Genomic DNA, 81,639 nt, shown 5'->3' with positions numbered 1-81,639 from the left:
CATCAGTATGGACGGCCGGGGCGCCTGGCGGGACAACGTGTTCGTTGAGCGGCTGTGGCGCAGCGTCAAATACGAGGAGGTGTATCTGCGGGCCTACGACAGCGTCAGCGACGCTCGCGCCTCGATTGGCCGCTATCTGGACTTCTACAATTGCCGCCGTCCACATTCGAGCCTTGACGGCAGCACACCGGATCAAGCCTACTTCACCCCGCTGCCGCTCCGCACGGCAGCCTAACCCCGGCAGAGGCTCCACTTATCGACGCGGATATTCTGTTCAGACAACCGGGGCCAGCTCAGTTGGCCTCCGTACCATTCGCCGGGCAACAGCGTATTGTCCTTGATAACCGCTTGCTCGAGCACAGCCATGTTGCGCTGACCAGTTTCGATCGTCGCAGAAATCATCGCATCATTTTGAGCGGCGGCATTCCCCTGAGCTATGGCTGCGGCGGTCGGGCTATAGAACGTGCCGGAGCGACCACTGGGCGTCGTGTAGCTTCCGTAGCCGGCGCGAGAAGCACTATAAGCGTTTGCGCCGGCGGCGACGCCTGTCAGGAGGGAAGCGGCGACCTGCCGGTTCTTTTCCTCCTGAACCAGCATCTCATAAGTGACGATTTTCATTTCGAAGTCCGAGCCGGCGGCGTGCTGGATGGCCTCTACTTGTCCGACCCGAAACTCGACAGGCTGGCGGCTCATGTTGTTGATGCCCACCACGAAGACGGGACGGCCGTTCGCTTGTAGCTGACGGGCTGCCGGTCGAACGAGCACAACGGAGCTCTTTTGACGGGAGACGAGGGCAGGTTGCCCGTCCCGCATGAGAGCTTGTTGCTGCGGATTGGACGCCTTGAATGAGACCGTCTCGCCCGCTGTCATGCAGCCGGCCAGCGTGGCGCAGGCCGCCGCCATCACAAAAATACGCATGTTGAATGCCCCCGTCGAAAGGCGCTATGCAAGCGCAACCGATGCGCGAGAGCAATAGATACTTCGCCGAACTGGTAAAAATACGGATGAAGTGGGGACCCTTGATCGGTGACCGGCAGCCTCGTGGTACGCCGTTTCGGGTTAATGGGGTCGCTGGTTGTTCTCAGTCAGGCGGACCCTCTCTCTCAACCTCTCCAGGTCCTCCATTGCTTTAAGCAATCTCACCAGATCAGAGACCATGTGTGCCAGAGTGGGCTTGCGCGGCTTTGGGACTCGAGATTTCTGTTTCATCGCGAAACGGCTCCCTGCCAGGTAAGTGTAGATCGGCAAGGACCGTGCCAGCGAATGCAACCAGTCACGCCAGAGAGCGCGGGGGCCGGCGGGGTCACCGCGTCGGCAGCCGGTCAACCATATTTGCCAAGACCTTCGGCGGTAGCCCAATCCCCGAGAGCTTCCAGGTCGTCCCGTCGAGATGCATGCTGACTCTACCTGCGTCCTGACTGTCGCCAAGCCGCAACGCAAACTCGACAGGCTTCACCAGGGTGATCCGTCCGGCGAAAACAAAGATGTTTGAGATGTCGAACTCGGCCAACGACGACATCGTTCCGAAAGTGATGTTCTCCGCGCCGTCGCGAACAGTGCCGCTCTTCAATAGGGCGGACAGATTTTCCGGCGTCATGAGCTTGATCGCGAGGTCATTGGCGATCGTCGTGCCGATCGCGCTTATCGCCATTCGCTCTAACGGGCGCACCGGCCGCTTTTGGCCGAGTCGATCGAGATACGCGGACACAACCTGGTCGACGAGGGAGTGGCGGACGCGAGGCAAATCCGTTCGTGCCATGACCTGAGCAGCGTCGCTGCTCCGAACGGCCGAAACCAGATCCAACGCGGAAACGAAAGCCAACCCGGCATACACCGCAAGGCAGAGCAGGAGGACCGCAACGATGCCGACGAGCCACTTCATGCTACCTTTCCCCGTCGCGCTCACATGGGGCCGAACGCGCTGATATACCAATCGTGATTGGCACATGTGCCACGACCGTCCACAAGGCAGGAGAACTGGAGGATAGGCCGGCGACAAATATCCAGACGCCGAAGGCCACAATGGCCGCCGAGATCGCGTAAGCGACTGCTTTTTCCATCGTTCGATCCACTGAGCAACACAGGATCGATTGCGCCTGTAGGACTCCCAAGTGACGTAAACGTTCCTATGGGCCGCAGCGCCCGCGACGGGATCGAGTTCAAACCCGAATTGGGTGAGGTGCGTGCGCCAAGCATCCGGTGAGGACCACTATGCGGTCCTCACCGGATGCTTACGATCGGACCGTCGGCGAGCTGGAAGCCCTCGGCGAGCGGCGGTTACAGCGTGCGGCCGCGGTGCTGCGGGATGCCGTCGGGGTGCTGCCGGCGGCGTCGGGCAGGCTGGGCCTCTCTGAGTACGGCAAGCAGGTATTCACGTTCGTCAGCCAGATTTTGAAGCTCGGCCCCTCAAACTTGCGAGCCCGGCTGACTCGCCGGCAGAACGGCCGGCTCGGGGAGAACTTCCAGGCGAAGGACCATGCTGTGGAGGCGTTCATGGATCAGCTGAGAGGGCTCAAGACAGGCTGAGGGAGTGACACCATCATTGCTGGACCCGCTCTTGCTTTGGGATTGCTAAAGCTTGAAATGCGGTCTCCGCTCTATAGAGACCGAAGATAAAGCAGCCAATCGAAGCTAGTGCTGCGACCACTCCCAAATAGCGAAAGACTTCGCCGAAATACCTGCGCTTGATTGAGGATGGAGTATCGAGAAGGTACGGGTGGTCATAAGAGCGAGACATGCGAGTAGAGGAGCCAGCTATCATGAGATTGGTGAAGTAAGCAAAGGCCGCTGCAATCACCGCAGAGGCGACGCCACTCCCGAAGTAAAAGAGCGGACTTGCGACACGGGCAAGTTGAGCAGGCGACAGCAAATCCTTCGATGCGAGCGTTCCTATGAACGCTAACATCGCTACGCTGCTCCCTCCGTTTATCAGGATCATGGCTTTGATTGCTTCTTCAGCTGCTTTCACCGCGGCTGAGTTTGCTTCCTTGGCAAAGGTCGCGGCGGAATCATGGGCTCGCTCAGCTGCTCGAAATTGGATATCCAACAACTCTTTCCGAGTTAGAGCGGGTTCAGGCTGTGAAGGGTTCTGCGGCGTGCTCATGATCCCTCAATACATCCAGTGATACAGTCTCCAGCCGGCCAGCAGCGCGGCAGCGAGTAGAAATTCGATGCGCCGGGGCCGATACACTACAGCGGGCCTCTATCTGAGGGGCCTGCCTTCGATCCATTGCGGCGGAGTGGCTTTGGATAGCCAAGTGAGAGACGAATCCTTGTACTCTCGCGCGATACCCAACGTCTTGTACTTCACGATGGGCCCAATCGTAGCATCGCTGCCCCCTGCAGTGCTTATCGGACAACGCACCAACAAAGATTGACCAGGCAGTATGTCGCTCGGTTGGTCGGATCTTTTCGCTGGGATGAGGCCAATTCCGCTTATCGAACCGCTGCGCGGATCTCCGACCGAATCTATCCCGCAAATCCATACTGTATCAGTCATGGTGAAAACCAAGCTCTGGTTCTTGATCACCAAGGGAAGGGCGAATGGGTCAGCAGATAAATTGAGGGGTCGGATGTCTGGTTTGGTCTGTCCGACAGTGACTGTCCAAGCTTTCTCTGCAAGGCTAACGAAGCCGCCGGCCGACCCGATCGCGATGAGGATCGACCAGATCTTGGCCGTTTTGGCGATGGCGGGATGTGGCTCGGTCGGAGTGCCCTGCTTTTGTTTGTTGGGAGGGTGCCGTCCGTTGCGTTTCGACATTTTCGCCCTACACCTCGCAGCGACGACATTGCCCGCAACCTGAGACTGAGAGCAAGCGGAGATGCCAGTGGATTGACAAATGCTCTCCCTTGCGCCGCCGCGACTCAGGCGCGCCCTTCCACGGCGCAATTCTGCGCTTGTGGAGGCGACAATGGCAGAGGCCCAGTTATCTCGCTCCGAACTTCATCGAGCTGCTGAATTGAGATGGCGCGATGTGCCGCCCGGCATCCCGGCCGTTCTCGCCGAAGTGTTTTTGAACAAGCTGAAGGCCGGTAGCACGGTGCGAAAGCTCACGAGCGGCGGCAGGCATGGGCCTCCGCTTGTCAGCCTGGAGCGCTTTAAGAGGCACTGCGAGCTTGATCCGCGCTGGGCTGAGGAGGCCTTGCGCATTTCCGACGCCAACGGCCGACTTGGAAAGGGTGCGTACCTCCGAGAAAAGGCGCACTGCGTAAACGGTCATTCACTTGCTGAACATGGGCGCGTCGCTAGGCACAAGGGGTGGATGACGCGGCAGTGTAGGGCTTGCGAAATGATGAGATACAGGCGCGGCGGCGTGATCAAGCCCGACGTGCTCGAGAAGGTCAAAGCGCGCCTGGCAGCAAACGACTCATTGAACAGCTTCACTACCTCAGGCCGGAAGGGATATCTCGTTAAATTCAGCACTCTGGCGAGATACAGAAGGGAAAACGCTGAGTTCGATCGCTTCGTGGTCGAGAGAATGAAAGACAGCAATAGCCGCGGGCAATTGCTCAGATGGCAGCGCTTCAGGAACTCGGTAGTCCGTGAGGAGCAAAACGACTACTACCGAATCCGAGCGATGTTGCCCGCAACTCTTCCGGATCGAGACGATATCGTCAGCATGATCTTCGAGGATCTGTTGACCGGAGCCCTGAAGCGTGAGGACATAAAAAGCCCTATTCGAGGGTATCTCTCCGCTCATAACCACACCTTCGCGACCAAGTACCGGAAGTTCGGCGATAGCCCGCTGCTGTCACTAGATGAGGCCCTGTTCGACGACGGTTCGATGACTAGGGGTGACAACGTCAGCCGCGGTCTTTGGGATTAGCCCTTGTAGGTCGCACGACGCCAGTTGCGACGCCTGCGACCTACGCTGGCTACCGTTCCGCACGATCGGCGCCGGCAATGGATTGAAGCTCAACCGTCCCAGCAGGGCAAGCAAGGGGATGGATTTGTTATTTGGGACCGAAGACGCTCAGAAGCCCGATCGCGATGGGTATCAGGGCGACGCAGGCCCACAAAGCTGGAGCGTCAGAGTTTAGGCCGGCAATGAAGATCCCGATGCCAAAGCCGACGATAAACGCCGAGATCGCATAGGCAATTACTGTGTCCATCGGTCGACCCACGAGCAACCGGATCGATGCCCTAACGACGCGTCGCGACAACAAACGTTCCAGTGCGCCGAAGCGCCCCGAAAGGGGATGGATTTTTAAGCAAATCAGGAGCAGCATGTCCGTGGGTGTGAGAACCCGGACCGAAATAGGCTGGCAATCGATTGGCGTCGATTGCTGCCGAAAGCGCGGAAAGCCTTGGCGGGCTTTCTAAGGCGCTACTGGAGCGCCTTGGCGGGCGCGCCGTTCTGGCTTTATGCCGGGGGCGTTGCGCCATGTCCAGAGCCGCGAGGCTTAAAAGCGCGACGACCTGTCTTTCGGCAGGTTCTCACCCCCCGGCTGCCCAGTCTGTCACTGGGCACGGCTGTGAGAAGCCAAAACCGAAAGACCAGCCCACATGGAAATCATCAGAGAACTACCAGCGGACTCCACCCGTGCGACTTTGTCCGGTCTCGCGCTCCAACAGCGGGAGCGGGAAACGTCGCTCCAGAGCCTCGCCAGACTCAGGAAAGAGGCATCCGCGGAGATCGAGCGGCTTATTGCCTTCCTGGACGCCTCGGACCCCTATGTCACCACGGAGCTTGAGGACGACATTTCGGCCGACCTGGAGGGCGACGATCCTGCCGAGGAGGACGACCCGGCAGAGAACGACCTCGACGATGAGCCGTCCCTCGGCAGCTTCGGCACGGGGGAATGGCAGATCAAACGAAGTGGGCCGCCGGCAATCGAACCGACCTTGAGGACGAGCACGATGGCGCCGAACCGGACGAGAGCGGCATCGCTGACATGGAGGGCCTGCTTGAGCAGGTGGGCTCGCAAAGCTGGCAACTGGACGGGTACGTCTGATGCGACTCAGTGCTCCGATTCTCTAGGGGACTACACCCGCCGGCTGTCTCCATAACCGGCGGGGGGCTCCTCGATTAGAAATATTGCTGCGCGGGTGGGGAGCTACCGCCTGTATTACTCAAGAGCGAGTATTGTGTCTCCACTCAACCATAGGGGAGGCTTAGTTTGACACGTATTTTGCTCATTGCTCTCACGCTCGCCATTGTCGCTCCGGTCGCTAGCGCGATCGCGGGACCATGCGACCATGCCTCGGATCGTGCCTCAGACGGATCTCGTTGCGGCGAGCGCGCTGCCGATCGCCGTTCTGGCGGCCGCTAAACAGGTTCAGCGAAGTGAGGCCCGCCGGTTCGCGCCGGCGGGCTTCAAACTCAGTAGCACCCCCGCTGGCTGATAAGCTCAGCGGGTTCTCTTTTGCCGCATATAGTAAGTCGGCCGCGAGCCTGGTCTGATTCCGGCTAAGGTAGCCAGCTGCACGTTCCCCTAGAACATGAGCCAACCAGGTCGTTGCCGACGGAAATCAACATCACATTTTGGCCCTTCATGCCATTTTTTTTGCATTCCACTTGAGAGGGCTGAATGTGGCGCCCTTTTGCATTCAGTTTTTGAACCGTTTGTTGCGCAACGCGGGGAGGGCAATCGGCTAAGGCAGCGGCTGGAGAAATCATGAACGCCAACAATAGAAATGTGAGCAAGCGGCGGTTTCTCATTTTACCCCCCAAATGGGTTTGACTGCGGCCCTATACAACCACGGCGCAGGGGGGCAGTCGAGCATTCCGGGGCGCTGAGGCTAGCCCAAACCGAAGCTGTGCCGGTTCATGCTGGCGGGCCTTGTGCTTGTGCGCGGACGAGCAGACGGCCCGGGAACGAGCAAAGTCGCTTGTGGATGGTCACGCCGTAGAGCTCTGGAAAGACAAAACCCGCATCGCCCGGTTCGAGCCGGAAAACTAAGCGCGTCAAGCGCAAGCCGCCCGGCTACGTTCTGCACATCCACGCTGAGAAGCCGTCGGAAGCCGGCATTTTGAGGTAGCTCAACACGGCTGTTCGCGGCGCTGGCAAAATTAGTATGTAGCCGAGGGGTTCGCCGGACGAATTGCTGAGGTTATGGGTCCGGTCTCCTAGGCGCACCGGGCCCGCCTTGTTTTAGGACGCGGACTCATAAAGGCGCAGCCATAGCCTGATTGACGCGAGCTGAACAAAGGCAAGGTAGTTGGCGGCCAGCCTGTCGTAGCGCGTCGCCACGCGACGACAATGTTTGATCCTGTTGAAGAACCGCTCGACCTGGTTGCGAGCACGATAGAGATAGGGGCTGAAGCAGATCGGATCGCTGCGGTTGGTTTTCGGCGGGATGTTGGCCCACGCGCCCTTCTTCATGGCAAGCTCCCTGATCCAGTCTGCGTCATAGCCACGGTCGGCAAGCAGCATTGCCCCGGATTTCAGGCGAGACAGCAGTTTTCCGGCAAGTCGAACGTCATGGGCCTCACCGGGACTCAGCGCCAGCCTTACCGGCAGACCATTGCCATCGACCACCGCATGGATTTTGCTCGTCAAGCCGCCGCGGGACCTTCCCATCGATTGGCGCTGGTTCGTTGTGATGCAGGCTCCATGCTGATGCACGCGGACAATGGAAGTGTCGATCATCTGAACAGCAGCATCCTGGGCAGTGGCAAGCGCTTCTATGATGCGGCTCCAAACACCGGCCCGCCGCCACCTGACAAAGCGGTTGTAGCAAGTGGTGTAAGGGCCAAACGCCGTCGGCAGATCACGCCAGGGTGCTCCTGATCGGAGGACCCAGAAGATGCCATTCAGAACCCGTCTGTCGTTCACCCGAGGAACGCCACGCGGCTTGTTCGGCAGCATCGGCTTGATGGCGGACCATTCATAGTCGGCGAGTTCGTAGCGCATGATTCGAGCCCCCAGTTCGAGAGTTTGAATCACGGCAGTCCGGCCAAACGCAACGCTCTTGGCCCGACCCTGGTACGGCGCTTACGGACAAGACTGGACATCACAAGCCCTCAATCTCTGCCAAAACTGTCGAAAATGACCGACATGCAACCTCGCGGCGGGCGCTGGAATAAGTCGGCGCGCGTGTGTAGACTTTCGGTCCTATCGGTCCAGAGTGGGTTGCACAAAATCCGGAGGGGCCGCGATGCAGCAAATTGCCGACTGGCTCGAAAAGCTCGGAATGTCCGAGTACGCGCAGCGTTTTGCTGAAAACGGGATTGGCTTCGCAGCACTTCGCCATCTGACTGATCAGGACCTTAAGGACATCGGCGTGCTGCTCGGGCATCGGCGCATAATGCTTGCGGCTATCCAGGAGCTTGGGGGCCCTGCCGTAGCTCAACGCATCACGGCCGAGGTGAAGCCCCAAGATGCCGCCGAACGTCGCCAAGTCACTGTGATGTTCTCGGACCTTGTGGGTTCAACAGCACTTTCAGCACGCATGGACCCTGAAGACCTACGCGAGATCATTTCCGCGTATCAGAAGTGCGTCGCCGACATCGTGCAGCGATTCGACGGCTTCGTTGCGAAGTATATGGGCGATGGGGTACTGGTGTATTTCGGGTATCCGCAGGCTCACGAAGACGATGCGGAGCGGGCCGTCCGGGCGGGGCTGCAGTTGGTGGCTGGCGTAGGTGGTCTGAAGATCCGTGCGCCCCTGCAGACGCGTATCGGCATCGCAACGGGACTGGTGGTTGTCGGCGACCTCATCGGGTCCGGCGCTTCTCAGGAGCACGCCATAGTCGGAGAAACGCCAAACCTTGCGGCACGTTTGCAGGGCGTTGCTGAGCCGAACAGCGTCGTCATTGCGGAGAGTACTCGGAAGCTGTTGGGCAATCTGTTCGAGCTTGAAGAATTTGGGCCGAAAGAACTCAAAGGTATCTCAGGCGCCGTAGGGGCATGGGCTGCGTTGCGGCCGGCTTCAGTCGAAAGCCGCTTCGAGGCCTTGCACGCGAACGGATTGACCGAGCTTGTTGGGCGGGACCAAGAACTCGAACTCCTGTTGCGAAGCTGGTCCAAGGCAAAGAGTGGTGAAGGCCAAGTAGTGCTGCTCTCCGGCGAGGCTGGTATTGGCAAATCGCGGCTTACAGCGGCGCTGCTGGAAAGCATCGCTAACGAGCCGCATACGCGATTGCGCTATTTCTGCTCGCCGCAGCATACCGACAGCGCTTTTTATCCGATCATCGGCCAGATGGAACGGGCCGCACGATTTGCGCATGACGACGCGCTGGAAACAAAGCTGGACAAGCTCGATACAGTACTGGCGCAGACTTCAACCTCTTTGGAGGATACGGCGCTATTCGCCGACATGCTGTCGCTGCCAAAAGACGGACGCTACCCGGCGCTCGACATACCCTCCGAACAGCACCGCCAGCGGACATTTGAAGCGCTCGGGTCGCAGGTGGAGGCATTGTCGCGCTCCACACCTGTGCTAATGATCGTCGAGGACGCACATTGGGCCGATCCCACGAGTCAGGAAGCTTTCAGCGGGGTTGTTGACCGGCTTCGGACCTACCGTGTGCTGTTGATTGTGACGTTTCGCCCAGAGTTCGAACCGCACTGGCTTGGGCGGCCCTACGTCACTGCTCTCACCCTCAATCGGCTGGCGCAGCGCGAAATCGAGACGGTGATTGATCACATCGTGGGCAATCAGCTTATCCCGGCGAGCGTGCGGCAGGACATCATTGAGCGCACGGACGGGATTCCCCTTTTCGTGGAGGAGATGACGAAGGCGGTCCTGGAGACCAAGAGTGAGGGTGAAGCGCGGCGAACTACAGGTAATATTCCGTCACCTGCGGCGGCGGTCCCCGCAAGCCTACACGCCTCGCTTATGGCGAGGCTCGACCAGCTCGGGCCCGCCAAGGAGGTGGCCCAGATCGGTTCCGCGATCGGGCGAGAGTTCTCTCACACCCTGCTTTTTTCCGTTGCGAGCAAGCCGGAGCCAGAGTTGGCATCCGCCTTAGATCGCCTGATCTCCGCTGGCTTGTTGTACCGGCAAGGTGTGCCTCCGTATTCCAGCTATCTATTCAAGCACGCGCTGGTGCAGGACGCTGCCTATGGCACGCTGCTGCGCCGAAGACGGCAAGAGTTGCATGCACGAGTTGCCACCGCCTTGGAGCAGCATTTCGCAGATCTGGTTGATCGGCAGCCCGAGATACTGGCCCATCATCTGACGGGTGCCGGACAGGCGGAACGGGCCTCTGATCAATGGCTAAAAGCGGGCCAGTTTGCGGCTTCCCGCTCCGCGTATGCCGAGGCGGTCAGTCATTTCGATCGTGGTTTGTCCCTGCTGCCATCTCTCTTGGATGCGCAGCGCGATCGGCAGGAGATCAAGCTGCAACTCGCTAAAGGCGTGTCTCTTAGTAACGCGAACGGCTTCTCCTCGGCCGAAGCAGCAAAAGCGCACGCTCGTGCGCACGAGCTTTCCGATAAGATAGGGGACATCGATTCTCAGTTCACCGCGATATGGGGGTTGTGGACTTTCCGACGCACGTCGGATTGGAATGCGGCGCGCCAGCTTTCAGATAGGCTTCTGAGCCTGGTCGAAAAGAGTAATAATGTCGGCCTTCGGCTCGAAGCTCATCATACGGGTTGGACAACACATTTCTTTTGCGGCGAACTCGCTCCGGCGCAGGAGCATTGCGAGAAGGGCCGAACCCTTTATGAGTTCGAGCAGCACCAGACGCACGCACACATCTACGGCCACGACCCTGGAGTCTGTGCACGAACGCTAGGTGCCTGGAGCGCCTGGCTGCTCGGCTACCCTGACACGGCGCTCGCTCACGTGAATGACGCGTTGGCGCTTGCGGAACGGGTGAACCATCCCTTCAGCCTTGCTATGGCGCGTCTGCATGCGTCGATATTGCACCAGTTCCGACGTGACTCAGCTTCGGTGCTGCAGTGCATTGAGAGCGCAGAGACCCTAGCGGCTGAGAAGCGCATTGCCTTGCCGCTCGATCCACGAGTCCTCCGCGGCTGGGCGTTGTTGGCACCGGATACGATTGAGGCGGCGATTGCCTCCTACCGCGCCGCGCTTGCTGATCCGGCGAAGCAAGGCACGATCCAGTACGCTCCCTATAGTTTTGCGCTCTTTTGCGAGGTGCTTTGTCGCACGGGAAACCACCCCGGCGGAGCCGAAGCCCTGACGGGTGCTGCTGTCATTGCGGAACAAAGCGGCGAGCACTGGTGGGATGCGGAAATCTCTCGGCTGCGAGGGTTGGTGGCATTATCTCGCGGCCAGCTCGATGAGAGCAATGCATGGCTGCTGAAGTCCCTACAGACCGCTCGGCAACAACGGGCGAAATCACTTGAGCTTCGGGCAGCGACGAGCCTTGCCCGCTTTTGGCGCAATCAGGACAAACGCACCGCGGCACGTGATCTGCTGGTTCCGGTTTACGGCTGGTTCACGGAAGGGTTCGACACGCTCGATTTGAAAGAGGCCAAGGCGTTGCTCGACGACTTGGCGTCGTGAGCCCAGTCCAATGGTCTAGCGACTTCCGAGCTTGGCCATCGCGACATATTGTGCTGCCGCACGAAGTCGCTTGCTATAGGGGCAAACCAGATATTGCTTTAGTCGCATCACGCCACCGGGTTTATGGGTACACGGCCTAGGCCCTCAGTGGTGGCCCGTAGTTCTCCGAGCGGAGAACAAAAACCCGTACCCCGTAGTTCTCCGACCAAGAACAGATAGTGTGAAATAGCGCACCCTCTTTGTTCTTTCTGTGTGTATTTATAAGCGGAACACCTGAGCTAAGGCCGCCTCGGTGGCGATAGGAACGACTCTCCAGCCGAGAGAATTGAGATTTCGGTCTGTGGCGCGACACTCCAGGTGTTGCGACATCCACCCGGGACGGCCCATCGTCCGAACGCGCGTTTGGCGGTGGGTCGGTTCTCGTGCCCGTTAGTTTCTCCGAGATGTGGTCTGTATTGATCAGCACGTCACGGTAGGGCGTGGAACACTATTCCCCCATCAACAGGGGAAGTCTCATGACCAACCTTCAAGAGCAAATTGAACTGCTGGAACAGCAAGGCAATGACGCAGAATTGCTGCTCGCGTCAGATCCAGGCACTCGAGCGCGCAACCGACTAGTTGCTGACAAGTTTCGCTCGCTTGCAGTCAAGTTGCGGCGCAAGGTGATAGCCGTCGCGGGCTTGAGACAGGTTCAGTTGCCGACCTCTTTCACGCCTATGATCGCAACCCGTGGATTGCCGCGTTCGAAGTTGGGCCGCACGTCAGCGCCGCGGCTGCCGCACCCCTGACAGATGAACTGTGGCTCGATATCAGACAGCCGCACCTCATCTGGCCAGCGGGCGGCGTCGAGAGCAATGTGACGGCCGCAGTGGCAATAGACCAACACACCATGAACGCCCATGCTCCGCATTTGGCCGAAGGTGATCTTCAGCGGCCGGCCGTCAGGGTGCGTAGGTGTGTGGCGCTTAGTGCGGGCATGCCGCCATCGAAACGCGCCGCTCGCGAGAGTCAAATTGTCGATTCCTTGGGGTCCGAAGCGCGCGTGAACTACTGCGGATGGTGGGTGGGTCATCAAACTCGACGGCGGCGCGGTTCCGGAGATCTTGTCCATTCTGCTCGGCGCTCTCGCGACGAACTTTACGGCTGTTGTTGGCTACTGGATTGGGTCGTCGGCTTCGTCGACTTCGAAGGACGCCATGATCCAGAATATGGCTTCAGACCTGATCGCCGTCCTCGCAGCTCTGCCCGCCATCCTTGGTGCCCTTGGTCTGGGCATCGATGGGGGCTTCGTCACGATCGATGGATTCCACCCGGAACAGGTCCTCCCTCCGGCCGTCATCAATATCCCTACCGACATTACGAAGGGAATGGTCACGGTGAGGTCAGCTATCGGAGGGCATCGACTGCGTCGAGCTCTTTCAATTGTCAGGCGTCAACGAGCCGGGTAATTTCAAGCTGGTCCCGCCAATAGCTCTTAACGGCTGCACGAGACTTGTCCCTAATGGTCAGTCCGGTGCGACCACCCATATGACCTCAGTTGCGACGGATACGATGTTCACCCCGAATCCGCGCTCGTCGTAGCGGAGGGCATGATTTCAGTCAGTGATGATGGCTCGACGCGCACATGCGGGATTCGGGCCGCGCCGCCAAAGCGGGGGCGGGCGTCAAGGATTGGTGCTTCAACCGCTTGATACATCAATGTGGCGACGACGGCCGTTGCTATGAGGTAGATGACCAGCACGATCGCCATAGGCAATAGACGGCTCAACGGGGCGACCGCGGACAGTATCAGCAGGTGAAACAGGTATGTCGAATAAGAGATTTGACCGAGAAAGATGCCAACGCGAGAGAGCGTGCGATTTCTGGCGACCGCGCTCTCCAGCTTGATGGCACACAAGATTGCAACGGCGCCCAGACCTGGAGCGTAGAATGGAAACGTAAACTCCATCATTGAATTGGCCGATTGCGCCCCTAGAGAGGTCACCCACACGGCAAAGCTCGTACTGACGACGAGAAGGAAAAGCGCGAGCGGCAGTCTCACCTTTGTCAAAGATGGCAGCGCGATTGCGAGGACGAATCCCCACGCGATCGCATCGACGCGAAAGACGACTACCCGGCGGACGGCGGAGCCCCATTGCGTATTGTCGCCGAATAGAATGCGAGCGGTGCAAACCGCAAAAATGTAGAGGAAAGCGGTGATCAGAGCCGGCCTGAGCGTTCCAGGAACAGCATAGGCGATGAGCAGGCAAAGCGCGGGAAAAGACAGATAGAACCACTCCTCTACGGACAGACTCCATGCGATGGAGAAGTAGTCATGAGCGTTATGCTGGCCGATCAAGTTCTGCACGTACAGCAGGTACCGAAAAAAATCGGCGGTGAAGGCTTGGTGAGCACTGATGGAGAACAGGGCCAGCGCGATCAGGTATGGGGGCACGGTCCGCATCCATCGTCGCACCAGGAAGATCCCGTAATTGCGCAAGCTCGGCTTCAAAACACAAAACTTGATGATCTGAGGCGCAAGCACGAAGCCGCTCAGGACGAAGAAGACTTCAACGCCTAGAATCGAGATCGTCTCTGCGAATGTGCTGTCCGGGTAAAAGTGCATGTAGAAATGCGGGACCGTTACGGCCAGCGCGGCCGACCCCCGCAGGAAGTCCAGAGATGCGACGCGGTGGCTCATGATGCCAACCCACAGGCTCTCAGGCCACGCGCTGCAGCGGCCGCGATTGCCTTATTCCCGGCCGCAGAGTAGTGACCGCTTTTTGTCATCACCTCGTTTGGCTGATTGAGTGCAAGGGTCCGGAGCTCGTCCGTTGGGTCAATCGAGCAGAGTCCAGAAATGGGGTTCGGGACCCCCCCTAAGATGTCCCGAAACCACGGATGAGGATCGAGCACATCTTCTGGACGAGGGATGATCAAGAGCACGAAATTCTGACCTCGGTCTTGTGCCAGGCGCGCCATTTCAGCGATCAGCAGCGCTGTGTGTCGGCGCTGCGTGGGAGTTCCGGGACCTGAGTCGCTGAACAACGGTCTGGTAAACTTCCGATAGATCGCCCGACTGACGCTTAGGGAATGCGGAAACTCGAAGACGTTCCAGTCTTTTGAAGACGGGTCTTTGGCATAGTGCCGCTCAATTGCAGCGAGATCTGCCGGCGGACGGGGAATCAACTGTGGTCGGTCGCCGTCAAAACTGAAAAATGGCTTGGTTACGTTGGCGCGAGGCTGCTTGTCCGGTCCCAGGGATATGAAGGTCCAAGAGGAAATCTGATCAACAGTGATCATCGGCTCAACAAGCCCGACGATCACAAACCGCTCTTTTCCAACATGCTCTTTGTAGTGGAGCAGGGTTTGATCAAGACCGAAGCCATCCACGCCTCGATTGTCTACCTGGCAGCGAAGTGCGACGGAAAGCAGGTGAGGCCACGCTTCGGCGTCCGACACGTCATCCGAATAGGTGAATGAACCGCCCCAAGCGGATCCGCAGACCGATAGATCAAGTGAAGGATGTGGCCTGATCGGAAACTCGCCAGCAGTCGGCCACCCCGTGATCGATCCGTTTCGCTCGCCCTCCAAATTCGCTTTGATCTCCGATCGGAGCCGTTCGAGATCGTACAGGAGATACTTATTGCCCTTGTGCATCGAAATGACGCCGAAGGTAAAAAAGACTGCTTCCACGGCGCACAGGAACGCAATCAACCCTGCAGCTGCTCGCAAAACACGCATTAGAAGATCTTGTAATTGAAGCGCGACGTTACGGCGTCGTCTGACAAAAGCAGAAGGGCACCAAGGACAATGACGAGGATCAGTAGGGCAAGAACGGCGCGGTTCCTCAACAGTCGTTTCATTGGTCACTTCGTATAGGTTAGGGGGAAAGGTGGAGGAGCGATCGCATGCTGATCATGGTGGCGTTCGCGACGCATACGATTGAGGTTCTGAGGTGATCGATATCGGGAGCCTGTCGTTGGATTTGATATCCGTGCACATCGTGAGGCGATAGTTCCACCTCGAATTCGGTAGTCACCTGCTCAACGAGCCGCCTTGCTGTCTCGGCGTTTCCGCCGAGACGATAGTTCCTGAAAGCGACACCTCCGTCGCACGCCAGAAAGAAGGATTCATTGGCCTCTACCCAAACGGAAATGGGAGTAAAGCCGGGACTAAGAAACTGAGTGACAACGTGAACACACCCAAGAACGTCCTCGACTTCGAAAGGCCGTAAGGATTCTTTTGACCGCCCGGCAGAGCGAACTTTCTGACGGCCGAATGAATAGCTTTAGCACGACGACGGACCCCCCCAGTCCCAGCAGGAATGGGTCTACCATCCACAACCAGCCCGAAGCAACCCATGGTAGCCGTCAACAGGCTCTTTCGAGCGATACGGCGGGGCCATGATGAGTGCTGGGGATCCGAAGTTTGTCCCGCATACAGCAACCTTCCCACGACAATCCTTTAGCCGAGCAACGGCAGCCTTGCGAGCCACTTTTTGGGAGTAGCACATGGTGGACTTAACCGCCCTCACCAGGGCGAACGCTGGCTGGCAGAAAGCCAGGCTGATCCGGGAGGGCGAGTTCGCCCGTCCGGCAAAAATGGCCATTGCAAACAAGGGCCAGTATCTCGCCATTTCTGAAATCCCCTGGACAGCAAGCCCGACGTTATCGGCGACCTGGACGAATAAGCTAAGTTCCTCTCATGATCCGGAGGGCTTCGGTGTCGCTACTCACAGCAATATCTCTTCGCCGCCTATTGTGCTCGCCGCGCGATATTTTACCAGTGAGGTATTCTTGGCGAACGATGTCAGACATTGCTTTCGCTTGCTCAATATTTCGCGCGAACGCTTCGCCGTTTTTCTCGTTGTATTGCCGGTGCGTCGCGATGATCCTTGCGGTCAGATCATCTTGCTCGGCCTTCACCTTCTCGTACACGGGCTTTTCTGCTGCTGTAACGTGCGCCCGGTCGTTCAACTGCTCGGCGGAAACTTCTCGCACCGCGCATGGTGCCCAAGAATAATATGCATAATATTCGGGCTTTCGACAAAGCGCTCGCCCATCTTCGTTTATCCCCTTTATGGCTGCGGCGTACTCAGGTGATCCACTTTGCGCGTTGTCCACCAACGCCCAGCCACCCGCTTCCATGCATGCGCTGTAGAGAGCCGGGTTTGTTGCCATTCCACCAGATGCAGTCCCGCCATAGCGGTTCACATAGGCCGTGGAGTAAGGTTGCTGGCCCTGCTGGAGACAAGCGTACTTAGCCTGATTGAATTCCTCCATTCCCGCGCCGGGCTTCATCCATACTTTTTGAGCAGCACAGCCAGCGAGACCCACGGCCAAGGCAGCCGCGATTGTGCAATTGCGAATAATCATATGAACGCCCCCAATGGAGACATTGAAACGCAACGGCGAACGCAGCGCAACCAGAAATTACCTGTGCAAAAGCACTCGCACGTTGATTGTCAACATAGAAGGCGCCGCGATCATGCTAACGAGCGCGGATGACCGCTCTCGAACCTCGCTTGATAAGCGGATCCGAAGCTGCGGCCTACTGTGGCGTAACAGTCGCCACGTGGGCGAAATGGGTTGCGGCCGGCATTGTGCCGCCGCCGCTACCCGGTACGCGCCGTTGGGATCGGAAAGCCATCGACCTGGCCCTCGATAAGGCATCCGGGATCAAGGCGCCTTCGAGTTCGTCCGATCCGCGGGAGCAAGACTTTGATTCAGCCTATGACCAGTGGAAGCGAGACCACGAAGCGAACAAGGCGCGGCGGGCCGCCCAAGAGCAACAATACCAGAAATGGATACAGGAAGGACGCAAACGTTCTCGATGACCGATGATGACGCACTGATCACCCTCGACGAGGCCGCCAAGCTCATCCCTGGCGCCGATGCTGACACGCTGAAACGGATGCACCGGGCCGGAAAGCTTGTCTGCTACCGGCCGGGAAAGAAACTGCTCACGACGGCTGCGAACGTTCGCGAGGCGGTTCGGGCGTGCCACGTAACGAAGGTCACGCCATCGAAACGCCAAGACGCCGCCTCACTGGAGCTATCGAGAGCTGCGCTTGACCTGGTGCTGTCGCGCCTACCGTCCAAACGCGAAAAGGCGGCCAAAGCCCGGCCGCCCCGCAAATGATCAAGCCTCCTAGGCTGCGCGATAGAAGTGACGATCGCGGCGGCCGCGGCGGGCCGCGTGCCACCGGATGTCGGTTTCACCATAGCCGAGCGCCGTCAGTTTCTCGCGCAGCGCATCGGCGGCGGCCTCGCGGGCTTCTGCCTTGGTCATCTTGAAACCGTGGCGCCGAGCGAACTTCAGAGATTCGCGGATACCGGCCGGGCTCGCCTCGGTGGCGAACGCCTCGGTGGCGGCTTCGTATTCGCGACGTTCGGTGTGGAATTCGAGATAGCTAAGGGAGCTGGAAAAGAATGCACCGGGAAGATTGCGGTCAACTGTGCTGCGGGAAAGATTAATCATGCTGCTCTCCGATTCGGCTGGGCCATTGCCTCAAACTCGAAAATAACGTATATGCGATATATGCGATTGTCAATAACGCATATGCACTATTTGTAAGGAGTACCGATGCCACGCCCCGAAATCTATCCGATTAAAAAGCTCGTCGGCCTCAGCGAGAACATGTTGGAAGCGATCGACAAATGGCGCGCGAAGCAACGTCCCATCCCGAACGTTTCGGATGCGATCAGGCAGTTGATCGAGATCGGATTGAAAGCGCGCGCTGGTGCGAAGGACCGGGAGTAGAGCGCATCGGCGAGGGCGCGGCGAAATTCACTTGAATTGCACTGTCATGATTTGATCCAGCACCTTCGTCACGATATTCGACCAGTAGTAAAGGCCAACGCCTGTGACCAGAAGGCTCAAAGCATCCACAGTCCATCGCGCGTACTTGTTGCTCGCCGTCGATCGATGGGGCGGAGTGCTTAGGATCACAAAGGTAATGCAGTACACTCCGAACAGAATATACGTGAATAGTGCAAGCAAAGAGACAACCGAGCTATTCGATTTCGTGCCTATATAGTTGAAGAGCGCGACGACAAACGCAGTTCTGATCAGTTCAAACCACGTCTTAGCGAAGGGCTGGAATTTTTGGGTGATCCAGTCATCGACCGGGCTATGGACCTTCGGCTGCTCTGACATTCCGGACACTCCTTTAGCGAGGGCAAGCATTCTGGTCCGATTCTTCGAAACTTGACAAAAAATGATATTCATATATTGTGGTTGTTATGGCGACCACAACTGTTTACGTCGATATTTTGAGCCGGCTCTTGGGAATTCCGGTGCCGACGATCACAACCTACATCCAGCGTTTGCGCGAGGACGAAACGATCTTCCGGCGCGGCAAACAGGGGCCAGGTGCGATTGAGCCGACTGCCGCCGAAATTGCCAATCTTCTTATCGCGTTGTGCGCTACGCCCTCGACGGGGCGCCGAGCGCCGAATCCATTGGACGTTGTAAGAACCGCGAGGGCGGCAATCCGCCTGACCGGTGGGGCGTTTTCTTCCCGATTGGGCGAGGACATTGCCCACTTTGCGTTCGCGCGAGCGGAAACATTCGGTGAGGCGCTTGAAGCGCTGATCGCCGACATGCGCGACGGCACTTACGCGGAGTGGAAGGGTGATGATTATCCGCGCGCCACGGTGAGGTTTCTCGACCACGGCGGACGCATCTTCGTAAATCTACAACGTCAGAATGGGCCGATGTCGTTTGTTGTATTCCGCAACGACGACGGAGATTTCGGCGGTCCCTGCCTGAACCAAATTGCCGAACTCGACCTGTTCGCGCTGGAAGCTGTTGGCCAGGCGATGAGATCGATCGTGCCCGCACCCGCCTAAACGAAACGGCCCCGGATCAAGGCTGATCGCAGGGCCGCGGACGTCTCGGTAAATTGCTTGGCGGCCTTTACCTAGCACAATCCGCGATTTTTGCAATCAGAACTTAGTTCGGGACTCACAGTAAGGAGTACCCGAGTATGATTACCGCTAGAGTCAAAGACCCTGATCTTCTGCCCTATGGCGTGTTCGTCGCAGAGCGCGACTCCGTTATCTATGATCGCAAGTATCGACCGATTGTTCGCGTTCCTGGTCAATGGCCGGATTGCGATTCGGCGTGCGCCACGGTTGTTGATCCGACCGAATGGATCACGCACGATCGAAAGGAATGGTTCTACGACGATGGGACCGTTCCTCGGCGGAACAAGGCGACGCGCGAGCGGCTGCAAGGCATCGTCGACAGTATACCGACTTTAGCCAATGAGATTGAACGCCGCGATAAGATCGCCGATCTCGCCGAGAAAAAGGAGCGTAACGCGGCGTTCAAAAACTACCGCATTGCGCAGCTCTCGCCCGCGTCACAGACCAAGCTGAAGGAGTGGAGCGACAAACGCGAGGCACGGCGTCTTAAGCGCCTCGATCGATTCTTTGAACTCGACGATGCCGGCTATGCGAAGTGGCTGGCGCAAGGACGTCCCTGGTCGGACGCAAAGAAGATCGAGCGGTGGTCAGAGCGCCGTTTCCGCGAACATCTGGAGCAAGCAATGCCCATCGTGCCGTTCCCCGCGCCTGTCCGCGCCGCTCCACCCCGCTATCTGTTCGAAACCATTTCCGACCTTCGAAAGCTTCCGGCAGCGAAATGGCTGGTCGACAAGTGGATTCCCGAGGAAGGCGTGGGGCTGATTTTCGGCGAATACGCCGGCGGAAAGTCGTTCATCCTTTTTGACCTCTTGCTGCACCTGGCCTACGGCCTTTCTGACTGGCATGGCGCCAAGCTGCCGGGCGAGCCGCGGGACGTGCTGCTGATCGCCCGAGAGGGCAGCAAAGGGTTCGGCGAGCGCATCGACGCATTCAAGGCGCATCATGGAATCAGCGCCGACCCGGACCGGCTCGTGTTCATGCGATCGCCGACTAACCTTGGCGACCCTGCGCAATTCGAGGAACTGAAAGCGGCGATTGCCGCGAGCGGGCGACAGTTCAAGGTGGTCGCGGTCGATACGGTCGGGCGAGCGCTACCCGGCGAGGATTTCTATGACGCCAAATCCATCACCGGGTTTATGGAGCGGCTTCAGCAGCTCGGTGAGATCGGGCAAGGCGTCGCCATTGGCGTCCATCACGTCAACAAAAGCGGCGATGCGTTCGGATCGGTCTATTTTGGCGCCAGCTCGGATTTCATGTTCTTGGTGGAGCGCGAGGGCGACGGCCAGTTGGTCCGAGGCAAAATCACTTGCGCCAAAATGAAAGACGGCGAGGACGGTTGGAAACGCCGCGTCGACTATGGGAAGGCCGCGAGTAGCCTTGTGGTCGCCTCCGTGACCGAGGGGGGCGACATGATGGGCAAGGCGCTAAAGCTGTCCGACGACGACAGGCTCGCCCTGCAGGCACTTGGCGAGGCCCTGAAGGCCAAGGGTCAACTGCGGCCGGAGTTTCCTGGGCGGTCGGTGACGCTGAACGAGTGGCTGGACCAATGTTTCAAGATCGGCGGCGTCAGCCCGGTCGCTGCAAAGCCGATGCGGGATCTGCACCGCCGGCAGGTGAAGTTGCTCACCAATAGAATGATCCTCGTTCAGGACCAGCTCGTGCGGATCATAGACCAGACGGCAAACGCCCATGCTGCAATTCCCATGGCAACGCCGGCCGGACAATTCCCGCCTATCCCTCCACGCCAAACCTGACCGGACCGGGACCGCCGTACCGCCCTTATAGGGGGGCGGTCTGGTCGGTCCGTATGGCCGGCGGTGGACCCGTCGGACCGCGGTCTGTGTTTGGTCCGGTCGGTCCGTTGGATTTCAAGGGCTTAGAATTTCAACATCAAAGTGAAGTGGAAAATGATGAGCGCAGACGTCAATTGTCGCCGCTGGGCATTTGCGCGACAGCCCGACGTAGTTTGATTTCGATGCATCGCTTGCAGATCATCTCACCGTCGCCGATTGGTGGCGCGAGAACGACCAGTTGTTCCGGCGCGAACTCTCCTTCGCAATGATCGCAGCGAGTGTTTTCGGACATGGGGAAACCTTGCGATACCATCTTCAATCCGCGCTGATCTTTCGGCGTTATCGCGGTTCGTTTCAATGGCTTTCATTCGCGCTCGCGATATTTAATCACGGGGTCTGAATTTCATCTGCTTGCAATGACTTGCATTTTTCCGGTGAAACCGAAATTTCACTTTCCGGGGCCACTATAGGGCCACATGGCGCAATTCGCGTCGGATTTTTGCAGATGAAATCGGGACCTAAATGCACCGTCTGCGCTCATGACGAGCGTTGGCGGATCGAACTGTTGCGTGCGGGCGGCGCCTCGCTCGATAGCCTGGCCACGAAGTTCGGGTTGTCCAAGGACGCAATCGGCCGGCATTGGCACAATCACGTCAGCGTCGAAATGAAGGCGTCCTATCTCGTTGGGCCGGCGCAGCTCGCCGAGCTTGCGGAGAAGGCGGCGGATGAGGGTGCGTCAGTGCTCGACCACTTCCGGGCGGTACGCACCATGCTCATGTCGCAGCTTGCCGCCACCACCGAGGCCGGTGACGCGCGCGGCGCGGCCATCGTTGCCGGCCAACTCGTCGGTGTGTTGGAAAAGATCGGCAAGGTGACCGGCGAGATTGCTACCATCGCACAGGGCACCATTAACATTCAGAACAACGTGGCGATCGTGAACAGCCCGCAGTTCGCCAAGGTGCAGGCGGCCATCCTGCGAGCCCTGGCGCCGCACGGAGCAGCGCGCGCTGCTGTGGTGGCGGCCCTGCACGAACTCGACGCAGAGACGACCGCCGACGGGCTGCGAGCGGGTAGGGCACCCGTGATGATCGATGCCCTCGCGCTGCCGCCACCCTGTCCCATACCGCTGCCGGAGCCCACCCCATGACCAGCATTGCCGCCGCACTCGCCGACGCCCTTGAGGACGGTGGCTGGCGCGCCAAAGCCCGTCCAAGCCAGCTCCCGCCGCCTGGTGACTGGAATGGGTGGATGATCCTGGCAGGCCGCGGTTTCGGTAAGACGCGTGCGGGGGCAGGGTGGGTGCACGATCTTGTCGACACCCGACAGGCTGGCCGCATCGCCCTGGTCGCTGCCACCGCGGCCGACGCGCGCGACACGCTGGTCGAGGGCGTCTCGGGGCTGCTCAATACCGCACCGGCATGGAACAGGCCTATCTATGAGTCGAGCAAGCGCCGGCTGACCTGGCCGAACGGCGCGCAGGCGACGACGTTTTCCAGTGAGGAAGCGGACCGGCTCCGCGGCCCCGAGCATGACGCCGCATGGGCGGACGAGCTGGCGGCGTGGACCGACGTGCAGGGCACTTGGGACATGTTGCAGTTTGGCTTGCGCCTCGGGAAGCGGCCGCGCTGGCTTGTGACCACGACCCCAAGGCCGATCAAGCTGCTCAAGGAGTTGTTGGCGCGCCAGGGCAGGGACGTGGTCGTGACGCGCGGCTCGACGTTCGAGAACGAAGCCAACCTAGCCCCGACCTTCCTCGCTGCCGTCCGCCAGCGCTACGAAGGGACGCGCCTCGGTCGACAGGAGCTGAACGCCGAACTGCTTTCGGACAACCCGGGCGCGCTCTGGCAATTGGACTGGCTGGACCGTGATCGGGTAACCGTCGCGCCGGAGCTGCGCCGTATCGTCGTGGCCATCGACCCCGCCGTCTCGAACAACGAGGGATCGGACGAAACCGGCATCATCGTTGCCGGCGTTACCAGAGATGAAGCGGCTTACGTGCTCGAAGACTGTTCGGGCCGCTATGCTCCGCATGAGTGGGCGCGGGTCGCGATCGACGCTTACCGACGCCACAAGGCAGACCGGATCCTAGCCGAAGTGAACAACGGTGGCGCCATGGTCGAGGCGACGATACGGGCGCTCGACTCGCGTGTGAGCTTTAAAGCCGTGCATGCCAGCCGTGGCAAGGTGGTACGCGCCGAGCCGATTGCGGCGCTCTACGAGCAGCGCAAGGTGCATCATGTCGGTGGGTTCGATGTGCTCGAAGATCAAATGTGTGCGTTTACATCGGATTTCGACCGCGCGAAGGTCGGCTATTCGCCGGATCGCGTCGACGCGCTGGTGTGGGCGCTGACCGAGCTGAGCGGTCCGCAAAACACCGTAATAATCACGGAGTTGCGGGTTTAGAAATCGCTATGGTGCGAGCGATATGATTCCCTCCGGACGTGCGCACCAAAATGTTGAGGCTCCTTGCATCGCGGACAGGTGTACCAATCCTGTCCTTCGGACTGGTGAGAGAATTGTAAAATACTGATACGCTCATCCTGAAAGCAGGTTGCGCAAGCTCGATGAATTGGTTCGCCATTGGCTTCGGATGCCTTCAATTCGTAGGCGAATGAGTTGCCGCCAAAGTCTTTCAACTGATAGCGATCGAACTTTCGCTTCTCTGCCGTCAGTTTTTCGACCTGCTTATCGAGATCAGCAATTTTACGCAGCAGTTCGGCGCGTTCGTCCTGCGCCGCAAAGGCGCTCGCATTTGCCTCGATAATCTTGTTCTGGAATTCGATAAGCTTGGATTGAAACGCCGCAGCGTCGCGAAGCCCGACCATCGCTTGAGCAATGTCGTTGGCGCTCTTCAGTGCGGTGATTGCGCCAGTAATGGCTGATATGTCGACCATCAGACTCTGTCAGGAACATCGATTAAAACGCGACCGGCGCGACGAACCGGGCGAACTAAGGAGACCCAGGTTGCACTACCCAGCCGTATTTGTTCGCAATGCCGGCTAGAGCTTCTTTAAGTCTCTTAAACCGCTTGTCGTGGTCCATCACCGGATGGCATTCCACCTGGCAATGGGCATCGTTGTCGGGTTCGCCCTCTGGATCGTCTTTGATCGGCCGATGAACCACATCCACTTCATGGGCCGCAATCTGCTCGCCTGCAGCATTCCTGATAGGAATCCCGCTCGTCTTGCGAACTTCGACAGCCGTAAGTTTTGCAACACCCTGCTCGGGCGACTTGCGCGTTGCCCGTGGATCGGTGCGCAGGGCAGAGGTGTCAACTGAGGGCTTACGATCGCGATCGTTGAACGCCGAAGCCGAAAATGTAATCTGGCCGTTGCGAGTCGTATATTCTCCCTCTCTCACAGACCTATAAAGGTCGTGGGAATCATCGATGTGGATCACGCTCATTGGCTACATCACGGAAAAAGCCACAGCCAAAGAGAGGTCAAATTCCAGCCGCCCGGCAATGGTCCGGAATCCATCTCGTTATCGATGTCAGTGCCCCAAACTTTGATATATTCAGGTTCGTCATTACCGAAATAGATCGTGATCTTTTTCTGATCGTTCCACCATTCGAAAACGATCTCGTTGTTTTCGCTTAGCGTGATGAGAGGACTCGACCACGACCCAAGTTTGACAGCCTTTCCGAACAAGACGCCCAGTGTGCGAATCGCAGAGGAAACGGCCTTGTCGGTCGGCCTACCTGTGTCGGATGACAAGGACCAGATTTTGCGGGTTTCGGCCTGCAGCGGCCGATCTTTAACGAGCACCTGATCGATCTCGCCAGCGCTCACAGAAACGCCGCCACTGCCGAAGGTGCGAGGGTAAGTCGGAGCTGCCAATCTGATAGCGGTCACTGGATCGCCTCTCGAATCTTGTCAGTAATGCAAGCTTCAAAAATCACGTCTTTCTCAATTCCGAACTTTTCAATTGTGTTCCATATTGCCTCATCGCCTTCAACGACGCCTGCTGCGAACAGATCAATGTCCAAGAGCAAGTGAGGTCCGTTCGCGTCCGCATGTCCACTAGCGATGTTTAAGATCGCCTGCGCTGTCGGAATCACATGCGACATCGCCATTTGTAGTTGTACGAAAGCAGCTTTTGCTGTCGTCGGCAACTTGGTGGGCACCACCGGATAGACCGACAGGTAATCCTCCAAAGCTATTTCAGCCTCCGGGGTCGGAATTTTGTTGATCACGCGAACGGCGAGTCTGCTGGCCGCCGATTGCTTTGTTGCTTCCCGAAAGACATTCCAGCAGCTGAGCGCTTCGTCGCGGAGCGTCTCCCAATTTGTGTAGGGAGGGAGATGGCTATAGGTGAAACCGATTCGCTGTAATAACAAAACCCTGTTTTCGCACTCCAACCGCAGCCCCGTTTGTTCCTGGCTGTTGTTAGTCTGGTTTGACCCGAAATCGAAGCCAAATTCGATCGTATTCATTGGGTGACGAACCGGGAAACGCTCCGCCAGCTGATCAGCAGCAAGCGTGATTTGCTCCATCGTCACAAGGTCCGGCCGCGCGACACGGATATCAATCAGCGCCTCGGCAATCGGGGCGTTTCGATAGTGCGGTCGGACAAATTCGCTCATGAGTACCCGATATAGATAGTCCATCACCGTATGGCGAATCTTCACACGATCGGCCGACCCGCAGCATTCCGCGGCCCGCTTAGGAAACTGTTACTGAACTGATGTGGCCCCGAATGTGGCCCCCGCAAGAGAAGTCGCTTACTCCGCCGGTGAAAATCGTTGGATAAGTCGTTGATCTTGCTTGGTGAGCGCGCTGGGGCTCGAACCCAGGACCCCGTGATTAAAAGTCACGTGCTCTACCGGCTGAGCTACGCGCTCCCATGGCCGCTGATGGCTTTGACGAAGATCGCCATCGTGTTCGGACATTCGAGAAGCATGTCTTGCCGCTACGCCCGATTTGCGTCGCGGGGAAAAACCGGCTGTTTCCGGACCATGCTTTCGGCCCCGGCTGTGTAGGGGGATGGGGCGCCGAGGTCAATAGCGGGCGTGGTTGCCGAAAGTCTTGGCAGGGGCGGGGATTTTCTCGCTGCCTCCGCTGGTTAGGCCAGGAATTTCAACCTGATTGGCGGGCGTCATCCACGCTGAACCGCGGGAGGTTGCTGGACCACCTCGGCCTTTCGTGGTTCGAGACGCCCGGCGGCCGCACGCGCCCGTCACTGCGTCTCCCGCCGTACCTCGTTCGGCACGGCCTGCGGCGCGCCCACCGGAGGCAGGGCGACCGGGCGGAGGCCGATCAGCTCGGCGGTACGGATCGCGCTGTCGCGCCAGAACTGGAACGAGTTGATGCGGCTGAGCTCGAGGATGGCGATGGCGACGGCCGCCAGGAACGGCAGGCTCTGCAGCACCAGCACGCCGGCGAAGATGTAGATCTCGGTGATCTGGCGGAAGCTGTTGGAGGCGATCAGCACGCCGGCGCCGACCAGCAGCAGGGTGCCGATCACGGCCTCCCAGAACGCCTGGAACTCGATCGACATTCGGCTGAGGCCGCCCTTGGAGGTGCGGGCAAACGCGATGTGCTCGGTGATGAGGCCCTGCGCCACCGCGCGCGACACCGTCCATTGCACGCTCATCGCCGCGATCATGGCACCCAACATCTGGCCCGGCTTGATGGCGACGCGGGCGCGGTACATCGACAGGAAGTGCACCAGCGAGACGATGAAGGCGCCGATGATCGGCAGCGTCAGGATCTTGTCGGGGATGGCGATGTCGGCGAAGGCGACGATCGGCACCCAGACGAGGTTGAGCAGCGCCACCACCACGCCGAGGCTCTCGGCGCCCAGCCAGTTCAGCCATCCGAGGCCATATTCGCGCTTCTGGTCGGCGGTCAGCCGGCTTGCGCCGGGCAGGAAGCGGCGCCAGTGCTTCTTGACGATCTGGAGGCCGCCATAGGCCCAGCGATGGCGCTGCTTCTTGAAGGCCTCGTAAGTGTCGGGCAGCAGGCCCGCGCCATAGCGGGTGTTGGTGTAGTGCGTGGTCCAGCCGAGCTCCTGGATCGCAAGGCCGAGATCGGAATCCTCGCAGATCGTGTCGGACGACCAGCCGCCAGCCATGTCCATCGCGGCGCGGCGGATCAGGCACATCGTGCCGTGCACGATGACGGCGTTGAGCTCGTTGCGCTGGACCATGCCGATGTCGAAGAAGCCGGCATATTCGCCGTTCATGATGTAGTGCATGATCGACAGATCGCCGTCGCGGTGCTCCTGCGGCGCCTGCACGAGGCCGACGCGCGGATCGGCGAAGGCGGGCACGAGGTCCTTCAGCCAGTCGGGCTCGACGACATAGTCGGCATCGAGGATGCCGATGATCTCCGCATCCGCCGCGGTCCGATCCATCGCGATGCGCAGCGCGCCGGCCTTGAAACCCTGCACCTTCTCGGCGTTGATGAACTTGAAGCGTTCACCGAGCGCGCGGCAATGGTCCTGGATCGGCTGCCAGAACGCGGGATCCGGCGTGTTGTTGATGATGACGACGCATTCGTAGTTCGGATAGTTCAGCCGCGACAGCGCATCCAGCGTCTGCTTGAGCATGTCTACCGGCTCGAAATAGGCGGGGATGTGGATCGAGACCTTCGGGCAGTAAGTCTCGGGCACGTTCTCGATCGGCTTGTCCTTGGCGATCAGCCGCTGCGGCGGCCGGCCGAAGGCGACCGCGGCGATCTCGTCGATGCGCGCCATCGCAATGAGAACAAGAGGAACAAGGAGGATCATGCCGAGCGTCAGCGCGAAGGCCGAGCCGAAGATGAAGTAATGGCTGTTCCAGAACGCGAACACGGTCGCGGCCCAGGCGCCGACGCCGTTGGCGGTCGCCGACAGCAGGAAGGCCTGCTTGGCGGTCGGCTTTTCGATCCGCAGGATCGGCAGCGACAACAGGACGCCGACCAGCAGCGCGATGCCCATCAGCTTCCAGTAATCGGGGTTCTCGACCGGACCGGTCCAGGCGAATTTCGGCTCGCGGCTGGCGTTGAGGATGCCCCAGTAGGGACCGACGCCGCCCTCGAAGAACTTCCAGGGCTGATCGATGGCTTCGACGATGTTGTATTCCATGCCGATGGCTTCGGCGCGGGTGACGAAGTTGCGCAGGATCAGCGCCTGCTGGAACGGACCCGGGTCGGCGTTGCGTAAGTTGTAGCCCTGGCTCGGCCAACCGAACTCGGCGATCACGATGCGCTTGCCGGGGAACAGGTTGCGCAGGAGGTTGTAGCGGTCGACGGCCTGGTCGACCGCCTGGTCGGAGCGGAAGTTTTCCCAATAGGGCAGCACGTGGGCGGCGATGAAATCGACGTTGGAGCCGAGGTCGGGATTGTCGCGCCAGATGTTCCAGATCTCGCCTGTGGTGACGGGCACGCGGACCGAGCCCTTCACCTTCTTGATCATGTCGATGAGGTCTTCGACCTTCTGCTCACCGCGGTAGATCACCTCGTTGCCGACGACGACGCCGACGACGTTGCTGTTCTTGCGGGCGAGCTCGATGGCGGCCTTGATCTCGCGCTCGTTGCGATCCTTGTCCTTGTCGATCCAGGCGCCGACAGTGACCTTGAGGCCGAACTCGGCCGCGATCGGCGGCACCAGTTCCACGCCGCCGGTGGACGAATAGAGACGGATCGCCCGCGTCATGGTCGACAGCGTCTTCAGGTCGGCGCGGATTTTCTCCACCGTCGGGATGTTGTCGATGTCGGGGTGGGCCGAGCCCTCGAACGGCGCGTAGGAGACGCTGGGCAGCAGGCCCTTGAAGTCGGGCGCGGGTTCCTTGTCGCGCAAGACTCCCCAGATGCCGGCGTGAAGCGCGGACACAAGCAACAGAACGGCGGCGACAACGCGCATCGCGGCTAAACCAAAAGGGGCTGAGGTGGCAGGGAAGCGGATCCGACCCCGAGATCCGACCAAGTCCGCGGCAAAGGAAGCATAACTCTGCCGCGCGGTTTCACAACTGTCATGGCCTCATGTCCTTATGAGGGCATGCCTTTCAGGATGCACGGCAGTGCCAACCGTCTCTATGGTCGATCGTTCCTGAACGCCAGCTGAAACGACTCTCGGCTATTTCTGGGGCGCCGGTGTCGGGCTTGCCGCGGGCGAGGGGCTGGCGGCCGGCTGCGGCGCCGGGGCGTTGGCTGCGGCCGGCTGCGCCGCCGCGGCGGCCGCCTGCTGCGGCTGGGCGGCCGGGTTGATCCAGCAGGCATGCACACGGCTGTCCAGGGTCTCGGCGACCTTGGGGTCGATCTGTCCGCCGAACCGGGTCAGGCAGCGGAACGCGGCCTGGATGTGACCGCCGGGACAGCCGAAACGATCGTAGAGGTCGAGATGGCGGAAGGCGGTATCGAGGTCGTCCCGCCACATCAGCCGCACTACGCGCCGGCCGAGCCAGACGCATTCGGGATTGCCGGCCGGGCCGTTGATGACCTGGGCGGCTTCGGCGAACTCGTCGGTGCGGCGCTGGTTCTGGGCGGCATCCTTGGCGGCGTCGGCGGGCTGGGCGGCGGCCTTGCCTTGATCCGGGGCTGGCGTGCCGCTCTGGGCGGAGGCGCCACCGAGACCGGCGAGAGCGAGAAGGCAGGAGACGGCCAAGGTGGCGGCGAACTGCCGCAGGACCGCATTTCGTGACTCGAACACCCGTTGCCGCATGAATTCCCCAATGTATCCGCTGGCCGTCCGCGTCAGGATCCCGCGGACGCGTCGGTGATGGCGTCCAAATGGGTCTCCATTGCGGCGGAAAAGTCGTTCGGAGTCCATGACCTGTATTTGGAATTTTGTCCAGCAAAGTCACGATGCTAGGGCCCGGTCGAACGGCCGCAGCCCAATTCCTCGGGGCGGGAGCGGATCCGCCGAGCGATCGGCACCCAGGCCCCCCTTGGCACCCCCCTTGGCAGACGGCGTGCAAGCAGGTAATCGACGGACCCTTCGCGGAGGACGGAACCGATTTCTCTTCGTACGCCACTGGCGCTTCTGCTTGTTTCACTGGGTGCGATTGCTGCCGTGTGGTGGTGGTTGGCGACGCCGATCACGCTCGCGCGCGCCCCGATCGACCCTGCCGACAAGGTCCAATGCGTCTCCTACGCGCCGTTCCGCGGCGAGCAGACGCCGCTGGAGGCGTGGACCCATATCGAGGCCGAGCAGATCGAGCAGGATCTGCGCCAGCTCAAAGAGATCACCGACTGCGTCCGCACCTATTCGATGGAGAACGGGCTCGACCAGGTCCCGGCGATCGCCGCCAGGGTCGGCGGGCTGAAAGTGCTGCAGGGCATCTGGCTCTCCAGCAACCGCACCAAGAACTACGAGCAGGCCGGGCTCGCCATCCGCCTCGCCAAGCAATTCCCCGACATCATCACCACGCTCATCGTCGGCAACGAGGTGCTGCTCCGCGGCGAGATGACGACGGCGGATCTCGTCTCCATCATCCGTCTGGTGAAGACGCAGGTCAGCGTGCCCGTCACCTATGCCGACGTCTGGGAGTACTGGCTGAAGAACCGCGAGGTCTCCGACGCGGTCGACTTCGTCACGATCCACATCCTGCCCTATTGGGAGGATTTCCCGGTCAAGGCGAAGTTCGCCTCCGCTCATGTCGAGACGATCCGCGAGCGCATGGTGGTGGCGTTCCCCGGCAAGGAGATCCTGATCGGCGAGACCGGCTGGCCGAGCGAGGGGCGCATGCGCGACGCCGCGCTGCCGTCACGGACCAATCAGGCCCGCGTGGTCTCGGAAATCCTCGGCCTTGCCAAAGCGCACAAGTTTCGCGTCAATCTGATCGAGTCCTACGACCAGCCTTGGAAGCGCAAGCTGGAAGGCACCGTCGGCGGCTATTGGGGCCTGTACGATTCGGTGCGGCGGAGCCTGAAATATCCGCCGGGCGAGCCGATCAGCAATTTCCCGTACTGGAAATGGTACATGGGCGCGGGCATGGTCCTTGCCGTGCTGGTGTTCGCGGTCGCCATCATCACGCTGCGCCGGCGGCCGTGGACGCCGCGCTTCTCGGCCTGGCTCGGCGTCGGGATCTCGGCGACGACGGCGGGGAGCCTGCTCGGGATCGGCGCCGACAAGATGTATTACGAGAGCTACGGCATCGGCGGCTGGCTGCTCTGGGGCGCGTTGCTGCTTGCCGGCATCCTGTCGCCGATCTTCTGTTCGCAGGCCATGGTGATCGGCCGCAGCCTTCCGACCTTCCTCGACCTGCTCGGTCCGCGCGAGGGGCGCAAATGGTCGAAGCTCACCGCCGTTCTCGGCCTGACGCTGGCGGTGACCGCAGTGATCGCGGCCGCCACCGCGCTCGGCTTCGTGTTCGACCCGCGCTACAAGGATTTTCCCTACGCCGCGCTGACGATGGCGGTGGTGCCGTTCGCGCTGCTGATGCTGAACCGGCCGCAGATCGGCCAGCGTCCGATCGCGGAATCGGTGTTCGCGGGCGTGCTGGCGCTGTCGGCCGTCTTCGTGCTCTTCAACGAAGGCCGCGACAATTGGCAGTCGCTGTGGACCTGTACGATCTATCTGTTGTTCGCGCTCACGCTGTGGCGGGCGCGGGCCGAGCAAATCCAAGAATGAACAGGCCGATCGCAAGGCCCGACAGCACGACATTGTAGAGCACGATGCCGAGGCCGGCCGCGACGATGCCGACCGTGAGCAGCACGATCGACGGCCGCATCAGGTTCAGCGTCGCAACCACCAGTGCGACGATGCCGAACACCGAATTCTTGAACAGCACGGTCGAGACCGAGCGCGCCTTGCAGAGCAGCGTCTGAAGCCCGGCGTCGCAGGCGAGAGCGACCTGCGACAGCTCGATCGCGAGGTAGCGCAGATAAAGCGCATAGCCGACGGACGCGAAGCCGACGACGATCAGGAACTGCACCTGGTAGGGCGTGAGGCGGAAGGGCTTTTTTGTCATGGCGGCAATATGGTCTCGATGGCGCGGGCAGGCAACAGGGCTGGCGATGTTTCTGTTGATCCGGCTGGCTCAAGACGTGCGCGAGCAGCCGTCAAAGCCGCCCGGGGGGCGGGCGGCCAAACCTATTTCAGTCCCAGCCGGCGCTCGACCCAGCCGAGAACGAACAGCACGAGCAACGTCACCGCGATCGCAGCGCCGACGAGCAGCCAGGCGCCCAGCGCGCATGCGATTCCGAGACCCGCCGCGATCCAGACGGTCGCCGCGGTCGTGAGGCCGTGAACGGTTTTCGCCTTGCTGTCGTGCAGGATGACGCCGGCGCCAATGAAGCCGACGCCGGTCAGCACGCCCGTAACGACGCCCTGGATGACGCGGGAGATCGCATCCGGGTGGTCGCGCAAATTCTGGAACTCGATCACGGCGATCGACACCAGCGCGGAGCCGAGCGACACGAGCGCGAGCGTCCGCATCCCCACGGGCTTGTCGTTCATGTCGCGGTCGATGCCGATCAAGAGGCCTGTTCCGGCCGCGACGAGAAGCCTCAGCACATCATCAAGTTCATTCATCGAAGCCCGGGAGTTTCGGAAGGGCGAGGTGCCGCTGGGGCGCGCCGTGAATGAACGCAAACGGGCTGCAAAAGGACCCCTCAGGTCCTCGCGTCCGATCGCCGCATGCAAGAGGCTTTCGTCGGAGACGGGGCGTCCTATCGCCTGAAGAACGACGACAATGTCGATGTCGCCGATGCGGTCTCCGGCTTCGCCGGCGCCGGCGCCGGCTGTGCCGCAGGAGCGGGCGCGGGCTCCTCGCGCTTGGTGCGTTTCGAAGTGTAGCTGCGGCGGCGCTGCGGCTTCTCGGGCTTGGCGCTGGGCGCAGGCGCGGTTTCGGCTTGCGGGGCCGCGTCCTGATTCTTCTCCGCGTTCTTCTCCTGAACCCTGTCTTGCGACTTCTCTTGTGCCTTGTCCTGAGGTTTCTCTTGCGTCTTTTCCGAGCCACGCATCGACAGGCGCTGGCCGTCGAACACGGTAGTCTCGCAGTGACGATTGCTCTCGGCAAGGCTCGCGCAGAATTTCGCGGCGGCGGCGGCATTGACGAGCGGGCCGGCACCGAGGCGGAGCTGCATGCCGAGCCCTGTCGTGCCTTCCTTGATCATGATGATCGGTCGCAGCGCTGCGATATCCGGATTGGATTTGGTCACGCCGCGCCAGAGCGCGCGCAGGCCGTCGACCGAATTGGCGCCGCCGAGATCGATCGCGAAACGCGTCTGCTGAACCGCGATCGCGGGCGATTCGCTCTCGGTTGCCTCCGATGGCTTGGCGGCTGCCACGACGGCTTCGGTCGGCGCGGGCGCCGGCTCGGCCTTCTTCTCGGCGGCCTTCTCGTTCGTCTCCGGCTGCATCAATTTCGATGCGGCCGGATCGGGCGGGGCCATGATTGACTTGGACGGGACCAGCGGAATGGTCGGCAACGCTGAATTCATCGCCGGCGATTGCTGCACGAGCGAGGCGGCCGCGGCGGCCTGCGGCGGCGGCTCCTTTGCCGCTTCCTTCGGGGTGTCCTTGAGGGTGTCCTTGAGCGTGTCTTTGGCGGCCTCGGTGCGAGGCTTGTCGGTGGCGGAAGCAGGCGTCGAAGCAACCGGCGCGACGCTGGGGGCTGCGGGCGCAGCATCCTGCGCCTTGCCGGCCTGCGGCGGCGGGGTGGTCTGCCTGGCGATGGCGCCGGTGACGGAATCGAGCCCTTGCTCCAGCACGGTGACGCGCGAATACAGCCGGTCGCGATCGGTATTCAGCGTCTCGATGGCAGCCGTGAGCCGGCGGGCCTCGTTCTGGCTCTCCCTGGTGAGCATCTGGAGGCGGTCAGCCTGGCGCGCCAGATCGGCGGAAGCAACCTGGTCGCGCCGCCAGCCGAGCTGGGCCTGATTGGCCAGCACCGCGATGGTGACGGCGCCCACGGCCGCCACGCCCCACGAGCCCAGACGCCACATCAGGCGGCGATCGAACGCGCTTTCCTCGGCCAAGAGTCCGGAGAACAGTCCGCCGGTCTCCTTGGCGCCGAAGGCATCCGCCAGTGGGTCGGAATCCTTTGCCATGAACGTTAAGTGCCCAGCCCCGAATCAATCAAGGAACATTAACAGGAAATGCGTGCCGCACTTGAATTCCGGGCGTTTGCGGGGGTAGCAAGGCGGCAGCTCTTGAGGGCGGCTCGCCTGCCGCGCCATTTGATTCGGCCGAACCGACAGGATTTCGATGACCGCCCGTTCCAGCCTCACGATCGTGCTCGCCGCCGGCGAAGGCACGCGCATGCGCTCGAGCCTGCCGAAAGTGCTGCATCCGGTCGCTCACCAGACGCTGCTGGCCCACGTGCTCGGCGCGGCGCCGAAGGGAACCGGCAGCTCGCTCGCGGTGGTGATCGGTCCCGACCACCAGGCGGTCGCGGACGAGGCGAAGCGCATCCGGCCCGACGCGCTCACCTTCGTGCAGGCCGAGCGGCTCGGCACCGCGCATGCGGTGCTGGCGGCGCGCGAGGCCATCGCGCAAGGCGCCGATGATCTGCTGATTGCCTTCGGCGATACGCCGCTGATCTCGGCCGAGACCTTTGCGCGGCTGCGCGCGCCGCTCGCCAGGGGCGCTGCGATCGCCGCGCTCGGCTTCCGCGCCGCCGATCCCGCCGGCTACGGCCGCTTCATCGTCGAGGGCGAACGCCTGGTCGCGATCCGCGAGCAGGCCGATGCGAGCGCCGACGAGCGCAAGATCGATCTGTGCAATGCCGGCGTGATGGCGATCGACGGGCGCCGGGCGCTTCAAATCCTTGGGCAGATCGGCAATGCCAATTCCAAGGGCGAATATTATCTGACCGACGCGGTCGAGATCGTCCGCAAACAGGGATGGGAGTCCGTCGTGATCGAGACCAGCGAGGACGAGGTGCGCGGCATCAACACCAAGGCACAGCTCGCCGAGGCCGAAGCCGTGATGCAGGCGCGCTTGCGCAAGGCGGCAATGGAGGCCGGCGTCACCCTGATCGCGCCGGAGACGGTTTATCTCGCCGCCGACACCGTGTTCGGCAAGGACGTGACCATCGAGCCGTTCGTGGTGATCGGCCCCGGCGTCTCGATCGCCGACGGCACCGTGATCCATTCCTTTTCGCACATCGTGCAGACGACGCTCGGCAAGAACGTCTCGATCGGCCCCTTTGCGCGGCTTCGGCCCGGCACCTCGCTTGGCGACGGCGCGCGGATCGGCAATTTCGTGGAGGCCAAGGCGGCGACGCTGGAGGCCGGCGTCAAGGTCAACCATCTCTCCTATATCGGCGATACCACTGTCGGCGCCAATTCCAACATCGGCGCCGGCACCGTCACCTGCAACTACGACGGCTTCAAGAAGCACAAGACGGTGATCGGGCAGGGCGCCTTCGTCGGCACCAATTCTTCGCTGGTCGCGCCGGTCAGAATCGGCAACGGCGCCTATATCGGATCGGGCTCGGTGATCACGCGCGACGTGCCCGATGACGCCATGGCGCTGGAGCGCAACCCGCAGACCATCCGGGAAGGCGGCGCGGCGCGTTTTCGCGAGGTGAAGCGCGGCAAGAAGCCGGAGAAATGAGCTTTCCGCTATTCGTCGTCGGCGAATTCGGAGAAGATCGCGCGGGTCAGGCGCCAGCCGCGCGGCTTGGCGCGCTTGACCGGCTCGCCTTCGGGATGCTTCATGAAGACGGGCTTGCTTTCCTTGCCGCGCTGGGGCGGCGGCCAATGCGCGAGATGCGTGCCCGTGGTCTCGCTGGCACGCAAGTACATCGATGACAGACCTTTGCGGTCGGACGAGCCTTTCATGGCCTCACTCTCCTGAGCCGGAATCGTTGGCCAAACATGTTGACAACAAGTTAATGCGCGCGGTCTAAGGCCGGCCAATTCGACGCAGGCGAAGCTCAGGTTGCGGTCGGTGCTGTCTCAATCCGCAATAATTATTGAGTAATGGTTGCTTCTGAATTTCGCTAAAAACCGGACGTGTCGTTTAGGCGATTTTTCGACGATTTGGGGGATAGTGATCCGCATGTGCGGGATTGTCGGCATTCTCGGGCGCGAGCCGGTTGCAGAGCAGCTGGTGGATTCGCTCAAACGTCTTGAATATCGCGGTTACGACTCAGCGGGGGTCGCGACGCTCGAAGGCAAGCACCTCGAGCGCCGCCGCGCCGAGGGCAAGCTGAAGAACCTGGAGAAGCGGCTCGAAGCCGAGCCGCTGAAGGGCACCACCGGCATCGGCCACACCCGCTGGGCCACCCACGGCAAGCCGACCGTCAACAACGCCCATCCGCACGCGACCGAGCGCGTCGCCGTGGTCCACAACGGCATCATCGAGAACTTCCGCGAGCTGCGCGAGGAACTCGAGAAGAAGGGCACGGTGTTCAACACCGAGACCGACACCGAGATCGTGCTGCATCTGGTCGACGATCTCTTGACGCGCGGCAACAAGCCGGTGGAAGCGGTGAAGCTGGCGCTGGGGCGCCTGCGTGGCGCCTTCGCCCTCGGCTTCATCTTCGCCGGCGACAACGATCTCTTGATCGGCGCCCGCAATGGTCCGCCGCTTGCGATCGGTTACGGCGACGGCGAGATGTATCTCGGCTCCGACGCGATCGCGCTCGGCCCGTTCACCGATACGATCAGCTATCTCGAAGACGGCGACTGGGTCGTGCTGACCCGCACGAGCGCTTCGATTTTCGACAAGGACGGCAACGCCGTCCAGCGCGACAAGATCAAGCACGCCGCCTCGACCTCGCTGGTCGACAAGGCCAATTACCGCCACTTCATGGCCAAGGAAATCCACGAGCAGCCGGAAGTGGTCGGCCACACGCTGGCGCGCTACGTAGACATGGCGAGCGAGCGCGTCTCGCTGCCGGTCAAGCTGCCGTTCGACTTCAGGAACGTCCAGCGCATCAACATCACGGCGTGCGGCACCGCGAGCTATGCCGGCTTCGTCGCAAAATACTGGTTCGAGCGTTTTGCGAGGCTGCCGGTCGAGGTCGATGTCGCCTCCGAATTCCGCTACCGCGAGGCGCCGCTGCGCAAGGGCGATCTCGCCATCTTCATCTCGCAGTCGGGCGAGACCGCGGACACGCTGGCGGCGCTGCGCTATGCCAAGGCCGAGGGCGTGCACACGGTCGCCGTCGTCAACGTGCCGACCTCGACGATCGCGCGTGAGAGCGAGACCGTGCTGCAAACGCTGGCCGGCCCCGAGATCGGCGTCGCCTCGACCAAGGCCTTCACCTGTCAGCTCATGGTGCTGGCCAATCTTGCGATCGCGGCCGGCAAGGCGCGCGGCGAATTGTCCGACGAGGACGAGACCAAGCTGGTTCACGGCCTGGTCGAGATTCCGCGCCTGATGGCAGACGCGCTCACCACCGAGCCTCAGATCGAGAAGCTCGCGCACCGGATCGCCAAGTCGCGCGACGTGCTCTATCTCGGCCGCGGCACCAGCTTTCCGCTCGCGCTCGAAGGCGCGCTGAAGTTGAAGGAGATCTCCTACATCCACGCCGAGGGCTATGCCGCCGGCGAGCTCAAGCATGGACCGATCGCGCTGATCGACGAGACCATGCCTGTCGTCGTCATCGCGCCTTACGATCGGGTGTTCGAGAAGACCGTCTCCAACATGCAGGAGGTCGCCGCCCGCGGCGGCAACATCATCCTGATGACGGACGCCAAGGGCGCGGAAGAGGCGACCGTCGAGTCCCTCGTCACCATCGTGATGCCCGATATGGCGGCGGCGTTCACGCCAATGGTCTATGCCGTCCCGGTGCAGCTGCTCGCCTATCACACGGCTGTCGTGATGGGCACCGACGTCGACCAGCCGCGCAACCTCGCGAAATCGGTGACCGTGGAATAGGCAGGCGGGATATCGGCCGGTCGTGGTCTTCCAAAATCTGCTAGAAGACCCTAGCTTGTGTGCTGCGACCGATCTGGAACCCGAATGACCCCCCGCGACGACGCGCCTGCGCCACTTGATCCCGTCCCGGAACCGCATACCGGCCTGATGGGCCGCTTCCGCAATTATTTTCTGACCGGCCTCGTGGTCACAGGGCCGATCGCGATCACGCTGTACCTGGTCTGGTGGTTCGTCACCTGGGTCGATGGCGTGGTGCGGCCGTTCGTGCCGCTCGCCTACCGGCCGGAAACCTATCTGCCGTATGTCGTTCCCGGCTGGGGACTGGTTGTCGCATTCTTCACGCTGACGCTGGTCGGCTTCCTCGCGGCCAATCTGATCGGCCGCACCCTGGTCGATGTCGGCGAAACGCTCCTCGGCCGGATCCCGGCCGTGCGCGCCATCTACCGCGGCTTGAAACAGGTGTTCGAGACGCTGTTCTCGGGCAAGGGCTCGAGCTTCCGGAAAGTGGGCCTGGTCGAGTTTCCTTCGCCGGGCATGTGGTCGATCGTGCTGATCTCGCAATCGCCGAACGAAGAGGTCGCGCGCAGCTTGCCGGGGCAGGAGGAGCACGTCTCGGTGTTCCTGCCGTGCTCGCCGAACCCGACCACCGGGTTTTTCTTCTACGTGCCCAAGAGCAAGATCGTCGAAGTCGATATGAGCACGGAGGATGCGGCGACGCTGATCATGTCGGCCGGCGTGGTGCAGCCGGGCTCGGCGCCCGATCCGAAAAAGGCGGCGGCACTCGCGGGCATGGCGAACGCCGCGCGCATCGCCAACGCATCGGCGATGCAGCCCGAGCCTGCGAAGGTGGAGTAGAGCCATTCCGTTGCGGGATGGCGTCGGTCACGCGCGCGTTGGCATCCTCTGCTAGTCTCCCGTCGAGCCGAGCGCCTCGCTCGGCGTTCGATCTGGAGTGCATGATGTCCAAGACCATTGCGATCCTCGCGCCCGGCGCCATGGGCAGCGCCGTCGCCCGCCGCCTCAGCGAGCATGGCGCGCGCGTGCTGACGTCCCTGACCGGGCGGAGCGAGGCGACGCGCAAACGCGCGGCAGATTCCGGCATGATCGGTGCCGATGACGATGCGCTCGCTGGCTCCGACATCATTCTTTCGATCGTGCCGCCCGGGGAAGCCGTCGCGCTGGCCAAACGGCTGGCGGCGCTGATCGTCGGGCGCGAGCACAAGCCAATCGTGGTGGATTGCAACGCCGTCAACGTCGACACCGTGCGTGGGATCGAGGAGATCATCGGCTCGGCGCAGGCGCCGTTCGTCGATGCCGGCATCATCGGCTTTCCGCCGCAGCCAGGCGGCAAGAGCCCTGCGTTCTACCTGTCCGGCGAGCACGCCAAGGACGTCGCGGTGCTAAAGGATTTCGGGCTCGACGTGCGGATCGTCGACGGCCCGGTCGGCGCCGCCTCGGCGCTGAAGATGTCCTATGCCGGCATCGTCAAGGGCCTCGCCGGCATCGGTTCGGCCATGGTGATCGCGGCAACCAAGGCGGGCGCCGCCGATGCGCTGCGCGACGAGCTGGCACTGAGCCAGCCCGCGATCCTGGCGCGGCTCGAGGTCGCGCTGCCGGACATGATTCCGAAAGCCTATCGCTGGGTCGCGGAGATGCGGGAGATCTCCGGGTTTCTCGGCCCCGATCATCCGGCCAGCCAGATCTACGAGGGCTTTGCGCGCTGGTTCGAGCATCTGGCGGATGACGCGACGGGCGAGGCGGTGGATGCCAAATTGCTGAAGGCGTTTGCCGCGGGGAACGCGCGGAAGAAGACCTGACGTACCCACGTTCGCTCCCGCAAGGCTTGCAGTTGCGATGTGCGGGTCTCTATCCACACGTCATTGCGAGCGTAGCGAAGCAATCCAGAGTCCCTCCGCGGAAAGATTCTGGATTGCTTCGCTGCGCTCGCAATGAGGGGGAGGAGACGCTGCGGGGCCTCTCTGCTATTGTGTTTGCGGTTCTTCTGAGACGGGAGTTCGAATGAGAGTGCTGGTGATCGGCGCTGGCGCACTCGGCGGCTATTATGGAGCGTGCCTGGTTCGAGCAGGCCGCGACGTGACCTTCCTGGTGCGCGGGACGCGGGCGGAGCAGTTGCGCCGGGACGGACTAAAGGTCGTGAGCCCACACGGCGACTTCGCCGTCCAGCCGAAGCTTATCATCGCCAGCGATCTCGAGGAGCCATTCGACCTCGTGCTCGTCGGCGTGAAAGCCTACTCGCTCGACGACGCGATGAGCCAGTTTGCGCCCGCCGTCGGCCCCCACACGATGATTTTGCCGATCCTGAACGGGTTGAAACACATCAACGCTCTTACCGCCAGGTTCGGCGCGAGCTGCGTCCTCGGCGGTCTCGCCAATGTCAGTGCCGGGTTGGATGCGGATGGCCGGGTCGTTCAGTTCATGGCCAATCAGACGATCGTCTTCGGCGAGATCGAGGGGGCACTGAGCGAACGTGCGCTCGCATTGGAGACGCTGCTCCAGGTCCCCGGCATCGACGTGCGCGCCAGCGAAGCCATCATGCAGGACATGTGGGAGAAGTTCGTTCAGCTCTCGACGCTCGCCGGCATCACCTGCCTGATGCGGGCGAGCATCGGCGACATCCTGGCCGTGCCCGACGGTGAGCAGTCGATTTTCCGCCTTTTCGCGGAATGCTGCGCCGTTGCCACAGCATCGGGATATGAGCCGCGCGCGCCGTTCATCGAGTTCGACCACAAGCTGTTCACGACCCTCGACTCGCCGCTGAAGGCTTCGATGCTGCGTGACATCGAGCGCGGCTCGGTCACCGAGTCCGAGCACATCCTGGGCGACATGGCCAATCGCGCCCGTGCGCTCGGCATCGACACGCCCGTGCTGGATCTGGCGCGGGCGCATGTGGCGGCTTACGAAGTCGGGCGGCGAAGAGCCATGCCTGGCCAATAGTCCGCCAACCCGACCGAAACACGCACCTATCACCCCAAGGGTTCATGACCAAGGAAGTTGGAGTTCATTGGATTTGCCAAGCCTGTCGTCAAGCACCGGCTGTTGAAGACGTTCGCGACGATGATCCCCGGCAACCGTATAGTCTATGTCACGAATGTGCGGATCGTCTGCGACACTATGCGCTCCGGCCGATCGAATGGTTCAACCTTGCTGCCTTACATGGTTGGACCAAATTCCTGCTGCATGACGACTTCTATGATCAGGACGGAGAGGCTTCCCAACCGGACGTGGACGACTACGCAACTGACGACATGCGTGCGCCCACACTGGAGATGTGCGCCGGTTCGCTCGAGCGCCTGATCGATTTCTGCGTCACGCGGTGGCGCCTCGGAAAGGAAGAATTTGAAGCGTTCAGGCCATTCGCGACCGGCACAGTTCTCGCAGCAATTGAGGATCGCGCGGAGGCGGGTAATCGGCAGGTGTGGGAGACGATGGTCCAGCTTTGTGCGAATGTCGTCGGTAGCCCGGCTGCGCCATGGGTGCGCGCGCAATTTGAGAGAGCTTGGCGAGACAGATCACTGTTCATCTGGGCCGAGGCGGCCGCAAAGTGCTTGCCAGCCGCCGAGGGGCTTCACAAGACAATCGACGCTTTAAAGACAGTCCAAGGGCGCGATCTGGAAAAGCAGATGTCAGCACTCTCATGGTTTGGCGCGCCCGCAGTGCTGGATTGGATCGAGGCCCGCCTCCCGCGCCAGGACGTCACTGCTTCCTGGGGGCAGCTTGCATCCGTTTCCGATCTAAATTGGAGTCGGGTTCAGAGTTGGCTTGCAAGCGGCCGTCCGCTCAGTCTCGTTGCGATTGATGCGCTGGCAAGCTTCATTCCACGTCAAGGTCAAGCGAGGATCTTGACCATTCTCGATCCCAAGCTGAAGGGGTGTGGCGATCGCTCGATGATTGTACATGCTTTGCGCACCTACGAGGCCCAAGACAGCGCCCCTCGCGTCGCAACGAAGTGCAGTTTCATCATCCAGTACGTAAATGAGCTTCGCACCGAGTAGGCATTTGGAGACCAAATTAGCCCGCCCCGATCAGCGGGATCGCTTCGTCCCGTTCGTACAGATAGAGCAGGCACCGCAGCGCCTCGCCGCGCTCGCCCTTCAGCTTCGGATCGTCCTTCAGGATGCGCAGCGCCTCGTCTCTCGCCTGGGCGATGAGCTGGCCGTGAACCTCCGGGCGCGCGATGCGGTAGCCGGGCAGGCCGCTCTGGCGCACACCCAGCACGTCGCCTTCGCCGCGCAGCTTCAAATCTTCCTCGGCGATGCGGAAACCGTCGGTGGTCTCGCGGATCACCTTCAGCCGCGCCTTCGACATTTCGCCGAGCGGCTCCGAATAGAGCAGGATGCAGGTCGAGGCCTCCGAGCCGCGGCCGATGCGGCCACGCAGCTGGTGCAGCTGGGCGAGGCCAAAGCGCTCGGCGTTCTCGATCACCATGATGGTGGCGGCGGGCACGTCGACGCCGACCTCGACCACCGTGGTCGCGACCAGGAGCCCGATCTCGTGGGCGGCGAACTGGCCCATCACGCGGTCTTTTTCCGTGCCCTTCATCTGGCCGTGAACGAGGCCGACACGATCGCCGAAACGCTTTTGCAAGCTTTCGAAACGCTTGGTCGCGTTGGTGAGGTGTTCGGTGCCTTCGGCTTCGGACTCCTCCACCAGCGGACAGATCCAGTAGACCAGTTTTCCCGATTGCAGGGCACGGCCGACGCCGTCCATGACCTCGCCGAGCCGGCTCATGGCGACGGCGCGGGTGTCGATCGGCTGCCGGCCGGCGGGCTTCTCGCGCAGCTCGGAGATGTCCATGTCGCCGAAATAGGTCAGCACCAGCGTGCGCGGGATCGGCGTCGCGCTGAGCACCAGCACGTCGACGGCTTCGCCCTTGGACGTTAGCGCAAGCCGTTCGCGCACGCCGAAGCGGTGCTGCTCGTCGACGATGGCGAGCGCGAGGTCGTGGAAGGTCACATCGTCCTGGATCAGCGCATGGGTGCCGACGAGCAGGTCGATCTCGCCTGCCGCGAGCTGCGTGATGATCTCGCGCCGTTCCTTGCCTTTCTCGCGGCCGGTGAGGATCGCAACGCGCATGCCGGCACGCTCGGCGAGCGGGGCGATGGTCTTGATGTGCTGGCGCGCCAGGATTTCGGTCGGCGCCATCAGCGCGGCCTGCTTGCCGACCTCCGCGACCGCGGCGGCCGCGAGCAGCGCCACGACGGTCTTGCCCGAGCCGACGTCGCCCTGGAGCAGGCGCAGCATGCGGACGGGCTGCTTCAGGTCCTCGGCGATGGCCGCCGCAGCGTTGCGTTGCGAGGGCGTGAGTGCGTAGGGAAGGGCGTCGATGATCTTGTTGCGCAGATGTCCGTCGCCTGCATTGCGCACGCCGGCGGGGCGGCGCAGCTGCGCGCGGATCAGGGCGAGCGCGAGCTGGCCGGCCAGCAGCTCGTCAAAGGCGAGGCGCGACCAGAACGGCTGGTCGGGCAATATGTCTGTCAGCTCGACCGGTTGGTGCACGCGGGTGAGCGCTTCGGCGACCGGCGGGAAGTGGCAGCGTCGCAGCACCTCGGGGCTGATCCATTCGGGCAGCGCCGGCAGCTTCTGCAGCGCCTGCGCGATCGCCCGGCGGAGCGAGCCAAGTGCGAGGCCCTCCGTCAGCGGATAGACCGGATCGATGCCCGAGAGCTTGGCGATCGCTTCCTCGTCCAGCACGCGGTCGGGATGCACGATCTGCGGGATGCCGTCATACATCTGCAGCGTGCCGGAGACGTAGCGCTTCTCGCCAACCGGCAGCAGCTTTTCGACATAGCCCGGCTTGGCGCGGAAGAAGGTCAGCACGACGTCACCGGTGTCGTCGCTGGCATAGACCAGATACGGCGCGCGCGCGTTGCGCGGCGGGGGCGGGCGATGACGGTCGACAATGACCTCCAGCGTCACCATGGTTCCCTGCACCGCGTCGCGGATCTTTGGCCGCGCCCGGCGATCGATCACCTGGCTCGGCAGGTGCAGCAAGAGATCGACCAGCCGCGGCGTCTCGCTGCGGCTGAGCAGGTACTGCAGCAGCTTGTCCTGCTTCGGACCGACGCCGGGCAGGCTGGTCACGGCGGCAAACAGCGGATTGAGCAGGCTGGGGCGCATGGATGCGAATCCAGGATCGTTTCGGCCCGTCATGCCCGGCTTTGTGGCGGGCATCCACGTCTTTTTTCGTACCCTGCGCCGGCCGACGGGCCATGCCAAATCGAGGGCTGACACGGCCACCCCGAGTGGCTATATCACCCCGGCCCGGCACGTCCGGGCTTTCTGCGTTTGACTGGATTTGAGACATGACGGGAACGACACGATCGAGCAGCGGGCTGGACGATCGCCGCAAGCGGCTTTTGTTCCGCTGCTGGCACCGCGGCACGCGCGAGATGGACCTGATCCTCGGCCGCTTCGCCGATGCCGAGATCGGCAATCTGTCCGATGACGAACTGACGCAGCTCGAGACGCTGCTCGATCTCAACGATCCCGATCTCTATGCCGCCATCGCCGCCGACAAGGCGCTGCTGGCTGATGTTACCGGCGCGCTGTTCGCCCGCATCAAGGCCTATCCGCTCGCGGATGGCGGCGTATGAAACAGGGGATGAAATCTCCGGCCGAGCTGCTTGCGCCCGGCCGGGCGCTGACGCTTGCCAATGTCGCGGAAGGCGCCGAAGGCCTCGTGATCTCCGATCTGGCCCGGGCCATCGCGGCGCGGCCGAAGAAGCCGGCCGTCAGCCTTGCCGTGGTCTGCCGCGACGGTCCGCGCATGCAGCAGCTCGAACGCGCGCTGCAGTTCTTCGCCCCCGATCTGCCGGTGCTGACCTTCCCGGCCTGGGACTGCCAGCCCTATGACCGCGTCTCGCCGCATGGCGGCATTTTGGCGCAACGCCTGACCACGCTGGCCCGGCTTGCCTCGCTCACCGGCAGCGACAAGCCGCTGATCGTGCTGACCACGGTGAATGCCGCCGTGCAGCGCGTGCCCGCGCGCGAGCTGGTCGCGGCGCAGGCGCTGTCGGTGGCCCCCGGCAACGTCGTGCCGATGGATACCATCGTCGCCTGGCTCGAGCACAACGGCTACAACCGCTCCTCGACCGTGCGCGAGCCCGGCGAATACGCCGTGCGCGGCGGCATCCTCGATCTGTTTCCGGCCGGCCTCGAGCAGCCGGTCCGCTTCGATTTCTTCGGCGACAGCCTGGAATCGATCCGCTCCTTCGATGCCGAGACCCAGCGCACGCTGCTCGATATGCGCTCGCTCGACCTCGTGCCGGTCTCGGAATTCCAGCTCGTCACCGACACCATCCGCCGTTTCCGCATGGGCTACGTTGCCGAGTTCGGCGCGCCCGAGCGCGACGATGCGCTGTATGAGGCGGTCAGCGAAGGCCGCCGCCATCCCGGCATGGAGCACTGGCTGCCGCTGTTCCAGGACCGCATGGACACGCTGTTCGACTATCTGCAAGGCGCGCCGATCGCGATCGAGCCGCAGGCCGAGGACGCCGTCCGCGAGCGCTTCAAGCAGATCCAGGACTATTACGAGGCCCGGCGCGACGCGATGGAGCATCCCGGCGGCGGCGCGATCTACAAGCCGCTGCCGCCTGACCGGCTTTATCTCACCAGCGGGGAATGGGCCGAGCGCGAGAGCGGCATGCCGCTGGTGCGGTTGACGCAGTTCTCGGTTCCGGCTGACGGGACGAGTGTCGTCGACGCCGGTGCGCGCAAGGGCCGCGACTTCGCGCCGGAGCGCAACGATACCAATGTCAACGTGTTCGAATCCGTGGTCGGCCACGTCATGGCGCTGCAGGCCCAGCGCAAGAAGGTGGTGATCGCGCTGTGGAGCGAAGGCTCGCGCGACCGTATGACCTCGATGCTGCGCGACCACAAGCTGGCCCACACCACCAGCGTCAACTCCTGGCGCACCGTGCAGGCAACCCCGCGCAACGAGACCATGCTCGCGGTGCTTGGCCTCGAGAGCGGTTTCGAGACCGACGAGATCGCGCTCATCAGCGAGCAGGATATCCTCGGCGACCGCCTGGTGCGGCCGCGCAAGGCGAGCCGCAAGCTCGACAATTTCATCTCGGAGGTGACGAGCCTTGCCGCCGGCGACATCGTCGTCCATGTCGACCACGGCATCGGCCGCTTCATCGGCCTGCAAACGCTCGACGTCGCCGGCGCGCCGCACGACTGCCTCGAGCTGCATTATGCCGCCGAAACCAAACTGTTCCTGCCGGTCGAGAATATCGAGCTGCTGTCGCGTTACGGCTCCGACCAGACCGATGTCGAGCTGGATCGCCTGGGCGGCGGCGGCTGGCAGACGCGCAAGGCGAAACTCAAGAACCGCATCCGCGAGATCGCGGGCGAATTGATCAAGATCGCGGCCGCGCGCCAGCTGCACGAGGCGCCCAAGCTCCCGGTGCAGCCCGGCCTCTACGACGAGTTCTGCGCACGCTTCCCCTATGACGAGACCGAGGACCAGCTAGGGGCCATCGAAGCCACGCTGAAGGATCTCGAACTCGGCCGTCCGATGGACCGGCTGATCTGCGGCGACGTCGGCTTCGGCAAGACCGAGGTGGCCTTGCGCGCGGCGTTTGCCGTGGCGCTCGAGGGCAAGCAGGTCGCGGTCGTGGTGCCGACCACGCTGTTGGCGCGCCAGCACGCAAGGACCTTTGCCGAGCGCTTCAAGGGCTTTCCGGTCAACGTGGCGCAGGCTTCGCGCCTGATCGCGACCAAGGAGCTGAACCAGGTCAAGAAGGGCATCGCCGACGGCTCGGTCGATATCGTCGTCGGCACCCACGCGCTGCTTGGCAAGGCGATCAAGTTCCGCGACCTCGGCCTCGTGATCGTCGACGAGGAGCAGCACTTTGGCGTCACTCACAAGGAGCGGCTGAAGGCGCTTCGCTCCGAGGTGCACGTGCTGACGCTGTCGGCAACGCCGATCCCGCGCACGCTGCAACTCGCGCTCACCGGCGTGCGCGAGCTCTCGATCATCGCTTCGCCTCCCGTGGATCGCCTGGCGGTGCGCACCTTCGTCGCTCCGCACGATCCCTTGATGATCCGCGAGGCATTGTTGCGCGAGCGCTATCGCGGCGGGCAGGCGTTCTACGTGGTGCCGCGCATCGACGACCTCGCCGAGGTCAAGGATTTCCTCGACAAGAACGTGCCGGAGATGAAGGTTGCGGTCGCGCACGGCCAGATGCCGCCCGCCGTGATCGAGGACATCATGACCGCGTTCTACGACGGCAAGTTCGACATCCTGCTGTCGACCACGATCGTGGAATCCGGCCTCGACATTCCCAACGCCAACACCCTCATCGTGCACCGCGCCGACATGTTCGGCCTCGCCCAGCTGTATCAGCTGCGCGGGCGGGTCGGACGCTCCAAGCTGCGGGCCTATGCGCTGTTCACGCTGCCGGCGCAGCAGAAGATCACGGCACAGGCCGAGCGCCGGCTCACCGTGCTGCAATCGCTGGAGACGCTCGGCGCCGGCTTCCAGCTCGCCTCGCACGACCTCGACATCCGCGGCGCCGGCAACCTGCTCGGCGAGGAGCAGTCCGGCCACATCAAGGAGGTCGGCTTCGAGCTCTATCAGACGATGCTGGAGGAGGCGATCGTCAACCTCAAGGCCGGCGTCTCCGAGCCCGCCGCCGACCGCTGGTCGCCGCAGATCACGATCGGCATGCCCGTGCTGATTCCGGAGGACTATGTCGGCGATCTCTCGGTGCGGCTGTCGCTGTACCGGCGCCTCGCCGATCTCGACACCGAGGAGGAGATCGAGAACTTCGGCGCCGAGATGCGCGACCGCTTCGGCGTGCTGCCGGACGAGGTGCGCTACCTGTTCAAGGTCGCCGCGATCAAGGCGTTCTGCCGTAGGGCCAATGTCGAGAAGATCGATGCCGGCCCGAAGGGCGCCGTCATCGCCTTCCGTGACAATTCCTTCGCCCATCCCGACCGCCTCGTCAGCTTCATCCGCAGCCACGGCCAGGCCGCCAAGGTGCGGCCCGACATGAAGGTGGTGTTCCTGCAGGACTGGGAGACCCCGGAGGAGCGTCTCGCCGGCACCACCGAGATCATGCGGCAGCTGGCGCAGCTCGCGGAGAGCAAGAAGGCGGCGTGAGCGCGAGGCGAGATGCTGTAGGGTGGGCAAAGCGAAGCGTGCCCACGCGTTCTGTCGTCATGGAAAGCTGGTGGGCACGGCGCGCGTGCGCCTTTGCCCAACCTACAGCAGCGAGGTTGTGGTTACGACGCCGCCCTTGACGCATCCGCCGACAGCCGCGCCAGCAGCGACCTCGCCGTATCCGAGGGCGACAGCGAGTCCACGCTGACGACGGGATCGCTGCGCATCTCGTGCTTGCCGTTCGAGGTATGCCGCATCACCGCCGACAGACGCCGCGCGATCATGTGCGCCGTGCGGAAGTCGGTCTCCGCGAACACGACGATGACCGAGCCGTCCTTCTGCGCCACACCGAAATCCATCTGCCGCATCAGGCGGCTGAGGATGCGCGCGGCGTCGAGCTGGGCGCGGGAATTGCCGGGGTCGAAAGCGAAACGCGCGACGGACAAACCGCCGCCGCGGGCCAGCGTCTGCTCGACCGCCTTGGCAAAATCGCGGGCGAAGGCTTCCGCCGTGAGCAGGCCGCTGCGCGGGTCGAGCCAGCCGCCGGCATCGATCGAGCGCAGCGTGCGGCTCAATTGCGCTTCCATCGCGTGCTGGCGGATCAGGGGCAACGCATTGGCCGCGACCTTGGCCGGCTCGCCCGGGATCAGCTCGAGATTTGGCAAATCGTAAGCCTGCGTCAGCTGATGCGCGGTGACGATCACCGGCAGGCTGCGGAAGCGGGTGTCCTCGGCGAGCACAGTGAGAAAGGCATCGGTGACGCGCGCGGTAAAACCCTCGGCAAGGACCACGCCGTCGAGGTCGCGGGTGTTGAGGTGCTTCGCGGCGGCCTCGATCGAGAGCGCGCCGACGACGCCGACGCGTTCGCCGAGCGCGACGGACAATGCGGGATAGGCGGCGCCGCGGCCGATCAGGAGCACGGTGGCATCGCGGGCGGGATCACCTTGCGGCAGCGCGACTTTCACTTCGGGCAGCCGGCGCAGCACGGTGGCATGGAGCGTGCGCACGCGCAGTGCGGCGCGAAGCCGTGCGATCAGGCGGTCGGGATTGCCGCCGCGCGAGGAGAAGGGCAGGGCGTTGTGAGGCAGCGTGCCCGCCGCATCCACGGCGACAAAAGGAAGATAAGGCGATTGCTCGGCGATCTTCCTTGCCAGCGCAGCCATATGCGGCTCGTGTCCGCCATGCATCGCAGCGAGAATGGCCGCTGGCTGCACCTCTTCGACCGCGCGTGCCGCGCTGGCCCAGTCGGTATCGACCACGGGAAACAGCCGGGCCTCGTCCAGCGCCGCAACGAAGGGCGGCCGATCGGCATTGGACACAAAGAGGATCGGGCCCGACTGGGACATTGGGAAACTCTGATGACGCAACAGATGCCACGCAATCTAGTTCGGCCGCCTTAATGCGGCGTCAACATATCAGGCGAAACTGCGCCTAGACCGGCCCGGAGCGATCGCGAAAAGCTTCGACCATCAGTGGGTTAAGCCCGAGCTCGCTGAGCGCCTCGCGGGCGCGGGCATTGTCCTGGGCGCGTCCGGCCAGCCTGTGACCGGAAAGCCGGTCGGGCAGCGCGGTGAGGAGGGCGCCCTGGCCGAGCCGGCGGGCCCATTCCTGCAAATCGTTGGAGAGGAAGCGGTAGCCGCCGACGGCCATGATGCCGGAGGGGGGCGCGGTGATGCAGATTGCGCCGCTCGGGCGGTCGAGCCGCGCGGCATAGCCGGTGTCGACATAGTCGCGCGGCGGCTGCGCCGTCAGGGTTTCACCGACCGGCTGCGGCGGGGCATAGGCCGCAATCGGCACCATCGCGCCGCGCAGGCCGAGCGTGCCCTTCGGCGTCAGCAGGATTTCGCCGGCGATGGAGGAACCGGACTGCTCACGCGGGGCGCCGTGCGGCCCGGGCATCACCGCGACTGGCATGCCGTCCTCGCCGCGGCGGGCACCGAACAGGCCGGCCTCGCCGAACAGATAGACGTCGGTCAGCGGCGCATGCGGGGCGATCCAGGCATCGCTCGCTGCCACCTGCTCGGGCGCGCGCCACAGGCCGATGACGTTGCGCAAGGACGGCATCCGCGCCGCCAAGTCGGAATCGCCGAGCCGCAAGGCCAGCTGCGCCGGCGCGATCAGCACCTCACAACCATGCTCGTTGATCTGCTGCTCCAGCACCTCGATCTCGAACGGATGATGCAGTGCCAGGGCGCCGCCGGAGAGCAGCCAAACCGCGAGCGAGGAGGCGAGGCCGGCGAACGACATCGGCGCGAACGCCGCCATCAATGTCGCGCCCTGCCGGATATCGGCTTCCAGCGACATCGCGAGCCCGCCGGCGATCAAGCTGAAATGCGGCCGCGGCACCGGACGAAAGCCTTCCGCGGTGACGTCGAAGGAGATCATCGCCGCCTTGCGGCCGTCCTGGATCACGGCGCGCGTGGTCCCTGGCGGACGCGCCAGCACGTCGTCGAGCGACGCCATGCCTTCGGGCAGGTCGGTACCGAAGCCGCAGACGTGACGGATCGAGAAGGCCTCGGCGGCCGCATGCATCGCGAGATCGGCATAGCTCGTGCCGTCGACCTTGCTCATGGTGACGATGGCACGGGCCGCGGTGCGGTTGAGCGCGGCGGTCAGCTCCGCATGGCGCCACAAGAGCGGCAGCACGGCAACGACGAGGCCGGCGCGATGGGCGGCGAGCACCGTCAGCACGAACTCGATCGTGTTGGGCAGCTGGATCGCGATGACGGAGTTGGCCGGCAAGCCCGATTCAACGAAATGTGCCGACAGCGCCTCGATGGCCGTGTCGACCTCGGCATAGGTCATCCGCCGCGGCTGGTGCCCGGTGATGCGTGCCTTGTTGAGGGGATCGAGCAAAGCGAGCGCATGCGGCTGCCGGAGCAGCGTGCGCTGAAACAGCGTGTCGAGCGTCGGCGATATTGCTGGCTGGTTCACGGCGTCACTTTGCTTGAGTGGCTTGCTTCTGCCCCTTCGCCCACCAGGTCTCCGGCAAATAGCCTGAGAGCGAGGTGGCCTTGGGCCATTCTATCCGATTCCAGCGCGCGATCCATTGCTCGGATACGTTAAACAGGGGGATTGTGTAGAAGCCCGAGATCAGAGCGCGGTCGAGCGCCCGCACCGACGAGACGAAATCCGTATGTTCACGGGCCTCGAGCAGGGCGGCGATCATGGCATCGACCGCCGGATCCCTGGCGCCCATGTAGTTGCGGGTCCCCGGATTGTCCGCGGCCGCGCTGCCCCAGTAGAAATATTGCTCGTTGCCGGGCGACAGCGACTGGTCCCAGCGGTTCTGGATCATGTCGAATTCGTAAGCCAGACGGCGCTGGTCGAACTGCACGGGATCGACCGAGCGCACGCTCGGCTCGATGCCGGCCCGCTTGAGGTCGCGCTGGAACGCAAGTGCGATACGCTCCTGGTCGCGGGTCGTGACCAGGATCTCGAAGGTGAAGGGTACTCTCGTCGCGCGGTTGCGCAGCACCGTGCCGTCGAGATCGTAGCCGGCCTCCGACAACAGTTTCAGCGCCGCGCGCAGCGTCGTGCGGTCGCGTCCCGATCCGTCGGTCACGGGAAGGCGGTAGCTGCCGTCCATGATGTCGGGCGCAATGCGAGCGGCGAACGGTTTGAGAAGCTCACGTTCGGGCGCGTCCGCCGGCCGGCCATAGGCCGAGAGGTCGGAGCCGGCGAAATAGCCGGCAACGCGCGAATAGAGCCCGAAAAAGTAGTTGCGGTTGACCAGCTCGAAATCGAACAGCAGCGTCAGCGCCTGACGCACGCGGATGTCGGCGAAGATCGGGCGGCGCGTGTTGAACACCAGGAATTCGGAGGGCTGCGGCAAGCCCGGCTTCACGGTGTCACGGACCACCTCGCCGCTTCTCGCGGCCGGAAAGTCGTAGCCGTCGTGCCAGCGCAGCGGTTCGTGCTCGACGCGGAAATCGTAGAGGCCGCGCTTGAAGGCTTCGAACTGGCCGTTGGCCTCGCGAAAATAGTCGAGCCGGATCTCGTCGAAATTGTAGAGCCCGCGATTGATGGGCAGGTCGCGGCCCCAATAATCGGGATTGCGGGTCAGCGTCACGCTGGCGCCTGCCTTCACCGCCGTGACGCGATAGGGGCCGGAGCCGATCGGGCTCGTCAGCGTCGTCTCCTCGAAGGTTGCGACGTCGACCGCGTGCTTCGGCAGGATCGGCATCAGGCCGAGGATCAGCGGCAGCTCGCGATCATTGGCGCCTGCGAGGTCGAAGCGGACGGTGAGGGGATCGGGCGCCTCGGCCCTGACGACCTTGGTGTAGTATTGCCGGTGGTTCGGCCGGCCGTGGTCGCGCAGCAGCTGCCAGGAGAACAGCACGTCCTCGGCCGCGACCTGCTTGCCGTCGGAGAAACGGGCGCGCGGATCGAGACGGAACGTGACGAAGCTCCGCTCGTCATTGGTTTCGACGCTCTTGGCGAGCAGGCCATAGAGCGTGAACGGCTCGTCATTGCCGCGCGCGAGCAGGCTCTCGACCACGTAGCTGCGCATCTGCTGCACGGCCAGTCCCTTGACGATGAAGGGATTGAGGCTGTCAAAGGTTCCGAGAATACCCCAGGTCAAGCGGCCGCCCTTGGGCGCATCCGGATTGACGTAGGGCATATGGGTGAAATCGGCCGGCATCGCCGGCTTGCCGTGCATGGCAATGGCATGGGCTTGCTCGGCCCGTGCCGCGCCCATCGACACTCCGCCACCAAAGCCCAGGACAAGGGCAGAGGCGAGCACCAGGACGCAAAGGCGGACACCGGGGCCCTCGACGAGGCGTTGGAACATGAACATCAGCACAGGTTGATTCGAGGACGGGCGCGCCTCGAATCCTATCACAGGGAATTTCCCCGGACGCAGCTACGGGTGTGGCCAAAGGCGCTTGTCGGCATTGATCTTTTCGTCGGCCACGTTAAGAAGGCACCCGATCGCGCAAGAGCGTCGAGCCCGTCACTTATCCGCCTCAATTGACGGGGAGAGAGCCGCGCCCAACGCGGCCAGGTTCGATGCGTCGGAGCGGTTCGGGCACTTCCCGTTCAGAAAGGGTTTTCCGCAATGAATTTCCGTTACTTGGCCGCGTCCGCCCGGCCGCGCGGGCGAATTCTCGCCTTGTTGACGGCGACGGCATTGGCCGTCCCGTTTGCCGCCGAGGCCCAGACCCCGGCGCCGGCGCCGGCCCCCGGCGCGCCCAAGGCGGCTCCGGCCCCGAAGGCGACGCCCAAGGCTGCCCCCAAGGCGCCGACCGCTCAGGCGCCCGCCCAGCCGGCTCCCGCCCAGGGCGCTCCGGCGCAGCAGGGCGCAGCCCAGCCGGCCGATCAGCAGATCCAGCTGATCTATGCCCCCTGGACCAAGTTCTGCCTCAAGGGCCAGGACGCCAACGCCAAGCAGGTCTGCTTCACCGGCAAGGACGGCCGCATCGAATCGGGCCAGCCGGTCATCGCCGCCGTGATCATCGAGCCGGAAGGCGAGCCGAAGAAGATCCTGCGCGTGACGCTGCCGCTCGGCATGCAGCTCGTGCACGGCACCCGCATCATCGTCGACAGCAACGCGCCGCTGCAGCAACCCTATGTGATCTGCTTCCAGAACGGCTGCATGTCGGACTACGAGGCGACGCCCGAGCTCATCAACAACATGAAGAAGGGCCAGAATCTCGTTGTCCAGGCGATCAACGCCAATGGCGCGCCGCTGACCCTGCCGCTGCCGCTCACCGGCGAATTCCAGAAGGCCTATGACGGTCCGCCGACCGATCCGAAGGTGTTCGAGGAAACCCAGAAGAAGCTCCAGGAAGAGCTTCAGAAGAAGGCCGAAGAGCAGCGCAAGAAGCTCGAGCAGCAGGGTACGCCTCCCGGTACACCACCGGCTGCTCAGAAGTAGTCGGGAGCAAATCCCGGACATGAAAAAGGCGCTCATATCGAGCGCCTTTTTTGTCGATCGCCTGTCGGTGCGACTCAATTCAGTGAGGGATTACGCGGGCGGTAGCCGCCATCCTTGTTCTTGATGAAGATCTCGGCCACCTGGGAATGCCGGACCGGCTCGCCGGAATCGTCCGGCAGCAGGTTCTGCTCGGAGACGTAGGCGACGTACTCGGACTCCGCATTCTCCGCGAGCAGGTGATAGAACGGCTGATCCTTGTGCGGCCGCACCTCCTCGGGGATCGACAGCCACCACTCCTCGGTGTTGTTGAATTCCGGATCGATGTCGAAGATGACGCCCCGGAACGAGAAGATCCGGTGGCGCACGACCTGTCCGATCTGGAATTTGGCGGTCCGCGCTTTAATCATTCCCCGTCGATAGACCAGGATTGTGGCCGATGCTAGTGGCCTGATCTGGAATTGGCGTTCACTTGAGGGGCAGATAGCCCCCAGGTCTTCAGAAAACACTTCATCAATGCTCGATATCCTCAATCTGGCGCTACCTTATTTCGGCCTGATCTTTGTCGGTTTCGCGTGTGGCAAGGCCAAATCCCTGCCAGAATCAGGCCTCGCCTGGATGAACTTCTTTCTGCTCTACGTGTCGCTGCCGGCGCTGCTGTTTGCGATCATGTCCAAGACGCCGTTCTCGGAATTGAACAACCCGCCGTTCCTGGTCGCGACCACGCTGTCCACCGTCGCCGCGTTCACCCTGGCGCTGGTCGTGGGCAAGGTTTTCGGCCGGCTGACATTGCGCGAGGCGACGCTCGCAGGCCTGTCCGGCGGCTACGGCAATATCGGCTATATGGGGCCGGGGCTGGCGCTCGCCGTGCTCGGCAGCAAGGCCGCGGCGCCGACCGCGCTGATCTTCTGCTGCGACAGCATCTTCCTGTTCACCATCGTGCCGCTGCTGATCGAGCTCTCCGACCGCGATCATCCCTCGATCGTGCACGCCTTCGGCGTCGTGCTGAAGCAGATCGTGCTCAACCCGCTGATCATGTCGGCCTGCTTTGGCGCGGCCGTCGCAGCCTTGCATATCGAGATGCCCGTCGCGCTCGATCGCACCATCACCTTCCTGCAGAACGCGGCGGCCCCGACCGCGCTGTTCGTGCTCGGTGTGACCGTGGCACTGCGCCCGTTCGACCGCGTCCCATGGGAAGTGCCGGGTGTGATCGCGATCAAGCTGCTGGTCCACCCGCTCGTGGCGTTCGGCCTGATGCTCGCGTTCGGACCGTTCGCGCAGCCCTGGGCCGCCACCGCCGTGCTGATGGCCTCGCTGCCACCGGCGCTGAACGTGTTCGTGATCGCCCGGCAGAACGATGCCTGGATCGAATCCGCCTCCGTCGCGGTGCTGCTCGGGACCTTCGCGTCCGTGGTCACGCTGACCAGCGTGATGTGGGCGATCCAGACGGGAAGGCTGGCGTTTCCGTAAAGGGCCTTACCGTCGCCAAAACTACCTTCGCCAGGTCGGCGTCAGGCCCTCGCGCATCGCAAAGCGCCGAAGCGGGCCGATGGCGCCGAGCAGGTGCATGCCGACGGCGCGGACCGGCTGCAGCGGCAGGAAATCGTTGAGCAGGGAACGGTTGGCGATGTCGATCGCAAACGTGCGGCTCAGGATGTCCGGACGCCGCGCCCGGTCGTAGCGCGTGAGCACCTCGTTCGCGCCGGGATCCTGGCCCGCAGCGACGGCTTCGCCGGCGAGCCGCGCGATGTCGGCGGCATCGCGCAGGCCGAGATTGAGGCCCTGCGCGCCGATCGGGGGAACCACATGGGCGGCTTCGCCGACCAGCGCGATGCGGTCGCGGCCGAAGGATTTTGGGCGTTCGATCGCCAGCGGGAACAGGTTGCGCCCGGGCTCGACACTCATGCGTCCCAGAATCGAATGCGACTGCTTCTCGACCGCTGCGGACAGCTCGGCGTCATCAAGGCTCCGCAACCGCTCGGCCTCGGCCGGAGCCGAGACCCAGACGACGCTGGAGCGGTCGCCGGGCAGGGGCACGAACACGCAAGGTCCGTGCGGCGTATGGAACTCGGTCGAGACGTTGCGATGCGGCCGCGCGTGGCTGACGTTGAAGGTCAGCGCGGTCTGGTTGAGCTCGCGCCGCGTCACCTCGATGCCGGCAGCCTCCCGGCACAGCGAATGCCGGCCGTCGGCGCCGACCACGAGGCGGGCAGTGAGAAACTGTGCGGAGGCCGTGCGGATTGCGACGTCGTCGGCCTCGATGACGATGCTCTCGGCCTCGTCGTCGAAACGGACGAGATTGGGCAGCTCGGCCGCACGCTCCTCCAGCGCCAGCATCAGCGAGCGGTTGTCGATGTTGTAGCCGAAGGCGTCGAGCGAGATTTCATGACAGGAGAAGCGGACCTCCGGCGCGCGGAACAGCCGGCCGGTGTCGTCGACGAGGCGCATGACCTCGAGCGCGGCCGCCTTGTCCTTGCAGCGCGACCAGACCTCGAGCGTCTCCAACAGGTCGATGGAGGCGCCGAGCAACGCCGTGGTGCGGTTATCGGCATAAGGAACGCGGCGTGCCACCAATGCGGTCCGGGCACCGGCCTGTGCCAGCGCGATCGCCGCGGCAAGTCCCGCCGGCCCGCCGCCGATCACGGCGGTGTCATAAAGTGTCGATGCGTCTGTCATGGAACGACACATGACACGCCCGGCGGCAAATTCAAGCTCAAGTCTCTCGGTTGTCATTCCGGGGGGCGCCTGACGGTGCGGCGGCAGCCAGTTCAGCCGTTAACTGATTTCGCCTGATTTTACGGTCCATCATGCGCCGGCGCGCCGCAATGGCGGATGTGCAAATCGGCCTCATTCTGATAGCAGAAGCCATGGATAGCCAAGAGGATTCCCTGAAGCCCACGCCCGCGATCCGCGCCGCGGCCTTCTCGGTGCACATCTTCACTGCGTTCGGCGCGGCGCTCGCGCTGCTGGCGATGCTGGAGGCCGTGCGCGAGCACTGGGCGGCGATGTTTCAATGGCTGGGCGTCGCCCTGATCATCGACGCGATCGACGGTCCGATCGCGCGCCGGCTCGACGTCAAGAACGTGCAGCCGAACTGGTCGGGCGACGTGCTCGATCTCGTGGTCGACTTCGTCACCTATGTGTTCGTGCCGGCCTATGCGATCGTGGCCAGCGGCCTGTTGCTGCCCGTCGCAGCTCCCTTGCTCGGCATCGCGATCATCGTCACCAGCGCATTATATTTCGCCGATTTGCGCATGAAGGCGGATGACAATCATTTTCGCGGCTTCCCGGCGCTGTGGAATGCGGCGGCGTTCTATCTGTTCCTGCTGCACTGGCCGCCGCTGTGGTCGACGCTGCTGGTGACCGCGCTGGTCGTGCTGACCTTCGTGCCGTTCCACGTGCTGCATCCGGTCCGCGTCGTGCGGCTGCGCTGGCTGACGATGTCGCTGATCGCGATCTGGGCGGTGCTCGGCCTCTACGTGCTGGAGATGGACTTTCGCGTCGGCACCGGCGTCACCATCGCGCTCTGTGCCATCGCGCTCTGGATCAGCTTCAGCGACGCCTTGATCCGCCTCGTCAGATCCTTCGCATGATGCACTTGCTGACCAGCCCCGAAGCCTGGGCGGCGCTGCTGACATTGACCGCGCTCGAGATCGTGCTCGGCATCGACAACGTCATTTTCATATCGGTGATCGTCTCGCGCATCCCCGAGAAGCAGGCGCACCGCGCCCGCCAGATCGGGCTGGCGCTGGCGCTGATCTTCCGCCTCATCCTGCTCGGCCTGCTGGTCTGGCTGATCGGCCTGACCGCGCCGGTGTTCTCGTTTACGGGGTACGATTTCTCCTGGCGCGACCTCATCCTAATCGGCGGCGGCCTGTTCCTGATCGCGAAGGCGACGCACGAGATCCACGCCGAGGTCGAAGCCGATGACGGCGAGGGCGACGAGAAGTCCGGCGGCAACGCCTTCTTCTGGGTGATCGTCCAGATCGTGATCATCGACATCGTGTTCTCGCTGGACTCGATCATCACCGCGATCGGCATGGCGCAGGACATCGAGATCATGATCGCGGCGGTGGTGATCGCCTGCCTGATCATGTACGTCTCGTCGGGCCCGGTGGCGCGCTTCGTCGCGGAGCATCCGACCACGAAAATGCTGGCTCTGGCCTTCCTGGTGCTGATCGGCGTCGCGCTGGTCGCGGACGGATTCCAATTCCATATTCCGCGCGGCTATATCTATTTCGCCATTGCGTTCTCGGCGGCGGTCGAATTCTTCAACGTGATGGCCAAGCGCAACCGCAAGAAGTCCGGCAGGCCGTCGGTTTAGGCGTTCCAGCTGCCATCGAGTTGACAAGGCGGGCGCGATGTCTTTCGCTTGCGCCCTGGAGAAGAGGAATCAGGCGATGACCAAAGCGGTCCGTGTGCACAAGGTCGGGGGGCCCGAGGCTCTGGTCTATGAGAGCGTCGATGTGCCGGCGCCCGGCCCCGGCGAGGTGCGGATCCGCCAGCACGCGGTCGGCCTGAACTTCATCGACGTCTATTACCGCACCGGTCTCTACAAGGCGCCGGGGCTGCCCTTCATCGCCGGCAACGAGGCCTCGGGCGAGGTGGTCGCGGTCGGGCCAGGCGTTACAAATTTTCATCCCGGCGACCGCGTCGCCTACTATCACAATCTCGGCGCCTATACCGGCGAGCGCAACATCCCCTGGGAGAAGCTGGTCAAGCTGCCCGACCACATCACCCACGAGCAGGGTGCGGTGCTGATGCTGAAGGGGCTGACCGTCTGGTATCTCCTGCACAAGACCTTCAAGGTCGAGCCGCATCACCGCGTGCTGATCCATGCCGCCGCCGGCGGCATCGGCTTGCTCGCCTGCCAATGGGCGAGGGCGCTCGGCGCCCATGTCATCGGCACGGTCGGCTCGCGCGAGAAGGCCGAGCTCGCCGAGGCCAACGGCTGCGACCACGTCATCCTCTACAACGAGGAGGATTTCGTCGCGCGCGTCAAGCAGATCAGCCGCAACGAGGGCTGCGACGTCGTCTATGACGGCGTCGGCAAGGCGACCTTCCCGGGCTCGCTGTCCTGCCTGAAGCCGCGCGGCATGTTCGTCTCGTTCGGCAACGCCTCAGGTCCGGTGCCGCCATTCGCGATCGCCGAGCTCAACAATCACGGCTCGCTGTTCGCGACGCGGCCCAAGCTCAACGATTACGTCGGCACGCGCAAGGAGCTGCTGGAAGGCGCCGACACGCTGTTTGCCGCCGTCATCAACGGCAAGCTGCACGTGCCGATCAACCACGCCTACGCGCTCAAGGACGCCGCGAAAGCCCATATCGACCTCGAAAGCCGCAAGACCACGGGCGCGTCGATCTTGAAGCCGTAACTCGCCGTCACGGTTGATATCTCGTAGGGTGGGCAAAGGCGCGAAGCGCCGTGCCCACCATTTCTGATTGGTAGGCACGCTTCGCTTTGCCCACCCTACGGCACCTGTTCTTACGCCACCCGCCGTGCCGCGCCGGCCTTGGTCAGGATCCCGTCGAGACAATCGATCATCTCGGCGATCTCCGCCTTCGCGACGTTGAGTGCCGGCATGAAGCGCAGGGTGTCGACCTGCGGCGCGTTCAGGAGCACGCCGGCCTCGAACGCCTGCGCGACGATGCCGGGCGCGATCGGCAGCTTGAGGTCGAGCGCGAGCAACAGGCCGCGTCCCCGCACGCCGCCGAGGCCGTGCCGGGCCGAGACCTTCTGCAGCTCGCTTTCAAGCAGCAGGCCGGTCTCGGCGACCTGTTTGAGGAAGTCCGGTTTGCCGACCTCCTCGAGCACCGCAAGGCCCGCCGCGCACATGATCGGGTTGCCGTTGAACGTGCCGCCCTGATCGCCGTGCTCGAAGCAGGAGGCGCGTTCGGTCGCGAGCAGCGCTGCGAGCGGCACGCCGCCGCCGATGCCCTTGCCGAGCGTCATGATGTCGGGCGCAATCCCCGTGTGCTCGTAGTGGAAGAGTTTTCCAGTCCGGCCCATGCCGGTCTGGATCTCGTCGAAAATGAGCAGCAGGCCGCGCGCATCGGTCAGCGCGCGCAGCTGCTGCAGGAACGCATCGGTCGCCGGCCAGACGCCTGATTCACCCTGGATCGGCTCGAGCATCACCGCGACGGTGTTGTCGTTGATCAGTCTCTCGACCGAGGCGATGTCGTTGAGCTTGGCCTTCTTGAAGCCTGCGACCTTCGGCTCGAACAGCGGCTCGAACGCTTTCTTGCCCGAGGCCGACATCGTCGCCAGCGTCCTGCCGTGGAAGCCGCCTTCGAAGCTGATGATCTCGAACGCGCCGCCCTTGTGCAGGCTGCCATATTTGCGCGCGAGCTTGATCGCGCCCTCGTTGGCTTCCGCGCCGGAATTGGCGAAGAACACCTGATCGAACGCGCTGGCCGCGACCAGCGCTTCGGCCAGCTTCAGGCTCGGCTCGTTGTAGAAAGCCGGGCTCGGCGTCAAGAGCCGTTTCGCCTGCGAAGCCAGGGCGTCGGCGACCGCGGGCGGGGAGTGGCCGAGACAGTTGACGGCCCAGCCCTGCACGAAGTCGAGATAGCGCTTGCGGCCGTCGTCCCAGAGGTAGGAGCCGGCGCCGCGGACGAACACGGCTTTCGGCCGTGCGGTGATGTCCATCAGCGCGTCGTACGGATGCGTCGTCATGTCGAACTCCTCTGGAGGCGGGTGGAAAACGGGCGCAAAAAGCAGAAAGGCCGCACCTTGCGGGTGCGGCCTTCTCGAAAACTTCGGCTGAATTTTAGTGGTTCAGCGGCGTCGTCGGACATGGCGCACCCTCTCATCGTCGCGGGAGCGACGACGGAGCATGGCGGTGCGCTGGTTGGTCCGGTTGATCATGGGGCGCGTCCGTACAGCCGAATGGCAGGGCTTGTCAAGCGGGCGTTTTGCCGAACACCCGCCTGGCGTGCATCGGTCAGGTGAGGTGGGCGGCTTCCTCGGCATCCTCCTCGCCCCAATCCGCGTCCGCAATCGCGGTGTCCAAGAGCTCGCCGCGCATCAGCTTGAGCGGCGATCTCCAGTACAGCGCGATGTTGTGGAACGGGTCGGTCAGCACCTTGAACGCCCAGACCAGGCCGGTCGTGAGGTCGCGCGTGACGAAGAGCTGGAGCATGCGGGCCAGTCCGCCGCCGATGCCGATCGCGAGCCAGAGCGTGCCGACGTGCCGGATGAAGTCGAGACGCCCGGCCGGCGCATCGAAAAGTCCGAACAGCGTCGGATGGAAATACAGCGCGATCGGCGCGCTGCCCCATACCAGCAGCAGGATGATCTTGCGGGTCTGGTTGTAGCCGACCTTGATCGCTTCCTTGTACTCGTTGCTGACGTCGTTGACGGCGTCATAGCCGTTCGGCTCGAAGAAGAAATGCCCGGTCTGCCGCGTCAGCATCGCAAGCCAGCCGACGATGCCGGCGAGCGCGGGGTCTACGAACAGCAGCGCGTAGCAGAACAGGAAGATCACGGCGCTGAAGAGGTGCAATGTCTGGTTGACGGTGCTCTGATGGTAGAAGCGGTAATCGTCGAAGCGCTGTGTGCGCAGCATGCCCGAGAGGCTCATCCTCGTTCCTCGCTCGCGTTGAAAATGCGCGGGCAGAGTTAGGCCGAGTCCGTGACCCCTGCGCGAATGCACTATAGTGTCACAATACGTTCCGCAGGCAGTCGCGCACGTAGCGCCGCGGCAGTCGCGACGACGAAGGGTGCGAGCAAGGCCGATGCGGTCATCGGGGCGGGCATGGTCCGCTCCCGGATACCGCTGGTTTTCCGTCATTTCATTGTCGCGCCCGCAGAAACCATCGCGTCGCTGGCGCGTTTGTGATCGAGGTACGCGAATTGGTTCGAACCGGATGCAGCTCGGCTCAGACCAAGAGGGGCGGGACCAACGAGACAGTTTCAGCCTTGTCCGATACGCCTTATCCAATCGACCTCGACAGCGTTCGCGGCGCATTTCCGCCGGGCATCGAAGCGCCTCCGCTGCTGGTCGACTTTGCCGCCTGGCTCGACGGGCGCCCGTGGGGCTGCGTCGGCTGCTTTTCGCTGCAAGGCCAGTTCTCCGATCACGCACCGATCATCGACGGCAGTCCCTTGCGGGACAGGTTTTCGCTATTCATGCGGCTGCCGGATGGCTCGGCCGTCGGCGGCTGGTACGGCGCAGGTCTCGACCGCGACAATCCGCCGATCGTCGGGCTGGGGTCGGAGGGCGATTACGAATTGCTGGCGCCGAGCCTCGACGGGCTGCTCGCCAAACTGACGTCGCAACAATTCGACGACACCTGGAGCGATCTGAAGCCGCGCGAGGAGGTGGAGTGCCAGACGGTCGAGCTCGCGCAATGGCTCGCCGGACGGCCGCCGGGCGAGCCGACAGTGGCCGAGGAAATGTCGTCGGAGCTACCCGACTTCCGCGGTTTCATGGAGAAGTGGAGCCGGGAGCGCGAGGACTATTGGGCCAATCATCGGCTGATGGCCGAGCTCGGCTGGCGGCTCGCGGCGCATCTGCCCAAAGGCAAGAAGCCCTGGGACCAGACCCGCTTCGAGGTCGCGATCGTCGGCAAGCAGTATGAGGCGCGCGTGCTCTCGCGCGGACCGCAGCCGTTCGAAGAGGCCGCATCGATCGAGTCCCTGCTGCGCGATCTGCGCGAGGAGATGCGCCGTGCGCAGCCAGAGCTTGGGCTGTGGTACGCGATGAATTTCGGCCTCCATGCCGACGGCCGCGTCATGCCGAGCTTCGCATACGATGTCCGCCCGACCATCGACGGCGAGCCGGCGCTGCTGTCCGAAGCCAAGGCCGATCTCGCCCGTGCCCCGCGCCCCGAGCGCTGGGTGCCGAAATGGCTGGCCTGACAGCATCCACATCGTCATTTTGAGGGTAGCGAACCCGCATGTCGCCCCGTCATCCTGAGGTGCGAGGCTTGCGATGCCGACGCATCGCAAGCGGAGGCTCGAAGGATGACGGCCGGGATGCAGCCGGGCCGTCGTCCTTCGAGGCTCGCCCTACGGCGCGGATGCGCCGCAGAGCGCGCGCCTCAGGATGACGGTGATGGAGTGGTAGTCGCCGCGCAAGTGCGTCAGAACCCCGCGACGCTGCCGTGCAGGTCGTACTGATCGGCGCGCTCGATCTTGGCGGTGACGATCTCGCCGACGCGCAAGGGGCGGCGGCTCGTGAGATACACCGCGCCGTCGATCTCCGGCGCGTCGGCCTTGGAACGGCCCTTGGCGACAGTCGGGCCGACTTCGTCGATGATGATCTGCTGGCGCGTGCCGACCTTGCGCTTCAGCCTGCGTGCCGAGATCTTCTGCTGGCGGGCCATCAGCGCATTGTAGCGCTCCTGCTTGACCTCTTCCGGCACTGGGTTCTCGATCGCGTTCGAGGTGGCGCCGGCGACCGGCTCGTATTTGAAGCAGCCAAGGCGGTCGATCTCGGCCTCATCGAGCCAGTCGAGCAGATAGGCGAAGTCGGCATCGGTCTCGCCGGGGAAGCCGACGATGAAGGTCGAGCGCAAAGCGAGATCCGGACATTCCTCGCGCCAGCGCTTGATCCGCGCCAGCGTCTTGTCCTGCGCGGCCGGACGCTTCATCGCCTTCAAGACCTCGGGGCTCGCATGCTGGAACGGGATGTCGAGATAGGGCAGCACCTTGCCCTCGTTCATCAGCGCGATGACCTCGTCGACATGCGGGTAGGGGTAGACATATTGCAGCCGCACCCAGGCGCCCAACTCGCCGAGCTCGCGGGCGAGGTCCAAAAATTTGGCGCGGACCTGGCGGTCCTTCCACGGGCTCTCGGCATATTTGAGATCGACGCCATAGGCCGAGGTGTCCTGCGAGATCACCAGCAGCTCCTTGACGCCAGCACCGACCAGGCGCTCGGCCTCGCGCAGCACGTCGTTGGCCGGGCGCGAGACCAGGTCGCCGCGCAGCTTCGGGATGATGCAGAAGGTGCAGCGGTTATTGCAGCCTTCGGAGATCTTCAAATAGGCGTAGTGGCGCGGCGTCAGCTTGATGCCCTGCGGCGGCACCAGGTCGAGATGCGGATTGTGCGCGGGCGGCAGCGCGCGGTGCACGGCATCGAGCACGCTCTCATATTGTTGCGGGCCGGTGATGGAGAGCACGCCGGGATAGGCCTGCTCGATCGCTTCCGGTTCCGCGCCCATGCAGCCTGTCACGATCACCTTGCCGTTCTCGGCCATGGCCTCGCCGATCGCCGACAGCGATTCCTGCTTGGCGCTGTCGAGGAAGCCGCAGGTGTTGACGATGACGATATCGGCGCCGTCATGCTTGCGGGCGAGTTCGTAGCCCTCGGCGCGCAGGCGCGTGATGATGCGCTCGGAATCCACCAATGCCTTGGGACATCCGAGCGACACGAAGCTGACCTTGGGCGCAGCCGCCTGATCCATATCCAAATCTGCCTGATTGACCGGCCTCAGCTAGTCCCAATTGCCCACAATTACAACCCTTTGCAGGGCGTTCCGGCGTGCTATGGATGAATCGCCTGCCGTGAGTGAGCCATGAGCGCCGAACAGTCGCCCAAAATCGTGATCGTCGACGAAAGCCCTGTCAGGGCCGCGATCCTGCAGGAGGGATTGCGGGAGGCCGGATTCACGCAGGTCGTCCATATCAGCGAGATGCAGAGCCTGCTTGCCCGTATTTATGCGGTCGACCCCGACATCATCCTGATCGATCTGGAGAACCCCAGCCGCGACGTGCTGGAGGCGATGTTCCAGGTCAGCCGCGCCGTGAAACGGCCGATCGCGATGTTCGTGGATCAGAGCGATTCCGCCTCGATCCAGGCCTCGGTCGAGGCGGGGGTGTCGGCCTACATCGTCGACGGGCTGAAGAAGGAGCGCATCAAGCCGATCCTCGACCTCTGCGTGTCCCGCTTCAACGCCTTCGCCAAGCTCCAGGAGGAACTCGAGCGCACCAAGTCGCAGCTCGAGGACCGCAAGATCATCGAACGTGCCAAGGGCATCCTGATGAAGGTGAAAGGCCTGACCGAGGACGAGGCCTATGTGCTGCTGCGCTCCACTGCGATGCGCGAGAAGAAGAAAATCGGTGAGATCGCGCAGTCGATCATCACCGCCTCGGAGATGCTGAAATGACCGCCCCCCTTCGCATCGGGTTCATTCCGCTGGTCGATGCCGCCGCGCTGATCATCGCCGTCGACAAGGGATTTGCCGCCGCCGAAGGGCTCGACGTCGAACTGGTGCGCGAAGTCTCCTGGTCCAACGTCCGCGACAAGCTCAATATCGGCCTGTTCGACGCCGCGCATCTTCTGGCGCCCGTGGCGATCGCGTCCTCGCTCGGGCTCGGCCATGTCAAAGTGCCGATCGCCGCGCCCTTCAATCTCGGCATTAACGGCAATGCGATCACGGTGTCGCCGGCGCTTCATGCCGCGCTGATGGGGCAGATCGACGGCGACCGTTTCGATCCGATGGTAACGGCGAAAGCACTGGCGAAGGTGGTTGCCATCAGGCGCAAGGCAGGGGCCGAACCGCTGACCTTCGGCATGACCTTCCCGTTCTCGACCCACAATTACCAATTGCGGTTCTGGATGGCCGCGGCCGGCGTCGATCCGGATGAGGACGTGCGCCTCGTGGTGTTGCCGCCGCCCTACATGGTCGACAGCCTCGCCAATGGCCATGTCGATGCGTTCTGCGTCGGTGCGCCCTGGAACTCGATCGCGGTCGATCTCGGCATCGGTCACATCCTGCATTTCGTCTCCGACATCCTCGACCGCGCCGCCGAGAAGGTGTTGGCGGTTCGCCAGGTCTGGGCCGACAAGCATCCGGACGTGGTCGCCAGCCTGGTGCGCGCGGCGGTGAAGGCGGCCGAGTTCATCGAGAATCCGGCGAACCTGACCGAGGCGGCGCAGATCCTGGCGCAGCCCGAGCGGATCGGGGTCGATGCCGAGGTCATCCAGCGCACCTTGACCGGACGCCTTAAGATTTCTCCTGACGGCACGTTGCGCGAAAGCGGCCGCTATCTCCTGGTGGGGCGGGAGGGGGCAGGCCGCCCCGATCCGGTCCAGGCCGCCTGGCTCTATGCGCAGATGGTGCGTTGGGGGCAGACGATGCTGACGCCGGAGGGCGTCAAGACGGCGATGGCCGTGTTCAGGCCCGATTTGTACGACGCGGCCCTCGGCCGGCGGTCGCCCGAGCCGCCTGCCGCGGCGTTCGGCGCGTTCGCCGGCCCGGCCTTCGATCCCGCCAATATCCGGGGGCATCTCGAGGCCTTCGAGGTGGGACGCTGGCGAATCTGATTCGGCCTGCATCGTTTTTGGGCACGCGGATTCGTTGCCCAAATGTTGGCCAGGGTGCACGAATTTCGTGAAAATGCACGGGCCGGGATTTTCCGGGCCTGCGCGTAATCGCCTGTAAACACAAAGCTTTCCATTTCTGTCAAGCTGGCACGCAACTTGAATATTGCAGTGCGGCCAGCTTGTCACAGATGCCTGCTGAGCCGAGTCCCGCAGCAACGAAGCTGATCGGACCGCTGGGGTAGCGAAGCCGGCTCTTGGAGCCAGCCTCGGTCCTCGCGGGTCGCGCAATGTCCGTCGATGCCACCAAGGTGGCCGCAGGAGCTTCGTTACCGACCATGAAAATCGATACGCTCGCAGTCGACTTTACCGACGAGCAGAAACGCTATCTCGAAGGCTTCACGACCGGTCTGCAGATCAGCCGGGTCGGGCGAGGTCTGGGCGGCGGTGCCGGCAAGGCGAATGCCGAGCCTGTTGGCCCCGATGCCGTGCACATCAAGGCGCAGGACAAGGTGATCGCGGCGGGCAAGAAGCTCGCCGACCAGGAGAAGTTCAAGCGCGACGAGCATCCCTTCGACGCCTATCCGCGGCTGCGCCAGCAGGCGCTCGACAATGCGCCGCCGAGCCCGGCGGACAATTTCCGCTGGCGCTATTACGGCATCTTCTACGTCGCGCCAACGCAGGACTCCTACATGAGCCGCCTGCGGATTCCGAACGGCATCATGAAGCACTGGCAGCTGTCGGGCCTCGCCGATCTCGCCGATGAGCTCTGCGGCCCCTATAGCCACGTCACGACGCGCGCCAATCTCCAGCTCCGCGAGATCCCGCCGAAGAACGCGATCAAGCTGCTCGAGGGCATCCAGGAGCTCGGCCTGTGCTCGCGCGGCTCCGGCGCGGATAACATTCGTAACGTAACAGGGACGCCGACGGCGGGCATCGATCCGCAGGAGATCCTCGACACGCGGCCCTATGCGCGCGAATGGCACTACCACATCCTCAACGACCGCTCGCTCTACGGCCTGCCGCGCAAGTTCAACGTCGCCTTCGACGGGGCCGGCAGGATCGCGGTGCTGGAGGAGACCAACGACATCGCGTTCACGGCGTATGAGGTGAAGGACGGTTTCGGCGTCGAGCCGGGAGTCTGGTTCCGCCTCGGCCTCGGCGGCATCACCGGCCACAAGGACTTTGCGAAATATTCCGGCATCATCGTCAAGCCCGAGCAGGCGACTGCCGTTGCCGACGCCATCGTGCGCATCTTCATCGACCATGGCGACCGCACCAACCGCAACAAGGCACGGCTGAAATACGTGCTCGACGCGATGGGCCATGACGGCTTCCTCAAGCTGGTCGAGGAGCGGCTGAAGACGCCGTTCACGCGCGTGCCGGAGGAGGCGTTCGCGCCGCGGCCGGCCGCCGACCGCATGGCGCATGTCGGCGTGCACAAGCAGAAGCAGGACGGTCTCAACTGGATCGGCGTGTCGCTGACGCTCGGCAAGCTGACAAGCGACCAGATGCGGGGGCTGGCCAAGGTTTCGCACGACCTCGGCGACGGCGAGATCCGGCTGACGGTTTGGCAGAACCTGCTGATATCGGGCGTGCGCGACGAGAACGTCGAGCTTGCCATTGCGGCGATCAAGCAGATCGGGCTCGCGGTCGAGGCCTCGCACATCCGCGCCGGCCTGATCGCCTGCACCGGCAATGCCGGCTGCCGCTTCGCCGCAGCGAATACCAAGCGCCATGCCGCCGAGATCGGCGATTGGTGCGAGCCGCGCGTCGCGATGGACAAGCCGGTCAACATCCACGTCACCGGCTGCCATCATTCCTGCGCGCAGCATTACATCAGCGATATCGGCCTGATCGGCGCACGCGTGCCTGTCAACGAGGACGACACGGTCGAGGGTTATCACCTCTTCACCGGCGGCGGATTCGGCCCGGACGCCGACGTCGGACAGGAGGTCTATCACGACCTTAAAGCCGAGGACGCGCCGAAGACGGTCGAGGCGCTGCTCAAGGCCTATATCGCCCATCGCTCGTCGCCTGACGAAACCTTCCTTTCCTTCGCGCGCCGCCATGACGGCGAAACGCTGCGCAAGCTTGCCGATGCACAGGTGTCCGCATGAACCAGATCACCCCTCCGCCCAAGCTCGATATCATTCCCGCCAGTGCGCCGTTCTCCGATGCGCAGCGCTCCTGGCTGAACGGCTTCTTTGCCGGGCTGCTGTCGCCGGATGTCGCCGCGCCGCTGTCGGCCGAGCAGGGCGCCGCCGTCATGCAAGGCGCGGCCGGCGACGGTGACGACGGCGAAGCGCCCTGGCATGACCAGACCATGCCGATCGTCGAGCGGATGAAGCTCGCCGAGGGACGGCCGGTGCGCCGCAAGATGATGGCGGCGATGGCGCAGCAGGATTGCGGCCAGTGCGGCTACAATTGCCACGATTATTCGGAAGCGATCGCGAGCCGCAGCGAAGCGCGGCTCAACCTCTGTGTCCCCGGCGGCAAGGAAACCGCGCGGATGCTGAAGTCGCTCTACGAGGAGCTCGACAAGGCCCCGGCGGCCAAGGCGGCGGACAAGCCGGACGCTCCGGCGCCGGCCGTGACGGTGACGATCGCGGAGCCGGGCCGCTCACGCGACAATCCTGTGCCTGCGACCTTCCTGTCGCGCCGCCTGCTCAACAAGGGGAAGTCGGAGAAGGAAACCTATCACGTCGAGTTCGATCTCTCCGAGAGCAAGCTCGACTACGTCGTCGGCGACAGCTTTGGCGTGTTCGCGCGCAACGATGTCGGTCTCGTCGACCAGATCATCGCGCTGCTCGGTGCCTCCCACACCACCAAGGTGAACGGCAAGACGCTGCGCGAGGTGCTGATCGACGACGTCTCGCTGTCGCCGGCGCCCGACAGCCTGTTCGAGCTGATCTCCTTCATCACCGGCGGCGGGGCGCGCGAAAAGGCGCGGGCGCTGGCGCAGGGAGAGGACCCCGATGGCGATGCCGCTACCCTCGACGTCATGGCCGGGCTGCAGAAGTTTTCCGGCACGCGGCCGCACCCCGAGGCCTTCGTCGAGGCGCTCGAGCCGCTGCAGCCGCGGCTCTACTCGATCTCGTCGTCGCACAATGCGACGCCCGGAAAGCTGTCGCTGACCGTCGATTCCGTGCGCTACGTCATCGGCAAGCGCAAGCGCCTCGGGGTCGCCTCGACCTTCCTCGGCGAACGCATCAATGAGGGCGAGAAGCTCAAGGTCTACGTGCAGAAGGCACACGGCTTCGGCCTGCCGCAGGACCCCAAGACGCCGATCATCATGGTCGGCCCCGGCACCGGCATCGCGCCGTTCCGCGCCTTCCTGCTCGACCGCAAGGCGACCGGCGCGCCCGGCAAGAACTGGCTGTTCTTCGGCCATCAGCGCAGCGATTGCGACTTCTTCTACCAGGAGGAGCTCAATGCGATGAAGACCTCGGGTCTGCTCACGCGCATGTCGCTGGCCTGGTCGCGCGACGGCGAAAAGAAGTTCTACGTGCAGGACCGCATGCGGGAGGTCGGTCGCGAGCTGTGGACGTGGCTTGCCGAAGGTGCGCATTTCTACATCTGCGGCGATGCCAAGCGCATGGCCAAGGACGTCGAGCGCGCGCTGGTCGACATCGTCGCCCAATTCGGCGCACGTTCGACCGACGAGGCCGTCAGTTTCGTCGCCGAGCTCAAGAAGACCGGGCGCTTCCAGGCGGATGTCTATTAAGGCGCAGTGGGGGCAGGGGCAGGAAACCTGCTTCGATCTGCTCGGCGCGTAGGCGCCGTAGGGTGGGCAAAGGCGCGCCCTTCGCGCGCCGTGCCCACCATCTCTTCCTGATTGAGACAGGTGGTGGGCACGCTTCGCTTTGCCCACCCCTACGAGAGTTGCCATTCCGCTGTCATTTGGCGGTTCCGACTGGCTCGGATTTGAACGAATAAGATTCTCGGAACCCGAACCTTAAGAGAATTTACGTCTGCGAGAGGGCCGCCTCGAAGGAGGCGCATCGCTATTTGCGCCACCATCTTGCCTCCCGCCCTGGTTGATCCCTCATACTCCCGCAAATGGGGCGTTGGAGATCGACCATGCGCGAACTATCGGCGGAAGCCAGACTGCACTTCTACGCGCGCTCGCTCTCGCGGCAGACCCGGGCCAATGCCCATCATCTGGCGCTTTACAGCGCCTTTGCGGTCATCGCGGCGATCGTGTTCGGCACGCTCTCGGTGCATCCGTTTTAGAGCTCTCGTAGGGTGGGCAAAGGCGCACTCGCGCCGTGCCCACCATCTCTCAACATACGACTTCGGTTTGGTGGGCACGCTTCGCTTTGCCCACCCTACGGCACGTTTCGTGCCTCACCCGCGCTTGAACGGCGCGACCTCGATCCGCGCCGCCTTCAACGCCTGGCGCAAGGTCCGCGCGATCTCCACGGCACCGTGCGTGTCGCCGTGGATGCAGACCGTGTCCGTGCGCATCTTGATCACCTTGCCTGTCACCGAGACCACCGCGCCGTCCTGCACCATGCGCACCACGCGCTCGGCAATCGCCTTGGCATCGTGCAGCACCGCACCGGGCTTCTTGCGCGAGACGAGGTTGCCGTCGTCCTCATAGGCGCGATCGGCGAACACTTCGTGCACCATCGGCAGGTTGGCGTCTTCGCCGGCCTTCACCAGCTTCGAATTGGCGAGCACGACGAAGATCAGGCCGGGGTCGACCGCCTTGATGCCGGCGGCGATCGCCCTAGCCGTCATGTCGTCCTCGCAGGCGACGTTGGAGAGCGCGCCATGCGCCTTCACGTGCGTGACCTTGTGGCCAGCCGCGGTCGCGATCGCCTGCAGTGCGCCGATCTGATAGGCGACGAGGTTCTCGATCTCGGAAGCCTTGAGCCCCGCGATCGGATGGCGGCCGAACCCGTGCAGGTCGCGATAGCCGGGATGCGCGCCGACCGAGACGCCGCGCGCCTTCGCCAGCTCCACCGTTCGCCGCATGATATCGGGATCGCCGGCATGGAAGCCGCAGGCGACGTTGACCGAGCTCGCCAGCTCGATCATGGCGGCGTCGTTGCCCATCTCCCACGCGCCGAAACCTTCGCCGAGGTCGCAATTGAGATCGATCGTCTTCATGGGTGCTCTCCGCCTTCCGGTCTTGTTGTTGCGTCTAGGGCTCCGCGGTGACCTGCCAGGTGCCGGCATCGACGGCGTTCACCGCATGGCCTGCCACGTTGGCATCGCTGAGTGCCTCGATGTTGAGCGCCACGGTGTCGGCCGCGCGCAGGCGATCGGGCAGGGTCCGGATCGCCTGCGCGAACTTTCGCGCCTCGTCCTGCGCCTCGGCCATGCTGACGGCCTTGAACCGAAACGCCGTTCCCGCCGAGGTCTGCGCGAGGCGACCGATGTCGGCGGTGATCACGGTTGCGATCTTGGGATAGCCGCCGGAGGTGCCGCGGTCCATCATCAGCGCGATCGGCGTACCGTTGCCGGGCACCTGGATGCTGCCGTTGACGGTGCCGTCGGAGACGATGTTGTGGCCGTGCAGATGCTTGATCGCGGGACCTTCCAGTCGGTAGCCCATACGATCGGAGGTCGCCGAGATCTTCCATTCGCTGCCGAGGAACAGCGCCTTGTTGGCATCGTCGAACTCGTCGTCCTGCGGCCCCAGCAGAACGCGGATCGGCCCACTCAACGGCCTCGGCAATTCGATGCGCAGCTCGCTTGCGCCGCTCGCGGCAGCGACGCTGAACTCGTCGCCGGCCTGGAGCGGGCGCGGGTAGGGGCTGCCGAGGCCGGCGCGGGCATTCACCGCGAGGCTGCCGAACACGAGTTCGCCGGTGATGGCGCCTTCGATCGCGAGATAGGTGAAAGCGCCGCCGCGGGCAAAGCCCAGCGTCAGCGTCTCGCCGTCCTTCAGCGTCACTGACGTGTCCATGGCAACCGGGTTTCCGGCGACGTCCGCGTTGCGCGGCGCGCCTGAGATCGCCACGCGCACAGCGCCGTCACGGGCGGTGAAGGCGGCACCGAACGGGCCGATCTCGACGGCGGCCGCGAACGGCGCGTTGCCGACGAGCGTGTTCGCCGCAGCCAGCGACAGCCGATCCATCGCGCCGCTTACCGTCAGGCCGTAGCGCTGCGCACCGAGGCGGCCGCCGTCCTGGACGGAGCTGGCCGGGCCGATGCTGGCGACGACAAGCCGGCTCATGCGTCCACCTGCTCGGCGATGATCTCGCCGGCTTCCGCCGCGCGGTCCAGCTCCTCGAACGTCTTGTGGTCGATGGCGAAGAACGTCACGCGGTCGCCGGGTTCGGTCAGGAAGGTCGGATTGCGGTGGAGCTGATAGGTGCGCACCGGCGTGCGGCCGAGCAGATGCCAGCCGCTCGGCGCCGCCAGGCATTGGATTCCGGCCTGGACGCCGCCGATCGAGATCGTGCCGGCCGGCGTCAGCAGCCGCGGATTTTGCCGCCGCGACATATGCAGCGATTTGTCGAGGCCGCTGAGATAGGACCAGCCCGGAGTGAAGCCGATCATGGCGACCTTGTAGTCGCCGCCCGCATGCCGGGCGACGATGTCGTCCGGCGTGGTGCTCAGCGCCTTGGCGACATCGTCGAGGTCGATGCCGTGCTCGCCGCCATAGGCGACGGGAATGCGCCAGCGGCGCGCCTTGGTCACGGGCGGCGGCGGCTGGATCGCGATCGGAAGCAGCTTTTCGCCGAGCGCGTCGAAACCGATCTGACAGGGGTCGTAGTGCACCAGCAGCGAGCGATAGGTCGGCACGGTCTCGGTGATGCCGTCGATGGGGCTTGCCGCGAGCGCCTTATCCAGCGCCAGCACGCGCTGGTTGGCGTCCTCGTCGATGGTGCGGCTGAACTCGACCGTGACGGCGCTGTCGCCACTGGGCAGAAGGCGGGGCGGGGGAAGCGTCGCGGCCATTGAGCTGTCGAAGAGCTGTCGGAATCGGGCTTTGGAAAGCGCGGGCTCGAGCTTTGAGTTCCGCGTCACCCCTGCTTCGCGTAAATGCGCCCGCAAGTCCAATAAATTAATGCAGGGGGAGGCGATAAAGCCTTGTTATCGCGTCGCATAAAGGCCCACCGGCCCTGCGTTATTGCGCGCCTCTTGGCTCTTGACGCAGGGGCTGCGGATCGCAAGATGCGCGCGTTATTTCCCGCACCTCGGAGCTCGTCTGTTTCCATGTCGCTGTCCCCTGAAGCCCGCAAGACCCTCGCCGGCATCACCACCGCCACCATCACCACGGTCCTGCTGAAGAAGGGCCTGCGCAATGTGTGGATGCGCGGCGCGCGGCCGCTGCGCCCGGGTCTGCCGCGCCTGGTTGGGCCGGCCTTCACACTGCGCTTCGTGCCGGCGCGCGAAGATCTGGCGACGCCGGAATCCTGGTCCTCGCCGATCTCCACCCGCACCGCGATCGAGGCGATGCCGGAGGGCTGTATCGCCGTGGTCGATGCCATGGGCATCACCGATGCCGGCATCTTCGGCGACATTCTGTGCGCCCGCATGGTCAAGCGCGGCGTCACCGCGCTGGTCACCGACGGCGTGGTGCGTGACGTCGAGGGCGTTCTCGGCACCAATCTGCCGGTCTGGTGCGACGGCTATGCCGCGCCGCCCTCGGTTGCGGGCCTCACGTTCGTCGGCTGGGGCGAGCCGATCGGCTGCGGCGGCGTTGCCGTATTTCCGAACGACATCGTGGTCGCCGACCAGGACGGCTGCGTGCTGATCCCGCAGGCGATGCTCGAGCACGTGCTCAACGAGGGCGTCGAGCAGGAGCGCATGGAGGCCTGGATCGTCAACGAGGTGAACAACGGCGCCGTGCTGCCGGGCCTCTATCCCATGAACGCCGAAACCAAGGCGCGCTACGCCGCCAGCAAGAAGTAACCGGGAAGCAAGCGAGGTAATCCCATGGAGATCACTGTTGCAGGCACGCGGCCGACCCGCCGCGCGCCCAAGGAAAACTTCACCGGCACCGTGTGGCAGGACCCCGTGATCATGGCACCCGCGCCGGCGCGACTGAACTGCTCGCGTGTTGCGTTCGAGCCCGGCGCCCGTACCAACTGGCACCATCATCCACTCGGGCAGACGCTCTACGTGATTTCCGGCGTCGGCCGAGTCCAGACCAAGGGCGGCCCCGTCAGGGAAATCCGTCCCGGCGACACCGTCTGGATTCCGCCGGGCGAAGTGCACTGGCACGGGGCCTCGCCGACCAACGGCATGTGCCACATCGCCATGCAGGAGGCGCTCGACGGTGTGTACTCGACCTGGCTCGAGCCGGTCACCGACGCGGAGTACGGCGTAGCGCTGGGCTAGAGCCTCGTGTCCCGGACAAGCCGCGGCGCCGTAAGGCGATGCGGCGCCGATCCGGGACCCAGAGCTGCCTTGTCGCGAAGCGTACTGGGTCCCGGCTCTGCGCGGCAACGCTTTCGCGTTGCCACTTGTCCGGGACACGGCAAGCTACATCCGCTGCGCGGTCCACGTGCCCGTGCACAGCGCGCCGCGCCACGTGCCGGAGCCGGACGTGCCGCTGAGCCGGCCGAAGCCGACGGCACGCTTGATGCCGGTGCTCAAGGTGACATTGATGCTGCCGGCGTCGGCGACGCGGCCTGACGCCGACACGGCCGCGCTGCTCGATGCGATCTGACCATTGTTGATGCCGATCGCGACGGTGGCGCCATTGCCGCAGGTCTCGCTCGAGGACGAGATCCGCACGTTCCAGGCGCCGTCGAAGCTGGTCGATGCTGCATTCGCCGGTCCGCAGAGCAGGGCGACGGCCCAGATCGCGGCAAAAATACCCTTGCAAAGATATCGCATGACACGTCCCATTGGCTGAACCTGCGGGGTAGCGTGTCACAAGGCGGGGCGGGCCGATGTGAGGACTGTCACGCATTCGGCCGGACGGTGACGGCGAGGACCGTGTCCGGGCGCCATCCCGTCAGCCGGGCAAAGCCGTGGAACGGCTGGTTCGTGCCGTCACCTTGCTGCCGCGGCGCGATCAATCACGCGCGCCAGCGCGACGGCGGAGTCGGTGTCGACCAGAGCAGTCTTGCCGACTGTTTTTCGCAATGCGAAGGCCTCGGACGCAAACAGCTTGTCGGGATCCTCCGGGGCATCCCTGATGCCGGTGAGCAGGCGGATTTGCATGCCCTTCAGCAGCTCTGTCACGGCCGGCTTGGCGATCGTCTTGTCGTTGGGGGCGCCCAGAATTGCCTTTTCCCAGCCGCGGTGAGCATTTTTCGGCGTCACGCGCTCCACGAGCTTGTCGTAGCTGGTCTGGTAGGCGCCGATCGCCACGAGACGATCGTTTTCGGCAAGTTCGGGCGACGTTATCACCTCGGCGCGCAGAGTCAGCATCTGCTCGTCCGCGCGCTCCAACTCCCGCCTCATGATGCTGCCTGCGACACCCTGCCAGTGTCGATGAAATCCGAGCTGCGTGAGAGGGTTGATCGAGTCCGGCCCGTCGGGCAGCAGGCTGGCCGTGAACTCGACGGCCAGGAGGCAATAGTCCAGTCCAGACACACGCTGGCCGTCCAGCAGCAAGCGGTCGTCGGTCACCACCAACCGCTTGGCGACCGCTTCTTCGAGATCGGAACCTGCAACCAGCAGGTAGCCGCTGCGACCAAGCGCATTGCCGTCGGCATACGAGAACAACGGCGTGACGATGTTGAGTCCGAAGAGGCCGGCGACCCGGTCGTAGATCTTTTCAGCCACACGCAACCCGTCGGAAACGCCCGGCGCGAGGCCGGTCTGCGTCGTCAGGTCGGCGGCCAGTTGCAGGACCTGCTGTGCGACATCGTGAAACGGAAGGCGGAAGAGCCCGACGAACAGAGACAGATTGTCCTGCTTCATGGGCGCGCGCCTGACGGCATAGATATTCCTGAAGTCGACATAGCCCGGAGCGGCACCGGCTGCCTTCAGTTGAGCGGCGATCTCGTCATTGCTCAAGATCGTGGGACGGCGCTGGCGCCCGTCGCCAAAGCTGAACTCGGTGAGCACGACGCCGAGCGGGAGGAACGAGTTGAAGAACTTGCCGCCTTCGCGCAAGCCCATTTCAACCATACGCACGCCGAAGTAGCTCGCTTCGGGCACGAAGGTCTGTCCCGCCGTGATCCCATTGCCGGTCGAAGCGACGTAGCCGACATAGGGGCGCCGCAGCTCGCGGCTCGCCCAGTGGTCGACGACGTTCTTGAGTGTGGCCCAGACTGTCATGACATTCTTTCCACTACGAGCTGCTCAGTGGCAGCGTGTTGCCCAATCGGTCGATTGCGCCAGCAGGATCGGAGAAAGCCAGATCGGGCTTTCCTCGTCGTAGTTCAGGCTTTCCCACGATGCGCGGCACGCTTTCCGGAACGCCAGGCAAACGGACCGCGTCCGGTACAGTTCGTCATAGAACTCCTTGGCGAACTGCGGCGCGCGCTCGTCCTCGACATTCCATCGGAAGCCCAGCGCATAGGGGATTCCGTTCATCACCAGTTGCTGAACGCAGCCCTTCGAGATGCCACGGCAGGCCGAGAGGTAGACCAGCGTCGTCGCTGAAAGGCCGTCGGAGGCCGCCACCCTGTCCAGTTTCAGCCCGACCGCCTGCTCTGGCTTCATCCCGGGAAGGACGAGGGTCGCGGTTTGCTGGCCATCGCTCCAGGCGTGACCGGCGTAGTGGAGAATGGTTGGCCGGAATGCGTCCAGCTGCTTCAGCAAATAGGAGGCGGCCTCGCCCGGAGGGGCATCCGACAAATTGACGATCTTCAAATCGAAACAGCCTGCGGCGCCCAGCTTTTCCACGTGCTGAAGTTCGGCATCGATATTGCCGAGCTTGTCGAACCTCTTGCCGTCGCAGATCGCGCTGTCGAGCTTCAAATCGGGATGTTCGCCGATCTGAGAGCGAACGAACATCAGCTTCGCGCCCGGACTGATCCGCGCTCGCTCACTGGCCCTTCCACGGACGAAGAACGGAATGCGCCGGACAATCGGCGCATAGAGCAGCACGAATGGCCCATTTTCCTCCGAGAGGTAACGCACGCTCGCCTCGAAGGGCACCGCATAAAAGCCTGCGTCGCTGATGACGAACCGGAACGACAATCCTACCAGCCCGCCTGCAGACTTCTCGATCTGCGAGAACAGATGTTCTCCGATCGCTTTGACGACGAAGCTCTTGAACAGGCGTGTTCCAACGTCACGCGTCTGGCCGAGCCAATTGTTCGGCGGCATCTCGTCGCGCGCATAGGTTTGAGCGGCGGACTTGAGGTCATCGAGGTCGCTGATGGTGTTCCAGCGAAGCATCGAGGAGCCGTCTTCGCCCGTTCCGAGCCGACATTCCACCTTGGCGCTATGGATCTCGATCTCGACCACGCGGAACGCGCCCGGGATCGCATTCGTCTCGTCCGGACGACCGGTGAGCATTGCAATGAACGGGCGCAAGATCCGGTGCCGGTGCAGCTGCAGCGCATCCATCGGCAGGATCAACGCATTGCCTGCCGCCCGGCACTCTTCCTCCAGGTCCGTGCAGGTCCCGAACGAGGGCGCGATGACCAGCACGGAAGTGTGCGGGTCCTGGGCCAAAACGACGGTGTTGAGCACGTGCTTCGCGCCGAGAGTCGTACGTGTGTCGTAGACGGCAGTCGGGTCGGTCGGCAGCCGGGCATCGAGCACGAGCAGCTCGGTCTCATTCGCGACGAGCCACTCGTTGGTCTGGTCCGGGGTCATCAGAGGCTTGTCGTACAATTCCTCCATGGCCACTCCCGCCGCGAGCAGCTGCGCCCGCAGCGTTTCGAACATGTTTGCCTCCGCGGTGGCGATCGCGATCTTGGCTGTCATACCGGTGCCTCCTGCGCGCACAATGGCAGGTTGAACTCGAAGCCTGCGCCGTCCAAATCGGTCAGAGTGCCGTCGTGCTGCTCGGCCGCCTTGCGTATCGCCTCGACCGCGACGCTGGCCATCTGCCGTGCCCGGTGCTGGCTCTGCTCGATCGGGTCCGCCGCCGACGGAGCCAGGGTGTCGGCGATCATTGCGGGCAAGCGCATGGACACCGAGAGGTGATGCTGCGGTCGTTCCGCGATCGTCACGGTCAATTTGTCGTTCGGCGTGATACGCAACGACAGCAGGGAGCTGAGGGCAGAGCGAAACGCAAAGCTCAACCGCTTCGTCCATCCCTTGACCAGCAGGGGGCGGCGCGTCGCAATCTCGTCGACGAAGTGAATCGCGTCGCGATCCTCGACTGGAAGGCCCTCGACCTCGTGATAGAGCACTTCCAATGCGTCGAATAGCTCGGGGACTTCCTGCGGCGTCTGCTGCACGACGAGACGCTCGGACAGCCGTTCGAAAGTCAGATCGGCCTTGAGCAGGTGGTTGGCGGCCTGCTCGAGCAGACCGGCGCAATTCTGCATGAGCTCTGGCTTGCTCAGGAGCGACGCTGCGCCGCGCAGCAAGCCGTCAGCCATCAACAGCGGGGCGCGCGTCTCGCGCGCAACGGATGTGACAGTCTCCTCCAGATAGCCCCAGTCGCTCTCCCGACTTTGATCGGCAAGGCTGGTGAACAGCCAGAGCTGATGACCATAATCGTCGTTCAACGGCTCGCGGCTTGCGAGAACCGTCAGTTCGGTGCGCGGCGCATCGCCGATCGTCAGGTGTAGACGAAGACGGTGCTGGATCCCGGATTCCGATAATTGCGCCGTATCTTCATGCCGGGCGCCAAATGTCGAGAGCTTCTTGTCACGCGCGCGGCCGAAGATGTTGGCCGCCGCACCATTGATGTGGCAGATCGTCCCAACAGCATCCACGATGACGGCCGCCTGCTCGATTCTGTTCATGAGCGCATGCTCGATCGCTTCGTGCCAGCGAGCCGCAAAGATCTGTTCACAGTCGGCGGCGAGGCCGCTTGCCGCGTCGCGATCGGGCCCACGGAACGCGTTCAGCTCCGATGATTCCATGTCCAGGATCAGCTCGATCTTGCCGTTCACGAGGAGGGGGACCGTCATGGCCGAACGTTGATCGGGGGCGGTCTTGATGAAGCCGTAGTTCCGCTCGGTATCGCTGACGTCGGGGACGACAAGAATGTTCCGTTCTGCCAGGCAGCTGCCAAGCATGCCGCTGGACAGCTCCTGGGTGTATTCGGCCTTGCGGCCGGCCGCCTTCACGAGCAGGTTGCGGTCGTTCTTGACGTGCTCGGCGACCAACACGAACTTGCCGCGCAGGCGATCGATCCGGAACACGCCGACATATTCCCAGCCCAGGCATTGCGTCGTGCCGGTGGCCAGCAGCTCGGCGATGGCGCGCGCACTCGGTGCCTTGTTCAGATCATCCTTGAGTTTGCGCAAGGCGCGCGCCTGCGCATGTTCCATGGCCGCGTCGGCGGCCTGCAATATCTCCTCGACGCCGAGATTTTGCAGCGTGCGTAGATCGGCAGGGGTGTATTTGTGTTTGCGGGACAGCAGAGCCAGCGAGCTTCCAAACCGGCCTCCCGCCTTGCGTATCGGCAATACGAGCATCGACTCGAACTTGTCGGCGATGATGGCCTTGCTTACCGGATTGTCCTTTTCCTCGGGATTGCGGCTCTCGACGAATGCGGCCAGATTGTTGTCCCACGTCTTGCCCTGCTCGAGCCACTCGATCACGCCAGGTGGCACCTTGAACCAACGCGTGCTCCACTCCCAGCTGGGTTTTGGAAAGATCGTGAGCGCCCGCCAAAAGTCGTTGAGGTCGCTGTAGACCCCGAACGTGCTCATTTCGAACGGGATGACCTTGCCGATCGCCTGAAGCGTTGCCTCGATGATCTCTTGCGGATCATCGTGCTCGGCGAGAATTGTCTTGAGCTCCTGGCGCGCGCGATCTTCGGCAAGAGGAGCGAACAGCACCAATAGCCCCGCCGAACTGTTCGGCGCTTCCATGTAGGGCGTTCCGCTCACCCTCGCCAGAATGGAACGCCCGTCTTTTGGGCGCAGCCGAACGAAACCCGAGAAACCCGTTTGCTTTGTGATCCATTCGCCGAACAGGTTCGTCGTTCCCTCGTCATCGGGTCCGAACACCTGGGAGAGCGGCATCTCCCTGAGTTCTGATTCCGAGAATCCCAGAACCTGAACCGCGCGCTCGTTCGCGAATCGGATCTTGCCGATCAAGTCGGTGCGGAGCACGCCATCCTGCAGGGCATCGAGGCGGCTCTGTTCGGCGCTCTGGTCGAGAAGCAGCGCGTAATTGCCCGGCATGCCATCTTCGTCGCGCAGCGGGCCAATTTCGACTCTGACCTGACGAACCATGTCGTTGGTCTGGATGTCTGCGCGTAAGCTCGAGTTGTGGTTGGCCCGGAGGGCCATCCACACGTCGGCTGCACGTGATCCGAACAGGCCGGAGAAGGGAACGCCGCGTCTGCCGGGCAAGAGCTTGTCGAATGCCGCGTTCGAATAGACGATGCGGCCGTCGTGCGCCAGTTCGACGAAGGGAATCTCGCTGTAATGTGCGGCTTCGTCGAGCGCGTCATACCGATCCGACAAGACGCTCAGCATGGTGTTTTGCGATTGCAGGATCTTGCCGACGGTCTGAGCGTCGAAACCAAATTCCGAAACGAGCATCCGCGCTTGCTCTTGGACCAGAGGCTGAAGCGCGGTGGTCAGGCTCGTCTGCCGACCTCGGAGTGCGCCGATGACATGCCGCCTGATGCCTTGCTCCGACATCAGCGAGTGGGGGCCCCGGTCACCCGAGACTAGCGATGGTGTCGCACGGAGTTCCTCCATAACAACCTCGCTCGCTTACGCAACTACCGGCGCCGAAACGAGGTCGGGGGAATGACTCGTTTCGAGTCTACGCGTCTCGGCGAAACGGTGCCAATAGCGGTGTATGACGGTGGCAAATAGTCTGGCTTTCAATCCAGACTAGAAGCAACGACGGGCGGGCAGATATGAAATGGTTCACAATGGAGGGTTTGAATTGCGCGGCCCGATGACAGGAGGGCCGCAGCGCTCTCATTGGCGGTGACAGCGACTGCCGTCGTGGCAGTCGCGTTGCCGATCGCGGTTGTCCGGCGCATAAACGTCAGCCTGGCTGCGCCATGTTGGCTTCGATCCAATCGGCGCTGCTCAGTTCACCCGCGTCCAGGTCTGGCCGCCGCAGAACATGCCGCCGAAGGCGCAGCCCTGCACGCGCAGGCGATCGGTGCCCTTCATCGCGATGGTCGAATCGTAGGTCGAGCCGGAGTTCGGATCGAGAATGCGGCCGGACCATTTCTGGTCCTTGCCGGGCTTCATGTTGATCAGAACCTGCTCGCCGTTCTGGTTCGATTTGCTGTCGACCGAATAGCCGCAGAGATTGCTGCCGCATTGCTCGATGCGGACCTTGCCTTCCCTCTCCTCGGTGAGCCAGACGCCGAGAGGTGAATTGAGATCGCGCGTGGGCGCGGCGGCCGGGGCGGGCGGAGCGACCGCCGCCGCCTGAACCGGCGCGGGTGCAGGGGGTGGAGCGGGAGGCGGCGGAGCTGCAGCCACGGCTGGGGCC

The 81,639-nt window shown here is 63.2% G+C and carries 72 protein-coding genes and 1 tRNA gene; 34 read left to right on the top strand and 39 right to left on the bottom strand.

Going from position 1 to position 81,639, the window contains the following annotated elements; translation table 11 throughout:
• On the top strand, nucleotides 1-235 hold a 235-nt coding region (locus E4K64_RS33435; protein ID WP_135161597.1), incomplete at its 5' end, for an integrase core domain-containing protein.
• On the opposite strand, the gene E4K64_RS33430 is transcribed toward E4K64_RS33435, so the two are convergent.
• On the bottom strand, nucleotides 232-918 hold the full coding sequence (locus E4K64_RS33430) for a hypothetical protein (protein ID WP_135167147.1): 687 nt from the start codon (nucleotides 916-918) through the stop codon (nucleotides 232-234). The genes E4K64_RS33435 and E4K64_RS33430 overlap by 4 nt on opposite strands.
• A 385-nt stretch (nucleotides 919-1,303) precedes the next feature.
• Nucleotides 1,304-1,882 (bottom strand): DUF2939 domain-containing protein, encoded by a 579-nt coding sequence (locus E4K64_RS33425; RefSeq protein WP_135167146.1) that lies wholly within the window; start codon nucleotides 1,880-1,882, stop codon nucleotides 1,304-1,306.
• Nucleotides 1,883-2,211: 329 nt separating this feature from the next.
• On the opposite strand from E4K64_RS33425, the gene E4K64_RS33420 reads away from it, so the two are divergent.
• Nucleotides 2,212-2,526 (top strand): hypothetical protein, encoded by a 315-nt coding sequence (locus tag E4K64_RS33420; protein ID WP_135167145.1) that lies wholly within the window; start codon nucleotides 2,212-2,214, stop codon nucleotides 2,524-2,526.
• Nucleotides 2,527-2,539: 13 nt separating this feature from the next.
• On the opposite strand, the gene E4K64_RS33415 is transcribed toward E4K64_RS33420, so the two are convergent.
• Nucleotides 2,540-3,103, bottom strand: coding sequence for a hypothetical protein (locus E4K64_RS33415; protein WP_135167144.1), 564 nt, complete (start codon nucleotides 3,101-3,103; stop codon nucleotides 2,540-2,542).
• A gap of 808 nt (nucleotides 3,104-3,911) precedes the next feature.
• On the opposite strand from E4K64_RS33415, the gene E4K64_RS33410 reads away from it, so the two are divergent.
• Nucleotides 3,912-4,826, top strand: a complete 915-nt coding sequence (locus E4K64_RS33410; protein ID WP_135167143.1) for a hypothetical protein — start codon at nucleotides 3,912-3,914, stop codon at nucleotides 4,824-4,826.
• A 127-nt stretch (nucleotides 4,827-4,953) separates the two neighbouring features.
• Here the strand turns inward: E4K64_RS33410 and E4K64_RS33405 are convergent, their stop codons facing one another.
• Nucleotides 4,954-5,229 (bottom strand): hypothetical protein, encoded by a 276-nt coding sequence (locus E4K64_RS33405; RefSeq protein ID WP_135167142.1) that lies wholly within the window; start codon nucleotides 5,227-5,229, stop codon nucleotides 4,954-4,956.
• A 277-nt stretch (nucleotides 5,230-5,506) separates the two neighbouring features.
• On the opposite strand from E4K64_RS33405, the gene E4K64_RS33400 reads away from it, so the two are divergent.
• A complete protein-coding gene (locus E4K64_RS33400) occupies nucleotides 5,507-6,010 on the top strand; it encodes a hypothetical protein (RefSeq protein WP_135167141.1) in 504 nt (167 codons plus the stop codon).
• 1,085 nt (nucleotides 6,011-7,095) lie between these two features.
• Here E4K64_RS33400 and E4K64_RS33395 read toward each other — a convergent pair.
• Nucleotides 7,096-7,857, bottom strand: coding sequence for an IS5 family transposase (locus E4K64_RS33395; RefSeq protein WP_135167140.1), 762 nt, complete (start codon nucleotides 7,855-7,857; stop codon nucleotides 7,096-7,098).
• A gap of 244 nt (nucleotides 7,858-8,101) precedes the next feature.
• Here E4K64_RS33395 and E4K64_RS33390 point away from each other — a divergent pair, with 244 nt between their 5' ends.
• The gene (locus E4K64_RS33390) at nucleotides 8,102-11,425 is read left to right on the top strand and encodes an adenylate/guanylate cyclase domain-containing protein (protein ID WP_135167139.1); all 3,324 of its coding nucleotides are present in this window, start codon (nucleotides 8,102-8,104) and stop codon (nucleotides 11,423-11,425) included.
• A gap of 691 nt (nucleotides 11,426-12,116) precedes the next feature.
• Here E4K64_RS33390 and E4K64_RS33385 read toward each other — a convergent pair.
• The 4 genes from E4K64_RS33385 to E4K64_RS33370 form a co-directional block, all read right to left on the bottom strand.
• Entirely contained in the window at nucleotides 12,117-12,536 is a 420-nt protein-coding gene (locus tag E4K64_RS33385; RefSeq protein ID WP_235884856.1) for a hypothetical protein, read from the bottom strand.
• A 444-nt stretch (nucleotides 12,537-12,980) separates the two neighbouring features.
• Complete coding sequence (locus tag E4K64_RS33380; protein ID WP_135167138.1) at nucleotides 12,981-14,105, bottom strand: acyltransferase family protein; 1,125 nt, start codon at nucleotides 14,103-14,105, stop codon at nucleotides 12,981-12,983.
• Nucleotides 14,102-15,148, bottom strand: a complete 1,047-nt coding sequence (locus E4K64_RS33375; RefSeq protein ID WP_135167137.1) for a hypothetical protein — start codon at nucleotides 15,146-15,148, stop codon at nucleotides 14,102-14,104. The genes E4K64_RS33380 and E4K64_RS33375 overlap by 4 nt, the downstream gene beginning before the upstream one ends.
• Nucleotides 15,149-16,098: 950 nt before the next feature.
• Nucleotides 16,099-16,782, bottom strand: a complete 684-nt coding sequence (locus E4K64_RS33370) for a hypothetical protein (RefSeq protein WP_135167136.1) — start codon at nucleotides 16,780-16,782, stop codon at nucleotides 16,099-16,101.
• Between the two features lie 128 nt (nucleotides 16,783-16,910).
• On the opposite strand from E4K64_RS33370, the gene E4K64_RS33365 reads away from it, so the two are divergent.
• Both E4K64_RS33365 and E4K64_RS33360 read left to right on the top strand, forming a co-directional pair.
• A complete protein-coding gene (locus E4K64_RS33365) occupies nucleotides 16,911-17,243 on the top strand; it encodes a helix-turn-helix transcriptional regulator (protein WP_135167135.1) in 333 nt (110 codons plus the stop codon).
• The gene (locus E4K64_RS33360; protein ID WP_135167134.1) at nucleotides 17,240-17,548 is read left to right on the top strand and encodes a hypothetical protein; all 309 of its coding nucleotides are present in this window, start codon (nucleotides 17,240-17,242) and stop codon (nucleotides 17,546-17,548) included. The genes E4K64_RS33365 and E4K64_RS33360 overlap by 4 nt, the downstream gene beginning before the upstream one ends.
• A gap of 9 nt (nucleotides 17,549-17,557) precedes the next feature.
• Here E4K64_RS33360 and E4K64_RS33355 read toward each other — a convergent pair whose 3' ends face one another.
• Nucleotides 17,558-17,887, bottom strand: coding sequence for a hypothetical protein (locus E4K64_RS33355; RefSeq protein WP_135167133.1), 330 nt, complete (start codon nucleotides 17,885-17,887; stop codon nucleotides 17,558-17,560).
• A gap of 105 nt (nucleotides 17,888-17,992) precedes the next feature.
• On the opposite strand from E4K64_RS33355, the gene E4K64_RS40690 reads away from it, so the two are divergent.
• The gene (locus E4K64_RS40690) at nucleotides 17,993-18,169 is read left to right on the top strand and encodes a hypothetical protein (protein ID WP_167772392.1); all 177 of its coding nucleotides are present in this window, start codon (nucleotides 17,993-17,995) and stop codon (nucleotides 18,167-18,169) included.
• A 27-nt stretch (nucleotides 18,170-18,196) separates the two neighbouring features.
• On the opposite strand, the gene E4K64_RS33350 is transcribed toward E4K64_RS40690, so the two are convergent.
• Nucleotides 18,197-18,565: a hypothetical protein gene (locus tag E4K64_RS33350; protein WP_135167132.1), complete on the bottom strand. Its 369-nt coding sequence runs from the start codon at nucleotides 18,563-18,565 to the stop codon at nucleotides 18,197-18,199.
• Nucleotides 18,566-18,651: 86 nt separating this feature from the next.
• Here E4K64_RS33350 and E4K64_RS33345 point away from each other — a divergent pair, with 86 nt between their 5' ends.
• From E4K64_RS33345 to E4K64_RS33325, 4 genes are all read left to right on the top strand, one after another.
• On the top strand, nucleotides 18,652-19,260 hold the full coding sequence (locus E4K64_RS33345; protein WP_135167131.1) for a hypothetical protein: 609 nt from the start codon (nucleotides 18,652-18,654) through the stop codon (nucleotides 19,258-19,260).
• A gap of 137 nt (nucleotides 19,261-19,397) precedes the next feature.
• Entirely contained in the window at nucleotides 19,398-21,092 is a 1,695-nt protein-coding gene (locus E4K64_RS33340) for an AAA family ATPase (RefSeq protein ID WP_135167130.1), read from the top strand.
• Between the two features lie 544 nt (nucleotides 21,093-21,636).
• Nucleotides 21,637-22,278: a hypothetical protein gene (locus E4K64_RS33330; protein WP_135167128.1), complete on the top strand. Its 642-nt coding sequence runs from the start codon at nucleotides 21,637-21,639 to the stop codon at nucleotides 22,276-22,278.
• Nucleotides 22,275-23,534 (top strand): DNA-packaging protein, encoded by a 1,260-nt coding sequence (locus E4K64_RS33325; RefSeq protein WP_135167127.1) that lies wholly within the window; start codon nucleotides 22,275-22,277, stop codon nucleotides 23,532-23,534. The genes E4K64_RS33330 and E4K64_RS33325 overlap by 4 nt, the downstream gene beginning before the upstream one ends.
• On the opposite strand, the gene E4K64_RS33320 is transcribed toward E4K64_RS33325, so the two are convergent.
• The 7 genes from E4K64_RS33320 to E4K64_RS33290 all read right to left on the bottom strand — a co-directional run bounded on the left by E4K64_RS33320 (nucleotide 23,531) and on the right by E4K64_RS33290 (nucleotide 29,774).
• A complete protein-coding gene (locus tag E4K64_RS33320) occupies nucleotides 23,531-24,025 on the bottom strand; it encodes a hypothetical protein (protein ID WP_135167126.1) in 495 nt (164 codons plus the stop codon). The genes E4K64_RS33325 and E4K64_RS33320 overlap by 4 nt on opposite strands.
• A gap of 55 nt (nucleotides 24,026-24,080) precedes the next feature.
• Nucleotides 24,081-24,536: a hypothetical protein gene (locus E4K64_RS33315; RefSeq protein ID WP_135167125.1), complete on the bottom strand. Its 456-nt coding sequence runs from the start codon at nucleotides 24,534-24,536 to the stop codon at nucleotides 24,081-24,083.
• 8 nt (nucleotides 24,537-24,544) lie between these two features.
• Nucleotides 24,545-24,985: a hypothetical protein gene (locus tag E4K64_RS33310; RefSeq protein WP_135167124.1), complete on the bottom strand. Its 441-nt coding sequence runs from the start codon at nucleotides 24,983-24,985 to the stop codon at nucleotides 24,545-24,547.
• Nucleotides 24,982-25,716 carry a TIGR04255 family protein gene (locus E4K64_RS33305; protein ID WP_167772391.1) on the bottom strand — a complete coding sequence of 245 codons (735 nt, stop codon included), beginning with the start codon at nucleotides 25,714-25,716 and terminating at the stop codon, nucleotides 24,982-24,984. The genes E4K64_RS33310 and E4K64_RS33305 overlap by 4 nt, the downstream gene beginning before the upstream one ends.
• Before the next feature lie 182 nt (nucleotides 25,717-25,898).
• Nucleotides 25,899-25,974: transfer RNA gene (locus E4K64_RS33300), tRNA-Lys, on the bottom strand.
• A gap of 335 nt (nucleotides 25,975-26,309) precedes the next feature.
• A complete protein-coding gene (locus E4K64_RS33295) occupies nucleotides 26,310-28,976 on the bottom strand; it encodes a glycosyltransferase (RefSeq protein WP_135167122.1) in 2,667 nt (888 codons plus the stop codon).
• Nucleotides 28,977-29,189: 213 nt separating this feature from the next.
• Nucleotides 29,190-29,774 (bottom strand): beta-1-3, beta-1-6-glucan biosynthesis protein, encoded by a 585-nt coding sequence (locus tag E4K64_RS33290; protein WP_135167121.1) that lies wholly within the window; start codon nucleotides 29,772-29,774, stop codon nucleotides 29,190-29,192.
• Nucleotides 29,775-30,125: 351 nt separating this feature from the next.
• Between E4K64_RS33290 and E4K64_RS33285 the strand changes: the two genes are divergently transcribed.
• Nucleotides 30,126-31,685, top strand: a complete 1,560-nt coding sequence (locus E4K64_RS33285) for a glycoside hydrolase family 17 protein (RefSeq protein ID WP_167772390.1) — start codon at nucleotides 30,126-30,128, stop codon at nucleotides 31,683-31,685.
• On the opposite strand, the gene E4K64_RS33280 is transcribed toward E4K64_RS33285, so the two are convergent.
• The 3 genes from E4K64_RS33280 to E4K64_RS33270 form a co-directional block, all read right to left on the bottom strand.
• On the bottom strand, nucleotides 31,645-32,025 hold the full coding sequence (locus E4K64_RS33280; protein ID WP_126257582.1) for a hypothetical protein: 381 nt from the start codon (nucleotides 32,023-32,025) through the stop codon (nucleotides 31,645-31,647). The two genes, E4K64_RS33285 and E4K64_RS33280, sit on opposite strands and share 41 nt — an antisense overlap.
• Nucleotides 32,026-32,147: 122 nt before the next feature.
• A complete protein-coding gene (locus tag E4K64_RS33275) occupies nucleotides 32,148-32,588 on the bottom strand; it encodes an MgtC/SapB family protein (RefSeq protein WP_126257583.1) in 441 nt (146 codons plus the stop codon).
• Between the two features lie 137 nt (nucleotides 32,589-32,725).
• Nucleotides 32,726-34,108, bottom strand: coding sequence for a hypothetical protein (locus tag E4K64_RS33270; protein WP_135167119.1), 1,383 nt, complete (start codon nucleotides 34,106-34,108; stop codon nucleotides 32,726-32,728).
• Between the two features lie 157 nt (nucleotides 34,109-34,265).
• Here E4K64_RS33270 and glmU point away from each other — a divergent pair, with 157 nt between their 5' ends.
• Nucleotides 34,266-35,618, top strand: a complete 1,353-nt coding sequence (gene glmU, locus E4K64_RS33265) for a bifunctional UDP-N-acetylglucosamine diphosphorylase/glucosamine-1-phosphate N-acetyltransferase GlmU (protein ID WP_135167118.1) — start codon at nucleotides 34,266-34,268, stop codon at nucleotides 35,616-35,618.
• An 8-nt stretch (nucleotides 35,619-35,626) separates the two neighbouring features.
• On the opposite strand, the gene E4K64_RS33260 is transcribed toward glmU, so the two are convergent.
• Nucleotides 35,627-35,845, bottom strand: a complete 219-nt coding sequence (locus E4K64_RS33260) for a hypothetical protein (protein ID WP_128929278.1) — start codon at nucleotides 35,843-35,845, stop codon at nucleotides 35,627-35,629.
• 220 nt (nucleotides 35,846-36,065) lie between these two features.
• Between E4K64_RS33260 and glmS the strand changes: the two genes are divergently transcribed.
• From glmS to E4K64_RS33235, 5 genes are all read left to right on the top strand, one after another.
• A complete protein-coding gene (gene glmS, locus E4K64_RS33255) occupies nucleotides 36,066-37,892 on the top strand; it encodes a glutamine--fructose-6-phosphate transaminase (isomerizing) (RefSeq protein ID WP_135167117.1) in 1,827 nt (608 codons plus the stop codon).
• Between the two features lie 84 nt (nucleotides 37,893-37,976).
• Nucleotides 37,977-38,747: a DUF502 domain-containing protein gene (locus tag E4K64_RS33250; protein WP_126257588.1), complete on the top strand. Its 771-nt coding sequence runs from the start codon at nucleotides 37,977-37,979 to the stop codon at nucleotides 38,745-38,747.
• Nucleotides 38,748-38,851: 104 nt separating this feature from the next.
• Nucleotides 38,852-39,709: an NAD(P)-dependent oxidoreductase gene (locus tag E4K64_RS33245; RefSeq protein WP_135167116.1), complete on the top strand. Its 858-nt coding sequence runs from the start codon at nucleotides 38,852-38,854 to the stop codon at nucleotides 39,707-39,709.
• A 202-nt stretch (nucleotides 39,710-39,911) separates the two neighbouring features.
• Complete coding sequence (gene panE, locus E4K64_RS33240; protein WP_135167115.1) at nucleotides 39,912-40,847, top strand: 2-dehydropantoate 2-reductase; 936 nt, start codon at nucleotides 39,912-39,914, stop codon at nucleotides 40,845-40,847.
• Nucleotides 40,848-40,891: 44 nt separating this feature from the next.
• Nucleotides 40,892-41,905, top strand: coding sequence for a hypothetical protein (locus E4K64_RS33235; protein ID WP_135167114.1), 1,014 nt, complete (start codon nucleotides 40,892-40,894; stop codon nucleotides 41,903-41,905).
• Nucleotides 41,906-41,921: 16 nt separating this feature from the next.
• On the opposite strand, the gene recG is transcribed toward E4K64_RS33235, so the two are convergent.
• Nucleotides 41,922-44,030, bottom strand: coding sequence for an ATP-dependent DNA helicase RecG (recG, locus tag E4K64_RS33230; protein WP_135167113.1), 2,109 nt, complete (start codon nucleotides 44,028-44,030; stop codon nucleotides 41,922-41,924).
• 185 nt (nucleotides 44,031-44,215) lie between these two features.
• On the opposite strand from recG, the gene E4K64_RS33225 reads away from it, so the two are divergent.
• Nucleotides 44,216-44,506, top strand: coding sequence for an FAD assembly factor SdhE (locus tag E4K64_RS33225; RefSeq protein ID WP_135167112.1), 291 nt, complete (start codon nucleotides 44,216-44,218; stop codon nucleotides 44,504-44,506).
• Nucleotides 44,503-48,021 (top strand): transcription-repair coupling factor, encoded by a 3,519-nt coding sequence (mfd, locus tag E4K64_RS33220; protein ID WP_135167111.1) that lies wholly within the window; start codon nucleotides 44,503-44,505, stop codon nucleotides 48,019-48,021. The genes E4K64_RS33225 and mfd overlap by 4 nt, the downstream gene beginning before the upstream one ends.
• A gap of 122 nt (nucleotides 48,022-48,143) precedes the next feature.
• Here mfd and E4K64_RS33215 read toward each other — a convergent pair whose 3' ends face one another.
• The 3 genes from E4K64_RS33215 to E4K64_RS33205 form a co-directional block, all read right to left on the bottom strand.
• Nucleotides 48,144-49,367: a GGDEF domain-containing protein gene (locus tag E4K64_RS33215; protein ID WP_135167110.1), complete on the bottom strand. Its 1,224-nt coding sequence runs from the start codon at nucleotides 49,365-49,367 to the stop codon at nucleotides 48,144-48,146.
• An 85-nt stretch (nucleotides 49,368-49,452) separates the two neighbouring features.
• Complete coding sequence (locus E4K64_RS33210) at nucleotides 49,453-50,955, bottom strand: class I adenylate-forming enzyme family protein (RefSeq protein ID WP_135167109.1); 1,503 nt, start codon at nucleotides 50,953-50,955, stop codon at nucleotides 49,453-49,455.
• Nucleotides 50,956-50,959: 4 nt separating this feature from the next.
• Nucleotides 50,960-52,822 (bottom strand): extracellular solute-binding protein, encoded by a 1,863-nt coding sequence (locus tag E4K64_RS33205; protein WP_167772389.1) that lies wholly within the window; start codon nucleotides 52,820-52,822, stop codon nucleotides 50,960-50,962.
• A 261-nt stretch (nucleotides 52,823-53,083) separates the two neighbouring features.
• Between E4K64_RS33205 and E4K64_RS33200 the strand changes: the two genes are divergently transcribed.
• On the top strand, nucleotides 53,084-53,902 hold the full coding sequence (locus E4K64_RS33200) for an invasion associated locus B family protein (protein ID WP_135167107.1): 819 nt from the start codon (nucleotides 53,084-53,086) through the stop codon (nucleotides 53,900-53,902).
• Nucleotides 53,903-53,976: 74 nt separating this feature from the next.
• Here the strand turns inward: E4K64_RS33200 and hspQ are convergent, their stop codons facing one another.
• A complete protein-coding gene (hspQ, locus tag E4K64_RS33195) occupies nucleotides 53,977-54,309 on the bottom strand; it encodes a heat shock protein HspQ (protein ID WP_126257599.1) in 333 nt (110 codons plus the stop codon).
• 106 nt (nucleotides 54,310-54,415) lie between these two features.
• Between hspQ and E4K64_RS33190 the strand changes: the two genes are divergently transcribed.
• Nucleotides 54,416-55,369: an AEC family transporter gene (locus E4K64_RS33190; protein ID WP_135167106.1), complete on the top strand. Its 954-nt coding sequence runs from the start codon at nucleotides 54,416-54,418 to the stop codon at nucleotides 55,367-55,369.
• Between the two features lie 21 nt (nucleotides 55,370-55,390).
• Here E4K64_RS33190 and E4K64_RS33185 read toward each other — a convergent pair whose 3' ends face one another.
• Nucleotides 55,391-56,575 (bottom strand): UbiH/UbiF family hydroxylase, encoded by a 1,185-nt coding sequence (locus E4K64_RS33185; protein ID WP_135167105.1) that lies wholly within the window; start codon nucleotides 56,573-56,575, stop codon nucleotides 55,391-55,393.
• A 149-nt stretch (nucleotides 56,576-56,724) separates the two neighbouring features.
• On the opposite strand from E4K64_RS33185, the gene pcsA reads away from it, so the two are divergent.
• The 3 genes from pcsA (at nucleotide 56,725) to E4K64_RS33170 (ending at nucleotide 59,274) form a co-directional block, all read left to right on the top strand.
• Entirely contained in the window at nucleotides 56,725-57,492 is a 768-nt protein-coding gene (gene pcsA / locus E4K64_RS33180; protein WP_167772388.1) for a phosphatidylcholine synthase, read from the top strand.
• Nucleotides 57,489-58,223: a TerC family protein gene (locus tag E4K64_RS33175; RefSeq protein ID WP_135167103.1), complete on the top strand. Its 735-nt coding sequence runs from the start codon at nucleotides 57,489-57,491 to the stop codon at nucleotides 58,221-58,223. Before pcsA ends, E4K64_RS33175 begins: the two co-directional genes overlap by 4 nt.
• 76 nt (nucleotides 58,224-58,299) lie before the next feature.
• Nucleotides 58,300-59,274 (top strand): quinone oxidoreductase family protein, encoded by a 975-nt coding sequence (locus E4K64_RS33170; RefSeq protein WP_135167102.1) that lies wholly within the window; start codon nucleotides 58,300-58,302, stop codon nucleotides 59,272-59,274.
• Nucleotides 59,275-59,384: 110 nt separating this feature from the next.
• On the opposite strand, the gene E4K64_RS33165 is transcribed toward E4K64_RS33170, so the two are convergent.
• Both E4K64_RS33165 and E4K64_RS33160 read right to left on the bottom strand, forming a co-directional pair.
• Nucleotides 59,385-60,575, bottom strand: coding sequence for an acetylornithine transaminase (locus tag E4K64_RS33165; RefSeq protein ID WP_135167101.1), 1,191 nt, complete (start codon nucleotides 60,573-60,575; stop codon nucleotides 59,385-59,387).
• A gap of 268 nt (nucleotides 60,576-60,843) precedes the next feature.
• A complete protein-coding gene (locus E4K64_RS33160; protein WP_167772387.1) occupies nucleotides 60,844-61,482 on the bottom strand; it encodes a hypothetical protein in 639 nt (212 codons plus the stop codon).
• A gap of 338 nt (nucleotides 61,483-61,820) precedes the next feature.
• On the opposite strand from E4K64_RS33160, the gene E4K64_RS33155 reads away from it, so the two are divergent.
• On the top strand, nucleotides 61,821-62,762 hold the full coding sequence (locus E4K64_RS33155) for a hypothetical protein (RefSeq protein WP_167772386.1): 942 nt from the start codon (nucleotides 61,821-61,823) through the stop codon (nucleotides 62,760-62,762).
• 224 nt (nucleotides 62,763-62,986) lie between these two features.
• Here E4K64_RS33155 and rimO read toward each other — a convergent pair whose 3' ends face one another.
• Nucleotides 62,987-64,312, bottom strand: coding sequence for a 30S ribosomal protein S12 methylthiotransferase RimO (gene rimO, locus E4K64_RS33150; RefSeq protein WP_135167098.1), 1,326 nt, complete (start codon nucleotides 64,310-64,312; stop codon nucleotides 62,987-62,989).
• 111 nt (nucleotides 64,313-64,423) lie between these two features.
• Between rimO and E4K64_RS33145 the strand changes: the two genes are divergently transcribed.
• From E4K64_RS33145 to E4K64_RS33125, 5 genes are all read left to right on the top strand, one after another.
• Entirely contained in the window at nucleotides 64,424-65,014 is a 591-nt protein-coding gene (locus tag E4K64_RS33145) for an ANTAR domain-containing response regulator (RefSeq protein ID WP_135167097.1), read from the top strand.
• Complete coding sequence (locus tag E4K64_RS33140) at nucleotides 65,011-66,174, top strand: CmpA/NrtA family ABC transporter substrate-binding protein (RefSeq protein WP_135167096.1); 1,164 nt, start codon at nucleotides 65,011-65,013, stop codon at nucleotides 66,172-66,174. The genes E4K64_RS33145 and E4K64_RS33140 overlap by 4 nt, the downstream gene beginning before the upstream one ends.
• Before the next feature lie 335 nt (nucleotides 66,175-66,509).
• The gene (locus E4K64_RS33135; protein ID WP_167772385.1) at nucleotides 66,510-68,291 is read left to right on the top strand and encodes a NirA family protein; all 1,782 of its coding nucleotides are present in this window, start codon (nucleotides 66,510-66,512) and stop codon (nucleotides 68,289-68,291) included.
• A complete protein-coding gene (locus E4K64_RS33130) occupies nucleotides 68,288-69,898 on the top strand; it encodes a sulfite reductase subunit alpha (protein ID WP_135167094.1) in 1,611 nt (536 codons plus the stop codon). The genes E4K64_RS33135 and E4K64_RS33130 overlap by 4 nt, the downstream gene beginning before the upstream one ends.
• Nucleotides 69,899-70,254: 356 nt before the next feature.
• On the top strand, nucleotides 70,255-70,407 hold the full coding sequence (locus tag E4K64_RS33125; RefSeq protein WP_035677849.1) for a hypothetical protein: 153 nt from the start codon (nucleotides 70,255-70,257) through the stop codon (nucleotides 70,405-70,407).
• A gap of 114 nt (nucleotides 70,408-70,521) precedes the next feature.
• Here E4K64_RS33125 and E4K64_RS33120 read toward each other — a convergent pair whose 3' ends face one another.
• From E4K64_RS33120 to pxpB, 3 genes are read right to left on the bottom strand one after another with little or no spacing between them, the layout of a single operon-like run.
• The gene (locus tag E4K64_RS33120; RefSeq protein WP_135167093.1) at nucleotides 70,522-71,289 is read right to left on the bottom strand and encodes a LamB/YcsF family protein; all 768 of its coding nucleotides are present in this window, start codon (nucleotides 71,287-71,289) and stop codon (nucleotides 70,522-70,524) included.
• Between the two features lie 34 nt (nucleotides 71,290-71,323).
• Complete coding sequence (locus tag E4K64_RS33115; protein ID WP_135167092.1) at nucleotides 71,324-72,361, bottom strand: 5-oxoprolinase subunit C family protein; 1,038 nt, start codon at nucleotides 72,359-72,361, stop codon at nucleotides 71,324-71,326.
• A complete protein-coding gene (pxpB, locus tag E4K64_RS33110; protein ID WP_135167091.1) occupies nucleotides 72,358-73,089 on the bottom strand; it encodes a 5-oxoprolinase subunit PxpB in 732 nt (243 codons plus the stop codon). The genes E4K64_RS33115 and pxpB overlap by 4 nt, the downstream gene beginning before the upstream one ends.
• A gap of 258 nt (nucleotides 73,090-73,347) precedes the next feature.
• Between pxpB and E4K64_RS33105 the strand changes: the two genes are divergently transcribed.
• The gene (locus E4K64_RS33105) at nucleotides 73,348-74,046 is read left to right on the top strand and encodes a ribonuclease activity regulator RraA (RefSeq protein WP_028136365.1); all 699 of its coding nucleotides are present in this window, start codon (nucleotides 73,348-73,350) and stop codon (nucleotides 74,044-74,046) included.
• 24 nt (nucleotides 74,047-74,070) lie between these two features.
• Nucleotides 74,071-74,475, top strand: a complete 405-nt coding sequence (locus tag E4K64_RS33100) for a (R)-mandelonitrile lyase (RefSeq protein WP_135167090.1) — start codon at nucleotides 74,071-74,073, stop codon at nucleotides 74,473-74,475.
• Nucleotides 74,476-74,619: 144 nt separating this feature from the next.
• On the opposite strand, the gene E4K64_RS33095 is transcribed toward E4K64_RS33100, so the two are convergent.
• From E4K64_RS33095 to E4K64_RS33075, 5 genes are all read right to left on the bottom strand, one after another.
• The gene (locus E4K64_RS33095) at nucleotides 74,620-74,976 is read right to left on the bottom strand and encodes a hypothetical protein (RefSeq protein WP_135167089.1); all 357 of its coding nucleotides are present in this window, start codon (nucleotides 74,974-74,976) and stop codon (nucleotides 74,620-74,622) included.
• Between the two features lie 159 nt (nucleotides 74,977-75,135).
• Nucleotides 75,136-76,251, bottom strand: coding sequence for a hypothetical protein (locus E4K64_RS33090; protein ID WP_135167088.1), 1,116 nt, complete (start codon nucleotides 76,249-76,251; stop codon nucleotides 75,136-75,138).
• A gap of 144 nt (nucleotides 76,252-76,395) precedes the next feature.
• Complete coding sequence (locus tag E4K64_RS33085; protein ID WP_167772384.1) at nucleotides 76,396-77,934, bottom strand: CHAT domain-containing protein; 1,539 nt, start codon at nucleotides 77,932-77,934, stop codon at nucleotides 76,396-76,398.
• 35 nt (nucleotides 77,935-77,969) lie between these two features.
• The gene (locus tag E4K64_RS33080) at nucleotides 77,970-80,720 is read right to left on the bottom strand and encodes a PAS domain-containing protein (protein WP_167772383.1); all 2,751 of its coding nucleotides are present in this window, start codon (nucleotides 80,718-80,720) and stop codon (nucleotides 77,970-77,972) included.
• 504 nt (nucleotides 80,721-81,224) lie between these two features.
• A partial coding sequence (locus E4K64_RS33075; protein WP_135167085.1) for a DUF2147 domain-containing protein occupies nucleotides 81,225-81,639 on the bottom strand: 415 nt, incomplete at its 5' end.

It is taken from the genome of Bradyrhizobium frederickii (assembly GCF_004570865.1).
GTDB lineage: Bacteria > Pseudomonadota > Alphaproteobacteria > Rhizobiales > Xanthobacteraceae > Bradyrhizobium > Bradyrhizobium frederickii.
The sequence above is the reverse complement of the archived record's forward strand: the minus strand, read 5'-3'. Positions and strand labels throughout refer to the sequence as shown.

Coding starts and splice junctions, on each gene's coding strand:
- E4K64_RS33430 (WP_135167147.1), bottom strand. CDS start 918: ATGCGTATTTTTGTGATGGCGGCGGCCTGCGCCACGCTGGCCGGCTGC.
- E4K64_RS33425 (WP_135167146.1), bottom strand. CDS start 1,882: ATGAAGTGGCTCGTCGGCATCGTTGCGGTCCTCCTGCTCTGCCTTGCG.
- E4K64_RS33420 (WP_135167145.1), top strand. CDS start 2,212: ATGCGGTCCTCACCGGATGCTTACGATCGGACCGTCGGCGAGCTGGAA.
- E4K64_RS33415 (WP_135167144.1), bottom strand. CDS start 3,103: ATGAGCACGCCGCAGAACCCTTCACAGCCTGAACCCGCTCTAACTCGG.
- E4K64_RS33410 (WP_135167143.1), top strand. CDS start 3,912: ATGGCAGAGGCCCAGTTATCTCGCTCCGAACTTCATCGAGCTGCTGAA.
- E4K64_RS33405 (WP_135167142.1), bottom strand. CDS start 5,229: ATGCTGCTCCTGATTTGCTTAAAAATCCATCCCCTTTCGGGGCGCTTC.
- E4K64_RS33400 (WP_135167141.1), top strand. CDS start 5,507: ATGGAAATCATCAGAGAACTACCAGCGGACTCCACCCGTGCGACTTTG.
- E4K64_RS33395 (WP_135167140.1), bottom strand. CDS start 7,857: ATGCGCTACGAACTCGCCGACTATGAATGGTCCGCCATCAAGCCGATG.
- E4K64_RS33390 (WP_135167139.1), top strand. CDS start 8,102: ATGCAGCAAATTGCCGACTGGCTCGAAAAGCTCGGAATGTCCGAGTAC.
- E4K64_RS33385 (WP_235884856.1), bottom strand. CDS start 12,536: ATGGACAAGATCTCCGGAACCGCGCCGCCGTCGAGTTTGATGACCCAC.
- E4K64_RS33380 (WP_135167138.1), bottom strand. CDS start 14,105: ATGAGCCACCGCGTCGCATCTCTGGACTTCCTGCGGGGGTCGGCCGCG.
- E4K64_RS33375 (WP_135167137.1), bottom strand. CDS start 15,148: ATGCGTGTTTTGCGAGCAGCTGCAGGGTTGATTGCGTTCCTGTGCGCC.
- E4K64_RS33370 (WP_135167136.1), bottom strand. CDS start 16,782: ATGATTATTCGCAATTGCACAATCGCGGCTGCCTTGGCCGTGGGTCTC.
- E4K64_RS33365 (WP_135167135.1), top strand. CDS start 16,911: ATGACCGCTCTCGAACCTCGCTTGATAAGCGGATCCGAAGCTGCGGCC.
- E4K64_RS33360 (WP_135167134.1), top strand. CDS start 17,240: ATGACCGATGATGACGCACTGATCACCCTCGACGAGGCCGCCAAGCTC.
- E4K64_RS33355 (WP_135167133.1), bottom strand. CDS start 17,887: ATGATTAATCTTTCCCGCAGCACAGTTGACCGCAATCTTCCCGGTGCA.
- E4K64_RS40690 (WP_167772392.1), top strand. CDS start 17,993: ATGCCACGCCCCGAAATCTATCCGATTAAAAAGCTCGTCGGCCTCAGC.
- E4K64_RS33350 (WP_135167132.1), bottom strand. CDS start 18,565: ATGTCAGAGCAGCCGAAGGTCCATAGCCCGGTCGATGACTGGATCACC.
- E4K64_RS33345 (WP_135167131.1), top strand. CDS start 18,652: ATGGCGACCACAACTGTTTACGTCGATATTTTGAGCCGGCTCTTGGGA.
- E4K64_RS33340 (WP_135167130.1), top strand. CDS start 19,398: ATGATTACCGCTAGAGTCAAAGACCCTGATCTTCTGCCCTATGGCGTG.
- E4K64_RS33330 (WP_135167128.1), top strand. CDS start 21,637: ATGAAATCGGGACCTAAATGCACCGTCTGCGCTCATGACGAGCGTTGG.
- E4K64_RS33325 (WP_135167127.1), top strand. CDS start 22,275: ATGACCAGCATTGCCGCCGCACTCGCCGACGCCCTTGAGGACGGTGGC.
- E4K64_RS33320 (WP_135167126.1), bottom strand. CDS start 24,025: ATGGTCGACATATCAGCCATTACTGGCGCAATCACCGCACTGAAGAGC.
- E4K64_RS33315 (WP_135167125.1), bottom strand. CDS start 24,536: ATGAGCGTGATCCACATCGATGATTCCCACGACCTTTATAGGTCTGTG.
- E4K64_RS33305 (WP_167772391.1), bottom strand. CDS start 25,716: ATGAGCGAATTTGTCCGACCGCACTATCGAAACGCCCCGATTGCCGAG.
- E4K64_RS33295 (WP_135167122.1), bottom strand. CDS start 28,976: ATGCGCGTTGTCGCCGCCGTTCTGTTGCTTGTGTCCGCGCTTCACGCC.
- E4K64_RS33290 (WP_135167121.1), bottom strand. CDS start 29,774: ATGCGGCAACGGGTGTTCGAGTCACGAAATGCGGTCCTGCGGCAGTTC.
- E4K64_RS33280 (WP_126257582.1), bottom strand. CDS start 32,025: ATGACAAAAAAGCCCTTCCGCCTCACGCCCTACCAGGTGCAGTTCCTG.
- E4K64_RS33275 (WP_126257583.1), bottom strand. CDS start 32,588: ATGAATGAACTTGATGATGTGCTGAGGCTTCTCGTCGCGGCCGGAACA.
- E4K64_RS33270 (WP_135167119.1), bottom strand. CDS start 34,108: ATGGCAAAGGATTCCGACCCACTGGCGGATGCCTTCGGCGCCAAGGAG.
- glmU (WP_135167118.1), top strand. CDS start 34,266: ATGACCGCCCGTTCCAGCCTCACGATCGTGCTCGCCGCCGGCGAAGGC.
- E4K64_RS33260 (WP_128929278.1), bottom strand. CDS start 35,845: ATGAAAGGCTCGTCCGACCGCAAAGGTCTGTCATCGATGTACTTGCGT.
- glmS (WP_135167117.1), top strand. CDS start 36,066: ATGTGCGGGATTGTCGGCATTCTCGGGCGCGAGCCGGTTGCAGAGCAG.
- E4K64_RS33250 (WP_126257588.1), top strand. CDS start 37,977: ATGACCCCCCGCGACGACGCGCCTGCGCCACTTGATCCCGTCCCGGAA.
- E4K64_RS33245 (WP_135167116.1), top strand. CDS start 38,852: ATGTCCAAGACCATTGCGATCCTCGCGCCCGGCGCCATGGGCAGCGCC.
- panE (WP_135167115.1), top strand. CDS start 39,912: ATGAGAGTGCTGGTGATCGGCGCTGGCGCACTCGGCGGCTATTATGGA.
- E4K64_RS33235 (WP_135167114.1), top strand. CDS start 40,892: ATGACCAAGGAAGTTGGAGTTCATTGGATTTGCCAAGCCTGTCGTCAA.
- recG (WP_135167113.1), bottom strand. CDS start 44,030: ATGCGCCCCAGCCTGCTCAATCCGCTGTTTGCCGCCGTGACCAGCCTG.
- E4K64_RS33225 (WP_135167112.1), top strand. CDS start 44,216: ATGACGGGAACGACACGATCGAGCAGCGGGCTGGACGATCGCCGCAAG.
- mfd (WP_135167111.1), top strand. CDS start 44,503: ATGAAACAGGGGATGAAATCTCCGGCCGAGCTGCTTGCGCCCGGCCGG.
- E4K64_RS33215 (WP_135167110.1), bottom strand. CDS start 49,367: ATGTCCCAGTCGGGCCCGATCCTCTTTGTGTCCAATGCCGATCGGCCG.
- E4K64_RS33205 (WP_167772389.1), bottom strand. CDS start 52,822: ATGTTCATGTTCCAACGCCTCGTCGAGGGCCCCGGTGTCCGCCTTTGC.
- E4K64_RS33200 (WP_135167107.1), top strand. CDS start 53,084: ATGAATTTCCGTTACTTGGCCGCGTCCGCCCGGCCGCGCGGGCGAATT.
- hspQ (WP_126257599.1), bottom strand. CDS start 54,309: ATGATTAAAGCGCGGACCGCCAAATTCCAGATCGGACAGGTCGTGCGC.
- E4K64_RS33190 (WP_135167106.1), top strand. CDS start 54,416: ATGCTCGATATCCTCAATCTGGCGCTACCTTATTTCGGCCTGATCTTT.
- E4K64_RS33185 (WP_135167105.1), bottom strand. CDS start 56,575: ATGACAGACGCATCGACACTTTATGACACCGCCGTGATCGGCGGCGGG.
- pcsA (WP_167772388.1), top strand. CDS start 56,725: ATGGCGGATGTGCAAATCGGCCTCATTCTGATAGCAGAAGCCATGGAT.
- E4K64_RS33175 (WP_135167103.1), top strand. CDS start 57,489: ATGATGCACTTGCTGACCAGCCCCGAAGCCTGGGCGGCGCTGCTGACA.
- E4K64_RS33170 (WP_135167102.1), top strand. CDS start 58,300: ATGACCAAAGCGGTCCGTGTGCACAAGGTCGGGGGGCCCGAGGCTCTG.
- E4K64_RS33165 (WP_135167101.1), bottom strand. CDS start 60,575: ATGACGACGCATCCGTACGACGCGCTGATGGACATCACCGCACGGCCG.
- E4K64_RS33160 (WP_167772387.1), bottom strand. CDS start 61,482: ATGAGCCTCTCGGGCATGCTGCGCACACAGCGCTTCGACGATTACCGC.
- rimO (WP_135167098.1), bottom strand. CDS start 64,312: ATGGATCAGGCGGCTGCGCCCAAGGTCAGCTTCGTGTCGCTCGGATGT.
- E4K64_RS33145 (WP_135167097.1), top strand. CDS start 64,424: ATGAGCGCCGAACAGTCGCCCAAAATCGTGATCGTCGACGAAAGCCCT.
- E4K64_RS33140 (WP_135167096.1), top strand. CDS start 65,011: ATGACCGCCCCCCTTCGCATCGGGTTCATTCCGCTGGTCGATGCCGCC.
- E4K64_RS33135 (WP_167772385.1), top strand. CDS start 66,510: ATGAAAATCGATACGCTCGCAGTCGACTTTACCGACGAGCAGAAACGC.
- E4K64_RS33130 (WP_135167094.1), top strand. CDS start 68,288: ATGAACCAGATCACCCCTCCGCCCAAGCTCGATATCATTCCCGCCAGT.
- E4K64_RS33125 (WP_035677849.1), top strand. CDS start 70,255: ATGCGCGAACTATCGGCGGAAGCCAGACTGCACTTCTACGCGCGCTCG.
- E4K64_RS33120 (WP_135167093.1), bottom strand. CDS start 71,289: ATGAAGACGATCGATCTCAATTGCGACCTCGGCGAAGGTTTCGGCGCG.
- E4K64_RS33115 (WP_135167092.1), bottom strand. CDS start 72,361: ATGAGCCGGCTTGTCGTCGCCAGCATCGGCCCGGCCAGCTCCGTCCAG.
- pxpB (WP_135167091.1), bottom strand. CDS start 73,089: ATGGCCGCGACGCTTCCCCCGCCCCGCCTTCTGCCCAGTGGCGACAGC.
- E4K64_RS33105 (WP_028136365.1), top strand. CDS start 73,348: ATGTCGCTGTCCCCTGAAGCCCGCAAGACCCTCGCCGGCATCACCACC.
- E4K64_RS33100 (WP_135167090.1), top strand. CDS start 74,071: ATGGAGATCACTGTTGCAGGCACGCGGCCGACCCGCCGCGCGCCCAAG.
- E4K64_RS33095 (WP_135167089.1), bottom strand. CDS start 74,976: ATGCGATATCTTTGCAAGGGTATTTTTGCCGCGATCTGGGCCGTCGCC.
- E4K64_RS33085 (WP_167772384.1), bottom strand. CDS start 77,934: ATGTTCGAAACGCTGCGGGCGCAGCTGCTCGCGGCGGGAGTGGCCATG.
- E4K64_RS33080 (WP_167772383.1), bottom strand. CDS start 80,720: ATGCTCGTTTCGGAATTTGGTTTCGACGCTCAGACCGTCGGCAAGATC.